Genomic DNA, 115,343 nt, shown 5'->3' with positions numbered 1-115,343 from the left:
ACATGAACCCGTTGAAAATAGAAACCCATATCAAAGTCGAGTCGAACGAAGTCGATGCTGCGACTCTACTTGCCAACCAAACCGGTTTATCCAAGCAAGTGATTAAGCAGGCCATGCAAAAAGGCGCGGTTTGGCATAGTCATGGTAAGCAAACTAATCGTTTACGCCGAGCTAAAAAACCATTAAAGGTTGGTGATGAACTGCACCTCTATTACAACCAAGCCGTGCTAGATGAAGTCGTTACTGCGCCAGAGCTGCTATTTGACCAAGGCCAATACAGTATTTGGTATAAGCCGTTTGGTGTACGTTGCCAAGGCTCAAAATGGAGCGACCATACGACCATCAATCGCTTTGCAGAAACTCAACTTGAGCCTGCACGCAGTGCTTATATCATTCATCGTCTTGATTTAGCTGCAACCGGACTTATCGTGCTCGGGCACAGTAAAAAAGTGACTGCAGCCATTGCCCACTTATTTGAAACTCGCGCGCTGGATAAATTTTACCAGGTCATTGTTGAGGGGAAGTTTCCTGACGGCAATATCACCATTAATAGTGATGTCGACAATAAGTCTGCGTTATCCCACGCTCATGTACTCGAGTACAACAGTGAGCTAAATCAGTCGAAAGTTCAGGTGAAAATTGAGTCTGGACGTAAACACCAAATACGTATCCATATGGCAAGTTTAGGTCACCCTGTTGTCGGTGATAGACAGCATGGTAATGGCAGCGACAATACGCCTAACCTGCAGCTAACCTCATGCCACTTGAGTTTTATCTGCCCACTAAGTGGTGAGCACAAGGTATTTGAACTGCCGCAAAGCTATCGCCCTGAGTTTCAACTCAAGTAACTTACTATCGCTATTAGCGGTGTCACTTAAAAGCTCACATCGTTTTGTGGGCTTTTTTTGTTGTCTTTTTTAGGCTGTATTAAATAACGTCTCATTTTCACCCTCTTTCCATACCGGGTATTGCGTCATGACTTTACTAAACATAACACTTTGCAAATAGCCATCTAACCAGCGCCGAACCTCAGGATAAGGCGACTGCAGATACCATTGCCGCTCTACTCGAGCAAATTGGCGAATAAAAGGCATAATCGCAAGATCTGCAAGGCATGCCTGCTCACCAAATAACAAGTCGTGCTGAGTTAAACGCGATTCTAGCTTTTGCAAATAAATTTCACACTCAGTGCGATGCTGCAATAACTTAGGATCTCGATAGCGTTTAGCGCTGCGATAATGCTCTAAGCGGGGGATAAACTCGCTGTCAAACTGAGTCATTAATTGCTGCAATGTAGCCGCTTCATTTTGCTTGCCATTAGCAAGAGGCTGATGGAGTAGATAGTTGTTGGGATCGCTTTGCGTAAACGCCCACTGCATAATATCTCGGCTTTGCTCTAACACCTCGCCATTTTGGAGCACCAATACAGGCACCGTTCCCTTAGGCGATGCTGTTAGCATTTGCGCGGGCTTTTGGCTCAATAACACTTCGCGCAAACAAACCGTTTGCTCAGATGCAAATATCGCCAACCTTGCGCGCATAGCATAGGGGCAATTTCTAAGTGAATACAGCACTGGTAATGGCTTTTTCATGCAAAGACTCGAGTTATTTTGCCAAGGTTCCCAAATAAAGCGCGCTTTATTCAGAGATTTATTTATCTATGATAATCATACGGCTACCGCGTGTGATTTTAAATAAAAAACATGAAAGGTTATGAAAGTAAAAAGGCCACTTTTTTGTCCAGAAAAAGTGGCCTTAGGTACCGAAAACGAAAAGGATTATAAACGTTTACGGCGTTTGCTAGCGGAATACTCTCTCACTAGTGCTTGTGGTGCTTTTTAATACTGATAGCTAATATCGAGCGTATATTCAGTGCCCGGCTCTTTTGCGTAGACCCTAATGCCCTGTTGCTCATATTCCGTCTCTGAATCCAGTAAGTTTTTCGCTTTTAACTTAATCGCTAAACTTTCAAGCGGGAAGAAACTATAGGTAAAATCAAGACTCTGGAAAGGTTGCTCATACACATCATCTAAGCCGCCACGACCACCATAAGCGATGCGATCGCCAAACACGTTATACACTAAGGTGGCACTGTGCTGTTCATCCGGTGAATCAAAACTTAGCTGTAAGTTAGTTACCCATTCAGAGTGCCCCGTCATCCGGCGGCTATTATTGGTTGGGTCAATTTCACCATTTGGCGAAATTTCAATTTCTGAGTCACTTAAAGTCAAATTCCCTGTGACAAAGAAGTGGCTCCAAACACTGTCATCACCGCCAATAATACTCAATGACTGCAAGAACTCTGTTTCAATACCGTAGATATAGCCTGAATCAGCATTGTAAAACTTAAGCTGACGCCCAGCTTCTGAGATCCGTTGGATAGGTTCGATAGGTGCTTCAATATCTTTATAGAAGCCCCCTACACTTAAGTTGTTGCCGCTATCGCCATACCATTCCCAGCGCAGATCTAGGTTATAGATATCTGAGCTTTCGAGTTCAGGATTACCGAAAAAGTCAAAACCAGTCACAGGGTCTTGAAAACGTACCGGCGAGACTTCGCGCAGATCGGGACGTACAATGGTTTTACTTAATCCCATACGCCACTGCGTCGTGTCGCTGTCTTTCCACGTTAATGACATCGATGGGAACCAGCCATCTTCAGCAATAACGTAATCCGTTAACTCATAACGCCCCCCTTCATCCGAGATCTCCCCTTGTGGGTCAATTGGCAAAGTGACTCGACGAAAATCTTCGTAACGTATTCCGGCATAAAAACGCCATACATCGTCAAAATCCGCATCCATACTGACAAATGCTGCGTCTAGCTTTTCCGCTGCCACGTAATCTTCAGTGTCGGTAGAAGCATCTTTAAGCTCAAAGCCTAAAGTGTCATTAGCGATATTGTCATCGCTGAAAATGTCAGCAAACTCTTGCGATAAAATATCGCCATTAGGATCAGTAGGGCTTAAGTCCACATCCAAGCCTAAACGCGTCGCGTTACTTTCTCGAGTGCGCTCAAAGTACTGATAGCCCCCTTTTAAGGTCAATATGGTGTCACCAATCTCAAACGGCATCGATAGATCCCAACCATAGTTAGTGGTGTCATCTTCTAACTGGCTGTAGACATATTTAGGCGCATCTTGCGTATTAAGGTTTCTAGCGCTAAATTGCTGTGCATCATCAACAATGACATTGTATGTGTAAGATAACTCATTAGGCGCATAGCGCTCTGAGCGAGCATCTGAGTACATCCAATTGGCTTCTAAGTCCCACAACATCTCAAAGAAATGTTGGCCTTTAATTTGGTTGCTTATCAGGGTGCGCTCTTCATAATCAATGTTATAAACCTGCAGCGCATTAGGCTCGCCTAAGGTATCGATGGTTTCTTCCATCGCAACTGACACATCATCCGAGGTATCTCTTAGGTAAGTGCTGAAGGTCTCTATCTTGTGGTCCACATTGAACTCAAAGCCCATATTCAGCATGCCAGAAAGCTGCACTATCGAGTCGGTACCTACAATGTTTTTCTGATTTTCGATTTGTGCTTGGCTTGCGTCACCATCTAGCTCCACATCAAGCTTGGTGTAGTTTTCCGCTTGCTCTTTATACGATGCTGCGGCCATAAAACCAAAAATCGATTCTTCACCAATGTCCCAATTATTGCCCACTGCAATATTGCCACGAAGCCCAGGGTCGGTGCTTTCTTGGCGCACTGTCATATCGCGATTAATATCCAGGCCAAGCTGGCGGTTCATAGCCTGCGCTGACTGAAAGTCGATTTGACCGTTTGAGCCTGTAACAATGTCAATTGGGCTAATACCACCAAACTGAGCAACCGTTTGATTAATACTTGCAGGCATGGCACGGGTGCCATCATCTTTGCCCAGCCAATCATCGTCCCCACCTTGGTAAGTGTAGGTATCTTGACTGTCGTTAGTATTAAACCGTGTGCCAACTGACGCCTTAAAATAAAAATCTGCTGGAATAGATTTAGTCCGGATATCAACATGTCCACCACCAAATGCCGCGGGCATTTCTGCAGTACTCGACTTTTGCACTGACAATGATTCAATGACTGATGCAGGGAACATATCTAGCGGAACAACGTTACGTGTTGGATCGGGTGATGGCACTACCGCACCGTTTAATGAGGTGCTGGAGTAACGCTCGCCAAGCCCTCGTACATAAATAAATTTTCCATCTTTAAGCGTCAGACCCGTTACACGGCGCAGCGCCGCTGCGGCGTCACTATCACCAGTACGAGAAATTTGCTCTGAGCCCATAATATCGGCTACTGCCACTTGCTCTCGACGCTCTTCCATCGCTTCAGAAGAAGCGGTACGCAAACGTCCAGTGATCTCAATGCGCTCTATCGGAAAGTCTTCACCATTATCTAACTGTTGCTCTTGAGCAAATGTCGGTGCAGCAAAGAAGCTGGCTGCAGAAACTGCCGATGCAACAGCAAGGCTGAGCTTAGTTAAGGTAAAGTTCGGCTTGGTTTTCATACTTACTATCCTGTAGCGATTTAATGAAAGCCGCTATAACCCGGCTTTTAATGACACGATAAACATACTCATAGGCTGCCAAGCACTAAGACTTGGCAGCTTCAATTAGCTTGAGTATTTACTTTGGAGAGTGAGTCCAACCTTGACGCCAGTCGTTAGTTCCATCGAATGCACCGATATAATCGGTTGATTCGAAGAAGCTATCGCTGCTCATATCAATACCTTGCCCAAGTAGCGTGGTATCAGTCGTAGCAGGCATGCCATCAGTAATTGATACAGCAGCAGTGCTATTGCCAGCTTGACCTAGGAACCAAGTTTCAACATTAACGGCATCGGCTGTGGCAGCATTGTCAGAGCTGTACTTAAATGGCTCATTACAATCAATCACCGAATGGTTAATAGTCAGCTCGTTGTTAGTCACGTTATCGACAAGGTCAGCATAAGTGCCATCAAGCTCTAAACATTCGCCGGTTTCTGTTGTTGATGTAGACCCTTTACGACCTTGAACTAAGACGTTATTCAATGATGCAGCGGTAGCCACGCGAAGTAAGATCCCTTCACCTTTATCGCCACTGGCATTTTCAATATCAACGCCCGGTAGAATAGTCACATTTGACAGCACAGGCTTAGACACTGGCGTGTCGCCGCTGCCTTTATGGCTGTCACCTTCAATACCGCGGTTAGCGCTGCCATCTTCATGGGTGATATAGACAAACTGCGCCTTACCTTGCCAGCCGTTAGTCCAATCGAGTGAGTCATCGAAGTTTTCTGTTAGGTACACATACTTCATGTTGACTGCACCACCCCAGAACTCAACGCCATCATCGCCATTGGCGTGCACTTGAATGTGGTCAACTTGAGTGCCGCTGCCGACTGCCGCAAACGAAATACCATTCATCTCTTGGGTATCGTTAACTTTAAAGCCTGCATACTTAACCACTACGTAGCTAATTTGACCGCTGCTATCAGCGTTGTCATTACCGCCATAAGGGAAGTCACCCACTTCAAACGCCACATCACAGCTCATTGGATCATCGCACTTATTAGTTAGACCGTTACCCAGTAAAACTAAACCGCCCCATTGACCACGCGAACCTTCTGCGCCCATGATCACATCTTGCTCTGAGGTCATTTCGATAGGATGCTCGGCGCTACCTTTAGCCATAATCTTTGAGCCGCGGCTTACTGCAATATAACTGTTGTCAGTCGCAAATAACTTAGTACCAGCTTGAATAGCTAATGTTGCAGAGTCAGTATTATCACCGCCAACAACCACTGCGCCGCCATCAATCTTGTACATCACGTTTTCGCCAGCAAGCAGTGTGGTGTTGCTCGTCACATTGCCTTCTAAGGTACAAACTAAGTTGATGCTGTCATCTTTATAAACCCCAGATACAACACTTTCAGCACTTGTCCCTACTGGGCATGAGGTCAGAACAGGAAGGGCAACAGGCGTTGGCGCTGCATCACCGTGAATGGCTGTAGTCCAGCCCTCGGTCCAATCGTTAGTGCCGTCAAATGCCCCTATGTATGGCGCATCCGTTAGACGCTGATCCATATTGCTTAAGTTAGCTGCGCCACTTGTGAGTGCAACAGAGCCACTATTTGGCATATAGCCGTTAAGATCCGATGCCGCCGCTAAGTTACCGTCTTGACCTAAGAACCAAGCTTCAACATCAAGCGCCAATGAGCGTCCCTCTTCAGCATCGACCTTGGCATCTTTAAATGGCTCAACACAGTCGACCAAGCTGTTTTGCATAGTGAGTGCGCCATCTTGTGTGCTCACCACAGTGTTGTCATCGTTAATTTCTAAACACTCACCCGAGTTAACATCGCCTTTGACTAAAACGTTATAAGCGTGAGCACCCGTGCCTTTACGGAATAAAATACCTTCAGCGTCGTCACCACCACTATTTTCACCATTAGCGACTTCAATAGTTACGTTAGCAATAGCAGGTTGAGATTGTGGCGTTGCAGAGGCATCACTGCTGCTATCGGCTTCAATACCGCGGTTAGAACCGTTATCTGCTTGGCGAATATAAACGTGCTGCGCACTCCCCTGCCAGCCATTTGTCCAGTCGAGTGAGTCATCGAAGTTTTCGGTGAGTACCACATTTGAGATTGATACGTTACCGCCCCAAAATTCCACACCATCATCGTTATTAAGGTGAACTTGAATATGGTCAACGACTGTTTGGCTACCTACTGCAGCAAACGAGATCCCGTTCATTTCTTGGGTATCGTTAATTTTAAAACCACCAAATTCGACACGAACGTACTTTAATGTGCCTGAGCTATCTTCAGTGTCGTCACCGCCATAGTTGTGGCTGCCAACTTCAAATGCTGCGTCACATGCGGTTAAATCTGGACAAGTATTAACTGGTGCATTACCCAGTAACACCAAGCCGCCCCACTGCCCCGCTTCACCGGGTTGCCCAAGCGCACTTTCTTTAGAGGTGAATACAATTGGCTGCGTTTGTGAGCCTTCAGCATGAATGCTTGAATCTCGGCTAACCACTAAATAAGAGTCGCTGCCACCAATAATTTTGGTGCCTGCGCGCACTTCTAATTTAACGCTGCTTTCTTTATCTCCACCGGCGATAACGGCACCGTCCAGCTCCCAAACAACATCATTACCTAACACGATGGTGTCAGCATCTTGACCACCGGTATCACCGCTGCCTATTGTCGATGCAGATGTTGAAGGCGCTAACGACCCCTTTAATGTCCACACTTCTTTGCCATCTACAGAAAGACTTGTATTACGCTCTGCAAAACCACTATAAGCTGTAGCCTGCGCGCTTTGTGTTGGCGTCGTCGTTGGTATTTCCGTCACCACTTCTTCACTACCGGTATTAATGTTGATGTCACCGCCACAACCCGCTAATGCCATTGCAGTTGATAGTGCGCCAAGTTTAAAAATATGTTTCAAGTCCATTGTCATCTCCGAAGACGGATTAAAAGTATGTGTTAATTGGCAGATGAACCTAATACTTGGATATGACAAAAAGACTTCAATAATATGGCTGACTTATTTCACTCAGGTGTCATAATTATTAACCGTAATAAAATCAATAAATAAGACGAACTTTTTACACGGAATTAATTTCACAAAAATAACATTTTATTCACAACAATTCCGCTAAATTGGACTATAACAGCTGTTTTCAGCTTTAAGCTGCAACACTCAATTGCTCAACTTGGGTAAGTCGTTATCAATCTGATCCAGCGCAGAACAGGCCTTAACTTGTTTTTTGACTATGATGACTTTAGAGTGAGCTTTATCTCTGTTAGTGCATCGCTTTGCTAAAAACAACAATGCCTAATAAGTAATCACAACAATAAGAGTTACAAGAGGATATCGTGGAGCAACTAACCTTAGTGGTCGACTTTTTACTAAACCATAAACTATTACTGACTGTGTTAATCATCGTACTGATTTCGTTGATTAAACGCTTAGTGATCTCAAGAATTCGTGGTGATGTCGCTTTTTTAACTGAAGTGCAGCGTAAATGGATGTCGCGTACTAAAAACGGCACCTTTATTTTAATCATTGTGATTTTATTTATGCTCTGGCAAACAGAGATCAGTAAATTTGCGTTATCGGTAACGGCTATCGCCATCGCCTTTGTTGTTGCCTCGAAAGAAATCATCTTATGCTTTACCGGCTCGATACAAAGAGCAAGCTCACGTTCATTTGTGATTGGTGACTGGATTGAGGTGGGCAAAATATGCGGTGAGGTGATTGAACACAACCTAATGGCAACGGTTATTCAAGAGATTGACTTACACCACGGTCAGTACCATTTCACTGGTAAAACAGCCACCCTACCAAACAGCATGTTCTTTAGTTATGCGGTAAAAAATCTTAACTTTATGAAGCGCTATGTTTACCATGACTTCAACATCACAGTGGTTGAGTTTGTTAACTTGTATCCGCTATTTGCTGAGCTATATGAAAAAATAGAAGCACATTGTGAAGAGTTTAGTGAAGTTGCCAAGCGCTATAACAGCGTGATAGAAAAACATGCTGGTGTCGATTTACCAGGCGCAGAGCCGCACATCCACATTACCAGTGGCATTAACGGTGAGCAGTTTGTGCATATTATGATTTTCTGCCCCACAGAGCAGGCCATTCATTTAGAGCAGTTGATCAGAGAAGACTTTATGATTGCCTACCATGAAGCTTTTGGCAAAGATGAGCGAGTTTAATCGGCTCGAATTATCCAATCTCGTCATGTTAGGTTTAATCAACTGAGCTTAGCCAACTTGCAGTTAGGCTAAGTCATTATTTTAAGGTTCATAATGAAAATTAAACTTAGTCTTTGTTTAGCTATGCTGTCCGCCTTTACTGTTTCAGCCCATGATGTAGATCCTTCTCAGTTTGAAGGCCAACCCTATGAGGTGGTAAAGAGTCAGCTTTTAGTAAATGGTTGGCAGACTATCCCAAAGCTGCAAGGCGAGCTTTCTTTCAGTGAGGCTTACCCAGAGATCACATGTGGTTCAGGCTCTATGGCTATTTGCTCTGTTGGTTTTCAAAAGCAACAGCACTCAATTGCTTTTGTGGTGCAAAGCATTGATGAGCAGATAATTGTTTTAGAGGAATACTAGTCGCTGAGGTTGCTGCTAACACCCGAACAATTAAAAGTTAAGTTAACTGTAGCGATTAAGCTACCTAATATTGAGAAAGGAAAATACCGTGAACAAGCAGGTACGAGTCGGTGTCGGTGTTGTCATCATGCGCAATGGCAAAATATTACTTGGCGAGCGAGTTGGCTCTCATGGCGCTAATACTTGGGCAACACCCGGCGGCCACCTCGAAGTGGGTGAAAGTATTGAAGCATGCGCCGCACGAGAAACCTTAGAAGAAACCGGCTTAGTTGTAGATTCATTTGAAAACTTAAGTTTTACCAATGATATTTTCAAAGCCGAAGACAAACATTACGTCACCTTGTTTTTGCGCGCCCAATACACAGGTGGTGAACCTATAGTAACCGAGCCTGAGAAATGTAAGCAATGGCAATGGTTCGAGCTGACTAACTTACCTGACCCATTATTCTCACCTATGATCAATCTATTAAATGATCCAAAGATCTGTAAACAGTTACAAAAATAAAAAACGCAGTGCCTAGTAAAACACTGCGTTATAGCGGTTAGATTCGTTTGTGGCGATTTAGTTTTCCCACTTAATTTGAAACTCAATCTCTTCTTCTGAGTCGCCGCGTTCATGTTCAATACTGTATTGAGCACGCACTGGCACGTATATCCGCTCACCAGCGATTTGAATTTCAAATTTTTCACCAGACTCAATCGTATCCGCCAAGCGCCTAAGCTTAGCTACGAACTCTTCATTACGATAAGTTTTCTCTATGTCTCTATCTGCTTTATCACTCATAAACGCTCCTTGTATTAATCAATTTTGAATTATCCGCACTTATAGCGTCAGCATAACGAGCCGAAGATCCTGCAGCATCTGCAGTAGAATTCACTGCGTAACGGTTAATCCAGCTTCTGCCACACTTCAACCTCTTTAAGCTCCCCCTCTTCAGTGCGCTCACTGCGCCATACATCACCTTCAATATTGTAGGTGAAGGCAAATGACACTCCAGATTTAACGCCAAAAGAGTTGAGTTCAGGGGATTCGACATAGTCATTAGCAGTAAAGGTATAACTTCCGCTACCAGCCGCCCAAAATTCATTAACGGTTTTTTCATCTGTACCGGTATTTTTCACCGTAGTGAAACTAAAATATTGCGCAGAAATGACTTTGATGGCACTTAGCTTTAAATCACTGTAATCAACCCATTGACCTTTTCCGTCTAAATACTTACCAGAAACAAGCTGCCAACTTCCAATAAATGGGTTTTCGCTAGCAATAGCCGTTACCGTCGTTACTGACAGCAGTGAGAATACAGCGATGATATTAATCAATAACCTCTTAAACAAATGTAAATTCCTTTTAATTTCAAATGCGTTAAAGCCCAAACTTTAGCGTGAGATGAGGTTAATGGCAAACCCTGCTTACTTTAGCAAATCTTATGCTATTAACATGTGATGATAAATAACTTAGGTTAACCGTAAAGTCGGATTGGCGGAGCAATCAAAAACACTGCAAACAAACAGAATATTGAGCCTACGTTTTAGCCCACCTTCTATATTCAACAAGATAACGATAGAAATAACACTTTTCACTATTTCATATTAGGATTAACGTAACTAGCCATACCAATCTATATCAAAGACAAAACGGCAGCCCCCAGACAGGTTGCATTAACTTTAAAGGACTTAATGATGATGACACTACTCTTTATTTTGTTTTTAATGGCGATGATATTCGCGCTTAAAAATAAAAGGACACTCGCATTTTATAGCTTTGCTATCTCACTTGTAGCCAGCATCTTTTGGTTTTCCCATCATGCTAGCGATACGTTAGCTATTTTATTGTAGGTGATAACATGACTGAGCAACTATCAAGACAATTAAACGCACTCGGTGCCATTGCTATCTCTTTAGTACTGGGGTTTGGATTTTATGCGCAATTTGCAGCTGGAGAGCTGCCTTGCCCACTATGCCTGTTGCAGCGCGTAGGTTTTGTCGCTGTGATGTTTGGACTTATCTGTAATGTAATCTTTGGTCCTAGACCGGTTCATTATGCCATTATGATCTTTGCAGCTTTATTTGGTGCAGCAGTGGCGCTAAGGCAAGTGGCTTTGCATGTTATCCCTGGCACGCCTTTCTACGGCGATGCATTCTTCGCCTACCACTTCTACACTTGGGCTTTTATCACCTTTAGTATTATTATCTTTGGTACAACGGTGATGTTGTCATTTTCATCTCAATATCAACCCGCACGCTTTCAACCATTAAAGTCTATGCCATTGTTAAGCCGAATCGCCGTATTTTCTGTATTGGCGGTAACGGCGCTTAATGCGGTGAGTACTTTTGCAGAATGCGGGCCATTTCAATGCCCGGACAACCCAGTGAGTTATTGGTTATTTAATTAACTATCAGTCTCAGCACTCTGACGGCACATATAACGAAAAAGACAGCAATGAATTGCTGTCTTTTTTTCACGGGTCATCGATAAGCCAAGGGATGGCTAAACCTTAACTAATTCGATTTGTTAAGGCTTACCTTTAAATATTGCATGCCATCATCAATACTCACTAATGCGCTATAATCTAAATCTTGTTTAGCTGCACTAATATCAAAATAGTGACTGGTTGACAGCTGACGCGCAACAAAGCGCGTCATGATTGGCTCATCTTTTTTACCTAATAAACGATACACAGACTCAAGCACACAACCTGCGATATAGGCAGCCAGAGTAGGTACACGTCTAGTCACTGGCGGTAAATCTTGACAAGCAAGAATTTTATTCAGCATTACCGCCATGGTTATCGGCTCATCATTACTCAAGTAGTAAGCTTTACCCGCACATTTAGCGGGTTTGTTTTCATTACCTTGACTCAAAGCTAAAGCCGCCAATATATGCGCGTAAGCAGCATTGTCTACATATATGGTATCGACCAGTTTATCGTCTTTACCAACCAGCTTTAATTTACCTGCTGCAGCTCGTTCTAGTACACGTGGGACAAGATGCGGATCATTCGGTCCCCAAATAAGATGCGGCCTTAATGCCGTAGTGTAAAGTTGCTTACCATTACTCAGTAAATCGCCGTTAGCAGCTAGCATCATTTTTTCTGCTATCGCTTTAGACTCACCATAAAAGTTTAGAAATGTTGCAGCGTATGGCGCTGACTCATCATTGCCATTCTCGTCAACACCAGCAAAGGTCACACTCGGTGTGCTGGTATAAACCAAATTGCCGATATTCGCCTGCTGACAAACACTGATAATATGTTTAGCGCCATCAACGTTGGGGGAATAATAGCTCTGTTTACTGCCCCAAACTCCTGCTTTTGACGCGACATGAAACACCACATCACAGCCACTTACCGCTTCAAGTAACCTTGATTCATCGGCGATATCGCCTTTTAGCATATCAACGCCAATGGCTGATAATGCAGGATAATCACCACGAGCAAAACCAGTGACTTTAATTCCTGCTGCAATCAAGCGCTCGCAGATGGCTTGGCCTAAAAAACCACCCGCACCAGTGACAAATGCCCGTGAAACCTTCTGTTTCAGCGCCGTTAATGCAACTTGCTCTAGTTGCAGATAATCGTGCAATTGCGGAGTCGTTACGCGACTTGCTAATGACTTTTCTGATAAGTTACCTGATAGTTCTGTCACAGGCTTTAATAATGACAAAGTCAGTTACTCCTTGATCTGCTTTTGCGCCCAAACAGCTAGTTTCTCTCTAAAAATCTTAGCGTTATGGCGAATATCAACCGGAAAATCAGGATGAATTAAAAAACGCTCTATCCCCTGAGTTTGCGCATGTTGCTCGGCAATCGCTTTTAGCTCGCTATAGAGCACGCCTGATAGCGAACAAGCAACCGATTGCTTAAGCTCGATACAAATTAATGGCGTGACTTTACCAGCAACCACCACGGCGACTAATGCGCTGCGCTTCACATCGCTATGGGTATTGAAGATCCGCTCACAAGGAATTGAGTAATAACGCTTAGGTTGGTTATTGGTTACCGCTAACGCATCAGCATCAACACGGTGGGCTTTTCTGCCGCACATCCACAGCAAACCATCATCATCGAGATACCCGAGATCGCCCATACGGTGACGTATATTGTCACCATCTTGCATTTTTGCAGCTTGAGTTGCGCTATCGCGCTGATAATAAGCACGACTGACCATGGGACCTTTTACCACGATTTCACCAATCTGGTTAGCAGGCAAACTTAACTCGTCACACCATTTAGCAATAGGTTGCTCATCAATATCGATGATTTTTAGCTCAACACCATCAATTGCACGACCAACACAAATACCGCCACCGTTGTCGGTTACTGCTGTGGTATTAAATAATTCACTACTGGCAATTTTACTTAATGGCAAAGACTCGGTCGCGCCATAAGAGTTAAGCACCTCCACGCCCTCATTTAGCATTAAACTAAAGCGTTTTATCGATGCTATGGTGGCAGGAGCGCCAGCTGAGATCACGCGCTTGATAGAAGCTAGCTGGTGAGACTTTTGTTCACCCGCTTGGCCGAGGCGATCGATAAGCGCAGGGTTAACAAACATATTACTGCATTGATATTTACCGATTGCGGCAAAAATAAATTCAGGGTTAGCCGTAATAGGCTTGCTTGCGTCCATATCTGGCACAATTGACGCCATACCTAATGCAGGACCAAACAGCGAAAACAGCGGGAATGTGGCTAAATCGCGCTCGCCCGGTTTGATTTGATAATCTTTTTTAAGCGCAGTAATTTGCGCTTCGAACATCTTGTGTGAATACACCACACCTTTAGGTGTGCCTGTGCTACCACTAGTAAACAAAATGGCAGCCATTGCGTTCTCATCAAGCCATTGCATTGCAAATGGTTTGGTCGCTGCCGCTTGATCAGTACTGAGTAAACTCTCTAATGGCGCTGCGCCTGTCAGAGCACCAGCAAGCTTAGTGCCGCCTACATTGATCCGGTATTTAACTGTCGACTTACCCCAGCCAAATAAACGTCTAGCGATATGCGCTTTAGGGATCCCGATAAATGCATCAGGTTTCGCCTCAGCAAAGCATTGCTTAAGATTGCGAACGCCCATGCCTGGATCGACCAAGATAGGGATAATTCCCGCTTTAAAAAGTGCAAAGGTTAAACAGAAAAAGTCGATACTGGGCGTGACCATCAAAACGGCCTTCATACCTGGCGTTAAACCATGACTAATTAAGCCATGGGCTAACGCATCACTTTTGGTATTAAGGGTTTGAAAGTCCATCTCTTGATAACGCAAAGCAGCAACGGATTGTCCACTTGCCTGCTGCACAGCCACGGCAAGAGAGGTAGGAATCGTTTCTGCGGCACTAACTAAATGACGGCACAAATTTGCGCCGTCATTGTTGATATGACTCTGACTCACCATAGCAATTAGGCTACCGATTCTTGCTTAACGTCTTTAGACGCCTCGGTTTCGGCGATAAAATCTTTGATATGACCAATCACTTCATCGCTGGCATCTTCAAGAATGTAATGGCCGCAATCAGCAAACTCATGCACTTTGGCATGCGGCATTCTTTGCTTCCACTCGGTTAAGAAGTGCTTATCGAATACAAAGTCCTGTAAGCCCCAGCAAATCACCGTTGGTACATCTTGAAACTTAACTAAGCTCGCCGCAATATCTGATACCAAATCATAATTACGGTCGCCCGGCTTTAACGGAATATCTTGCACAAAACGTAATGTCGAAATACGGTTCGCCCATGAATTAAATGGCGCAACATAGGCTTCACGAATATCTTTATGCATAGGTTTACGCTTAACCCCAACATAAGAGGCAGCCGATGAAAATGCATTAAACCCACGTACTAGGAATGTACCTAACAGGGTATTACGACAAATAGACAGCGCCCATGGGAAGGGCTTGCTAACCGGCAAATGAAATGCGCCAGTATTCAAAATAACTAAACGCTTAATGCGATCAGGATAACGTGCAGCATAGCCCATACCAATCATGCCACCCCAATCGTGCACCACTAAAGTAATGTTCTCTTTAACATCTAGATGCTCAAGCAGTGCTTCCAAATCATCAATACGATTTTTAAGGGTGTAATCATAACCACTGTCATCAGGCTTATCAGATAAACCACAACCGATATGATCAGGCACTATACATTGATGCTTATCGCTCAATGCGCTGATCAAATTGCGGTAATAAAAAGACCAGCTTGGATTGCCATGTACCATAACAACCGGCTCGCCTTGACCTTCGTTAACGTACTGAAGCTTATTGCCGTTTCTATCTAAATAGTTGCGCTTAAATGGGTGAAGAGTGTCTAGCATGACGTTTCCTATCTTTCTTATACTTGTCGAACGTTGTGTAGGCTAAGGGGCAAACCTGAAGATTTGCGGGCATTAACACGAGCCTTAATGCTCGTGTTCACCGAGTCTTACCACTTAAGGCCTAACATCATGCAGTTCAAACCACTGCCTATTCCTAAAAAGCTCACTTGATCGCCACTTTTCAAAAAGCCTTGATCATGCGCCATCGCAGCTGTCACCGGTAATGAAACCGTGCCCATGTTGCCAAGCAGCTTATAAGTTGGGAACTCTTTTTCCTCAGGAATATTTAACGCGCTAAGCACGTTACGACGATTTGATGCTCCTACCTGATGACAAATAACCTTATCGACCTGCTCTACTAACCAGTTACGCTGCTCAAGGAAGTGGCTCCAAGTATGACGAGCAAGCTCAACGCCCTCTTTAAGTAAGGCAACACCGTTAGTGCGCATAAATTCGCGGTACAGCTGAGGACCCGCTTCTTCAAGCCCCCACTGGCATAGATCGTAATGTTCTGGCGCCGACAGATGGCTAGCACCTAATAACTGATGTTGACGATTGCCTTTAAGGTTTAAGCTGCCGTCGGTCAACAAGACTGCCACAGCGCCTGAGCCACCTGTTAAGGTTGCTAATGACTGCGCATAGTTTTGCATTGTCGGTTCAGCCAGCATTTTATCGATGGTGATATCGACAATATGACGCGCTGATTCACAAGACACCACAAGACCTGCTTTAATTTGACCCAGCTCAATGCGGTTAGCGATATCTAAAATGCCCGAAAGCACACCCAAACAGGCGTTACTGATATCGTAAATAGCCGTGTCTTTAGAGACGCCGAGTTCTGCAGCAATACGGCAAGCGGTTGCAGGTTCGTGTTGGTCACGGCATACACCGGTATAAACCACAGCACCTAAATCACTGATCTGCACGCCGGTTTCAACAATGGTTTTATGAGCCGCGGCAAGCGCACCATCAGATAAACGGTGACCTTTTGGCCACCAGCGTCTTTCATGTATTCCCGTTAAAGTGGCAAGCTGCCCCATCGGAATACGAAACTTTTGGTATAAAGGCGCTAAACGAGATTCAAGCTCCGAAGTCGACACAACTTCTGGCGCTAGCTCGTAGGCCATACTATTAATAAAAACGCGGGAATATTTCATGAAACTGCTTTTAGTCGCTCACAAGATTGGCGGATTAACAGCCTATCAAGATTGTTATTTATTATTAACCAGCCATTTGAGCAAGAAAATCCCAATGATTCAATAAAAAACCGCATTACAAGGCGCTTTAAATCGGATCTATCTTAGACTTTACTTGAAAAACGACCTCACTTTTCGCGCGGATTCAATCACAGCCAACTTAATTACAACTTAATAAACAATTTGTTACAGCACTATTTAATTAAGCTAGCCTAGATTTCTTATTTAAATGCGTGAATTAACGCATTTCTCGGCGTCACACTGTTTGAACAAAATTCACTCAAATTAACTTGGTAGCCCTGCTCTTCTAAAAAGCAAACTCTATCTAATAGTAGCCATTGCTCCAGCATTGCTCGAAACAGATGGGCCACTAAGTCAATTCGACGGGTGAGTCTTTGGCGCTGTTCACCAAACTGACGATAATGCTCAAAATCAATATTTGCAGGCAAGCTTAACGCTTTCGCCTCTGCGGCCCAGTGACAGAAATCACTAAAGTCACCATTCAACTGACTTTGTTTTATCGATGGTACAGGCAGGTATTCGTCGCGATCTCGCACCTTACGCTGCAGTGCATCAAACCCTAAACGCCAGGCCATTTCTTGCAGTCGATACTGATTATGCTTGTCATTGGCAATGACACTTTGTTGCAAAGGTAACTGCAGATCGGCGCGGCTTAACTTAAGCTCACTGGCTTGGGCAACTTTAGAAAGGGCTTGATATTGTTTGTCTCTGATTAAATGATAACAACACGGTGAGACCACTAGTTGCTTAGTGCCAGCGTCTGTTACATGTTTAAGTAGCTGTACATGTAAGTCACCACAAGCGTGCAGTGCTACCGCTAACTGATCACGATGAAGTTGCTCACTTTGGCCAGCAAAGGCATCGGCACAAATAAAACGCTGGGGTAACTGCCATTGCTTCGCAAATTGCTCACCCGCGCTGCATAAGCTTTGCTGCCACTCAAGACTGACTACTTCTCTGTGCTGCGCTTTAGCAATTAGCCTACCTAGGTGCCCTTTACCCGCGCACCACTCAAGCACAGGCGTATTATCTTGCGGCAATTGTGCCACAAAGGCATTAATTTGCTGCCACTTACGCCCTTTAATATGGGCACTAAAGTGGGGCTCATCGGTATCATCAAGCAGTTGAGTATGCTTATCACTGACCGCATCCGCTTTAAGGCTTAAAGCAGCGTCTTTACCAATCGCTGACTGCCCAAATAACGTTAATGGCCAGCTTAAGCCCTTAACCGCTAAGTCGGCAGCAAGCGCACCAAGCAAGGCCTCATTTAGGCTGACTTGGCAAGCATCGATGCTATCAAGCTTATCATCATCTAATTGCCATACCGTTTGCGCTAGCTTGGGAAAATCACACTGCCAGGGTAGCGCTTGGCAATCAAAGCTACGGCTACGCCACAACTGCTGACTCTGCGTGAGTAAGCCGTCGAGTTGCTGCAATTTTTGCTCTGCACTTTGCGGCAGAGCGCAATCAACAGAATCTTGAGTTAAAAAAGGGCTCATATGAAATGAGGTTTTCCTAGGTTCGGGTTTAGAAATAAAACGGGCACCATAAAAGGTGCCCGAAAGTGTAGCATGATTAAGGCTTATCGCCGCTATTTCGCGGGCTCAGCTTTAGTGGCAGGTTTTAGCGCCGGCTTAGATAGCTTTTTAATTTGCATACGCTTACCTAGCCAAACTCCTAAACCTAACGGAGCAAAAAACACCACAACAAGGAACAGGACAAAATACAGGATCAAACTCTTAAGAGTTTTAGTGATCTCTTGAAACACCACTTCTACGGCATTTTGTGAGATCTGCTCTAAATCGACAGCCGCAGCCGCACGTTCACGCGCGACCATGGCTTCTAATGCTTGACGCTCATTTTTTACCATTAGCTCTAACGCTTGACGCTCGACAGATAACTGCTGCAGCTTGTCGTCAGTATCAGCGCTTAGCTGAGCTAGCAAAGGCGTTAACTCTTTACGCATGTCGACTGCCAATGACTGCATCATTTCAGGGCTTTGCGCCATTAATTGCTGAAACTTAGCTGATGTGTCGCTAATGCTAGTTAACGTGCGCTGAATTTCATCGGCATTGATATTTGAGTGCAGCGCGTAAAGCTCTGCTTTCCAGCCTAATATTTTAGGCATTTGCTCGGCAATCATCGCCATTCGGTCAGAAATATCGCTCATAACCTCAGGCACTGTACCAAAAGTGGTGACTGCATCAAATTCACTAATTTGATGAAACTCAAGCCAATCGGTAAACGCCGACTCTCGGGCGAACGCCATATCCTTAATCGGATGGCTAGCGACATATTGCTTCACAAACTCTTTATTTTTCTTAAAGTTTGTACCACCGAGCTTTTGTACCGTCCGCTCAAACTGATCGCGTAAATTCACACTGGCTTCGACTGCCACAGATTGCTGCTCTGCAAACAAGTTTTTGCCCGCGCCAGTATCAAAGAACTGCGCCATCTGCTCCGTAAACACCCAAGTATCAACCATAGCCGCTGTAGGTGATGCTTGAAAAATTGTATGTTGCAGATTTTGCTCAGCATTAATCTTCCACATCAAGGTGTTAGACTGTACTGGAATACTGTCGGTATTGCGCTCAATCAGATCTGCCGCACTTTCAACCTGGCTATAAAATACGGTACTAAAATCACGGCTAAACACGCGCATATTAAGTTGATCTTTAGGCAGTGGTTCAATACCACTTTCCAATTTTACTTCTAATAACGAACACGCATTAAGCATCACTGCCGCAACAGCGATAAAACAAAAGCGAAACACCGCTTTCATAACTCCTCCAGAAAACATACAATATATTGAATTTTAAGGTTAAAAACACCTTTAACTTCAATTCTACCATCGGATTATGTGGTTACCTATTGCTAACTCAATTATGGACTAATAACCCAGCTTATGAATTAACTTTGTTATACCTGCCAAAAACTAAGTTGTAAGACAATCAAGTCTCCCCTATCATTCGCTGCAAATTCGAACGAAAACATCAATAAAATGAAACAATCACCTTGCGTAGCCAAATGTGGCCTAAATGATGAAGATTACTGTATGGGTTGCTACCGCCATATCGATGAGATTGTTGGCTGGGGTAAGGCAACTGATGAACGCAAAGCGCAGATTTGGCAAAATCTTGAAACACGTAAAGCTAACATGCAAGGCGGCGAAAACAGTGCCATTTTAAGCCGTGATAAATGGTTAGCAGCAGAAAGTCGACTAGAGAAAGTTGAACAATAATATTAATACTAGCCAAAATCAAAAAGGCAATAAAAAAGCCGCTTATAGCGGCTTTAAAATATTTAAAAAGTTACTTTTTCAACATACTTTTTAAATCAGCAAACGGGTTATACGTTGCAGCTTCAACTTTGGTTTCACTGGTTGAACCATATTGAATCAACTCTTCAAACTTTGAATGTTCATTGTCATGGCAATAAAGACATAACAATTCCCAATTAGACCCATCTGAAGGGTTATTATCGTGGTTGTGATCACGATGATGCACCGTCAACTCTCTCAGGTTAGCGTTATTAAATTCGCGAGTACAACGGCCACAAACCCAAGGGTAAAGCTTAAGTGCTTGCTCACGATAACCGACTTCACGTTTAGCTTTATATTCTCTCGCTTCCGCTAAAACTCGGTCTAATTTACTTTGGCCTTGATTGGTTGACATTACATTTCTCAATTAAAGTTTGTTACCTAGAGCCAATTGTATCACTGACTCTAGGAAAGTTTCACCGCCTAAATACTTTCTAATCTGTTTACCTAAGCGTTAGTTTCACTGCCTAAATACTCAGAACTTGAAAGGTGTAAGTAATGTAGGTACTTCTCATATTGAGTCACCACATCGGCAAGCAGCTGATCTTGAGTAAAGCCCATTACATCATAATGCTGACCACCGTGCTCAAGGAACACTTCGACGCGGTAGTATTCATTATCGCCATCAGCATTATTAACATCCGTTTCTAACGGGTTGGAAATGGTGTAAGCGCGAATACGCAAACCATAGACAAAGTCATTATGTTCTTCGCTGTGCACCACGAAACGCACGCGATTATCAAAGTTTAAGATCTCTGATGAAATAGAACGACTTAAGAAGCTTTCACAGACTTTGGTTAATGCTGGTTGCGCCACATCATCTAAGAAGTCTTGCGCTTCTTGCTGACTTGGATGCGACAGCAATACGTCAATATGCGACTCCCAACTAACGTTCGTTTTAGTAAACTGCACGCTGGTATTGTGTGATTGCACGCTGTTGATCTTAAGCCAGTCATCTTTTAGCGCTTTGTATAAGCCAAAACACATCAAAAGCATCACAATTAAGAAAGGTAGTGCACTTGCTATCGCCGCAGTTTGTAAGGCTTGTAAGCCACCAGCAAGCAACAGTACCGATGCCACAACACCTTGCATAAGAGCCCAGAAAATACGCTGCCAAACCGGTGCATTATGATCGCCGCCCGATGTCAGGTTATCAATAACCAGTGAGCCTGAGTCTGATGAGGTCACAAAGAAAGTTACCACTAAACACAATGCAATCGTCGAGAACAATGTCGAGAAAGGCATATGTTCAAAGAACACAAATAACGCGACTGATACATCTTTTGATACCGCATCAGATAAATAAGTTCCGCCATTAGAAATCACTTCAATCGCGCTATTACCGAAGCCTGTCATCCATAAAAATGTCAGTGCGGACGGTACAAATAACACCCCTACTAGGAACTCACGAATAGTACGACCGCGTGAAACACGTGCAATGAAGGTACCTACAAATGGTGACCATGAAATCCACCACCCCCAATACAGTAGTGTCCAGCCGCCAATCCAGTCATTTTTCTGCTCGTAAGCATACAAGTTAAATGTCTTACCGACGATGTCGCTCAGGTATGCACCTGTGTTTTGCACAAATGCCTGTAATAGCTCAACGGTTGGACCAAAGATAAGTACACATACTAGCAATAATACCGCTAACAGCAGGTTAAGCTCACTTAAACGCTTAACGCCTTTATCAAGTCCAGAAAATACCGATAAGGTTGCAATACCACAAACAGCAATAATCAAACACACCTGCACCGTAGTGCTCACAGGTACATCTAATAAGTAGTTCAATCCAGAGTTAAGCTGGAATACGCCAAAGCCCAGTGATGTTGCAACACCAAACATGGTACCTAATACCGCAAATGTATCGACAGCATGACCAATTGGGCCATAAATCTTATCGCCAATTAGCGGGTACAAAGCGCTTCGTGGTAGCAAAGGCAACTTATGACGGTAGGAAAAGTAAGCGAGGCTCAAGGCAACGACGGCATAAATAGCCCAAGCATGAATGCCCCAGTGGAAGAAAGTAATCTTCATGGCATCTTTTGCCGCTTGAATCGTCATTGGATCAGCATCTGGCGGCGCCATGTAGTGCATCACCGGCTCAGCTACACCAAAGAACATTAAGCCGATACCCATACCTGCTGAAAACAGCATAGAGATCCAGCTCTTATAGGAGTAGTCAGGCTCAGAATGATCTGGGCCTAGTTTGATATCACCAAAGCGACTGACCATGACAAAAATAATAAAGATCAGAAATACAGCTACACCCAAAATGTATAGCCAACCCGCTTTAAGCTCAAACCAAGATTGGGCAGTTTTAAAAATATCTTGTGATTGTGTTGGCCATACGGCACAAACAACCACCATTAACGTAATTAAAATGACTGATGAAAAAAAGACTGGTGGATTAATACTCGATTTTATCGACATATAGTTACCGCGATTAATGAAGTACACGCAATCATTCTAGCTATGCGTGACAAGGCCGCCAGAGATTAAAGTGTATAAGCTAATATAAGAATACACTGGCGGGATTATTATTCTGTAGTTAAACCCGTAAGTGATACTCACCTTAAGAATGTTTATAAACCTGAGGCTTATCTTAAATATAGATGAGACTTTTGATAAATTAACATCTTGTACCTATTTTTGATAAATAAACCCTGCGAGCAAAATCAATAGACTCTGCAACGACATAAGCACTTACTTACCGCAAAAGGCACACAAATCACATTGAATAGCCTAACTCTAGAATGCCCTAGCGAAAGGGAAGCTCAGCTATTAAATGGAATTTGATTCACTGGGTATAACAACACAAAATTCACTTACACTATACATTATTTATCGTGCTAACGATTTCGTCTATAGCGCAAAAACACAAAAAGCAGCTTATCGCTGCTTTTTTGTATAATAGCTATCAACATTTAATGAAAAGTGTGACCTCAATCGCATCACGGTAACGCAACGTTAAGATGCAATTGAGAAACAAATCGTTAAACAGATTAAAGTTTAAGATCCTTTTCCATCTCTTCATAAGAGATATGGCGCACATCTTTACCTTTCACATAGTAGATAATGTACTCACAAATATTCTGACAACGGTCACCTACACGCTCGACTGCGCGAGCCGCCCAAAGTACATCTAACACTTCAGGGATTGAGCGAGGATCAGCCATCATATAGGTCATTAACTGACGAATAATGCCTTCGTACTCTTTATCAAGCTTAGTGTCTTCTTTATGTAACTCTAAGGCCACATCAGCGTCCATTCGAGCTAAAGCATCAAGTGTTGAGTGCAAAGTACGAGTTGCGTGACGGCCCATATTTTCAATGCTAACCAACAGGGGCTGCTGATTCTTAGAACGCTTATCCATGGCCGCTTTAGCAATTTTTACGCAAGCATCACCAATACGCTCAAGATCTGTAATCGTCTTTGAAATGGCTAGCACTAGGCGTAAATCGCTAGCAGCAGGTTGGCGCTTAGCTATAATGCGAGTACATTCTTCGTCAATCGCCACTTCCATGCCATTAACTTTATGATCTCCCTCTATAACCCTTTGTGCTAATTCAGCATCTAACGCTGCTAAGGCATCCAATGACTGTTCAAGCTGACGCTCAACTAAGCCGCCCATAGCCAATACGCGGTTACGGATATCGTCTAGTTCAGCATTAAACTGACCTGAGATATGCTTGTTTAAATTCATGTTTTCCATTGCATTAATGTCCTATCTCAATTATCCGTAACGACCCGTAATATAATCTTCGGTCTTTTTCTTCTTTGGCGTAGTGAAAATGGTGTTGGTATCAGCATACTCAATCAACTCACCCATATACATAAATGCAGTTTGATCAGACACACGAGCAGCCTGTTGCATGTTGTGGGTAACGATAACAACCGTATATTTCGATTTAAGGTCAGTGATTAACTCTTCAATCGTCAAGGTTGAGATAGGATCCAATGCTGATGTTGGTTCATCAAGCAGTAATACCTCTGGCTCGATAGCAATGGCGCGAGCAATCACCAAACGTTGCTGCTGACCACCCGATAAGCCAAAAGCGTTATCATGTAATCTGTCTTTTACTTCATCCCAGATAGCTGCGCCGCGTAGTGAACGCTCTGCGGCATCATCGAGATCTCGACGGTTATTCACCCCTTGTAAGCGAAGACCATAAACCACGTTCTCGTAAATCGATTTAGGGAATGGATTGGGACGCTGGAATACCATGCCTACATTACGGCGCAGCGCGGCAACATCGACCTTTTTGTCGTAAATGTTTTGCCCATGCAGCATGATCTCACCACCAATATGGCAGTTATCGACTAAGTCATTCATGCGGTTAATACAGCGCAGTAGTGTGGACTTACCACAACCACTTGGACCAATGAAAGCCGTGACTTTTTTCTTAGGGATCTTCATCGACACATCAAAAAGTGCCTGTTTATCGCCATATTTAAGATCTAAATTACGGATCTCTAGCGCTGTTTGTTCTTCTGTTAAGTTTTCTAGGTCTAGCATATCAGTCTTCATTACCGATTGATCTATTGAAATCATGTTCTGTCCTACTGCTTAGGATAATCGTCAATTAATGCTCAAGCGAACGATATTTTTCGCGTAAGTGGTTTCGTACACCAATGGCAGTTAAGTTAAGTGCCACAATTACCGAGACCAAAAGGAATGAAGTAGCGTATACCAAAGGACGCGCTGCTTCGACGTTAGGGCTTTGGAAACCAACATCGTAGATGTGGAAACCTAAGTGCATAAACTTACGTTCTAGATGCACAAATGGGAAATTCATATCAATCGGTAGTGTTGGCGCAAGCTTTACTACACCCACTAACATCAATGGTGCAACCTCACCCGCTGCGCGAGCAACCGCTAAAATTAAGCCAGTCATAATCGCTGGACTTGCCATTGGAATAATAATTCGCCATAGGGTTTCAGCTTTAGTTGCACCAAGCGCTAAGCTACCTTGACGCACAGAGCTTGGAATACGGCTTAAGCCCTCTTCTGTCGATACAATCACCACAGGCAAAGTTAAAATCGCCAAGGTTAATGCAGACCAAATTACGCCAGGTGAACCAAAAGTTGGCGCTGGCAATGCTTCAGGATAAAACAACTGATCCAGCGTGCCACCAAACATATACACAAAGAAACCTAAACCAAACACACCGTATACGATTGAAGGTACACCCGCTAAGTTAATTACCGCGATGCGGATCATCTTAGTTACAGGGCCTTTCTTAGCGTATTCATGTAAGTAGATGGCGGCGATAACCCCAAACGGCGTCACAATAACGGCCATCAGCATCACCATAAACACGGTACCGAAAATCGCCGGGAAAACGCCGCCTTCAGTATTCGCTTCTCGCGGATCGTCACTGACAAACTTGCCTACACCAATAAACCAGTTACCGATTTTGCCCATCACGCCTAAACGGTTGGCATAAGTCACGTCTAAAATACTGTCGAGCTTTAAGGTCACTTCTTCACCGCGCATATCGCGGATAACAACTGCGTCTCTGCCCGCTGCCGTTTTTAGCGCAAAAAACTCTTTTTCAACCAGCAGGTACTCAGCATTAAGCTTAACTCGCGCCGCTTCTATTTCTGCTTTACGCGTGTCAGTTAACGCGTTATCAAGTTCATATCGACGCGACTTTAAACGTAAGTTTTCAAGCTCATAATTAATAGAGCCGATCACACCTTTTTGCAGATCCAATGCTTGATCATTAAGCTCAACCGCGCGGTCAATATGCGATTCAAAGTCAGCCTCAATATTTTGTGAGGTTAATCGCTGACCGTCTTCAATTATCGCGACTGGGTAGCCATAAAAATCACCATTTTTACTGCGTTCAATCACTGCGATATCATTTGGCTTTGAGCGTGAAATAATATCTGTTGCTAAAATCCAGCGAAAATCTAAGCCAACAAACTCGCGGTTACCGGTTTTAACCAAGTAACGAGTAACGTTTTCGCCCACTTCGGTAGCAAACTTATGCCCGGCAGCAATAAGGCGCTCTGTTGGTACTTCCTCTTTATCGTAAACTTCACCAATCAAGGTATAACGCTCACCTTGTTGATTTTTCATTTCCCATTGATAAATATCTGCAGGCCAAAAGTAACTCAGGCCACGCCATGCGATAAGCAGCAACAACCCCAATACTGCAATCAAACACACGCTAACTGCGCCACTGGTCATCCAAATCCAAGGAGACCCCGATTTAAACCACTTACCCATTAGCTAAACCTCTTACGGCCACTGGCGAAATTGTCTTTATTAATGTCATTTTCTTATCATCCATAACAATGCCCATTACAGTGAGCTATAACGTTCACGTAGACGCTGCCTTACGACTTCCGCAATCGTGTTGAAGAAGAATGTAAAGATAAACAGTACGAAAGCTGCGAGGAATAACACACGATAATGCGAGCTACCAATGGCAGACTCTGGCATTTCAACTGCGATATTCGCTGCCAATGTGCGCATACCTTCAAACACACTCCACTCCATAATCGCCGTGTTACCCGTAGCCATCAGTACAATCATGGTTTCGCCAACAGCGCGCCCTAAGCCCATCATCACCGCCGAGAAAATACCTGGGCTCGCAGTAAGCAACACTACGCGGGTGAGCGTCTGCCAAGTGGTGGCACCTAATGCCAAACTACCATTTGATAAATGACGAGGAACTGAGAACACCGCATCTTCTGCGATAGAGAAAATGGTAGGGATAACCGCAAAGCCCATCGCAATACCGACCACTAGCGCATTACGTTGGTCGAACGTAATACCGAGCTCGTTAGTGATAAACATACGCGTATCACCATCAAACAGGGCTAGCTCTAATGTTGGGCTAATGGCAAATGAGAACCAACCGATAAAAATAATCACCGGCAGTAACATCAGCTCTTGATAGGTTTCTGGTAAGCGTTGCTTCCATGTCGCCGGCAGTTTATGCCAAGCAAACGCAGTACTTAAAATCGATATCGGCAGTAACACTAACAAAGTTAATATGCCGGGCAAGTTGTCTTCAATCAGCGGCGCTAACCAAAGACCCGCTAAGAAACCTAAAATAACCGTTGGTAGCGCTTCCATGATTTCAATGGTCGGTTTAACGATTGCGCGCACTTTCGGCGACATAAAATAAGCCGTATAAACGGCGCCGGCAATTGCAAGCGGTGTAGCAAACAGCATGGCATAAAGCGCGGCTTTCATAGTACCGAACGCCAACGGCATTAAGCTTAGCTTAGCTTCAAAGTCATCTGAACCTGACGTGGATTGCCATACGTACATAGGCTCTGGGTAGCCTTCGTACCAAACTTTTTCCCACATTGCGCTCCAAGAAACCTCAGGGTGGGTATTGGATACGCTATACAGGTTAAGCTTACCATCAGCTTCAACAACTAAGGCATTTGAACGTGGGCTAAAGCCTACTGTACCCGGCTTACTGAGCTTAAAGTTTTCTGAAAACAGCTCTCTTTCACTGGTGGTGTATAACAAGCTCAACTCGCCCGTCTCTGTAATCGTGACAAAGCTTTTACGGTAAAACTCTGAGGCTACACTGGCAATATCACCTTCAACTTCAAAGCTACGGATCTCTTGATACTGACGCCCTTGCTCACCATTAACTTGAAAGTATTGTTGTACTAATCCAGAGTCATAACTAACAAGTAGTGAGCTAGCACCTGCAAGTAAAGTTACATTGGTCACTTTGGCGTTAGCACGCGCAAGTGATAGCACCTGGCTTAGTTCAACCGCCTCTGCATCGCGAATATCGTATATAAATAGCTTGTTATCTGAACTTAGGATCAGCTGACGTTGATCTGGGGTCATTAGCTGTTGTTGCACATTAACTGGTGAATCGGGAATGATGCTGTTGTAAGCCAGCCATTCCACTTCTTCAGTCATCATGTTTTCTTCGCCTTCTTGGCGAGAAAGGTGCCAAACTTTGTCATCTGTTTGGTAAACAAAACTCATTTTGTCACTGCTGTAATCAAACGTAAGCTTGTTTAAAGCCCTGCCTAACGGATCAACCGTGAGCGCTTGATTACCATTGGCAAAGCGAATACGTGGCGTAATAAGGCGTTTGTCATTAGGGTAAGTGACACCAAACTCCACCCCTGCAATGATCACCTGACCGTTATTGAGACCAAGCGCAAAGCGCTGTTCACTCGGCATAGCAGCAGAGCTACTCACAACATGTGTGCCTGCCGGAGTATTAATTTGCTCGCTTCTTAGCAGCTGTGATGTATGTGTATCATAAAAATCGACTTTACCGAGCTTAGACACGCGATACATGATTTCATTTTGCTCATCACTGCCTACCATTAACGCCGGTTGGCTATCGTGAAACTCAGCACTCACGACCGGGGCGACTTCAGCACTATCGAAGATTGGCTTTACCACATAAAGTAGATAAAAGAAGATCAATAGCAGCGCCACAAAGACCATGGTCCCACCAACGGTGACGCCAATTTGGGCTGCTTTATCCTTGATTGCTCTGCGAGAAGAACCATTGTTTATCAATAGGTTTTTTCCAGCAGGTCCAGGTTGAGATACCTGAGTTTCCATTAAGAACCTCGATTATTCTAAAGCCAGTCAAACTTTAACTGGGATTGTATTAACGACTATGCTAACACTAAGGTTAGGTCGTGTTTAAAACCAAAATCTACATGCGCATATTTTAATGTGGTGCATTATATGACGCAAAAATGACACTAGTGTTACAGCGATGAACTAAAAATCATGCTACTCGCCGTAAAACAGCTAAGTAAACAGGTCAGCAATTGTGAGCTATCTAATTAAGATTTGGAAAGATTATACGGATTGATGTGATTAAAAATGGAGTAATATCAAATGTTAAGATATCTAGTTACCCTGCAAGCAAATGATAGAGAAGGTTTGGTTGAGCAAATTGCTCACTCTGTTAGCCGCCACGGAGGCCATTGGTTAGACTCAGAGCTACGTCATATTGACGGCGTGTTTGCCGCAATTTTGCTTTTAGAGGTGCCTTCAGCCCAGTGGGATGCCCTGATTGAAAATCTAGAATTACTCGAAGGCGTGGCACTCACTTATTCAAAAACCAGTAAGCCACAACCCAAAAACAAACATGTCAGTTATTCATTAGTGGCTAACGACAGACCGGGGCTTGTGCATGATATTTCAAATAAAATTAGTGCACTAGGTATTAACATTGAGCATATGAGCACCCGCTATGAAACCGCCAGTCATACCGGTATCGCCTTGTTTAGAGCTGATTTTAATGTGGGGATGAAAGGTGCAAGTGATGAGGAAAAGTTAACCGAAGCATTACATAGCATAGGGGATGATGTGCAGCTCGATAATCTCTCTGCATAACTCAGCCTATTTGAGAGTAAGCCTGACAATAAACAGTTAGGCTTATTTTCTGCTGCGCTTATCTTTTCTAACATGCCCCGTTTGACAGCAGTAAAACTGTAGTACTCCACGACTTAAAAACAACTAACTGCCATACACTACGGTGCGGTTTCTGCCACTATTTTTTGCTTGGTAAAGTGAGCTATCTACATGTTGCAACAAGGTTTCAATAGTGTCAGCACGAGTTGGCACCAAAGACAACAGACCGATACTTACTGTATATTGTATCGCAGTATCTTGGACTTTAATTGATGATTGGCTAAGAGTTTTATGCAAACGTTGAGTTAACGTATACGCCTCTTCTACCGAGGTGTTGGGTAAAAATAACGCAAACTCTTCGCCGCCTAACCTGCCAATAAGATCAGACTGTCGGCAACTTCCTTTCAATGCTGCGGTGAAGTGCTTTAACGCCAAATCCCCAGCTGAATGCCCATATGTGTCATTGATAGTTTTAAATTTATCTAAATCTAACCCAACCACAGAAACACTTATTTGTTCTCGCACTGCATAATGCAGCAACACTTCTGCATCATTAAAAAATGCGCGCCGGTTCAATAATCCTGTGAGCGAATCAAGTGAAGCAAGTAACCTCATCTCTTTTTCAAGCGCGCTGACCTTCATCAACAACCCCATTAGATACCATGACGGAAAGGGAGCAACCACTAATGGGGTAACAATAGCGGCAAACATACCTATTTTACTGATAGCCATATCCTGGCAAAAATAAAAGACGATAGAGGTTATTAATAAAGAAGTGCATACCGATATGAAGGTAATGAATAGAACCGTACTTAAACGTCCCAGTTTATAAGTTTTTTGTGTCATCAATTCTGCCTGCAGGCGCTAAAGTTTAACAGCTCATGTACCTATGTGTATGTCTCGTCAATATCTAACGTGACGACGGAGCGGAATAATACACGAGTAATGCTCAAAGACTCACAAAAAATTTATCACCGTTAATAAACAGCGAAGCACATCGTTTATTTTAGTAAAGTCATTGGTAAAATTAAAATAAAAGCTTAGGCTACACAGGCTTTGAATCAATTAGCTGCTCATGGGTGATGCATCGATGCTTGTTAAAATATCTAGAGTAATCGCTTGGCGTTTATCAAGATCTTGTAAGCGATTTGGTGTATCGATATTTAAAGCAAAGAAAACTGGTCCCGTTGGCCATTCGACCCAGCCCACCCACCAGCCATAGCGGCCTTGCCAACCTGTTTTGGCATGCAAAATCCAATCTTTACCAGTTTCATTTATCATCAAGTCTTTGACCAGTAATTGATCTGCTTGCTTAAAAGGAAGTTGGTTTTGATATAAGGCTTGCAGAAACTTAATCTGCTCTGTGGCCGAAATAGCTAACTTACCATCAACCCAATAACTGCCGTTACTTGCTATGCTCGGATCGGCATTGCCGTAGTTAATTTTAGTTAAATACTGCTGCGCCTTAGCTTCACCTAACTGCTTAGCAAAAATATCAAATACCCACAGTGCCGAATATTGCATAGCAGAGCGCAGTGTTTGGTCTTGATTATGCGGTGCAAAACTACGCTCAATGCCATCCCACTTAAAAACCTGTAACTCATCAGTCACTATATTTGCATCCAATGCAAACAAACTATGGGGAACTTTGTAGGTAGATGCAGGCGAGAAACGTTGCTTAGCCCTATCGGTATTATACACCCACTCTTTTACTTCATTGCCGCGCTGATCAAACACAACAATAGTGCCGACGGCGTCATACTTTGCGAACACTGCTTGCCAGTCAGCACGTTCAACAGGTGTAGCCAATGCCGTTGAGGTTTGCATGGCAAAACAAATCAACAGTGCAGTCAATGGTTTTAATAAAACTCTACTGGCAAACTTAAACATGGGCTATTTCCCTAACTTAAATAGTGTATTTTGAATTATAGCCAAGCCAAAAGGTCGTATTGGCTTGATAACAATTTAAGGCTCATGGCAATCGACATCACCACAACTAAAGGTTTAATAATCTTTGTACCTTTAGTAAAAACTAGTCGTGAGCCCAATGTGGCGCCAATGGCTTGACCAATCAACATCACTCCACCTAGCATCCAAAGAACTTTACCGCCTATTGCAAAGAAAATAAGCGATGCAATATTGGTGGAGAAATTTAAGATTTTTGCATGCGCAGTAGCTTTAGCGAGTCCATAGCCAGCTAAAGAGACAAAAGCTAGCGCGAAGAAACTGCCAGTTCCTGGGCCAAAAAAGCCGTCATAGAAACCAACACCTAACGCTGCAGTAAAAGCAAATACCGCAGGAGTGAGCACTTGTTGTTGATCTTCTTCACTAATTTTTTTAGAAAACAGAAAATAGCCACCAATAGCGAGCATCAAAAAAGGCAGAAAAACCTCCAAAAACGCTGTGTCTATCATCTGTACGGCAATTGTGCCTAATGCAGCGCCCACAAAAGCACATGCGATACTGAGTTTCATATCACTAAGTTTGACCATGCCTTTACGAACAAAATAAAAACTCGCAAAAAAACTGCCGCCACAGGCCTGAAGCTTATTAGTTGCTAACGCTACCGTTGGCGGCAATCCGGCCCACATCAACGCCGGTATGGTTAACAAACCACCTCCGCCGGCAATGGCATCAATAAAGCCTGCCAGCATGGCGACAAAAAATAGCAGTGCGATAATCTCGAAAGTAAGGTCTAAAGTCATGATTTTTTATTAGTTGCTTGTAATGGCGCTATTAAACGCGGTTTGCAGTAAAAACTCAAACGAGTTATCGTTCACCATAAGTGAGTTTGTCTCACACTAAAAAATTAAGGTTTAACGAATGTACCCTCACTTACCGCCACTAAATGCACTTAGAGCATTTGAAGCTGCCGCCCGTTTAATGAGTTTTACGCTTGCAGGGAAAGAGCTATTTGTGACCCATGGTGCTATCAGTAAACAGGTTAAACAACTAGAAGATTATGTCGGTATCGCCTTGTTTATCAGGCAACATCGCAGTCTAAAACTGACTGATGAGGGCGAGCGCTACTTTGTTCATGCCCAGGCTGCACTACAAACTATCAATAATGCCACCAGCGACTTAATCACCCAGCCTCTTAGAACGCAAACCTTGGCTATTAATGTATTACCTAGCTTAACGATTAGTTGGCTCATTCCGCGCATGGAAGAGTTTAAGTCGCGTTATCCTCACTTGTATGTTGACTTATCCATCGGCGATTTTGAGGTGGACTTTAACAAGGTTAATTATGATATCGCTATACGCAGCAGCACCTCAGTCCCCAAAGCGGCTAACGTACTTACCTTGATGGATGAAGATCTTTGTTTAGTTTGCTCGCCAGAACTCGCACCAAGACTCAAGTGCCTTAATGACATCAATAAAATGACCTTATTACAACACACGACAAGGCCTAGTTTGTGGCAACTGTGGGCCGACAACGTCGATGTTAAATTAACAACTGAGAAGAAATTTGGGGTTGAGCACTTTTACATGCTGAGCCAAGCTGCTGTTAGTGGTATGGGAGTCGCATTAATCCCACGTTTCTTTATTGAACAGGAGCTTAAAAACGGCAAACTGGTGATCCCATTTACGGCAGATTTCACCAGTCCGTACCGCTATTACTTATTGACGCCAAAATCGAGCAACTTGCCGCTAAAGGTGCAATCCTTTATCGACTGGCTACTCGAACTATTCAGCCCCTATAGGCATTAGGCATAAAACAGTTGCCTTATTAAGGCTAAGAGATCACGTCTGTTTCGGCTAAATCGAACATCTCTAGGTAATTCATACCTGCATGTACACTTAAATCAAAGTTAAGCACTTTATGGCACACATCATAAAGCTTCTCGCCGAACCACTCCCTATCAAACGCTTCTAGTGCGTTAATAATCCCCGCTTGGCACAGATCGCCTTTAAGGTTCTCTGGTGCCATGGCATCGATAAAGCTCGCCACTAAGCCATATAAATCACGCTCTGCTTCTCCTTCAACTTCCCAAAGTGTCGGGTCGGCGTACTGGCAAGCATAATGACTCGCAGCAATATCTAGACCGATCCCAAAGTTGACCAAGATGGCTTTATTGGGATTACAGATGATATTTTTTGGACAAATTGCGCCGTGGTAAATATCCATTTGGTGCATGTACTGCAAACCCGTTAATAATTGGGTGAACCACATTAATGGTTGGCCTAGGCGAATCTCTTTCACTTGATCAATTGACTCACCATATTCCCACGCCCGTGCAATAAACAGGTTATCGCTTTGAGGTAGCTGACCAAAAGCCAAGACTTTTTCAATATGAGGATGGTAAACCTTCGCCAAAGTTCGGTAAATACTGCTTAGCATTGGCCAGTTAGCTTCTACTTTACAATAAATAGACACACCGCACTGATATTGTCCCTGCAGATGTTTTGCGCGCCAGAACTGACTGGTTTCTTTAGCGGCGATAAACTGCTCAAGTTTAAAGTGATGATCGATAATTGCGCCTGCAGTGATATCAATCTTTTCAGGCACCGCGTCACATACCCCGTGATCAATCAATGCCGACAAATCGCTACGCAGCGCATCTAAGTCTGTTGTAGTGCCCGCTAGCGCTTCTCGGTACCACTGATAAACCCGCGGCTGATTAGTCTGATCTGCAATAGCCAAAAAGCCTTCAGCATAAGCCCTAATATCTTCGCTACTGCTGACATTATCTTTAATGTCGATAAACTCGACATCGCCCATATCTGACACAAAGATACAATTGCTTGTCCAGCCACCCACAGTAAAGCCTCGGCGATGAATTTGCTGCAAGCCAGTAACACTTCGGCGTAATACTTCAAGAAGCTGATAGGTGGTCATTTGCTTGGAATCAAGCACATTTAGCGGCACACCTCGCGGCATACGAATAGGCAGGACTAACTGCTCACCATCTTGAATTAGCGGCGCGCAATAAGGGACACCACAACAACCAGATAAAGATTGTAAACGTTGAAATTCGCTTCTTAATTGTGCTTCATGAAATTCGGACTGCTCGCTATCAACAAATTGCGTAGGAATAAGCACCTTTAGCAGCCAAGGCGCAGTCCATTCGCCTGGATTGTACTCGGCTTGCCAAACTTCAAGGCCACTTTGAATAAATAAGCACCTAAGCTTGGTAAAGTCTTGAATTTGATTATTGCGCTTTTCAACAATAGCTACTTGACCAATAGTCTCTAAAACTAATTCTTTTTGCGTATCGGTAACTTGGTGTTTCTTTGGCGCGGTCAGCCCCCACTCGGTTGTGAGCGCTTCAACAATTTGTTTAGGCGTATAAATACTGAGTGAGCCTTGCTGCTTTTCAAGTTCGATCTCTTCGCCTTTACGACCAGTAACAAACACCATGCCTTGGCACCAAGGTGCATATACGCCCACCGGAATTTTGTGTTTGACGTTACCAGCAAGCACTCGGGCAACATAGTTGGCTTTTGCTAAGCTGTTATCAACTTCCCTTCCATCCAAGGACCAAGCGTGTAAGCCTGCATCTAATCTGCCAATGTAACCTTTAACATCGACAACATATACGCCCCACTCGCCTATAACTAATGCATCGACCTCCATGGCTTGGCCAGATTTTGTCGGGATTTCAACGTTGGTTAGTAGGATATAATCTTCTGGTAATTCATCGGCTAACAAGGAAAATGCCCAACGTTCAGCATCGTTAACCGGCGTCCCAAAACTAATCATTCTTGCCATTCTTTTCTCCTTCGGTGGCAATTAGTACTTATATTGGACTCTCCGTATTCTTAACTTTTGGGCACAAAAAAGCCACTAATATAAGTGGCTTATTACAAAATTGGTTAAACGGTTGACTTAGTGCTTACAATCATCGCTACACTCGTGTGCGTCGTCAGCAAAATCATCATCACCTTCTTGGTGTTGCATTACGCCCCATCCGTCAGTAACGCCACCAAACTCTTGCGCAAATTCATGCAAACTAATCTCTTGCTCAACGATTGTGTCGTAGGCTGGAACCATGTTTAGACAAACAATCAGCTCCCACTTGCCTGATTCGTCGTTAAGAAGCAGTTCAATTTCGCCTTCAAGATCTGATTTTCCTAGCTCTTCGAGTGCTGATTCTGCATCACGCTGATCTTCGAAAACTAAGAAAAAGTCGACATCAAGTGCTTTAGACAGATCAATACCTGCATCAGCCATTGCTTCAAGCATTTTGCCATTATCATCATCTGGAAATTGCATGTTAATCCTCTCTAAATCACTTATTCAGCAATAATCTTAACGCTTTCGCCGTTAAAACTAACCACTTCACCTGCAACCACTTTCTTGCGCTTGCGAGTTTCGACTTCACCATTAACGGTTACTTGGCCTTCAGAAATAACGTGCTTGGCTTCGCCACCAGCACTCATCATTCCTTGGACTTTCAATACTTTGTATAACTCAATATGTTCTTCGCCTGACTTTAATTTCAGCGTTGGAGTATCTGCACTCACTGTATTTCGCCTTAAATAACTAAATCTGACGGCATTATAGCACTCAATTAATCATGCGAGTGCATGCTTTCTAACACCTTTGTGCAGCGAGCAGTCCGTAAAGGTAATCGTCAAACCATTGCTCGCCAATTTTGCAGTTCTCTCGCAGTAAACCTTCCCGCACAAAACCGCACTTTTCTAGCACTTTTGTAGATGCCATATTTTGTGCAATACAGTAAGCAATAAACTTATGTGGCTTATAAGCTAAACAAGCCCAATCGATAATAGCCCGTAAGCTTTCACTGGCAAATCCTTGTCCTTGAGCCTTAGGATGGATCATATAGCCAACTTGCATCTGCTGCATTTCGGTATCGCTATTTTGTAAACCAATAAAGCCAATAAAGTCCTGGGTGTGGGCATCTTCTATAATAGTGAGTAACCACTCGCCTTCAGTAAACTCTTGGCTTTTTAATACACGCTCGAACTTTTGTCGTATCGCTGATTCGGCTTCAGGCTTTCGAACGAACTCATTGAGCAGCTCATCTGAATGAGTATATAAGAAGTTGTCCCAGTCACAGGCAACAACGCTTCTTAACCTAAGTCTATCGGTATACAGTTCGAGCATGTTTAGTCCTTCTTTCAAACAAATGACTACAAATTAGCCTCTGCTAGTCACTTCTAGAAGGTGGTAACCAAATTGTGTTTTAACTGGGCCTTGAACTTCGTTAAGCGGCGCACTGAAAACAACTTCATCAAACTCTTTAACCATCATACCTGGGCCAAAAGAACCTAGATCGCCGCCTTGTGCAGAAGATGGGCAAGATGAATTAGCTTTGGCTACGTCACCAAAGTCAGCACCATCAAGGATCTGTTGCTTAAGTTCTAAACACTGTGCTTCTGAGTCTACTAATAGGTGTCTTGCTGTTGCTTGTACCATGGTATTTCTCCCATAAATTAATTGTTATTGCCTATTTAGGCAAAATAAAACCCTGCCAGTATATACCAAATTTTATGGTACATCCCAGCAGGGTTATGACAGATTGATTAACTTACTTTTGCTTAGCAATCCAATCGTTCACTTTTAACTCCATCACTTCCATCGGTAATGAGCCTGAAGTTAAAATTTGGTCGTGATAGGCTTTCAAATCAAACTTATCACCCAACTCTTTCTCTGCTTTTGCGCGAAGCGCCAAAATCTGTAATTGACCCACTTTATAACTTAATGCTTGCCCTGGAATTGCCATATAACGTTCAACTTCAGCAACTATATCTGACTCAGCCATAGGCGAGTTGTCTTGCATATACTGGATAGCTTGCTCACGGGTCCAGCCTTTGGCATGTAGACCAGTATCAACCACCAAACGCATCGCGCGCAGCATTTCGTCAGACAACTTACCAAAGTACTGATATGGATCTTCAAACAATCCCATTTCAATGCCTAAGTATTCAGCATACAGTGCCCAACCTTCTTCAAAGGCTGTGTAACCACCAAAGCGTTGGAATTCTGGTACGCCAATTAGCTCTTGTTTAATTGCAATCTGGAAGTGGTGCCCTGGCGCTGCTTCATGCAAGGATAACGTAGTCATGCCCCACTTTGGCTGCGCTTTAAGGTTATAAGTATTAATGTAGAACACACCTGGACGTGAACCATCAACTGCCGGAGACTGATAAGAGGCACCTGCGGCAGACTGCTCTCTAAAGCTCTCTACCGGTTTAACCACGTAGTCCGCTTTTGGCATAACATTAAAGTATTTCGGTAGCTCGACATTAATCTTATCTTTAAGATCCATATAGCCATCAACTAACCCTTGGCGGTCAGTAAAGAAATACTGTGGTTCAGATGACAGTGACGCGAAAAATGCGGTTAAGTCACCTTCAAAACCCACTTGAACACGTACTTTATCCATCTCTGATAAAATACGTGCCACTTCATCTAGACCTACTTTATGGATCTCATCTACAGGCATCGTTGTCGTAGTATGGGTATTGGCTAAATGCTGATACCAAACTTTACCATTTGGTAAGCCCCACCAACCATCTGTTGCGCGAGATGACTTAAGGTAGGTGTTTTGAAAATAATCACGAAGCCCAGTCAACTCAGGCAGTAATTGCTCACCTATTAACTGAGTATACTCTTGAGTAAGTGCTTGCTTATCAGCTTCTGAAAATGACTCTGGCATCAAAGTGATAGGTGTATAAAATAAGCTATCGCTGACGTTATCAACTAATTGTGCAGAGAGTTGTGGAATGATACGTTCAACTAGGACTCGTGGCAGCACAACTTTGCTCTCAATACCTTCATCCATACGCACTTGTGCTAGCTTTACCCACTCGATAAAACCTTGCAGGCGCTTTTGCCAGTTACGATAGTCTTCTACGGTTTTAAAAGGCTGGGCACTTTCACCACTACCAAGCTGCACCATACTAATTACGGTACTGTAGAATTGGTTCATTGGCATAAAATGGTTAGGGAACGTTTCATCTGCTAATGCCACATTACGATTATAGGTGAACATGTCGTAACTGAGTTTCAACGCGTCGGGCAATTGTTCTCTGTCTATTTTCTTAACGTCTTTTAAATACTGAGTATTCAAATTATGACGCTCAGTTAAGTAAGCATGCGATAAACCATCGCCGAATTGGTCGTTATAGTCATTTACGCCCACATAGGTCGCATAGATAGGTTCGAGCTTTAATTTGTCTTTAAAAAAACGATCAACCAAAGCAAGATAAGCTTGCTCTACAGATTGAGTTTGACCTGCTTGCGGAGTTTGTGCCTTTGCTGGCGCTGTATTTTGAGACTGAGTATTCTCACTCTCACCACACGCTGTTAGTCCTAACGTAGCGCTAATCGTCAGCGCAAGTATCGCCTTCCTCATTTTGTTATTCCTTTTATTTATTGTTCTATAATTAAAGCCAAGCCCTAGGAGGAACCTAAAATGATTTATTCATTCAGCAACTCAGGTTTTAGGGATCCTGAAACAGGTGTTTATAACCAAACCTATTTTATGGAGGTGTTTAATCGAGAATGGCACCGCCATATCCGCGATCGTCAAGGTCTAGCGTTATTGTATCTATGCCCTCACATTCATGAAACTATTTCTCAACCCAAATTGTTAGAATTATTCATGAAGCAAGTTCAGCTTTCATTACTGCGCACTACAGACCTACTTGCAAGGCTCAATAATCGCTCGTTTGCTTTAGGCATCTTTGATGTGAACGACCATGGCACCAAAGTGGTTATTAGACGCTTAGAAAATAAAATTGGCCAATTTAACCAAAATCTTGTTTCGCAAAGACATAACAAAATTGATTATCGGCTAAGTGGCTGCGTATGTGTGCCTAACAAAGAGCTTTACCTAGACAAACTGTTTGAAACTGTTGAAAAACACAATCTAGCACAGCAAAACTCACAAACCGCTAGCCAGCAAATCATTCACATGTAGCGATAACCCTATTTCAAGGAAACATCCTTAAAATAAAAAAGCCCCTAAAAAGGGGCTTTTAAACTGTCACTCAAATTAAAGTGCTACGTTATGAACGCGTGCTTTTTCTTTAATGTAAGAGATATAGCTCTTTGCTGAACGTGCTGTTTTCTTATCATTAGCAGCAAGCTTGGCATACTTGTATGCTGACTTGTATTGCTTTTGGTTTAGATAAGAAAGTGCAAGTTCAAACTGCACTTCACCAGGACTCTTAACACCAGCATCCAACGCTTTTCTTAACGCTGTAACAGCAGCTTTATGCTGACCATCTAGCGATAAAATACGACCTTGTCTTAGGTATAGTTTGCCTGAGTTATTGATTGCAGCCGCTTTACCATAAGTGTTAGCAGCATCTTGCAGCTCCTTAGCATTATGATAAAAACCAGCAAGTGTAGTTAAGCTCTTTTCGTCTTCTTTGATTAATCCAGACTTCATGTGCTTAGAAAAGATCTGCGATGCATTATATGGTGAACCATTTTGTGCAAGCAGTTGGGACAAGCGTGTAATATTACCCGCTGTTTCCAAAAATCCATTCTTATAAGCCAAGTCATATGTAGCAAGTGACTTAGTGAAGTCTTCTGTCATCAGATAAAACTGAGCAAGCTGCACCCAAAGACGCTTATCATCTGGGAATAATGGCACCATTATTTCCAGTACTTTAACGGCTTCTTTATACTTCTTTTGATTGAAGTAAGCCGTAAGCTTCATTTGGTACAAGCCTTTATCGGCTTCTTTAGATAAAGATAAACCTTTATCTGCCGCTTCTAGAACCTTATCCCACTGCTTTTGCTCAGAATACGCAATACCGATACGACGGTATACTTGCGGATCTTCTTTACAGGTAAACTCCATCCACTTGTAATACATTGGGATGGACTCTTTAAACTTTTTATCTCCAATAAGAAGATCGGCGTAGAGTCTTAGAGTTTGTGCGTGGTCAACGCCGCCTAAGATATCAGCATCTACCGCAGACTTAAGGTACTTAGTAGCCGTACCCATTTGTCCTTTTTCCGCATAGAAGTTACCTAACATACGGGCGATATACGCTTTATCGAAGTCGTTTTTAGCATTAGCTTCTAGAAGAATTGAAATCGCTTCATCTAGGTTGCCTTCTGTATATGCTTCAAAAGACTTCTGTACTTTTTTAGAGGCGCTTTGGCCGACAGCTTTTGATTTACGCTTTTCAATCGGACACTTCTCTGCAGCATAAGCTGCAGGAGCAATGGCGACACTTCCACCTAAACAAAGTAACAAAGCAGCAGCTATAGAATTAACTTTAGTCATTATTATCTGCCTCCTTTATCTAGTGTGAAATCAAGTTGAACTGTCATGCCAGGTTGTTTAAGGGCTTTGCCATCAACAATTTTTGGCTTGTACTTCCACTTTTTAAGCGCTCGGCGAGCTTCTTTGTTAAATAAACGCTTAGGTTCTGCTTTGATTACCTTAACGTCTTCAACACCACCAAGTTCGTTAATCGTAAAGCTTAGTTGTACCCAACCTTCTTTACCATCACGTGCTGCAGCAATTGGATACTGAGGCTCGATTCGTACGATAGGTGTAGCATCACCATCTCGCGTCATCATGTTGCCTAGTTTAAATCCAGTATTTGCACCACCGGCATCAACTCCACCCATGCTAAATGACATATTGGTATCAATGTCAGATGAACTATCTGGTGGCGTAGTATCCGGCTTTGGCGGCTGCTCTGGGGGTGTAGGCGGTTTAGGCTTAACCCTTGGCTTTTTCTGCGCTGATGCGTCATCTCGATTCATGGTTATTTCAATGACAGGAGTTTCTGTCGAGGTTTCGTGGCGGGTTGGACCGCCACCTACCAAGAATGCCATGAAAACAAATAAGGCAAAAGTCACAGCAGCACCAATTATCAGTGATACTATTCCTCTCAGCATATTATTCATTCCCCGCCGATACAGATATCTTATCGATACCCGCAGCTTTAACGTTATCAAGTACCTTAACCACTAAGCCATGTTTAGCTTCTTGGTCTGCTTGAATCAATACTGCAGCCTCAGGTGCTTCTGCAAGCATACGCTCAACGTTTGCAGTTACACGCTCGATATCAACTTGACGGTTTTCCATCATGATGATGCCGGTGTTGCTCACACCAATAAAGATGTTAGCTGAAGGCTTCTTAGTCGCTTGTGACGCTTCAGGCTTGTTATAGTCAAGACCTGATGGCTTTACAAACGATGTTGTTACAATAAAGAAGATAAGCATGATGAACACGATGTCGAGCATCGGGGTCATATCAATCTCAGCTTCTTCTTCTACGCTTGAATGCTTTCTACGTGCCATGTTCAATCTCTCTCTAGTGGTGCGGCATGCTGTCTTTTAGCTTTGCTAAACTGATTTTCATTTTTGCATCTAGACGTGTACTAAAAAATACGCCTGATAATGCTGCTACCATTCCCGCCATTGTCGGCATGGTTGCCATTGAAATACCAGCTGCCATCATACGAGCATTACTCGTCCCATGAACTGCCATCACATCGAATACTGAAATCATACCGGTAACGGTACCTAGTAGACCAATCATTGGACAGATTGCCACTAAGGTTTTGATAATCAGCATACGTGCTGTTAAATCTTGCTTCGCTTGGGATACCCAAGCTTCACGGATGCGGTGTGCATACCAAGAGGTTGAATCCTCTCGTGCTTCCCATGCGCTAATGATTGCTTTGTGCTGCTTTGGTGATACCCAATTTAGATACCAGTAGCGTTCAAGCATCAATACCCACATAACAAACAATACACCAGCCACTAACCAGAGGATGTCTCCCCCGGCGGCCATGAAGCCCCTGACGGAATCCCAGATATCCATCAGGAATAACATTAGGCTTTCCTCTTCTCAGCGTGCGCAGCTACGATACCAGCACTTTGCTCTTCAAGTACCTGTACGATTGACTTACTACGAGCGATAACAACAGCGTGCATAAGCATTAATGGTAGAGCAGCAACTAGACCTTGAACCGTAGTCATAAGTGCCATAGAGATACCACCAGCCATTAGCTTAGGATCACCTGTACCGAACAACTGAATGCTTTGGAAGGTTGCAATCATACCGGTTACAGTACCTAGTAGACCCATCATAGGTGCGATAGCTGCTAGTACTTTGATGATTGAGATACGAGACTCTAGTGCTGGTGTTTCTTTCAGAATTGCTTCATCAAGTTTCAGCTCTAGGGTTTCAACATCAACATCTTTGTTGTCTTGGTAAGCTTTAAGTACACGACCTAATGCGTTATTACCTGGGTTATCAAGGTTCTTACGCTGTGCCTTAACTTTAGCACCTACAACGCCTAGAGTGATTAGACGCTCAATAGAGATAAGCGCACCTAGTGCTAGTAGAGCCATAATGATGTAACCAATAGTACCACCCGCTTCGATACGCTCTTCAATTGTTGCTTTTTGCGTAAAGATGTTTAGTAGAACACCGCGAGCAGGGTCAACATAAACAGACGCTGTACCAGATGTCGCTTGTGCAAATGCTGCTGCAGACTTTACTTGGTAGCCATCAGGTTGCTGTGAAAGCTCCTGAATTAGACCAAGATCTGGGTTGTAAACAACATACTTGCCATCAGCGATTAAGTTAAAAGCACCGATACGAGTTACAGTTGTGTTATTAACGCTACCGTCAATACCAGTTACAGCACCTTCGAACTTAACAACTTTTCCAGACTCAGCCATTTCAAACAGCTGCTCTTCCCAAAAACGCTCTAGTTCGTCAATTTTTGGAAGTTGCTTACGCGCACCTAGATCCGCTATAAACACGTCACGACCAGGGTACTGAGCAGAAACGTTAGAACCCGCTATCTTACCAGCGAAATCACCCGCATCACCTTTAACAACACCAAACATTTCACCCAAGTCACCTTGAGCTGTTTTTAAGTCTTCTTCTAACTGACCGATTTTACGCTCGTTATCCAAAAACGCTTGGTTAAGATCTTTACCGCGTTGACGCTCTGCAGCTAAAGCATTCTTTTCACGCTTTAGTAGTGCAGCTTTATCGCCACGCTCATTTTTAAACTCTTGCTCACGCTTTGCGTTAGACTTAGATGCGTTTGCTCGATCAACTTTAACTTGGTTTAGTAGTTGATCAATTGTTTTAGGTGCATCTGCAGCACTAGCAATACCGGCCGATAATGACAGGCTCGCAGCAACGATTGCTGTAGTGATAAACTTCTTCATTATTGTGCAGCCTCCGCAGCAGGAATTGGTAACGAGAATAGATCCGGTGCGCCTTGTTTACGAGCGATACGAATACCTTTAGTTAGATCACGAAGGTAGCTATCAGCTAGTGGATCCCAGCCTTTAGTTTCATTGTTATACATCCAAGCAGACTTACCGTCTAAGCTTTGTGCATATAGTGCGACACGGCCTAGGTTAAAGAAGTCTACAAGTACTTCTTTACCATCAAGTTCTAGCTGACCACTTTTTACTGCTAATACTGAACCGTATTCACGCTCAATTGAGTATGCATCTAGAATTAGACGATATTTCTCTGCAAGCGTTACTTCTGCGCTATTAAGAAGAGTTTTTAGGTTTTCTACACGCTCAACACGTGTTTCAGTGTTGAATGGAAGGTCAAGAGCAACAAACTGCTCTAATGCATCAACCATTTTAAACATCAATGGCACTACGCCTTGACGTAATGAATCAACGCCGTTGATATCATCTTGAATAGAATTCATTGTAGCTTGCTGATCTGCTACCAAGCCTGCTACGTAATCGTTGTAAGATTTTAGTGATTCACGTTCGTCAGCAACTGACCCGTACTCGAACAACATGTCCTGAGCCTGATCAAAATACTTATCAACTTTCTTTTGAGACGATGCAGCTTCAGTATGAATCTTACTGTCAGCGTTCTGAACGTCTGAAAGAGGATCGGCAATCACTAAGTTGCTGCCTGCTAAGGCTAGTGCGCCAATGAGCGCTGTAGCGATTTTTGTTTTATTGCTTACCTTGGACATAGTTCCCAACCAATTTGAAGTGATTAAAAAAGCTTTAACTTATCAACAACAGGGTGCATGCGCTTATTTTGCTTTAGTTCCCTATTGCCTAAGCCTGTCTTTCTATTGTGATTGTTAATTATTATCTTCCCTTTTCTACATCTTCGAGGATGTAGACCCGCTGGCATCATTTCACAAAATGTTGACCTGTGTCAACATTTTGAAATGGGTAAAACTATCAGAAAACAAGCTTTCAGCACGAAAAACAAACAAGATAGGTTTTTTGGGATAACTATTGGGGATACTCACTAACAAAGATAGATGTCAAGCTTGAAAAGGTGAAAGTAAAACATTTGATAATCAAAGGTATAGCATAGAAACCCACTCAACCTCCAAGTTAACAGTTAATTAACATCAGCTGGTTGTAGCAGATACTAAATTACAAATTACTGAAAATTTTGCTAAGACACAGTTGCCCATCAAATTGACTTAAATAGAAAGATTACAAATAACACTCGCTATAATTATTCTACAGAATCTAGATTTCCAGTAAAAAGCTTTAAAAAAATGAGCTTTGCTAAGCTCATTTTTTAAAGAACTTGAATATCAAAAGCTACACTGATTCGCTCAGAACTTTCAAGGAGAGGAGTTGTTCCATGCCAAAGGTAAGAAGGAAAAATAACTAACCAACCAGTTAAAGGCTTTAGGTAAAAGTCGGCATCTAACTTGATCCACCGACTTAACTCTGGCTGCCCTAGCTTTAGCCATCCCTGACCTTCCTTTTCGACTGCAAATGGGACATCCACATAATAACAAGCACTATACATACCCTCGCTATGATAGTGATTTTTATGGTAGCCTTTGCTCCTAAGAATAACGGACCAGGAATCAGTAATTTTGAAACTTCCAGAGTACTCAGTGAAATGATGTTGAGAAAGCCCCTCTAAAAAGTCACTAATAACTAAGGCAACTCTCTTTTCCAACTCATCAACAGTAGTAACCCCTTTATTAAATAACCGCCCTTCTGTTTGAGTCCCATAGCGTAATGATTGATCCAATGGAGCATTATTTGTTTTATGAAGCCTTTCTAAACTGCTTTTTAATTGAGAATTAAAGTGATCTTTTTCATCTTCAAAAACAGGTATGTATTTTACTAAATTATCGTAATCATTTAATTGACGATACTCAACTTCATGCCCCGCAACTTTTAAACAACTTGATAACAAAGCTTTTCCTGCCTGATTCTTTGGGTAAAGGCTTATCATTCTTCTAGCTAAACATATTGCCTCTAGAAATTGCTGTAGGCATAAATAAGTAATAGCCTTTTCATATAAAGCACATTCAGTATCTTTAGACTCTACAGAAAGACTCTCAAGAGTTTCTAAAGATAGTCGAAAAAAACCAAGTTCACGTTCCAAATGCGCTTTAATAATTAATGCTTCAGATGTGGCCTTTTTTTCATAAATATAAATCTTTATTTTTTCCAATGCTAATTCAAGTTCATCGTTTTTAATTAACTTTTTAACTAAGTCTAAGACGAGTGGGTTTGAGGGGTCCTGTCGACTAAACTCTAAATAGTACTTAAAAGGTTCAGCTTCAGCCTTTAACCAAAGTATCTTAAATAACTCATGGTGAACTTTTAGATCATAAGGGAAAGTAGCCAGTAGCTCTTTAAATACCGCGATAGCTTCTTCATCACTGCCTAACTTATGAAGTAATATTGCATAACGTAACCTAGACTCTCTGCTTTCAGGCACAAGCTTTAAACACATACAAGTGGTTGTTAAAGCGCTATCAAGAAGGTCTAAATGCTCATAAAAACCCGCTAATGTATATAGGACCTCAAAAGATGTAGAGGTTTCTTTTAAAAAAGACTCACAACAAGCGATTGCTTGTTCAACTTGATTACATTTACTTAAGCTCTGTGAATAACCTATACAACAGCCGATATGTAATGGATTTAGTTTTCTTGCTTTTACATAAGCATTACAGGCTTCACTATACAGCTCAAGGTTCTGTTCCGCCCTACCTAAGTTATAGTATGAATCAAAATGGAAAGGATCGATGGAAATTGATTGTCTTAATAAAGGTATAGCTCGGAGCTCTAATCCAAAAGAAATAAGCATATTAGCGTAAGCACAAAAGTAACCTGGTAGTTTATGCAAACTTATTAGCTTTTCAAAATAAAAAATACTCGCAGTTACGTCTTTTAAATAACGATGATTCAAAGCTATAAAGAACAAAGCATTAGGCTCTTTGGGCGCTATATTGTGAATAGAGTATAATAAAGTCAGCGAGTCTTGGTACAACCCTTTTCTGTATAATTCTATACCGCCAGTTAAATTTTTATTAACTCGAATTCTATCCATTACATTTACCAATGAAAGTCAATAAAATAAAAAAGGCCAGCATATGCTTGGCCTTTTCATCTACATACTAAGGCTTAGAATGTCACATTTACACGTGCATACCAATACTGACCGGCAGTATCGTAAGATGCAGGAATTGTGTTCATATCTTGATTGTTAGTAATATAAGGAGCATCTTGATCAAATAAGTTCTTTATACCCATAGTTACCGAAGTATTATCGAGAACAAAATAAGTAGCTTGAACGTCATGATAAAATACAGCGTCTGCAATATTATCTAAGTTATCTTCGCTCGCAAATAAGTCTTCACCTTCTGACTGATAACGAGTCTGCCAAGTAAATGCCCAGTCGTCCATAACATAATCAAGAGTTAAGTTAGTGCGCCACTGTGAGAATACAGCAAGGGTTGTCTCCCATTGGTCTGCAGCAACTTTACCTGCAGTCTCTACTTGTTCAGCGCCAGCAAACGGAGTGTAATTATATTTATCTAGATAAGTACCATTAAGTACGGCACTAAAATCTCCAGAGCCGATCTCTGTTTTATACGAAACATCAAAATCGAATCCGCTTGTCTGGAATGTAGCTAAGTTAGCATTGGTAAGAACTACGCCTGCTACAGGTCCTAGCGCTGTACGATAAGGTGATGTCGGATGAGGAGCATCGCCTGTTCGGCCAGGGCCCTCAACAAAGTCACATAACGGGCTTGAGAAATTCGCACTTCCCCAACAAGCTGAAATAACATTATCTGTACCAGCTGTACCGATACCGTTTTCAATCTCAATGTCATAATAATCTAGTGCAATACTAAAACCACTATCATGACTGTAAACCATACCAACTGTTAAGCTATCCGACTCTTCAGGCTTTAAGTCTGGGCTACCACCAACAATCGTACCTGACTGATTTGAAGATAACTCAAAATCACCCGGTAAACCTTCAGCAGCACAGTTAGCTTTGACGATTGCATTCTGACTACCGCTTCCATAACCTACACATGGGTCACTATAAGCAAGGTTGGTTTCTGACTGAGGTGCGAATAGTTCTGATACGCTTGGTGCACGGAACCCTGTAGCTAAAGTAGAGCGAAGTAGCAAGCCTTCGACTGGAGACCATTCAAGACCAAACTTTGTATTTGTTGAGCTATCATCTAGAAAGTCAAAATCTGAATAACGAACAGCCGCTGTAAAGCGAAGGGATTCAGCGAACGCTACACCCGATAAGATAGGAAAGTCCATTTCAGCGTAAAGTTCATCAACAGAATACTCTCCCTCCGTTGCCTCACCAGCTACACTATATATCTGACCAATAGAAGCTGCACCATCAGGAGTACTCGAGTATTCCTCCCAACGCTTTTCATAGCCAGCACCAAACATTACTTCCCCACCAGGTAACTCTAGCCCAAATAAACCACCAGAGATATTAGCTTGTAATTGACGGGTCTCACCGCGAACTATAGGAGAGTTTGGCACAAATGCATAAGCGATCATTTCTTCGGTTAATGTACCAGCTTCAGTAATATTCCAGACTTCAGGACAATCAGCATCGGCACTACACAGATCAGGATCGAGCAATGTATCAACACGGGTAGGGTTTACACGGCCTTCATCCAGTCGAGCATCAACATAACGAGCAAAGTTGTATGATACATCCCAGTCAAAGTCATCAAATGCAACACCTTCGAAACCTGCAACCATTCTGTAATCAGAAAAATCCTGAGTAAATGCGCGACCAGCGGTTTCACGAAGGCGACGTACAACGAAAATGTCTTCGCCTACTGGGTTATATGGATTAGAAGCTGGCATAGTTGGCCCCCAGAAGGTTCCCTCAGGCGCCATTAACTGATCAGATTTACGATTGGTGAAACCACCCTCGATAAAAGTACTTACCGTATCAGTGATATCAAAACGACCAGCACCATTGATGCTAAACACTTCTTGTGGCGTAACCATGTAACTTGTGGTGGCATAGTTAAAGCCATCAATAGCTTGATCAAAAGGACGAACCTCTCCTGTAGTAGGGTCCTTCACATGGCCGCTATAATTATTATTGAAGAACTGACCATAAGGAATAGTCCCTGAACCGCCACAAACTTTCTGTCCGTCACGCTCAAATAACGGACATTCAGAGAATCCACGATCACCCTGAAGAATTTTTTCACGCTCAGTATATTGAAGAGATAAAACTACATTACTTTTTTCGGTGGATGCACCAGTAGTAACAGAAAACAACGTCTTTTCACCATCGCCTTCAGAAGTTGTATCGTACTGAGCTTGGAATTGGACACCTTCAAAATCTTTTTTCGTAATGAAATTAATAACACCTGCAATAGCATCTGAACCATAAATAGTAGAAGCACCATCGCGCAAAACTTCTACTCGTTCAACGTAGGCGGTTGGAATCGAGTTTAAATCACCAGAAGCAAAGCGACGGCCATTGATTAGAACAAGGGTTCTTCCTGAACCTAAACCGCGAAGAGAAGCAGTTGCAAAACCACGACTGCCATTATTGACAGAAGAACCTTCAGCACCGCCATTCATAGCAGGAATACTTTGTACAAAATCTTCCATTGTTGTAACACCGGTTGCGGCGATATCAGCAGCTGAAAAAACCGTAATAGGGCTAGCTGTTTCCATATCTGTTCGCTTAATACGCGAACCTGTTACTTCAATACGTTCTACACCATCTTCTTCTACAGCCATAACTGTTGGCGCGGTGAATGCTGCTGTCATTGCACCACTAACGAGTGCAAAACGCACTGAATTAGCTAATACATTATTCTTATACATTATAAATCTCCCTGGACTCTCTTTTATTTTTTTAGCAATTCGAGCGCTCGATACTTTATTTAATTGTTAACAAGACTCAAACCGCGCAAACAAATAAAAACACAATCGCAACATTTTTGCAACACTTAAATCCTTACATTCAGATGTGTGGATACATATTGCGCAAATGAACGGGATCCAAATGCCTAAGAAAGCTAGCAAAACAAATCGCAGCATATTTATGGCCAGAGCTTAGTTAGTTTTTAGAAAAAGTAAGAAATGCGAAAGTAGTGGAAACGCTAGATTTCAGATACTGCATAAGCATCTGTTAGTTATAGACAAAGAGCATCAACAATCGACTATCATTTATGTCTCCGAAACTGACCAAAATATCGCAACCTGAACGGCTTTGAATTTACGAAGTAGCCAAGAGCTATAATTAATAGGTACTTGAAGTTGAAATCCAATATAGGCAAAGGATTAGTATACAGGTACGGAAGTGTAACGTAATAATTACAGGTATCAATTCACTTTAAGAAAGTAAAACCCTGAGTTAAATACAATTTATTTGAATTACATTCTTAAAATAAAAAACGAGTTCAAACGAACTCAGTTCCAATAAACGATTTAGTAAATTGGTAAAACAAATTAACAATTACTATTTATTATAATAACGTTACGGACCCCAATAACGATATCGCCACCTTCTGACTTGGCCCCTCTTTTCGTTTGTAGCATTGAAATCACTGAAGCCTTTACAGCCTTCTAAATAAAGTACTGTGTTTGAGCCCCCAAGAATACGGCACACCAACAATAACAAACAGACGCTTAACTCCGCTGTTATAAGCCGCTTCGAACTCGCCCCAAGCTTCAGGCCTCAAATGACCAATCTTGTCAGTACCGTGGAACTCTTGCTTGTTAACGTAAAATGCAGCGTAAACACTTTTTGCATACCCGTTACTCAAAGTCGCTCCGACACCGCAGATAGAGACTGTCTAATCAACCCTAAGAGGGTCAAAAATAGAACATAAAAAAATACCCTCAAACATAAATGCTTGAGGGTATATTAAACTTACTATAAGAACATTTGCCTAACAAAAAGGTGTTAGCCTATAGGCGCCTTTTCGTTAAAACTAAATATCTTACATGTAGTATCTGATACCGATAGAAATACCGTCGTCCTCAGAAAACTCCATAGCGGCTTGTTGTGCCTTATTAGTGCTTGTAAAGTCACTGAAGTCTTTACGGCCTTCAAGGTAAAGCATTGTGTTGTTATCCCATACATAGTGTAAACCCACTAGTAGGAATTGACGCTTAAACACATCACCGCTGTATGCAGCACCATATTCATCGCTAGCTTCTAGGATGTTATAGCCGATTAACGGACGTAAACCGTTGTCGAAGTGGTAAGATGCTAGAGATTCTAGGCCCCACGCTTCAGGAATATAACGGTTTAGGTTATCTGTATCGTGGTATTCTTGCTTGTTAACGTTAATCGCGCCGTAAAAACCTTTTGCGTTAAACTCACCCCAAGTTGCGCCAGCACCGAAGATTAGATCAGTTTCTTGTACAGACTTACCTGTATTGTAAGTTGCATCGAATTCACCAACGTTCACACCCGCTGTTAGAATTAAGTTCTCAGTTGCGTTATATGTAGCAGACGCACCGTAAGTATAATCATACTCAACAGTACCAATTACATTAGTGCTTGCAGCAGCGCCAGTTGAACCAGGGAAAACGTCACCTTCATATAGCTCGAAGCTGTCTTGCTTTAGCTGTGCTTGTACAGCGAAGCTAAAGTCACCAAACGCGTTACGGTATTGAACAGTCTTATCGCCACGACCAGTACCGTTAATCGCACCGTCTGCTTTATTAAGAGTGTAAGTACCAGATGTGTTACCGTCCCAAGTGTTAACTAAGTTAGTGTTGTAAACCACATCGTACCAAGCGCCCCATTGCTTACCAATTGTCAATGAACCGTATGTATCATGAGCAAGGCCAACATAGCCTAAGCGAGTGCTAATAAAGTCATTCGAGTTAGAGTTGTAGCCATTAATAACAGAACCATCTTCTAGCTCTACAGTGTTTCTGTCCATTGAGCTATTACCTACTAGGTTTAAACCCAGCTCAACTTTCGCAAATGTTTTCCAGCCTTGGCCCATATCACGGGTAAAACCAAAGTTAATACGAGATGCGCCGTTTTCAACTTTTGTAGCACCTTGAGTATTAATTACTCGAGCATCAATCCAACCACCAATTTCTACTGCATTTTTTTCGTCTTTATATACTTCAATTGCTGATGCTGTTGGCACAACCATAACTGCTGCCAAAGCTGATGCTACTAGAGTTTTTTTCATTTAATTTGCCTAACCTTAATGTTGTTCAGTCTGCTTCATTCAAATCGTCTTCCATTCCGTTGTTTTCTTTCTATCCTGATTAAATGCGAGATTAGCAAAAGATTAGCAACCACTCAAAGACGAACATCACACTATCAGGCAGATTTTGCACTCAATTAACTAGTAAACACAGAAACAGCGAGAGACCGAACCATCTCTTAACATTTAGGCAGCAGCCCATTAATTCATTTCAAACTAAATTAACGACATTTGATTTGTAGTAACCTCACTGAAACTAGTTTTCAAAATAGAAAGTACTGGTTCAGCTATAGGTTCTAATTGGCGAGTTAGGTAGTAGTCATAATCAATTTTACTTGTGCAATAACTGACTGGCTCGGCACCATTTAAGGTCATCACATATTCGATTCTTGCGCCGCGTTTTGCATATTGCCCATCCCCCGTTGCATCACATAATTTACGTGCGGCTTTAAGGTGCGGAGCTGATTTCGCAGTGTAGTCTTCTAGGTTACGCCTAAGCTGCTTAGTAAACACCAGTTCACGGTCAAGAAATCCCCGGTTTAGTCCGTTAATGATCTCTTTAAGATAAGCTTCGATGTCTTGTCCGCTAAACAATCGCTCATATAGTTCGTACTGCACTCTTCTGGCTAATGGTGACCAATCGCTGCGGACCTGCTCCATTCCCTTGAATATGAGTTTTAGTGACCCATCTTGCTCTCGCTTAGTGCCTACATAGCGTTTTTTGGAACCTTCAACCGAACCGCGCAAGGTGGGCATAAAGAACTTTTCAAAATGAGTCTCGAACTCAAGCTCTAAAAAACTCACTAAATCATATTCAGCCTTTAACTTTTGTTGCCAAAGCAAATTAATCTTCTCTGCGAGCGCTTTACCCGTTTTTTGAACTTGTTCAAAGGCAAAATCATCGCCCAGCCACACAAAAGTTGAGTCAGTATCACCATAAATCACCTCAAAGCCTTCATCTTCAACCCAGCGACGTGTTTGTTTCATGATTTCATGGCCGCGCATGGTGATAGAACTAGCAAGGCGTGCATCATGAAAGACACAACCACGGGAACCCAGCACTCCGTATAAAGAGTTCATAATAATCTTGATGGCTTGGGATAAAGGCGCATTTTTCTGTGACTTGGCTAACTCTCTTTCTTCAGAGAGCTTTTTAATCAACATGGGCAAAATGGGTTTATCGCGGCTAAATTGCGCCCCGAGAAACCCTGGTACAGCATCACCAATTTCCGACGTACCTTCAACAAGTCCCTTGGGGTCGATAAGAAAGGTACGAATAATTGAAGGGTATAGACTCTTAAAGTCCAACACTAAGATATGCTGATAAAGACCCGGTACAGAATCCATGACATAGCCACCGGGGCTTTCAATACCGTCACTGGCAGGTTTACTCGGCGCAACAAAACCCGCGCGATGCAAATGCGGTAAATATAGGTTATTAAATGCCGCTACCGAGGCCCCTACTCGGCCAAGCTCTAATCCAGTCAACTTGGCGCGCTCAATCACAAAATCAAATAACTGGGTTTTCTCAAAAATATCCCAAACTAAGCGGCTATCCGTTAAGTTATAATGTGCTAAAGCTGGTTTATCATTAAAGAATAAGTCATTGATTTCATCCATACGGTTATCAACGTTATGGATAGCTTTGCCTTCATCAAGCAGTGCCTGCGCAACAAACTCCAATGAATAACGATCAAACTGATAAAATGCAGCTTTTAACCAGTCAATACCATCAAGTACCACTCGCCCAGGTAAAGACAAGGTTTCTGGGCGGTATTTGTCTTCTACTTTCCAGCTAAGTGCTTGGGCACCACGGCCGATACTCAGCGCGATTTGATGTTGCTTGGCGCGGCGGTAAAGCAAAGCTAAATCAAAGGTGACGACTGCCCAACCAATAATAATATCGGGGTCATAGTAATGAAACCAAGCAATGAGTCGGTGGATCAAGTCGACTTCATTTAGCGCCCACTCTATATATTCAATCGACTCGCCCGATGGTGAACACGGCTCAGTATCGGGCTCATCTCCCACCATAATCACTTTTTGATAAATAACACCATCAACGGATTGACCATATAGACCAACTGAATACAGCTCCCCCGTTATGCTACATTCAAAGTCTAAAGAAATCGCCTTAAGCTCAATATCACTTTCAAGCTGCCTTGCTCTAGTCGCTACAAATACCGGTTGTGATGAAGTATCTTGCAGATCAATAAAATAACCATAAAACTCGGCATCAAGCGCAATAAAGCGCTCAATTAAAAAACGATGCTCAGTTTTAACGTCCGATTCAAATAGTTCAATATCAAGATCTTTGGCAACCCGCACTAAATGGCGTAATTGGCGGCCATCATTACAATAAAGTGCGGTTATCGGATCATGATGAAAGCTTTTAAGCGTTAGTTCACTAGCGCGGATACTTCTCAGCCCCTCACTTGCCAATAATCTTGCCCCATCTACATTTTTAACAAAGCACACATGTTCTTGATTGAGGATTTCGACAGTCACAGGGCCTGTCGCAGTTTGTACAAAGTACTGTAAAAATAAGCTGCCTTGTCGATGAATGGCATGGCGAGTTAATACTCGGCCTTGAAGAAGTTGCAGCTCATTGGCACCTGAATTCATACTTTATACTCAATTAAATACACTAATAATCACTAAACGCTTCTTAGGCTAAGTAATCACTGTTATTATGTACAGCACTATTTATTAGCTTAGTGCATTCATGTTATCCGCAGACGTTAAAACCCAAATTCGTACAATATATAAAGGCATTTCTACCTCATTGCCTAACTTTCGCCCGCGCCGCGAGCAAAATTATATTGTCGCGGAAATATCAAAAACGCTTGCAGGTGAATATGACAAGCAGCGCCGTATTATTGTGGTCGAAGCAGGTACAGGTATTGGTAAATCTCTAGCTTATATATTAGGCACGATTCCGCTAGCGCTCGCCTCCAAGAAAAAAGTCTGTATTGCAACCGCTACCGTCGCATTACAAGAGCAATTACTGCATAAAGACCTGCCATTCTTTTTACAACAATCAGGTCTCGACTTTACTTTTGGCTTAGTCAAAGGTCGTCAGCGTTATGTTTGTCTATCTAAGCTAGAAATGATGGTTGGGCCTGACAACAGTAGCCAAATGGCCATGTGGCAAACAAAACCCGATCAAAGCCAAGTTGATATGCTTGAAGGCTTGCTCAAAGACTACCAGGCAGGTACGTGGAATGGCGAACGCGATACATTAACCAAGCCTCTGCCCGATCACCTATGGCAACAAATTGCCTGTGACAAACACAGCTGTCACCGCCAATTGGCAAGCCATCGTAACTGCCCATTCCATAAAGCACGTGAAGATATTGATAACTGGGACGTGCTGATTGCCAACCATAGTTTGTTATTTGCCGATCTAGAGTTAGGTGGCGGCGTTATTCTGCCCGATCCTGAAGAACTTTATTATGTAATTGATGAGGCCCATCATTTACCGATAGTGGCACGAGATTTTAGTAGTGCTCAATCGACAGTGCGCGGCGCCAACGACTGGTTAGAAAAGCTCACTAAAACCTGTAGTAAGCTGCAAAACCAAATTAAGAGTAATTATATTATTGCACCGACCCAGTCGATGCTGGATCACATCGGTGATATCGCAGGTATGCTTAATCAAGTGGCACAATTTTGCGATGCCCAGTCAGCCAAATTTGATAACCCTGAAAACCGTTTTCGTTTTGAGCACGGTAAGCTGCCACCAGCGTTAATGGTACTAGCTGAGAACCTCGGCACAGCAACAAATTTAGCGCTCAAGCAATTTAACAAAATGTTGAGTTTGCTAAATGAAGCGATTAAAGATGGCGAGATCCCTAAACATCAATCGGAAGCTTTATTATCAGAAACAGGCTTTATGCTACAACGCTTAGAGAACCTGCAAAAACTGTGGAAGATGATGGCCAAAGAAGACAGCCCGAAAGGCGCACCTATGGCGCGTTGGATCGAGCAGTTAACCGGTAAACAAGCCGATTACCTGTTTAGTGCGTCTCCGATTGAAGTCGGCTTTATGCTTGAAAACCTATTGTGGGATAAAGCCGCTGGCGTGGTGTTATGTAGTGCTACATTGAGAGCCCTAAATAACTTTAATCACTTCACCCATCAGGTTGGCCTGTCAATTAACGACGGTAGCCGCTATTTAGCCTTAGACTCACCGTTTGATTTTGAGCAAAACGCCACACTATTTTTGCCAAAGATGGACTGCGAGCCCACAGACGATAAATATACCGACGAACTTGCTAAGCACATTGTTGCCTTGATTGAAGATGAAATGGCGAGCTTAGTCTTGTTTGCATCCTATTGGCAGATGGAAAAGGTTGCCGAACTTGTCGAAAGTAAAATAAAAACAGGCTTACTGATTCAAGGCACTATGCCTAGACAGGAAATACTCAAGCTACACAAAGAACGCTGCGATGATGGCAAACCAAGTATCATTTTTGGTACCGGCAGCTTTTCAGAAGGTCTCGACCTACCAGGCGAATACCTGACTAACCTCATTATTACCAAGCTACCGTTTGCGGTGCCGACCTCACCCGTTGAGCAAGCGCACTCGGAATACATTAAAATTAAGGGTGGCAACCCATTTTTGCAGCTGACAATCCCTGATGCATCGCGCAAATTAGTGCAAAGCTGTGGTAGATTGTTACGTAAAGAGCAAGACTATGGGCGCATTTCAATATTAGACAGACGCTTGGTGACTAAACGTTATGGCAAATCTTTACTCGACGCCCTGCCGCCTTTTCGCCGTGTAATTGAATAGGACAAGCATTGGACTTAATTCTCGACCCAAGTAGCTGGGCCATACTGGCATTAGTGGGTTTTATTGCTGGATTTATTGACGCGGTATCGGGCGGTGGTGGATTACTATCGATTCCCGCATTGCTTACCATGGGCGTATCGCCACATATGGCGCTTGGTACTAATAAGCTAGCAGCCAGTTTTGGCTCGTCTATGGCCGCTTATACTTATTATAAGCAGCGGCTATTTTCACCATCATTGTGGTATAACACTTTTATCGCCACCTTTATCGGTGCCGTAATTGGCAGCTTTATTGTTTATCTGATTGATAACCAGTGGCTAGAAAAATGGCTACCGATAATGATTATCGCCATCGCGCTTTATACCTTATTTCAACCCAATGCGATGGGCGACAACAACCATAAAATCCCAACTAAAGCCAAAAGTAAGCTCAAGCAATGGCTGCAAGGGTTACCATTAGGCTTTTATGATGGTTTTGCCGGACCAGGAATTGGTGCTTTTTGGACAGTATCGAGTACAGGGTTGCACCAACTACCACTACTATATAGTTGTGGTCTAGCCAGAGCTATGACGTTTACCAGTAATCTAACCTCGCTGATTATTTTCCTAATGCTAGGCAAAGTACACATAGTGATTGGGCTTTCAATGGGAATTTGTATGATGGCAGGATCCTACTTAGGTGCCCACTCTGCGATAAAATTTGGCTTGCCCTTTATTCGCCCAATATTTATTACCGTTATACTATTAATAGCAGCGCAGTTAGTGTGGAGTGCCTGGTTATGACAACCGACGAACTTGTTCGCAAGCTCAGATTACAGCTAAAGCAATTAGAGCAAGAAGTATTGCAGCACGACTCTCACCTCCCTCCCGGCCAACGCAAGATGATGCAAGATGTGGAACGCTTTAATAGTGAGTTATTTATTCAAGTCGGTGGTCAGCTGCAACCTTGTATCGAGCAATTATCAAAAAGTATTGCTCAACTTGAGCAATTAGTACGGGCAAAACGCTCTCCGTACACGATTGTTTCGAGCTGCGAGAAAATACAAGACAGATTTAGCGCATTAAGACGTGCGCTCAACACTACTGGCATCAATGTAAAATCAATTGAACAACAAAAACGTAGCCGCCGAGCTTATGCCATTAAACGGGGTAATAAAGCCCATAGCGAAAGTGGGTTCAGTTGGATAGCCTCAAATGTGATGCAAAATAGTCATCAACTCTATGAAGAACTTAATAAACATTTGAACTGGGCTAAAATTATCGAACAAAAAATTGAAAATTTGCAATCTTCACTTGAAAACTGTCATAGTGCTGACAAAATCAAACTGCAGAATGAAATCCTTTCGCTGCATAGTCGACTAGGTAAATGTCGGCAAGCTACTAGCTATATTGAAGATCGCATCCAATTATTCGAGCGACCCTTTAAGAGTCAAAATCGTTAAGGAACAAACATGAAACCACGTTTAACTATCACTGCACTTCTCGCTCTTTGTGCTTCTTCAGCCGCTTTCGCCGCCGACTTCACAATTCCGATGTCTTTCGAATATATCGCAGTTGATGGTAAAGAGATTAAAACAAGCCTTTTCAATCATAAATCAGAGATTGAACTTGATAAAGGCACTCATAAAATCGCGATTAGATATAACGATTTGGTCGAAGATGATTTCAGTGACAGTGAAACCAACGTTAAATCAAATGCGTTTATTGTGACCATTAATGTTGATGGTGATTACAGTTACAACTTATCACCTGCTGATGGTGAGTTTGTCAAAAATCCAAAAAGCTTTGCCAAGTCACCGCAGGTTGTAGTGACCCGTGAAGACAAAGGTGAAGTTAGCTACAAAGTGACTCAAACCAATATTTCAGAAGAATCTTTCGTTTCACGTTTGTTCAGTGGCAACGATGCAACCGATTTAGACGCTGAAGCCGCTGTGGCAACTGGCGCAGCTGCAGTAGCGGTAACGCCTTCAGCTCCGGTAAGCAAACCATCACCTGCGGCAGCCGCAACAATGCCAGCAGTTGCAGCAGAAACAGCGCCAATCACATCAACTGATGATGCAGCTAAAGCAGAGCAAATGCTACAGTATTGGTGGTTACATGCCGATGAGAAAACCCGTAAAGAATTTATGAGCTGGGCAATTAAGCAGCTATAATTTCAAAGCGCGTTCATTAGTTGAAATGATCCCTTTGATCTATCACGCCAGCTACTCCAAGCTGGCGTTACCCGCTGCACATCAATTTCCTAGCACTAAATACCGCTATTTATATGATTACCTTCTTCAGCAAGGTATTGCGAAACCGTCGCAATTTATCGCCCCAGAAAAAGTAACGCCGCAATATTTAAGTCAATTACACTGCGCGAGTTATGTTGATAGCTTTATAACAGGCACCATAGATGCGAAAGCTCTACGCCGTATAGGGTTTCCTTGGAGCGACGCATTAGTTGAACGAACCCTATATTCAGTAGGCGGTACAGCCCTTACCTGCTCCCAAGCAATAACTCATGGCTGCGCCCTTCATTTAAGCGGTGGTTATCATCATGCTCACCATGATTTTGGCAGTGGTTATTGTATTTTTAATGATCTCGCGCTGGCAGCGCTTAATAGTTTGCAACACGATAATATCGAAACCGTGCTAATTTTTGATTGCGATGTCCACCAAGGAGACGGCACAGCAACCATTAGCCAGGGCATGCCGCAGATTATTAGCTGCTCTATTCATTGCCAAGAGAACTTTCCCGCGCGCAAACAACGTTCTGATTACGACATTGAACTCGCTCGTGGTACTGGAGATAAAGCATATCTTGAAACGGTAAGCCAAACTTTATCCTATTTAATTCGCCTTCATAAGCCAGACCTTATCATCTACGATGCGGGGGTCGATATTCACAATGACGACCGTCTCGGGCATCTCGCGATTAGTGATGACGGGATCTACGCCCGTGACACACTGGTTATTCAACAAGCCAAATCAGCCGAAATACCCATTGCTTGTGTGATCGGAGGCGGCTACAGTAAAGAAACACAGCTGCTAAACCATCGTCATAGCCAGCTTTTTATAGCCGCTAAGACTATCTGGAAAAGCTAAACCTAGGGTATTAGCAGGCGATAAAAGCGAACCTAAACGGGTTAATGCGAGGAGCATAAAATGCAGTTAGAAATCAGAAACTATTATGAAGTCTTGTTACTCGAACTTTTATCTGACGAAGGCTTGTTAGATGAACTACCCTCGTACTATCTAGCCGACCTCTGCTGTATCACCCTTAACCAACTGCCCGTGCGTTACATTCGTCATTTAGTTGATACCTATTTTTTTGAAGATTATAACGAACTACAACAAATGAAAGACGAGATCCAAACGGCACTGGAAAAATCTCGAGCATTTTTAAAAGAGTCTAATCATTTAAAAGAATCCCAATAAGTCGTATCGGATACTCTGCCAGAGCTTAAATTCGAAGTAAGATCTGACTAGCACTTTATCTTGAAGTTATAGGGTATTGATGAAATGAGCTGGTACACACGAATTTACCAAACTGGACGATTGAATTTAGAAACACGCAATAAAACTACATTGGCAATATGAAATTATAATGCTAAATCAGAGAGTTATTTTTGATATTTACAAATAGAGGGGAGTTTTGGAGGCTCCCCTAGAGCCGCACTCCGGCACATGAGTCACTTGCTGCGGTTGCTCCCTTCCAGGCCTGGCCGAGTTCACAAGTTATCATTGCGGAGGGACCCTAGGGTCACCATCGTTTTCTGTTAGAGGCTTGCTCTAAAGAACGGCTGCATTATCTATCATGCATCTCCAGCAATCAAGTGATTATCGCTTAAGTTTGCCTAGATCAGGTCTAATCGATGATTCTATAAACAAAAGCCCTTAAAAAAGGGCTTTTTAGCTAGGAAGGGTTAAAACAAGCCAAGCATTTATAAACTTAACTGGCTTCTATTTTTCTGAATGAACTTCTCTCCAATGCCTTTTACCTCTGTGAGTTGCTCAATCGAATCAAATTTGCCGTTTACCTTACGATATTCAACAATTGCCGCAGCCTTAGCTTCGCCCACACCATGCAGTGCAGAAAGCTCCTCAACTGTTGCGCTATTAAGCTTAACGAGTTTGACTTGCTGAGCAGCCTTTTCACTGGCTTGACTGACAGGCTTAGCAATTGATTCGACTGGGTAGATGGTAAAAACACAAAGCAGTAAAACTGATAAAATCACTTTATACATAATAACTCCTTTTATTTATCCTTAAATTATATGGCCGCAGTCCTTTTCCTTGGCCACCAACAAAAGGTAGATCATGCTCCCAACATTCGCCAACAAGCCTTCACCATCACACCCGAGATAACACTAAAGCGATCACGATCACACTTAATGAATAACAACTAACTTTCAGTAACTTGGCAAGATAATCTCATTATCTGTATTTTGTACAAAAAAACCGAAATAGCAGTACAAAAATTAGCGACATTAATCACAACAAGACTGGCATTGGTGATTTAATCAGCAAAATATACAAGTCAATCCTGAAATTTTTTAACCCCATTCGACATTTTGAAGTTAATTAAAGCTGAACTAAAGTAAGCCATCTAAAATAATAATGGGCATTCCAATGTCATTTGAATCTACAAAAGTACCCGATAATGCTAATGGTAAAATGTCAAAACAGCAGAAGAATTTAATCATTCTTGGCGCTGATATACTGCTGTTGTTTTTAATGTATAACTTTTTGCCATTTGAACAAGGCGTCAACACAGGTTTAGCGCTGTTAGTGTTTGCAGCAATTCTATGGCTAACAGAAGCAATTCACATCAGCGTTACCGCAATCATGATCCCTATTCTAGCGGTGCTTTTTGGGGTGTTTGAAACCCAATCCGCCATGAGCCATTTTGCGAACCCTATTATTTATCTATTTTTTGGTGGGTTTGTATTAGCTGCGGCGCTTAATCACCAAGGCATTGACCTCCTTATAGCCCAAAAAGTGTTAACGGTTTCTAAAGGCCGCCTGTCAGTTGCTTGCTTAATGCTTTTTGGGATCACGGCAGGCCTATCCATGTGGATCAGTAATACAGCGACAACGGCAATGATGTTGCCTTTAGCACTGGGTATTTTGCATCAAATCGACATAGGTAAACATAAGAATACTTATCTGTTCGTGCTTTTAGGTATTGCCTATTCTGCCAATATTGGTGGTATTGGTACATTAGTCGGCAGTCCGCCAAATGCGATTGCCGCCGCACAGGTCGGCTTGTCTTTTGCTGACTGGCTTGAGTTTGGTCTCATTACCGTTGCAATCATGCTTCCTATGATGCTTATAGCGCTATATATGTACTTTAAACCTGATCTATCTATGGTTTGCGAAATGAAAGCAGAGCAGCAATCACTGTCGCTTTCAGGCAAGTTAACCCTGCTGATTTTTGTGTCTACTGTTTGTTGCTGGATCTTCAGTAAGCCAATTTCTCAAGCACTCGGCGGAATAGCTAAGTTCGATACCATTGTTGCATTGAGTGCCGTGGTTTTATTAGCCGGGCTTGGTCTAGTTAAATGGAAAAAGATTGAAACAACAACTGACTGGGGCGTGCTAATCCTTTTCGGTGGTGGCTTAACCTTAAGCGCGGTGCTTAAAGCGACTGGCACTAGCGTGTTCTTGGCACATTGGATCACCGACATTTTCGGTAATACCCACATGGCGCTATTCACCTTCGCCGTTATTGCCTTTGTTGTGATGCTTACCGAGTTTGCGAGTAATACCGCGAGTGCAGCCTTGCTAGTACCGGTATTTGCAGCCATCGCCGAAGCACTTGGACTATCTCCAGTCATGTTGTCGGTTTTGATTGGTATCGCCGCTTCTTGCGCCTTTATGCTACCGGTAGCGACGCCACCAAATGCCATTGTTTACGGTTCAGGTTATATCAAGCAGTCTGAAATGATGCGTGCTGGTGTGATTATTAACTTCATCAGCATGATAGTGCTCTACATCATTGCCCATATGTTCTGGGATATTTAGGTCGCGGATATACAGTGTATAAGGCCCGAGTTAGCTCGGGCTTTTATATGGATCTCGTCTGAAGAGCTAATACCTAAGCTAAATATGGCAAATAGACACTCCTAATTTAATTTAGCCGTTAACTAAGGCAATTGACTTAAGCCAGTTTCTAGCGCCTGAATAATATCTTCAATTGATTCAAGTCCTACCGAAATTCGCAATAAACTGTCGCTTATGCCGGCTCGACTTCGCTCTTCATCACTGTAGGGTGAATGGGTCATAGAGGCAGGATGCTGAATTAAGGATTCTGCATCACCTAAACTTACCGCTATTGAGAATAATGGTAATTGATCCACGAACTTTATTGATTCAGCGAACGAGGCCTGTAATTCAAAGGCAATCACCCCACCCGCTCTACGCATCTGACGACCAAGTAACCGATAGCCACTATGACTCTTTAAACCTGGGTAATACACCTTAGCGACTTTAGGGTGATGCGCCAAATATTCAGCAACGTTCTGCGCATTATGACAATGCCGCTCCAGCCGCACATCTAAGGTTTTTAATCCTCGTAGAATAAGCCAAGCGTCGTGGGGCGACATCACAGCCCCCACGTCTTTTAACACCTCGAACTTAATCACCTCCATTTGCGCATGACTCGCACACACAACACCGGCAATCACATCGCCATGACCATTTAAGTACTTGGTAGCACTATGTATAACGATATCAATACCATGTTTAATCGGCTGCTGTAGTAGCGGCGTCATAAAGGTATTGTCTACTACGCTGACCAAATTATGCTGCTTGGCAATCCGCGCGATCATATCGAGATCGTAAACATCTAGGTGAGGGTTAACCGGGGTTTCGCAAAAAATGACCTTAGTATTGGCTTTTATGGCGCTTTTTATGGCAGCTTCATCACTAAAATTAACCAAGCTCACTTCTATACCAAATTTAGATAGCTGCGAGTTCATCAATGAAAAGGTGCAACCATATACCGCATTTGATGCCACAAGGTGATCACCATGGCTCAGGTTGGCCAGCAAAGCTGCAGATACAGCCGCCATGCCAGAAGCGGTTGCTGCGGCGGCTTCACTACCCTCAAGCGCGGCAAGCTTGCGCTCAAGTTCTGCGGTTGTGGGGTTACCTAGGCGGGTATAAATATAGCCTTGCTCTTCTCCTGCAAACCTTGCTCCGCCCTGTTCGGCGCTGTCAAATACAAAGGTAGCACTTTGGCACATAGGGCTTACAAGGGCGCCGGATTCATTTTTTTCACGCCCCGCATGGATCACTTGTGTCGCCAGTTGCCATTTTTGTTGCATAACTCATATCCACCCTGTTTAAAACTGACCATTTAACATGTCAGTTTTGTTGTCTAGCGTAATGAAGTCAGCCAACGCATTTTAAGAAAATGAACAGCAAGGATTGGCTTAGTAATATAAAGCACTAACATGAACCAAGGCGGTGAAATATCATACTTTTTGTATACAATTACTCTCAGAGAGATTGTAAACAAAATGCTACAGAAGAATTTAAATGATAATGCTTATAACGACTTAATAAACATTAGATAAGACTAAAGGTAAAGAGTGCGCTAATAATCAATATTATTAGCGCGACTTTTGATGAGTCATTAACGATGCTCGGCTTGCTTTTCAGCTTTCATGGTTTTGGACAATACACTCGCCGATAGTGCTTTCAAGTCAATTAATAACTCTTTGTGGATCCCTGAAAGCTTAGGTTTTGATTGCGGGTTAAATGCGAGTGGACGACACAAAGACATAGCTTGATAGCCTAGTCTCGCGGTGAGTAAACCACCACCTAACCCTTGGCCAAGCCTAGCTGAAAGCTTGCCGGACATTTCTACCGACAATAATTGGGTACCTAAGTCAGTGATAATTTCGCTAGAACCTGCATAAATAATATTGCCAATGATACTTCGGATAAGTTTAATCCGGCTCCAGTAACCAAGCTCTACACCATAACAAGTCGCAATCTTATTGATCATACTCTGATTACGCCACAGAATAATGGCCATATCGAGCACCGCAAGCGGACTGGCAGCCAACAATAACGCAGATTCTTGGGCAAAACGCCGGACTATCTTCTTAGCCACTAAATCGCGCTCAACCAATACAATTGAATCAAATAACACCAGTTTTTCGGCATCATTATGCTCTGGTGTCACGCTTTGCCAAAAGCGATTGGTTTGCTCTGTTTGCGGTAATTTATCAATAACGCCATCAATAAACGGATCGGCTTCACCCATCTGCATACTTTGCACTAATCGATTACCTACGCTTTGGCTATCTTCTATCTGCTTCAACGCTTTTAGTTTACGCCACTCTGAAAAGGTGATTTTCCCCGCCCAGATTGCAACTAACCCCGTCACACCAGCATATAGTGCAAATAGCCAACTACTTTGGGTTAATGCAGCTTGCAGGCTCAAAATGGCTTCAACCAGCACTAACAAAGCAATGCCGACTAAACATAACTTACCGAGCAAACCTGATTTTCCAGGTTTTGTTGCGCCATCTTGCTCTAGGTTATCGAACCCCGCCAAGCATTGCTCAACTAAGGTTTCTAGTTCAGGCTCTGATAGCAGCTCACTTTCAACAAACTCTACTTTTTCGTCAAAGCGATTAGCGGCTGATAATTTCGCTTCAGCCTTTGGCTCATTATCATCGAACCTTTGCTGTTTCCTAATTGGACTTTCACCTACTGACATACACTCTCACTTAACGACATCCTGTCAACGGACGCCGCAAAATTTACTGCAACTTATCACCCAATAAAAACTGCAACACGTGATCTAAACGAATATGTTCAAAATCAGCATTACTGCGTTGAGGATGTTGATTTCTCATTGGTGCAAAATTAATAAACTCAAAACCTTGGTTGTCCCAAAAATCTGCAGAAGGCAGAGACTTAGGTACTTCACCTGGATATAAGGTCGCGGGTTTAGATTGGTTAAGCTCTGTTCCTCGCACCACTTCAATCTCTCGGCCATCTTGCTTAACCATGCCATGGGTCGTTGATTTAATCGCGCTGATCGCCATGGTTTCAACTTCACAACCTTCAAATTTTGCATGTTGCTGACTTTGGTGCACTAACTGCGTTAATAACGACAGCACGTTGCCCTGCTGATCACGGGTAATATGATCCACTTTGCTGGCGGCAAACAATAGCTTATCAATTTTAGGTGAGAACAAACGCTTCAACAGGCTCGACTGGCCAAACTGAAAACTTTCCATCACCGCATGAATCGCCGAATTCATATCTTCAAACTGAGCCCGGCCTCTGTTTAACGGTGTAAAGCAGTCAACTAGCAATAACTGTCGATCGAATTTGGCAAAATAGTCATGATAAAAAGGCTTAACCACACGCGCGACGTACTCTTTATAGCGCTGTTTTAAAGTGTGATAAAAACTGTTTGCAGCCGACTGTTCTAACGATTCAAAGCCGATATCATCTAACTCTAACAATGGGAACAGTGCCAATACAGGCGTGCCCTCAAGTTCACCAGGCAATAACAACCGCCCGGGCTGAGCATAATAAAAGCCATGATTCGTCACGCAGTCTTGCAGCAGCTTTTGATAGCAATCTGCAACCTGTTGCAGCTTCAGCTCATCTGCTGCAGCCGCTAAATCGATACTCTGCACTAACAGTTTAAATTCATCGTAATATGCAGAGTGCTTAAAAACCGTCTTTCTTGCTACTTGGGTATTGGACCACTGTTGAAACGACAGTTTTAGCATAGGTAGATCAAGCAGCCACTCACCCGGATAGTCGACAATATCTAAGTAAAGTGTCGCGCTATCGGTAAATTTTGACAGCAAGCCTTTAGCTGGGCGATAACGAATGGCTAAACGAAGTTCGCTGATGCTGCGAGTAGAAACAGGCCAGCTTGCAGGCTCTGCAATGAGTGCCTTGATTGCGGCGTCGTAATTAAAACTCGGAATGGTTAAATCCGGCTGCATATCACGTTTAACGCCGTATAAGCGACCATCTCGTGCTACCTTCCAAAGCGGTAAATGTGAACTAGTTTCGCTAAGCCCACTGTGTAGCAATTGGTTGACTAAACCGGTTATAAACGCAGTTTTACCCGCACCGGCTAAACCCGTTACCGCCAAACGTAAATTTTTATCTGTGGTTCTAAGTGCGACAGCCTGAGTATTTTTACTGAGTTTTTTGAGGGAGCGTTTAAGACTTGCCATAAAATGAAGTAAAACCCACTAGAGAAAGTTCTAGGGCAGTATAACCTGCCCCGTCATTGAACTGTAATTTATAGCTTGTTAAGGCTTGAACTCATGCCACTATAAATTATTGATTTGACTTTTAAGGTCGTAGTTATCAGAAGTGACGTGACGCTCAAGATTCTGCAATCTCACTTCAAGTGATCTAAATTGGCTATTTACATCCCTTAATGCCATTTTAGCCGGCTCACCTGACTGCCATACCTTTTTCTTCAGCCCAATTTCTTTGTTTGCAACTTCGTTCTTACCTGTGCCGGGTTTGATATCCAAAATCATCCAAAGTAGCACATAGATGATTAACACAATGCCAGAGCCGCCGAGTAAAAAGATTGAAGCTGCGACAACTCTCACTAACCAAGTTTCAAAATTAAAGTAGTCCGCAATCCCTGAACAAACACCTGCAATTTTACCTGATTGAGGAATGCGATATAAGGTTCTATTTCCTTCGCTCATCTCTACTTCCTCCTTATATTAGTTGATTAAATAATACTGATTAACCGAGATGGATATCGCCATTTTAGTCATGGCGATTTCTCCACTGTGGCGCCTCGCTGTCTAAAATGGCTTCTAGCGTTTCGATGCGATGCGACATCTTATCCGCTTTAGCGATTAACTCATTTAACTGGTTAAATTCCTCTTCAGTAAGCCCTTGGCTAACCTGGCGCTTACTGCGGTAATGAAGTATTAACCAAATGGGCGCCACAATGACCATAAAAATAATAATTGGGGCCATTAAAATATCTGGGTCCATAGCTCAACTCCTTGTTGGTTATTACTTAGATTTTGCTTTAGCTTTGCTTTCTTTCATTTTCGCTTTAAGTGCTTCTAGCTCTGCATTCACAGAATCTTCAGCTTCTAAAGCAGCAAACTCGTCGTTCAGGGTATTTTTATTGCCTAAATCATACGCATCAACTTGTGATTCTAGCCCTTCAACACGACGCTCGTATTGCTCAAATTTGCTCATCGCGTTATCGATTTTGCTTGAATCAAGCTGCTTTTTTACTTCTAAACGAGAAGATGCTGTTTGCTTACGCATAATAATGGTCTTTTGACGTGCTTTAGCATCTGCTAACTTTTCTTGTAGCAAGTTAACTTCTTCTTTAAGACGTAAAATGTGCTCTTCAACCACCACTAATTCAGCAGCCAATGTTTGCGCAAGGTCATTGGCTTTTTGTTTTTCAACCAATGCCGCTTTAGCGAGATCTTCACGGTCTTTTGAAAGTGCAAGCTCAGCTTTGCTTTCCCAATCATGCACCTGCTCTTGTACTTTAGCGATACGACGAATAATCTCTTTTTTCTCTGCTAATACTTTAGCTGAGGTTGAACGTACCTCAACTAGCGTGTCTTCCATCTCTTGAATGATAAGACGAACCATTTTTTCTGGATCTTCAGCCTTATCAAGTAGTGCGCTGATGTTTGAGTTTATGATGTCTGCAAAGCGTGAAAAGATTCCCATAATAATTTCCTCTAATTAACGTTGGATTCGATAAATATAATCCACTTTCTGTGCCAACTTTCATTTTCACCTATAATACAGCAACTTAAACAATTTATTAACTTTTACTTTCATTTATAGACTGTGCATCATATTATTATTTTCACCACTTATTAGCGTGAAAGACCAAATAACTGTGAGAAAGCAATTTCAACAAGATAACCTTATTGGACAGTCCAATGCTTTACTGGAAGTCCTTGAGCATATTTCCCAAGTGGCACCTTTATCTAAGCCCGTGCTCATTATTGGTGAGCGCGGCACAGGTAAAGAACTTATCGCTGAACGTTTACATTACTTATCAAAGCGATGGGATCAAAGCTTTATCAAGCTTAACTGCTCGTCATTAAGTGAAAATCTGCTTGAAAGCGAACTCTTTGGTCATGATGCAGGTGCATTTACTGGCGCCAGCAAAAAGCACCAAGGCCGTTTTGAACGTGCCGACGGTGGTACCTTGTTTCTAGATGAACTAGCCAATACTTCTGGGCTTATTCAAGAAAAGCTATTACGGGTTATTGAGTATGGTGAGTTTGAGCGTGTCGGTGGTAGCAAAACCGTGCAAACCGATGTTCGCCTTATCTGCGCTGCTAATGAGGACTTACCAACATTGGCCGAAGCCGGTGAATTTAGAGCCGATCTACTTGATAGATTAGCCTTTGATGTAATTACCTTACCGCCTTTAAGGCATCGCGCTGAAGATATTATGTCGCTCGCTGAATACTTTGCTGTCGGTATGGCAAGACAATTAAAGCTGGAACTGTTTGAGGGTTTTAGTAGCAGTGCAACCCAGCAGCTTATGGACTACCATTGGCCAGGCAATATTCGTGAATTGAAAAACGTGGTTGAACGCAGTGTATACCGTAATGCAGATACCCATACTGCTATAGAGCAAATCATTATCGATCCGTTTGACTCACCGTACCGCCCCACAAAGCGAGTAAAAACCAAAGAGCGCCAGCAAAACACAGCTGCAGACATACCCACACTTCCAGATGAAGTCGAATTAAATTCTGTCGAAGCAGCCCCAGCTAGCCCAGCAGCAAATAGCATTAGTTTCCCAATCGACTTTAAAACCCATTGTGAACAGAGCGAAGTGCAAATTCTAAAACAAGCATTGGAAGCGGGACAATTTAACCAAAAGAAAACCGCTGAACAGCTTGGATTAAGCTATCACCAACTGCGCGGGATTTTAAAGAAATACAACTTACTGGATAAATAATTGCTGTTAGCTAGCGGGCACTGTTAAAATAGCTATTAACGTTCAGCTCAAAAATGATTGTTAAATGAAACTGCTGTTAAAGAGAATTAAGTTGATCACTGGGATCTCTGCGATTAACTTGTTACTCACCGCCTGTGGCCCCCAGCAAGTTCCCACTGGCTTAGTCTATTGCTCAGAGGGAAACCCTGAGACTTTTAATCCGCAATTGGTGACCTCTGGTACTACCATTGACGCCACGTCGCAGCAGTTATACGACAGTTTGGTCGATTACGATCCTAGAACCGGTGACATAGTGCCTGCACTAGCCACCTCATGGCAAACCAGTGATGATGGCTTAAGCTACCGCTTTAAACTGCGCCCTGGTGTGCAGTTTCATCAAACTGACTGGTTTACCCCAACGCGTAAATTTAATGCTGACGATGTAATTTTCTCCTTTAATCGCATTATTAACAGCGCTAACCCGTATCACGATATTTCTAAAACCGGCTATCCGTTCTTTCAAAGCATCGGATTCAAGCAACAGGTAGACAGCATTGAAAAAGTCAGTGACGACGAAGTTGTCTTTCATTTGAGCCAAACCGATGCATCATTTTTAGCTAATTTGGCCACGGGCTTTTCGGTCATTTTGTCTAAAGAGTATGCCGATTCATTGTTAATTCAAGGCAAACCTGAGCAACTCGATAGAATGCCTATTGGTACCGGACCGTTTAAGCTGGTGAATTACGTTAAAAATGAATTTATTCGCTACCATAGAAACGACAACTTCTGGCGTACCCTGCCGGAATTTGAACAGCTAGTGTTTAATATCACCCCACAAAGCAGTGCCAGATTAACTAAGTTAATCACCGGCGACTGCAGTGTTTCTGCGCTGCCTAAAGCCGGTGAACTCCCCGTCATTAAGCTGCACCCGAATCTTGAACTGGATACTCAGCTTGGGTTTAATGTGGCATTTTGGGCATTTAACACCCAAAAGAAACCTTTTGATGATGTACGTGTACGCCAAGCATTAGCTTACGCTGTTGATAAACAAAATATTCTGCGTGCGGTTTATCAAGAAACCGCTATCAAGGCGACCGGAATGTTGCCACCACAATCTTGGGCTTATCATTACAACAAAAGTAGCTACCAGTATAACCCTGAAGAATCCCGCGCTTTACTTGCAGATGCAGGCGTAAAAGATTTAAGCATCGACATTTGGGCTATGCCCGTTGCCCGGATCTATAATCCTAACGCGCTTAAAACGGCAGAGTTAATCCAAGCAGATTTGGCCAATATCGGCGTGAAAGTCAATATTGTCACCTTTGACTGGAGCGTATTTAACCAAAAGTTAAACAATAATGACTACGACTCGGTATTGATTGGCTGGAACGCAGATAATAGCGACCCTGATAATTTCTTCTCGCCTATTATGAGCTGCGCCTCCCTCGACTCATCGAGCAACCGCTCACAATGGTGTAATGCCGAAATGGATAACATTTTAGCGCAGGCTAAAGCCACAACATCTGAACCGGCGCGAAAAATCCTTTATCAACAGGCGGAAGCTTTATTTAACGAACATGTGCCAATGATGACTTTTGCCCATGCCACTCAGCTAACGTTTAAAAGTAAAAATGTGAAACAAACTCAACTCACCCCGTTTGGCGGGATTTCATTTGAAAATGCTAAGACGATAGCGCCTGAAGGAGATTTGTAATGGGTCGCTATTTAGTTCGTCGCTTAAACCTATTTATAGCTACAACCATCGCATTGATTACTGTGCTATTTATCACTACAGGGCATTTCCCTGTCGAAAGACCTTATGCGCTGTCAGGGATAGCGGCACCTACCTCAACACAACTGCAAAATATTACTGATAATTACCAACTAAACGGTAATCAGCTACAGCAGTTTATCGCTTATGCTCAAACCCGTTTAGGCGGAGATTTAGGCTTATCGGTTACCTCACAACGCCCAGTCATTGAAGAACTAACGCAAGCATTACCCGCCTCTTTTGAGTTAGCCATTGTTGCTGGTCTTATCGCGGTATTATTGGGTGTGCCATTAGGAGTGTTGGCTTCATTAAGTAAAAATAAAGTCACCCAGCATAGCATTATGGCAATAACCTTAACCGGTTACTCGATTCCGGTCTTTTGGCTTGGTTTAACGCTATCACTCTGGTTTGGTGTCGAGCTAGGTTGGTTACCTGTTTCAGGCAGAATCAATTTGCTCTATGAAATCCCACCTGTAACTGGGTTTATGCTTATCGATACCTTGCTTTGGGATTCTGTTTACCGTGTATCAGCTTTTAAAGATGCCGTGTTTCACATCATTTTGCCATCAATCACCTTAGCGGTATTGCCCTTTACCGTAGTAGTGCGTATTACCCGCTCGGCAATGTTAACGATTATGGAGCAGCCCTATATTAAAGCCGCTGAAGCGCGTGGCTTGCATACAGGCACCATTGTACTGCGCCATGCACTGCCAAATGCCTTGATCCCTGTCTTGAAAAATATGGGGCTAATGCTTGGTACATTTGCCAGTTACGCCATGATAGTGGAAGTCATCTTCTCACGCCAAGGAGTGGGCAGCTGGCTGGTATCTGGCATTTATCAACGAGATTACACGGTGATCCAAGGTGGCGTTTTAGGGGTCGCAATGATTATCATCTTCTTCAGTATTTTAATTGAAGTGCTGCATACCGCCTATAATCCACTAAGTAGGAAAGAAATTTATGCCGCGAATTAGAATCTACCAAGAAGATCATATCCCTTCGCCCATGCAAAAAGTTTGGCAGGCATTTGCCGATAACCCTTTTGCATTAATGGGGCTTTGGGCTGTGTTCTGTTTACTTACCTTGGCAGTATTTGGTCCTTGGATTGCGCCATTTTCACCAGAGCAGCAAGACCCTTTGGCATTATTGTTACCACCTTCTTGGGACGCAAGTGGCACAGTTGAACACTTTCTTGGTACTGATGATTTAGGTCGAGATATTTTTAGTCGTTTACTACACGGCGCCCATCTTACTTTCGGTATGGCACTTGCTATCGTATTAGCCTCTTTGGTAGTCGGGTTTGTAATTGGCTCTATATCAGGCATGATGAAGGGACTTAAATCCTCTATTTTGAGCCACTTACTAGACGCTTTACTGTCTATCCCATCTTTATTACTGGCAATACTGGTCGTCGCCATTATGGGTCCCGGCTTAGATAACGTTTTTTGGGCTGTGGGTATTGCATTAACGCCGCAATTTGTAAGAGCTATTCACCAAGCGGTGCATGAAGAACTGCAAAAGGATTATGTCACCGCCGCTAAGCTTGACGGTGCTAATTCGATTCAGGTCTTTTGGTATGTCATTATGCCTAACGTGTGGGAAACCGTGATCATTCAAACCACACTCGCTATTTCAGCAGCTATTCTCGACATTGCCGCATTAGGCTTTTTAAACCTTGGCGCACAAGCCCCCTCACCAGAATGGGGGGCGATGGTGTCGCAAGGACTCGATAACTTATTGACCGCACCTTGGACCGTGACTATTCCAGGGGTTGCCATTTTATGCAGCGTTTTAGCTATTAATTTAGTTGGCGACGGTTTGAGATCGGCGTTATCGCCCATCAGAAATTAATATTATGCCTTTACTCGATATTCGTAACCTCACCATTGAACTCGACACTCCACAAGGACGAGTAAAAGCCCTTGAACGTGTGAGCTTGATGATTAACCCAGGTGAGCTTCATGGCCTTGTGGGTGAATCTGGTTCCGGCCGCACCTTACTCGCACGCGCTATTCTTGGTGTACCAGGGCATAACTGGACCATAACCGCTGACCGTATGATGTGGGATGGCCAAAACCTGATGGACATGTCTGCTAAACAGCGCCGTAATTTAATGGGTAGTGAAATTGCAGTCATATTCCAAGATCCTATGGGTAGCCTAGACCCTGCTATTACTGTCGGTAGCCAGTTGATTGAGGCAATGCCTCAAGACAAGAAAACGTCATTTTGGCGACGAAATAAAGCCCGTAAAGCCGTTGCACAAAAATGGCTACACAAAGTCGGTATTAAAAATACCGAAGAAGTGATGAGTAGCTATGCATGGGAGCTGTCTGCTGGTGAATGCCAAAAAGTCATGATCGCCATGGCCATTGCCAATCAACCAAGACTGCTGATTGCCGATGAGCCAACCGACTCAATGGAGCTAAGTACGCAGGCACAAATATTTAGATTACTTAGCAAACTAAACCAACTGCATAGCGTATCCATTTTATTGATTAGTCATGAACTCGATACACTATCTGGCTGGTGCGATCAGCTGACCGTACTTTATTGTGGACAAGTGATGGAGTCAGGTCCTACGGCTGAAGTGCTAGAGCAACCTTTTCATCCTTACACCAAAGCTTTGCTCGATAATATGCCTGACTACTCTGGCGGTTTAGCCCATAAATCTATGATGCAAACTCTGCCAGGCTCGTCGCCTGCATTACAGCATCTGCCGATTGGTTGCCGTTTGGGCCCCCGCTGCCCTCAAGCGCAGAAACGTTGCGTCAGCAAGCCAAGTCTTTGCCACCAAAAAGACCGCTATTTTGCTTGTCATTTTCCTTATAACAGCGAGCCATGTAATGACGACACCCCTTCTTAAGGTTACCGATTTAAGCAAAAGCTACTATGCAGGTTATAAACGTTTTAAACGTCAATATAACCATGCTTTATCGCCAGTTTCATTTGAACTCAATCAAGGCGAAACCTTAGCTATTGTTGGTGAGGCAGGTTCAGGTAAAAGTACCATCGCCCGTATTTTAGTTGGCGCAGAGATGCGTAGTGGCGGCGAGATCTTCTTTGAAGGAGAAGCGCTTGAAAAACAAGATTTAAAGCAACGCTGTCGTATGATCCGAATGATTTTCCAAGATCCTAATACTTCGCTGAATCCAAGACTCACCATTGGTGAGCTTTTAGATGAGCCACTTAAATTTAATACCGACTTGGACAGCCATGAGCGTAAAACACAAGTTATTGATAAGCTAAGAAAGGTCGGCTTGTTGCCTGAGCATGTTGAGTTTTATCCACACATGATTTCTGAAGGGCAAAAACAACGTGTGGCCGTTGCCCGCGCATTGATGCTGGACCCTAAAATCATTATTGCCGATGAAGCCCTGACAGCACTAGACCTCTCTGTACGCTCACAAATCCTCAACTTGCTACTCGAATTGCAGCAAGAGATGGGGCTGTCTTATATTTTCGTATCGCATAATATGAATATCATTCGCCATGTCAGTGACAAAATTATGGTGTTGAAAAAAGGGGTTATGGTAGAGAAAGCCACTACAGAGCAACTATTTAACGCACCGCAACACGAATACACTCAGCGATTAATCCAAGAGCAAAGCTTATTTACTCGAAAAAAATAAACTGGATTAATCTGTGCACGATAAGTCAGTTGCAGTTAAAAATGGTAAAAACCTGCTTTTGCAAAAATAGCTAAACTGCTCCAACCACTGATAAAAAGGCCGTTTTTTCATAAAAAAAAGTGCCATTTGATGTCGGTTTAATTATCCTAGAGACAATTTTTTAAGAGAATCAAAAAATATGATCATCAAACCTAGAATCCGTGGTTTTATTTGTACTACGACCCATCCTGTTGGCTGTGAAGCTAACGTTCTTGAGCAAATTAACTTTACTAAAGCTAAAGGCAAGATTGCTAATGGCCCAAAGAAAGTCTTAGTTGTTGGCTCTTCAAGCGGATACGGTCTTTCTTCACGCATCACCGCAGCTTTTGGTAGCGATGCCGCCACGTTAGGTGTGTTTTTTGAAAAGCCAAGTACTGAAACTAAACCAGGTACTGCAGGCTGGTACAATTCAGCGGCTTTTGACAAGTTTGCTAAGGCTGAAGGTCTATATTCAAAAAGCATCAACTGTGATGCGTTTAGCCACGAAGCCAAACAAAAAGCGATTGAGCTTATCAAACAAGACTTAGGTCAAGTTGATATGGTGGTCTACTCTCTAGCGTCTCCTGTCCGTAAAATGCCAGATAGCGGCGAAGTTATTCGCTCGTCACTAAAGCCTATTGGCGAGACTTACACTGCAACGGCAGTTGATACCAATAAAGATCTCATTATCGAAGCGAGCGTAGAACCTGCAACTGAGCAAGAAATTGCTGATACAGTAACGGTTATGGGCGGCGAAGATTGGGAGCTTTGGATGCAAGCACTATCTGAAGCTGGCGTATTAAGCGACAACTGCAAAACTGTCGCTTACAGCTATATTGGTACTGAGTTAACTTGGCCAATCTACTGGCACGGTGCGCTTGGCAAAGCAAAAATGGATCTAGACCGTGCAGCGCAGGCACTGGATGCAAAACTTTCAGCAACAGGCGGTAGCGCCAACGTAGCTGTACTTAAAAGTGTTGTCACTCAAGCAAGTTCTGCAATTCCTGTTATGCCACTTTATATCGCCATGGTATTTAAGAAGATGCGTGCAGCAGGTCTACATGAAGGCTGTATCGAGCAGATTAGCCGCATGTTCAATGAACGCCTATTCAAAGCTGATGGCACTGCGGCAGACGTTGATGACTCAAACCGTCTACGCTTAGATGACTGGGAGCTTCGTGAAGAGATCCAGCAGCATTGCCGTGATATGTGGCCGCAAGTGACCACTGACAACCTAGCTGAGCTCACTGACTACCGCGAGTATAAAGAAGAGTTCTTGAAGCTATTTGGCTTTGGTGTCGAAGGTATTGATTACGAAGCAGACGTTAATCCACACGTTGAGTTTGACGTAGTTTCAATCTAAATGATTTAGCCATTGGCTAAATCATACTCAGTATAAAACGCCGCATTCATTGCGGCGTTTTTTATTGCCTCGATAAAGCTCCCTGCACGTCGCACTACTTTCGCATGGCTTATCTAAATGAAAACAGACATGAGGTTACCCCACTGGGGGCATTACGCAGTACTTACCGTAAGTAGTGAGTTCCTATATATGCTTTAGCATGAAACTGATTAAATCATGTCAAATTTCAGACATAAAAAAACCGGCTATATTAGCCGGTTTTTTCTACCTCGTTAGAGGCTATATGCTTACTTATGCCGTAATGCTAACTACTACTCTGCAGCAGGATAAAGGACTTCACCTTTAGCCTTTAGAGAAGCAATTACAGCGCGGTAGTCATTTTCACTGTACTGAGAGCTTAAACGCTGTGTCAGTGAATCTAATAGATTAGTATCAACACCTTCAGCTGCATTCACTTGCTTAAGCACAACAACAGCGTAACCATTTGCAAGCGCAACGGTATCTACTGAAGGCTTATCTGTTGGTTGTGCCATCGCAAATGCTTTGTTCACAATCGCACCGTCAACATCTTGTGCAAAACGTGCAAGCTTATTAACTGCAATAAAGTCAGCAGTGTCACCTGATGCCTCAACTGCAGTCATCACTTCTTGTGCTTGCTTACGTGCAGCTTCATTAGCTTGCTCTTGCTTTAGACGATTAGCAATTGCGCTACGCACATCAGCTAGATCCATGGTGCCAGCAGCTTTGTGAGAGTTAACACGAATAACCACAACGTGATTTGGTGCAACTTCCAATACATCACTGTTCATACCATCTAGCAGCACATTAGACGAGAACGCTTCTTGCAATAGATCCGGTTGGCTAAACAATTCTGGCGGATTAGTGCGAGTAAACTCAGGAGTTGTTTTAACTTCAACACCAAGATCTTTCGCTGCATCAACTAATGTATCTGGTACTTCGTAGCTCGTATCCGCTAACACTTGCTGTAGTTCGTAGAACTTATCAACCGCTTGTTTATCTTTAAGCTGAGCAACAATCTTTTCTTTAACATCAGCAAATGGCGCTTGAGCCCCTGCTTGAATGTCTAATGCTTTGATAATGTGGTAGCCAAAGTTAGTCTTCACTACGTTTGAATAGTCACCTTTATTCAACGCAAATAATGCTGCATCGAATTCTGGCTCCATAACACCCGCTTCAAACCAGTCTAGTTGACCGCCTTGCTCGCCGCTGAAGGTATCTTCAGACTCTGTTTTAGCAACTTCAGCAAAGTCAGCGCCGTCTTGAAGCTGTTTGTAAATCGCTTCGGCTTTCGCTTTGGCAGCATCTTCATCATCCCCTAGTTGAACTAGGATATGTGCAGCTAAACGCTTTTCAGCTTGTGTGTAGTTAGCTTTATGTTCGTCATAATAAGCTTGAGCTTCTGCATCTGTTACTTGAACATCTTTTGCCAAGTCATTCGCATTTAACTCGATGTAGTTAAGGCTAACAACCTCTGGACGAACAAACTGAGCTAGGTTCGAATCGTAGTAATTCTTAACCTGTTCATCGGTAACGCTGATATCAGCCAAAAATGGCGTCGCATCAATAACTTTATAATCGATATCACGAGTTTGCCCCTGAAGCTCTGCTACATACTTAGCTTCGCCAGGAAGTACAAACTCAGAACCTACCAATGTTGCAACAAGCTGACGACGAGTCATATCCGTACGCATCATGTCGCGGAACGAATTTGCTTGATAGCCTAATTGACGCAAGATTGCTTGATAACGATCGTTATCAAATACGCCATCAGTTTGAAATGCTGGTTCTGTCATAATCGCTGCTTTGATCTGTTCATCAGAAACACGAAGACCTAATTCTGCAGCATTTTGGTCGAGTAATTTATCAGCGACAAGTCGCTCTAATACACTCTGCTTAACACTTTGCATGTAGTTGTCATCAGCTGATAGCGTAGCGAACATGTCGCCCAACTGCTGCTCTAAACGACTACGTTCGTTTTGATATGCTTGCTCTAAAGCCGAGTTGCTGATCTCTTCACCATTTACGGTAGCAGCTGCAACCTCAGTTGAAGAACCCAAATAACTACTTACACCCGTAAATGCAAAAGAAAGTATCACAAGGATTAGGATGCTTTTAGCAATGACGCCTTGTGAGCCTTCGCGAATCTTTTCTAACATCAGACTTCTCGCTTGTTGCGATTAATATAATAAAAAGGCGCATCACTATCGAGATGCGCCTTTTTGTAATTTATAGGAGAGGAACAATAAAGCTCTAACTCCTGCTGACTAAATTAAGCGAATACTTAATTTACGTCCTTTCTATTTGTAAAAAGCACTGTTATGACAGTGCTTTTTTACAATAGCCTTACAAAAGGCTGCATTGCTAACTTTATATTAGTTAACAGCGTCTTTTAGAGCTTTACCAGCTTTGAATGCTGGAATGTTTGCTGCTGCGATTTTGATCTCTTTACCCGTTTGTGGGTTGCGACCAGTACGCTCAGCACGTTGACGCACTTCGAAAGTACCGAAACCAACAAGAGCAATCTTATCGCCTTCTTTAAGACCGTCAGTAACAGCGCCGATGAAAGAGTCTAAAGCACGGCCAGCAGCCGCTTTAGAAATGTCAGCACCAGAAGCGATTTTCTCGATTAGTTCAGATTTGTTCATGTCATCCCCTTGAATGTAATTTGTGCGCCGCACCCAAATCCTTGTCTAGAGCGGTCTGCGGAGGCTTTTTATAACAAGCTTAGAACCAAAGTTCAAGCCTTATAGGAAAACCAAAGAAATAAATTAGGATACTACTCAAAACCAGTCACTCCAAGGGCTGGAGCGACTGACTCTCCACGGACTTAGGCTACCACAGCTTGATACTGAGGTAAGCCCCTTTTTACGTTTTTTTAATGCATTCCTGCAATTTATTGCGTTAGTCCACGTTTTCTACTACTTCGAAACCTTCAACTGGTCGTTCAAGCGCCAATTTCAGGACTTCATCAACCCACTTCACTGGATGGATTTTCAAATCGGCAATCACGTTTTGTGGTATTTCTTCTAAGTCGCGTTCATTTTCTTTTGGAATAAGAACAACTTTCGTGCCGCCGCGGTGCGCAGCTAAAAGTTTTTCTTTTAATCCACCAATTGGCAATACTTCACCGCGAAGGGTAATTTCACCGGTCATCGCCACATCAGCGCGAACAGGGTTACCGGTTAGGCTTGAAACCAACGCAGTACACATTGCTGCACCTGCTGATGGACCATCCTTTGGTGTAGCCCCTTCTGGTACGTGTACGTGAATATCACGTTTTTCGTAGAAGTCTGGGTTAATACCAAGCTGTTCAGCACGAGCACGTACAACGGTCATTGCCGCTTGGATAGACTCTTGCATCACGTCACCCAGCGAGCCGGTATAAGTCAGCTTGCCTTTACCTGGTACAGAGGTCGCCTCAATTGTCAGTAAATCACCACCAACTTCTGTCCACGCTAAACCAGTAACTTGGCCAATTTGGTTGTTTGATTCAGCTTTACCGTAATCACAACGCTGCACACCTAAGAATGACTTCAGGTTGTCTTGATTAACTTCAACATGCTTAATGCTCTTATCAAGCAGAATTTGCTTAACCACTTTACGGCAAATCTTCGACAGCTCGCGCTCTAACGCACGTACGCCCGCTTCACGAGTGTAGTAACGGATGATGCCGATAATAGCACTATCATCAACAGTCACTTCTTTTGCCTTTAAGCCGTTACGTTCAATTTGCTTTGGCAACAAGTGTTGCTTAGCAATATTAAGCTTTTCATCTTCGGTATAACCCGACAAACGAATCACTTCCATACGGTCAAGCAGCGGGCCTGGAATATTCATTGAGTTTGACGTGGCAACGAACATTACATCAGATAAGTCGTAATCGACCTCCATGTAGTGATCGCTAAATGCTGAGTTTTGCTCAGGATCTAAGACCTCTAAAAGCGCAGAAGCTGGATCGCCACGCATATCACTGCTCATCTTATCGATTTCATCAAGCAGGAATAATGGGTTTTTAACGCCCACTTTAGACATCTTTTGAATCACTTTACCCGGCATAGAACCAATATAAGTACGGCGATGACCACGGATCTCCGCTTCGTCACGCACGCCGCCTAATGCGACACGCACATACTTACGACCGGTTGCTTTTGCAATCGATTGACCCAGTGATGTTTTACCTACACCTGGTGGTCCAACTAAACAAAGAATTGGACCTTTAAGTTGCTTAACGCGGCTTTGCACGGCTAGATACTCTAAAATACGCTCTTTGACCTTTTCTAGACCAAAGTGATCGGTATCAAGCACGTCTTGCGCTTTCGCTAAATCACGTTTGATTTTAGAGCGCTTGTGCCAAGGCACAGACACCATCCATTCAACGTAACTTCTCACCACTGTCGCTTCAGCAGACATTGGCGACATCATTTTCAGCTTATTAAGCTCTGCAGAAGCTTTTTCTTTCGCCTCTGCTGGCATTTGCGCTTCTTCAATCTTTTTCGCTAAACTTTCAAACTCATCATGAGACTCGTCAATGTCGCCAAGTTCTTTTTGAATCGCCTTCATCTGCTCATTCAAGTAGTACTCGCGCTGACTCTTCTCCATCTGCTTCTTAACACGGCTACGAATACGCTTTTCAACCTGAAGTAGGTCAATTTCAGCTTCCATCATCGCCATTAGATATTCGATACGCTCGCTTACATTCACCATTTCAAGCACAGACTGTTTGTCTTCAAGCTTCAGCGGCATATGCGCCGCCATGGTGTCAGCAAGTCTTGCCGCTTCATCTATTCCTGAAAGCGAAGTCAGTACTTCTGGTGGGATCTTCTTATTAAGCTTGATATAGCCTTCAAACTGTCCAACCGCAGAGCGAACGAGCACTTCCTCTTCTTTTTCAGACAATGGCTCTGATTCAAGATAGTGTGCTGTTGCTTGGAAGATATCTTCTTGGTCGATATAGTTGTCGATGCGGGCACGTTGGCCGCCTTCAACTAATACCTTTACAGTGCCATCAGGCAGCTTAAGTAACTGCAATATTGAAGCGACTGTACCAACATCAAAAATGTCGTCGCTGCTAGGGTCGTCTAACTCAGCATCACGCTGGGCGACTAAAATAATTTGCTTATCTTGCTCCATTGCTTTTTCTAAGCAACGAATAGATTTTTCTCGACCGACGAATAACGGAATTACCATATGGGGATAAACCACCACATCTCTGAGTGGCAGTACGGGTAGTTCGATTCGCGCATCACGCTCTAGGGTCATAGCTCGATTCCGTTTTTTATGATTACTTATGAGTATATTGGGATGATTGGATAGGTTTCAATGGTGAAAGAAAATTAATTGAAGAAGTGTACAAAAAAGGAGCCATATAGGCTCCTTTTATACTATCTAGCTGTAGATGATAGCTTATTCTGCGGTTGCTGCTTGAGTTTCGTTGTTGGCGTAAATCAAGATCGGCGTAGATTCACCTTTGACCACTGATTCATCGATAACCACTTTAGCAACGTCGTCAGTTGATGGCAGGTCGTACATGATATCTAGTAAGATCCCTTCAACAATTGAACGTAGACCACGAGCACCGGTTTTACGCGTTTGCGCTTTAAGGGCAATCGCCTTTAACGCATCTTCTCTGAACTCTAGATCGACACCTTCCATCTCAAACAATGCAGCAAACTGTTTAGTAATCGCATTTTTTGGCTGAGATAAAATTTGGATTAACGCTTCATCATCAAGTTCTGCAAGTGTCGCTAAAACTGGCAAACGACCAATGAACTCTGGAATCAAACCAAATTTCACTAAATCTTCTGGCTCTACTTCTAAAAGTCTATCAGAGATATTCTTCTTATCAGCTTCGCCTTTAACCTGTGCACCAAAACCGATACCGCTACCTACGTGTGCCCGTTGCTCGATAACTTTTTCAAGGCCAGCGAATGCACCACCACAGACAAATAAGATCTTAGAGGTATCAACCTGTAAAAACTCTTGTTGAGGATGTTTACGACCGCCTTGTGGTGGAACTGCAGCAACTGTACCTTCGATCAGTTTCAATAGTGCCTGCTGTACACCTTCACCTGAAACATCACGTGTAATTGACGGGTTGTCAGACTTACGACTGATTTTGTCAATTTCATCGATATACACGATACCACGCTGTGCTTTCTCTACATCGTAGTCGCACTTTTGTAGTAGCTTCTGAATGATGTTCTCAACGTCTTCACCCACGTAACCCGCTTCGGTTAATGTCGTTGCGTCAGCCATAGTAAATGGCACATCAAGAAAACGTGCAAGCGTCTCTGCAAGTAGTGTCTTACCGCTACCCGTTGGACCAATCAACAAGATGTTACTCTTACCTAGCTCGACACCGTCTTTCGGACTGGCATTTCTAAGGCGTTTATAGTGATTATAAACCGCGACAGAAAGGACTTTCTTAGCCTTATCTTGACCGATAACATAATCATCTAGATGTGCTCTTAACTCATGCGGTGTAGGCAGTCTATCTTGATCTTGTTTTGGTGAAATCTCTTTGATCTCTTCACGAATGATGTCGTTGCATAATTCAACACACTCATCACACACATATACAGAAGGCCCAGCGATGAGTTTTCTTACTTCATGCTGGCTCTTGCCACAAAAAGAGCAGTACAGCAGCTTTCCGCCGTCACCGTTACCTTTGTTTTCACCCATTACTTTACCTCTGTTTGCAGTAGCTCTACTGCTTGAATCTTTTCAATACTTCTTCTTTGAGCATAGCTCAGAGCGAAGTAAAAATCAGTCTCGTTTTGTCATTACTGAATCAACTAAGCCGTATTCAGCGGCTTCAGTCGCGCTCATAAAGTTATCACGGTCTGTATCACGTTCAATCACTTCAAGAGGCTGACCAGTATGCTCTGCTAACATAGTGTTTAGCTTATTCTTGATACCCAAAATTTCTTGAGCATGAATTGCAATATCAGATGCCTGACCTTGGAAACCGCCCAGTGGCTGATGGATCATCACGCGCGAGTTTGGTAAGCAATGACGTTTGCCTGGCGCTCCGCCAGCAAGTAGAAACGCACCCATGCTTGCCGCTTGACCAATACAAACAGTACTCACATTTGGCTTAATAAACTGCATGGTATCGTAAATAGCCATACCCGCAGTTACGCTACCGCCAGGTGAATTAATGTATAAGTAGATGTCCTTATCTGGGCTCTCTGATTCCAAAAACAGTAACTGAGCAACGATAAGGTTAGCCATATGTTCTTCAACTTGGCCAACAAGAAAGATTACTCGCTCTTTTAATAGGCGAGAATAAATATCATATGAACGTTCACCCTTAGCTGTTTGTTCAACAACCATAGGAACGAGTGCGTTAAGTACTGATTCTGGCGCTTTGTGCATGATTAACTTCCCTAAATAAAAATGGCCCGCATGAGGAACCTCATACGAGCCATTATAAATGGCTAATAGCCATTTAAGTCAAGCGATGGTTACGCGCGACCGGTAGCCTTGTTCATAAATTCTTCAAACTGGACTGCTTTTTCAGTCAAAGTTGCAGATTTTAACAAAGCTTCAACTGCTTGCTCTTCTAGAGCAACGTTGCGCATGTTTTGCATAAGTTCTTCGTTACCATTGTAGTATGCTACAACTTCACTTGGATCTTCATAAGCAGAAGCCATAGAAGCGATCAAACCTTGAACGCGTTCGTCTTCAGCTTTTAGCTCGTTTGTTTTGATCACTTCGCCAAGTAGTAGACCTACTTTAACACGACGCGCAGCTTGCTCAGTGAACAGGTCAGCTGGTAGCTCAGGCATGTTAGCAGCTTGGTCACCGAAACGTTGCATAGCTTGCTTGCGCAATACTTCAACTTCGCCAGTGATTAGCGCTGCTGGCAATTCGATGTCGTTTTGCTCAACTAGACCATTAAGAACTTGCTCTTTAACGTTTGCTTTAAGCGCTTGCTCAAGTTCACGGCTCATGTTCTTGCTGATTTCAGCGCGAAGAGCGTCGATGCCGCCTTCAGTGATACCAAATAGTGTAGCGAATTCATCGTTAACTTCTGGAAGGTTAGCCGCTTGAACTTCAGTAAGAGTGATAGCGAAAGTCGCTACTTTACCCTTTAGGTTTTCAGCGTGGTAATCTTCAGGGAAAGTCACTTCGATATTGAACTCTTCACCCGCTTTGTGACCTTCAACGCCAGACTCGAAACCTGGGATCATACGGCCGCTGCCTAGTTGAAGTTCGAAATCGTCAGCTTTGCCGCCTTCAAACTCTTCACCATCGATAGAACCAACGAAGTTGATTTTAGCTTTGTCGCCTTCAGCAGCTTCACGCTCAACAACTTCAAAAGTTGCGTGTTGCTTACGAAGTGTTTCGATCATTGCATCAACATCTGCTTCAGTTACTTCAGCAGTTGGTTGTTCAACAGTGATTGACTCTAGACCTTTTAGTTCAACTTCTGGATAGATTTCAAAAGTAGCAACAAACTCAAAGTTTTCGCCTTCAGTTGAACCAGCAGTTAACGTAGGTGCGCCAGCTGGGTTTAACTTCTCAGCAATGATAGCTTCAACGAAGTTACGCTGCATCACTTCACCAGTGATGTCTTGACGAATAGCTTTACCATAACGCTGGTTAATTACGCTTACAGGTACTTTTCCTGGACGGAAACCTGGGATACGGGCACGCTTAGCTTCGCTTTTTAATGCTTCTTTAACAGTGTTCTCGATCTGCTCAGCAGGTACAGAAATTGTTAGGCGACGCTCTAGGCCTTGTGTGGTTTCTACAGAAACTTGCATTTTTTTACCTCGAAATATGTCTATCGTCCTTTGCAATAGTCGAAAACTCAACTATTCAGGTATTCGTTTCTTGATCCATAAATTTAACCAAAATGCCCAAAAATACTGACGTTCGGCACAGGTATCTTTTAGTTGATAATTATCAAGACGCGACATTATAGCTATGGATTGCGCCAGAGTCGAGCCTCAAAGCGTGATTTACAGGCGTAAAAAAAGCGACCTAGGGTCGCTTTTTTTACTTCTTTACAGAATGAGTGGGGTGACTGATGGGGTTCGAACCCACGACAACCGGAATCACAATCCAGGACTCTACCAACTGAGCTACAATCACCACAAAAATGGTACGCCCGGCAGGATTCGAACCTGCGGCCACCCGCTTAGAAGGCGGGTGCTCTATCCAACTGAGCTACGGGCGCTCGGTAATGAAAATAATTTCATTTCCTGAACTGGGCAACTAACGTTCCACGTTAGTTTAAATGTGGTCGGTGATAGAGGATTCGAACCTCTGACCCTCTGGTCCCAAACCAGATGCGCTACCGGGCTGCGCTAATCACCGAAATTTTGAAACCTGATGTAAAGTACGCTTTTACGCTGGGACACCCTTTACTGTTTCTGGCTCTCTTGAACAACAACTTGCTGCCTCGTTGAGAACGGAGCGCATAGTACCCCCACACCTAAATATCGTCAATGACTTTTTAAAAAAAACTTACCTACATGATTACTTTGCAAGCTAACAGGTTTCAGTTTAACCAATTAGCTAGAAATTACATCAATATTGAACCATTCAGGTTCGATTTAATTGATTAAGCTTATGGCAACAGTTTCTTTTATTGAACGCATAATAAAATAAAAGAGTACGCCAATCTTATTTAAGGTCACAAGAAGTCGATTATCCGTATATTAGAATTGATTGTTAATTATCTAAACCAATGACACTTTACGGCGCTCCTGCTAAAATGTCGCGGTTTTCCATTATCGCGCCGTATAAAGGACACCTACCCCAATGACAGCCCAAAATATCGATGGTAAAGCGATTGCGCAAACCATTCGAACGCAACTCAAAGATAAAGTAACCGCCCGCAAAGAGGCTGGTCAAAGAGTTCCAGGTTTAGCCGTAATACTTGTAGGAGCAGACCCAGCTTCACAAGTTTATGTCGGCAGCAAACGCCGCGCCTGTGAAGAAGTCGGTTTTATGTCTCGTTCATACGATCTAGACTGCAGCACCTCAGAAGAAGCACTTTTGTCATTAATTGACGAATGTAACGAAGATCCAAGTATTGATGGCATTTTAGTTCAATTGCCGCTACCTGAGCATATTGAAGAATCAAAAGTCATTGAACGTATTCGCCCAGACAAAGATGTTGACGGTTTCCACCCGTACAATGTCGGACGTCTTGCACAGCGTAGCCCAGTTTTACGCTCATGCACCCCGATGGGGATCATGACGCTGCTCAAGTCTACTGAAATTGATACCTATGGTTTAGATGCGCTGGTTGTCGGAGCCTCTAATATTGTCGGCCGCCCTATGGCACTTGAGCTTTTATTAGCTGGTTGCACCACAACTATCTGTCATCGCTTTACTCGCAATCTTGAAGATAAAGTAAGACGTGCTGACCTAGTGGTTGTTGCCGTAGGCAAGCCAGGCTTTATTCCTGGTGACTGGATTAAGCCAGGTGCAGTCGTTATTGACGTGGGGATTAACCGCCTAGAAAACGGTCAGCTGGTTGGCGATGTAGAATTTGATGTTGCCGCTCAGCACGCAAGCTTTATTACCCCTGTGCCAGGCGGCGTTGGTCCTATGACCATCGCAAGCCTGCTAGAAAACACCTTATACGCTTGCGAGCAGTATCACGACTAGCTCAGTCAAAAGCTCCCCACCTTAAATATAATCTACCAGTATATTTAAGGTATTAAAAAGCCTGCATTAGCAGGCTTTTTTGTTTTCGTATCAAACGACTTATCGCTAAGAACTACTTCTTACGCCAAGTCGTACCTTCTGGGCCATCTTCTAAGATCACACCTAATGCATTTAAGCCATCACGTGCAACGTCTGCTGCAGGCCAATCTTTTTCTGCACGAGCGCGATTACGCTCAGCAATTAAGGCTTCAATTTCGGCAACTTCATCGTCACTGCCTTCACCTTTAAAGAAGGTATCAACGTCTTGGCCAAGAATACCCAGCACGTCAGCGAGTTCTTTAAGCGCAACACCTAACGCAGAGGCTTTAGTGATGTCAGTTAGCTTAAGACGGTTAATTTCACGTACCATGTCAAACAAGACTGAATAGGCTTCTGGTGTATTAAAGTCATCATCCATCGCTGATTTAAACTTAGCGACAAACTCTTCAGCTGGTGCAGCCTCAATAGTTAGGTCAAGATCTTTAAGAGCGGTGTAAATACGCTCAAGACCAGATTTTGCCTGCTTTAAGTTATCTTCTGAATAATTAAGTTGGCTGCGGTAATGACCAGACAACAAGAAATAACGCACTGTCGCTGCATCATAATGACCTAATACATCACGGATAGTGAAAAAGTTATTCAAAGATTTTGACATCTTTTCTTTATCAACCATCACCATACCTGTATGCATCCAGTAGTTTACATACGGCGTATCATGGGCGCAGCAAGACTGGGCAATTTCGTTTTCGTGATGCGGGAACTGCAGATCAGAGCCGCCACCATGAATATCAAAGTGATTGCCTAAGTGCTTGCTGTTCATTGCTGAACATTCAATGTGCCAACCTGGGCGACCAGGTCCCCATGGCGACTCCCATGTAGGCTCACCAGGTTTTGACATTTTCCATAATACGAAATCCATTGGATCGCGCTTGGCATCTTCAATTTCTACGCGAGCGCCCGCTTGCAACTGCTCAAGATTTTGACCAGACAAACGACCATATTCAGGGAATGACGACACACTAAATAGCACGTCACCATTCGATGCAACATAAGCATGCTCACGCGCGATAAGCTTTTCAACCATGTCGATGATTTCAGGCATATGCAAGGTTGCACGTGGCTCATTATCAGGACGCGCCATATTCAATGCATCAAAATCACGATGCATCTCAGCAATCAAGCGCTCAGTTAAATCGTCGCAGCTTTCGTTGTTTTCGTTAGCACGTTTAATAATTTTGTCGTCAACGTCGGTAATATTACGCTGAAAGTTAACATCGTAACCGCTGTATCTTAGGTATCTTACAATCATGTCGAAAGATACAAATGTACGCCCGTGGCCAATATGACATAAATCATAGATGGTCACCCCACACACATACATGCCAACCTTTCCTGGTTGTAATGGCACAAACTGCTCTTTTTGGCGGGTAAGACTATTGTAAAGCTTCAACATTGATTCTTCTCTTCAACGGCTATCTGTAAAAATGTGTGGTTCAGTCTACCATTGCAAAAGAGGCTGTTCCAAGCTGTTTTGGTGTTGAAAGTTCGCAAAATTGAGCATATAACCCGCATCAAGGTTAGATTAGGATCTAATCATGATAATCCTATGGCGAATTCTGTTCCTTACAGCGTCAATTCAGCACAAACATCAAGCATAAGACTGTTAAATTGGCGCCGCTAAACACACAGTGCTTTATGGTGTTGGGCAATTACGTTAGAATCCTGCCATTATTGACAAAGTATAAAATAACGAGAGTTTTAAATATGATCACACTGCATACCAACCACGGCGAAATCAAATTAGCCCTAAATGCTGAGAAAGCACCTAACACAGCAGCTAACTTCGTTAACTATGTTAAAGAAGGCTTTTACGACGGTACTGTTTTTCACCGTGTAATCGACGGCTTCATGATCCAAGGTGGTGGTTTCACTGAAGATATGGGCCAAAAGCGTCCAAACGAAGCGATTGCAAACGAAGCAAACAACGGTTTATCAAACAAAACCGGTACTATCGCGATGGCGCGTACGTCAGATCCACACTCAGCGACGGCTCAGTTCTTCATTAACGTTGGTGACAACACTTTCCTAGACTTTAAGTCTGAGTCAGCGCAAGGCTGGGGTTACTGTGTATTTGGTGAAGTTGTTGAAGGCATGGAAATCGTTAACAAAATCAAAGCGGTTAGCACAGGTAACCGTGGCATGCATCAAGATGTTCCTCTTGAAGCTGTTGTTATCGAAAAAGTGACTATCGAAGAGTAATATTGCCTCGATGCGCACTCTATTTGTGGGCGATTTGCACTTAAGTGCAGATCGTCCCGATATCACCCAAGCATTTCTTACCTTTCTTGATACTCAGCTTGACGATACGGATGCCTTATATATCCTTGGTGACTTATTCGAAGTCTGGGTCGGCGATGATATTGCCGAGCCGTTTGCCAATCAACTTGCAGATGCCATCAAAAAAGCGTCTCTAAAGCTGCCGATCTTCTTTATCCACGGTAATCGAGATTTCTTAATCGGTAATCGTTTTGCCCAAGACTGCGGCATGAGCTTACTTCCAGAAGTTTACAACATAGATTTATACGGGGTACCAAGTGTAATCCTGCACGGTGACAGCTTATGTACGCTCGATAAGGCTTATCAACGTTTTCGTCGATTCAGAAATCAAAGCTGGGCCAAATGGCTTTATGCCCATTTACCTAAGTCCAAACGCTTAGATATTGCGGCAAAACTGCGTAGTAAGAGTCAGAGCAGCAATCAGCAAAAAAGCTATACCATTATGGATGTTGAGCCTGATGCGGTACTTGAGCTGCTTAATGCCACTCAAACTGAGCAAATGATCCACGGCCATACCCATAGACCCGCAATCCATCAGTTACCCAATGGTAAACGCCGTATTGTGGTGGGAGATTGGTACGAGCAAGGCAGCATGCTAAGTGTTACTAAAGACAGTGTAGAACTGATTGAACTCCCTTTCGGCAAGTAATCGATAACTTGCCGTTATTTCGCTAACTCCTACAAGCTTCTAACTTAAGCAACCTCAGTGTTAACAGCATTTATAGGCGAGCCACTGTGAAACTTAAAATCTGTATCATCAGCTAAAATTAGCTCAGCTTCTACTGCCGCAAAATGTGCAACTCTATCGCTGATATCGGTATTTGAAATCGCCTGTGCCAGTGTTAAGTAATCTTGATAATGGCGCGCTTCAGAGCGCAGCAACGAAATATAAAACTTCTTAAGCTCTTCATCTAAATGCGGTGCCAACTTAGCAAAACGCTCACAAGAACGCGCTTCAATAAAAGCCCCGACGATAAGTTTATCAACTAAGGCCACTGGATCGTGGGTTCGCACCTGTTTCATCATGCCCTTAGCATACCGCCCCGCTCTGGCACTTTGATAAGCGATACCGCGATTATGCATAATTTCTAACACTTGTTCGAAATGATGAAACTCTTCTTTAATCAAGCGCACCATCTTAGCAATCAAATCTTCGCTATGCGCAAAATCACAACGCCCAACCAACTCTGCCGCAAGCTCATTCTTTTTGCTATTAGTGTTCAAAAAAGTTTCGATACTTCTATCTTTGCTATAAACAAAATCAGAATAAGGTTTAGCCCAAGCTTGCAATACTTGGCCACTTTGCTCGTCCACCGAATATTTTCGCACCACAAACATCGCAGTCTGAGCAGCTTTTAACTCACAATTACAGTGATCAATTAGCAAGCCTTTTAATCGCTCAGGCTTTTTAGCTTCTGCAACCCAACTATCTGGAGTTTCACATTTTAGAAAGGAGTTAATCGGTGCTAATAATTGCTGTACAGCTGAGTTCATCTTGAGTCCATCAAGGCATTGTTAGTGACACTATTTTATCAGCAATTCTCAGCACAATCCTAGCTTTAGACCTATGCTTAATTTGACAGGCTTGACTCTTAGCAGATTTTGTTCAATAAATAACCTTAGAGCTGTAACAAGTTCGTCTGCAGTTTGGCGAGCCAAATTAATATAAAAGCTAAAAGCCAACGAGGATAACTATAATGATATTGAATCACTTAATGGGGCTATACACTCATCCAAAAGAAGAGTGGCACACAATTGAAAAAAACCACGAAGCGCTGCGCAGTAGCTTAAGCCATATTGTCATCATTGCACTAATACCTGCCATTTGTGCATTCATTGGTACCTCACAAATTGGTTGGGACTTAGGAGTTGGAGAGCGTCAGTTCCTAACAACTGAAAGCGCTATGATCATGTCTACTGGAATGTATTTTGGGCTAATCGCAGGAGTATTCGCCCTCGCCTATCTTGCTTTTTGGATGGCTAAAACCTTTGATGCAAAACCTAGCTATACCCAAGCACTCGAACTCGCGGCTTATACCGCAACGCCATTGTTTATGGTCGGCTTATCGGCTTTATACCCAACGCTGTGGTTTATTATGGTTGTCGGCCTTGCTGGCCTAGCATACTCGGTTTACCTGCTTTATACAGGCGTGCCGATTATTATGAATATACCTGAAGAAAAAGGCTTTATTTACGCAAGCTCTGTAGTCACAGCAGGTTTAGTGTTGTTAGTTGGCCTAATGGCTTCAAGCGTTATTCTGTGGAGTGTGGGTTTTGGCCCTATGTATCAGTAATACCGCTTTGTCTGTTTAGTAAGCTAAAACCAAGCAAATAATATAAGTGACTAAAATGAAAGCAAGAAAAAGCCGACGTAATGTCGGCTTTTTTAGTACTCATGCTTTATGGCTAGCATAACTTAAATTAAGCTTACTCGAAAGAGTCTCTTAATGGCACAGTTAGGTTAAATACTAACGCGTCTGAAGTAGAGTCTTTGCTGTCGGCGCAGAAGTAGCCTTCACGCTCAAACTGGTACGCTTTTTCAGCTTCAGCATTCACAAGACTTGCTTCAACTAGACCTTGTTTAATGGTCAATGAATGTGGGTTTAGCACTTCATCAACAGATTCAGCTGCTGCTGGATTAGGGTCGCTGAACAATCTTTCATACATGCGAAGCTCTGCTGGTTTGGCAGTCGTTGCTTCAACCCAGTGAATAACGCCTTTAACTTTACGACCATCGCTTGGATTTTTACCCAAAGTTTCGTCATCATAAGTACAGAAGATAGTGGTGATATTGCCATCAGCATCTTTCTCGCAGCGCTCAGCTTTAATCACGTATGCATTACGCAGACGTACTTCTTTACCTTGCACTAAACGTTTGTACTTCTTGTTTGCTTCTTCACGGAAGTCATCGGCATCAATAAACAGCTCACGACCAAAAGATAGCTCACGCTTGCCCATCTCTTCCTTGCTAGGATGATTTGCCGCGTTGATAATTTCAACTTGGCCTTCAGGATAGTTTTCGATAACCACTTTAACTGGGTTAATCACTGCCATCGCACGTGGTGCGAAGTCATTTAGCTCTTCACGGATACAAGCATCAAGCATGGCCACTTCAACCATGTTATCTTGCTTAGTCACACCGATACGCTTACAAAACTCACGAATAGAAGCTGCTGTATAACCACGACGACGGTAACCTGCGATTGTAGGCATACGTGCGTCATCCCAACCTGTTACCAAGTTGCGAACCACTAAGTCGTTTAGCTTACGCTTAGACATTAACGTGTATTCAAGGTTAAGTCTTGAAAACTCATACTGACGAGTTCTGTTTGGCGCTTGGAAATCATCTAAATGATCTAACACCCAGTCATACAATCTACGGTTATCTTGGAATTCAAGCGTACATAGAGAATGAGTGATGTTTTCAATCGCATCAGAAATACAGTGAGTGAAATCGTACATTGGATAAATGCACCATTTGTCAGCTGTTTGATGATGGTGAGCAAAACGAATACGGTAGATGATAGGATCACGCATACACATAAACGGTGATGCCATATCAATCTTAGCGCGCAGTGAACACTCACCTTCTTTGAATTCACCTAAACGCATTTTTTCAAATAACGCTAAGTTTTCTTCAGGTGTAGTATCACGGAACGGGCTGTTTTTACCAGGCTCTTTAAGCGTGCCACGGTATTCACGCGTTTCGTCACCATTTAAGAAACATACATAAGCTAAGCCTTTGTTGATTAATTCAACGGCGTACTGATGCAGTTGGTCAAAGTAATTTGACGAATAACGAATGTCACCATCCCACTGAAAACCGAGCCACTGCACATCAGCCTGAATAGAATTAACGTAGTCGATATCTTCTTTTTCAGGGTTGGTATCATCAAAACGTAAGTTACATTGACCTTTGTAGTCTTGTGCAATACCAAAGTTTAGGCAGATAGACTTAGCGTGGCCGATGTGAAGAAAGCCGTTTGGTTCTGGCGGAAAACGAGTTTGAACACTCGAATGCTTACCCGTGGCTAGATCTTCATCTATGATATTACGTATGAAGTTACTAGGACGTACTTCAGTGTCCACATGACTCATGGAAATCCTCTTTGCGAACGATGATTAAAAACTAAAAACGCATAATCCTACAGTTTCTGTAAAGGATCAACGATTGCGGCTTAAAAACCTACTCTACTGGCTATAGCATAAGCATATATAGCGCAAAAAGCAGCGAATTATCGCTGCTTTTTATTACTTGATAACAGTATACGCTATTCGCGTTATTCCGTAATCACTTTAATGCCTGGAATGATAGTCTGGGTTTTCTTACCCTTTCTCTTAAGCCAAACATAAAATACCACTAGCGCCACAGTAAAGAAACCAATCCAAAGGCTTGATTGCAATGGATGCTGCGCAAAGGTTGCCGCTTGATAGAACACTGTCGCTACACCGTAAGCTAGACCGAATGTCCACAGACCAGCAAAGGCTGCCCAGCGACCACCAAATTCGTTAACTAATGCGCCCATTGCAGCTACACATGGCGTGTAGAGTAAAACAAACAATAGGTAAGCAAATGCTGCGGTAACACCGGCGAAACCTGCTTGCAGTGCGCCAAAGGTAGAGGTATCTACTTCTAACTCTTCCGATGCAGTTTCAACTGACGATACATCACCAACAGAGATTGATAATGGATCTTCAGGTGCAATACCAAATAGGTTTTCAGGAATCGTAGCTAACGCTTCAGTTAGCGTTTCGCTAAATGGTGCTAGCTCATCATCACCCGCGCCGCCATCTGAATATAGGCTGTTCAAAGTACCAACAACGGCTTCTTTAGCAAAAATACCGGTAATAATACCAACCGTTGCAGGCCAGTTATCTTGTTCAACACCCATTGGCGAGAACAAAGGAGTCACCTTTTGGCTTGCAACGCTCAGCACTGATTCAGAGCTATCTTCATGGCCGAATGAACCGTCAATACCAATCGCGTTAACAAAGTTCAGCAAAGTCACCACAATAACAATGGTTTTACCTGCGCCCATGATAAAGCTCTTAGTACGCTTACCTGTACGCGCCATTACCGTTTTGAACTTTGGCTTTTCATAGCTTGGAAGTTCCATGACTACCGCGCTGCTAGAGCCTGGTAATAATGTGTTTCGTAGCAATAAACCTGTACCGATCGCGGCAAAAATACCGATGATATAAAGTAAGAATACAAGGTTTTGACCTGATTCAGGGAAGAATGCTGCCGCAAATAATGCGTATACAGGCAGACGAGCACCACAAGACATAAACGGCGCCATCATACCGGTCACAATACGCTCACGCTCACTGCCTAGAGTACGCGTTGCCATAATTGCAGGCACTGAACAACCAAAACCGACAATCATAGGCACAAACGCTCGACCAGGTAGGCCAATACGGCGCATCAAACCATCAACCACAAACGCAGCACGCGCCATGTAGCCAGAGCCCTCTAATACTGATAGTGCTAAGAATAAAGCAGCAATAACAGGAATAAAGGTCGCAACTGTTTGAATACCTTGACCAATACCACCAGCAATAATCGTGACTAACCATGTAGGTGAACCAAGGCTGGTCATAAACGCGCCTAAGTGATCAACAAACAAAGCACCAGCGGTAATATCGAAAAAGTCGATAAACGAGCTGCCCACGTTAATACTGAACATGAACATCAAATACATAACAAACAAGAAAACCGGAATACCAGCAACAGGATGCAGTACGATTTTATCTAGCTTATCAGTAAAGGTTTCACGGTTGTCGCTGTCTACCGAGCAAGTAAATACTCGCTCAACAAAATCAAATCGCGTTGTCGCAACCATGATTTCGATATCTTTGCCTTGGCTAGACAGTGCTTGAGAGTATTGTTCTACTTCACTCGCCATTTGGCTGTTTTTGCATTTACCACAGCCAAGACCATTAGCTAACATCGCCAATGCACGGCCACGGCTTAAAGAGTCATCTTGAGCGAGCAAATTGGTTACACCAGACTCAATCTCTGTATCGTATTCTAAAACCAGTGGTGCTTCAGAAACTTTACCATCAAGTAAAGCCACAAATTGCTCTTTGACCTTGTCTATATCTTTCGCGTCACGCGAACAAACAGCAATCACAGGGCAGCCGAGCTCTTGGCTCATCTTGGCAACGTCAATTTTAATGCCGCCCTCAAGTGCTGCGTCAATCTTGTTTAGTACTACAACTAATGGAATACCCAGCTCGCGCAGCTGAATCGTTAGATATAAATGACGTTCAATATTGGTCGCATCAACTAAGTTAATGATGCCGTCAATTTCTTGGTCAGCCAGGTATTGCTGAGCAATCTGTTCATCTAAAGAACAGTCGCAGCTATTACCTGCAGGAAGAAGATCGTAAATCCCCGGTAAGTCCGTTAAAAATACGTCAGTTCCTTGCAAAGCAAATTGACCGGTTTTTTTCTCAACCGTTACACCTGACCAGTTACCAACTTGTTGATTAGATCCGGTAAGCGCATTAAATAATGTAGATTTACCCGCATTTGGGTTACCTACAGTAACGCAGTTAAATTGTTTAGCCATTCGCTTTTTCAACCTCAATAATATCTGCTAAATCGCGACGCATACATAATTTACTGCCACGGATATCTAACTCAACACCTGAGCCCATCGGCGCTCTGCGGATCAATGAGAATCGAGTGTTTGGGGTGATCCCCATCGAAAGGAGTTTGCGCTTTACTACGGCTGGCAAGTCTATTTGACCCACCTGAGAAATTCTGGCGATATCGCCCGGATTCAATTCACTTAACTTCATTGTGCATTCCACCTATTTACAGGCCCCGACTCTCTTTGAAATTAACGTCGATTCTAAAGGAGACGAGCAAGCAATAACTTTACCTAGATCAAGATTTAGGCCTGTAAACGATAATAGTTTTCAATTGTGTTCGCTATTATGTGATAAATCTCTCAACTAATAAACGCTTCGCTTAAAGATAAATAAGTCGGAAAAGAACCCTCTGAATAATAATGGTTATTATTTACACTTCACATGTGTTAATAAAAATAACATCCAATACAGACTAAAGTCTAAAACCTACCACTAAGATCTTTAAAATCAGTAGGGTTAAGCTATAAACACCTTACTTTTGTTATGGATTTGTCACAAAAACCCACTATGATTACGCATTAGTAATTTACAAAACTACTAATATTAAATTATCAAAAATATCGCTAAAAAAAGCGAATGGGATGAGATGATGAACAAGAACACCGGATGCTTCTCTGGCAAAATTGCGCGTGGCTTATTATCAGCAGTGTTGATAATTAGCTTCAACGTGTTTGCCGCCCCTTGGGACGACCAAGACCCACAAGAAGTTGAAGCCATACTCGATAAAAAATTTGCTGAAGGTAAATATTCCCCTAAAGGCGCAGATTCTTGCCTGATGTGCCATAGGCGCAGTGAAAAAGTCATGGCGCTGTTTGATGGTATACATGGCAGTAATGCTCAAGGGTCTCCAATGCAAGATTTGCAATGCGAAGCCTGCCATGGTCCACAAGGCAACCATAATCGCGGTGGTAAAGAGCCGATGATTACCTTCGGTGCTGATTCCCCTGTGCCTGCTGAAAAACAAAATAGTGTTTGTATGAGTTGCCATAACGACGACAATCGTATGGCTTGGCAAGGTAACCACCATGATAACGCCGATGTCAGCTGTGCAGATTGCCACCAAGTTCATACCGGCAATGACCCCATTGCAGATAAGAGCACCGAAGTCGCCGTTTGTACCAGCTGCCACACTGAGCAAAAAGCCGATATCAATAAACGTTCAGCTCACCCGTTAAAATGGCAACAAATGGTTTGTAGTGACTGCCACAACCCCCATGGCAGTTTAGCCGATGCCAATCTAAAACAAATGAGCGTTAATGAAAATTGTTATTCCTGCCATGCGGAAAAACGCGGTCCAAAACTATGGGAGCACGCCCCCGTAACCGATAACTGTGCCACTTGCCATAACCCCCATGGCAGTGTTAACGAAGCGATGTTAACCACTAAGCCGCCAATGTTATGTCAACAATGTCACGCCTCTGTTGGGCACACCTCAAATGCTGTTTTTGGTGGCAATCCTAATGCCTTTAATGCAGGTCAAAGCTGCATGAACTGTCACAACCAGGTTCATGGTTCTAATCACCCATCTGGCAAATTATTGCAGCGCTAACAAGGAGTGGCAGACATGTTTAGATTTAATACGCCTATCAACACTAAGCTCACTATGCTTGCGCTGGCAATTGGTGCCAGCATTTCACCCGCTTTTGCAGAAGGCTATGGTTTACAAAATGCTAACCGAGACAAAGCCAACACTGCTAAATGGGAATGTAAGCGTTGCGTAGTCGAGTCAGGTTTCAGCGGTAATATAAGCGTTCGCGCTGCATACAATGATGCGGATGATATTCATTTTGGTAATACCAGTGGTACAGACAAAGATGGGCTTGTCGGCAGTATCGATGCCAACCTTGTCAACAAATCAGACTCAGGTTATCAAACTACTTTTGTCGCCGATAAGCTTGGATACTATACTGGGAGTGCGCGTTTAGAAACTGGACGTACTGGTCAATATAAAATCGGTTTAGGCTATCGCGCTCTAGCCCATTACGACACTAACGCAGCATTAACCCCCTATTCTGCTTCAGGCGATAAGCTAGTATTACCTGACAACTGGCAAACAGGGGCTGTGACATCTCAAATGCCGACTTTATATGACGATGCACAGCAGGTCTCTTTGAGCACTCAGCGAGACCGCTATTTAATTGATGCGGTTTATAAAGGTCGGTTTTACCAAGCAGATATTAATTACCAACATGAAAAGCGCCAAGGCAAGCGTAGCTTTTCCGGCAATTTTCTTACCAATAGCGCTATGCTAGCCCAACCTATTGATGACAGCACTGATGAGTTTGGTGCCAAGTTATACTTTAACGGCCAAGGCTGGCTTATAGGTATAGAGTCTAGCTTTAGCCAATACAATAACGATCACAGCTCACTCATTTGGCAAAATGCCTTCACGCCTACTTTTGGCGCAGCCTACTCAGGACAAAGCTCTGTAGCGCCAGACAATAAAGCTTACCGTGTTGGTGCCAATGCGCAGCTTAGTGGTAATGGTCATCAAGTCTTGATGCATCTAGGCGTTGCAAGCTTCACCCAAGATGACGCTTTTTTACCTGCAACAATCAATGGCCCCAGTCCAGCTTTGCCTGTCACCAGTTTAGACGGTAAAGTCGACACCACAGATATGAGACTTAAGTACAATAGCCGACCGCTGCGTGGATTGAATATCAGAGCAAGTTACGATTATTCAGATAGAGACAATAAAACCGCCCTAAACTCCTACCCACAAGTAGTCACCGATAGTTATTACGCAGGCACCGCAACCAACCCTGAGTACGATAGAACAAGGCAACAAGCTAAAGTTGGTGCTAAGTATCGGTTTAATCGAGCCGTTTATCTCGATGCAGAGTACCAATACGACCATAACGATTATAGCGATTTAGACAGAGATAGACTGCGCCAAAACGGTTTATCAGCCAAAGTGAATTACAAAATATCATCAGCTTGGTCTGCATGGCTAAAAGCTGAATTTAGTGACAGAACCGGTAGCGCCTATAATCCGGTAAATACCACCAGCAGCCAAAGCAATCCTTACCTTCGAAAGTCCTACCTTGCGGACAGAGAACGCGACCAATATCAACTGAGTGTGAGCTATACCCCTGAGTCTGCTTTTTCGGCAAGTGCCAATGTGCGTATTAGCAATGATGACTATGACGACACCTTAGTGGGTCTCACTCAAGTCGATACCCAAGGTTACGACCTTTCTGCAAGCTACCTATTAAATGACGATTTCATTATCAACGCATACCTCAATCAAGATTGGCGAGACAGTGACCAAGCCGGAAGCAGTAATTTTGGTTTGTCAAATTGGTATGTCAACACAGATGAAAAGTCGACCTTAGTTGGCGCAGGAATAGATTATCGCAATTTACTAGATAAGAAGTTAAATCTCGGCTTGGACTATAGCTTCTCAGATGGCCAAAGCGATACAGAAGTGACTCAAGGGATCCGCTCTCCTTACGGTGACTATTTTGCCGAAAGGCACAATATAAATGCCTTTGCCAAATATCAATTGGACGAAAAAATGGCGTTACGTTTGGATTGGATCTTTGAAAATTATCAAGATTCAGATTGGCTCAACCAAGGCCTAGCCCTAGATGCGATCCCCAATGTATTAATTTTTGGTGATCTTAGCCATGACTATAGTTCTCACTACGTTGGTTTCACCTTTAGCTATGAGCTTTAGCCTAAACCATTAACGGACTTGTAATTAAAGTCACGGCGAGTCATACCAATTAAAGGGAATTGAGGATATCAAATTGAACATTGAATTGATGGGTTTCAGCCCAAAGTACAAACAATCAATCGCAAAAAAATTAAAGGCTATCGACATAACAAGAGCCTTAATTTCAGTGCTACTTATGAGTACATTAGCGGCCTGTAGCGTAGACGACGGCAGTCCAGGAACCCCAGGGGAACCAGGCGGTCCGCCTGCTAGCGAGATTAGTACGCTTAACATTAGCGTCAAAGACGTTTCGTTCGATTCCGGTGTCGCCACAGTAAATTATCGCGTTAGCAACGAAACCGATGAACCAGTGGTCGGCGTGCCATCAGCCACCTATCTTGCTGCGCAATTATTACCTCAAGGTTTTACCAATGCAGGCAATGCTAGCCAGTGGCAGTACTTTACCTCTGAATCCTGTAATAGCAGCTGCGACGGTGAATTTGTTGATCACAAAAACGGTCAATATAGCTATACCTTTAGTGGTACCTTTAATGGCATGAACAATATTGCCTTTATGCCCGGTGCGACCCAACGCATTGTAATAAAGATCGGTGGCGACAGTCTGCCAGATGGCACCGACTTACCTATCACTAACCAACATTATGACTGGCAAGATCAGGGCAGCGAACCCGCTTATACCCGCAACCTCATAGATATGGGAACCTGTAATACCTGCCATAACGATCTCGCATTCCACGGCAGTAAATATAATGAAGTTGAAACCTGTGTGACCTGTCATAACGTCGACAAAGTGAGTAACCCAGGTAATGTGTTCGCACCTATGGTGCATAGCAAGCACCTTACCGGCTTTCCTGTATCACTTGCAGATTGCCAAACGTGTCACGTTGCCGATGAAACATTAACCGAAAATATGAACTGGGCGCGCGTGCCAACTATGGAAGCTTGTGGAAGCTGCCATACCAATATCGACTTCCCTAGTGGCCAAGGTCACCCAGCACAAGTTGATAACAGCAACTGTGTCGCTTGTCATAATCCAGATTGGACCATGAGCGCACACAGTCAAGCTGATACCGATGCAGTGTTAGGTCAATTTAATGTTGAAGTGGTTAGCGCTAAGCTTAATGGTGATACCGTTGATTTTTCAGTAAGGCTATCAAACCCTGCGACTAATGAAGTTTATAGTGATAGCGCTGACAAGCTTGATTTTATTGATGATCTACGTGTGTATGCCAACTTTGGGATCAGTGTTGATTACACCACCCGCAGCGCCAAATCGATAAAGCTACAAGATGTTGAGCCAATATCAGGCAGTAACAGCGTTTATCATTATCAAATTGCAGGCCTCACATTAAGTGATGAACCTGCAAATGATAAAGGTACACTCGCTCTTCAAGGTAAGTTATGTAGCAATGACACCATGCTTGCCAACTGCGCAGATACCGATGTAACCACCACAATCAAATCGAGCTACCAGTTTTATAGTGCCACAAGCATAACAGAGCAAGGACGCCGCGTTGTCGTCACTAATGAGACCTGTGGCAGCTGTCATGGTGATCAGCAACTTAATTATCATGGTTCACGTAATGATCTCGAGCAGCAATGTCAGCTGTGCCATAATCCGAATATGCTTGCAGAGGCAACAGCAGCAAACCCAGCTGCATCTACAGCGGATTATAAACACCTAGTTCATACTCTACATGCAGGTTCAAGAGAGAGTTACCCTGACATCAATTATCCGGGCAATATCGGTAATTGTGCTCAATGTCATACCACTGACGATTCAGGCGTATTGACTGCAGCGCTTCCACTTAACAGTGCCGTGCAGCCATTAGCCTTTAATGATAACACCTTTACTAGCACGACCTCAGCAATATGTAGCACCTGTCACCTTAGCGATTCCGCAATCGCGCATATGACCCAGCAAGGCGGCGTATTTAAAGGCACCGAAGCTGATGCAACGGCCGGCACCGAAAGCTGTGCGACGTGCCACGGGCAAGGTGCAACAGCTGATGTGCTAAAAGTCCACCCAATACAATAACAATAAAAGGCCTAGGCAAACTGCACTAGGCCGCTTTCTTTTAAATGAACAACAAATTTGTGATGCAAAACGCGAGCAGAAACGCACGCGCAAAAACAATGGAACGCAAAATTATGGATATAAAAACGAAACAGTTAAAACTGAGTTTGATTGCGCTCACCGCTTCAGCACTACTTTTTGGTTGTAGTGATGGCAATGATGGAGCCGATGGCGCTGATGGCGTTGTCGGTGTCAATATTGACTCAGTCAGCAGTGTTCAAGCCCAGTTTACACAAGCCACTGTGACTGATGGTGTGGTGATGGTTAACTTCGAACTTGAAAACGCCAACGGCGTTGCAGTCCTTGGGTTAACTAAAGATTATGATCTGCGCTTTGGTATCGCCCAATTAGCCAAAGTCACCGAAACCGTTGGTGACGCAGAGGTAGACAGAGGTTATCAATGGCAGGCCTATATCAATGAGCTTAAAGAGCCAGGCACGCCACCAAATGATACCAGTGATCTCACCCCTTCTCCTCAGTATCAAGCTAATGTTGAAGCGGCAAGTAACTGTGAAGAATGCCTTGTCGATAACGGAGATGGCAGTTACAGCTATACTTTTCAACAAAATATTGCCGACGTAACTGAGCCGTTAACCATCACTTATGGTGAAGACAATACCCATAGAGCCACATTAGAGCTAAAACTGCCACAAGCGACCGCAAATGCCCACCATGATTGGCAACCCTCTTCCGGTGCGACTACGGATATTCAAACCCGCAATGTAGTAAGTATTGCCGCTTGTTACACTTGTCACCAACCTGAAAGTTTAGCGCTTCATGGCGGTCGCCGTATTGCATTGGAAAATTGTGCCAGTTGCCACACATCGACTTCTGGCGATCCAGAAAGTGGCAATAGCGTTGATTATACTTACATGATCCATGCGATACATAAAGGTCAGGACCGTGAAACCAGCACTCCAGATGGTATGGTGCCTGCGCCATATAAAATTGTGGGATACGGCGGCAGTGTGCATGACTACGGTAAAGTCATGTATCCGCAAAAACCTGCCGCAGATTGTTCATCATGCCACGTTGAAGGCGATGGTGCCCCTGCCAATGCCGATCTATTTAAAGCTGATTTAAGCAACACTGCTTGCGTAAGTTGCCATACAGAAAAACCATCTCAATCCCATAGCAGCACTAATTGTGTCGCTTGCCATAACTCAACCGATACTTATCCTGGCACGGGTAGCGCAGAGAAACGCCACGGTGATGTACTTAAAGCGTATGTTGAAGCCGAAGCGATGGGGGTTACCTTTAGTAATATTGGTCTAGATGCCATGGGGGATCTGCAATTTGACGTACAGGTAACCGATGCCGATGGTGCCGCCGTTGACGCAGGGTTTATAAAACAAAGCACCAGAGTCATTGTTGCCTGGGACACCGATAAAGACTTCCCTTCATACTCGGATGCATCATACAGCAATCGCCGTTTTAAGCTCGAAGATGGTACTTATGACGCGACGAGCAAAACTTTCACTATTGTCGCCGATACTTTTGACATGCCAACGGATGCAACCGGTAAAACCTTTGAACTCTGGTCAACTATCGAAGTCTGTTTCAACAATGGTGGTTACGCTGTTGACGAAATAGCAATGACTGCTTGCTCAGACTCAACGCGTTCGGTAGCAGTTAAAGAAGCACCTTATCGTTTTGTTTGGTCAGGTAGTGGAATGAATGACACTATGCAAGCAGCTATGCGCCGTTCAATTATTGATGCAGCTAAGTGCCAAAGTTGCCACAATCAAGAAAACTATCATTACAACAATGGTTATAACTGCCAGACATGCCATACCTCAGACAAAACCACCAAAACAGATGACAGCTATCCTGGTGGTAAAAAGCCAACAAGTTACGCCTTTAAAGCGCACGAAGCGGATGGTCATTACCTAAAGTATGCAGGAGTACAATCAGGCACAGTTCTGAAAACGGACTGCTCAACTTGCCATACGCCTGACGGCATTCAACTGGGTCGAGCAAGTGATCGCGTATGGCGTTATGGTGATAAAGAAACTGGCGCTGATATTTGGGTATCTTCAGATGCTGGCACGTGTTTAAGTTGTCACCAAAAATACCTGAGTGATTCTGGTGCTAACCATATTACAGCCAACGGCGGTATTTTGGATGGTATGAGTGCAGATGACGTTAACACTCGAGCAGCTGAAGCTTGTTCAACTTGCCATAGTCCCATGCAGTTAATGGAGATCCACGGTAACTAAAAGCGATAATTAACACATGCTGTAAAGGCAGTCGGTTACTGCGACTAAAAGAGGCTTCGGCCTCTTTTTTATTGCCTAACCGATAAAGAACAAACGTTAAAAAGCCAGAAATGGATTGCAAGTTAACACCCTGCCCAACAAAGTGTTACCAAATAGAAACCGCAATAGATCTATTAAGCAACGATCCACTATTTACAATGTAATCATTAGGTTAAATTGACAGCCTAAAACATCATTACTGCTTTGACTTATGTCAAATTTACCACCAAATAAACTTTATTACTTAAGCCTAATTTAAGTTTGAATGGCCAAATATTAACCCTAACTTAAAACCACTCGACTCCTCCTCTTAAGTAACTGAATAAATGTGCAATTAACATAAATTAACATCCCGAAGTTAAGCCAATGACTTAGTTCACATTTAATTGTTTGCCCTTATAAGGGACTCGCTCTTTTGGATAAGATCTGACTGAGGTAATCCTCCTGCTAAATAAAGATAAAAATCTTATAGCAGCTAACCTATGCAGGGAAAAATGATGAAGCAAAATAATATTAAACATGCTGTCAAATCAGCCATTGGAATAAGTCTGCTCTCAGTGGCACTTGTTGGTTGTGGCAGTGATGGCAAAGATGGCGATGACGGTAATGATGGCAATATTGGCATCGACATTCAGCAGGCTACCAGCCTTAAAGCTAATATATTGCACGCCAATGTTACCGAGGGCACAGTCAGTGTCGACTTTGAACTACTCACCGCTAATGGTGTTGCAGTATCAGGCCTAGAGTCTTTCGAAGATATTAACGCCCTCGGTGTTGGTATTGCTAAGCTTGATGTATTACAAAAACGCGATAGACCTTTGCCGGGCCATGATTCACCAGAGCCAGAAGCAGAGCAGTATAAAGGCGTTAAGTCCAGCCAGTGGACTAGCTATATCAATAGCATCAAACAGCCTGGCGATATCGCTGACGGACAAGCATTACCTGAAGGCTGGGATAAGCACCAAGGTCCACAAATTCAAGCAAATATCGAAACCAGCTGTAAAACAGCCTGTATTGAGGTATTAAGCCATGGTGAATACCGCTATACATTTTCTAAGTCACTTAATGAATATGAGCAAATTGAAGGTTTAGACACCGAATTCAACAGCGAGCTAACTCACAGAGTTACCCTTGAGCTAAAGCCAACAAATGTGGTCTCTAACGCAACCTTAATCAACACTCACTACGACTTTATCCCTGCTTTAGATAGAGCAGCTGAAGCGGATGAAACACGTAACTTAGTTGAACTACAGGAATCTTGCATACGTTGTCACAATGACGACTATGAGCATGCTTGGGCGCCAAAATTGTCATTACACGGCGGTAAGCGTATCGAGATCGAAAACTGTGTCGTTTGCCATACCACGTACTCTGGCGATCCAGAAACAGGTGCCACTATCGACTTTGGCTCTATGCTGCACCAAATACATAAAGGCGATTACTTTATGATTGGCTATGGTGGTAAAGCACATGATTACAGTGATGCCACCTTCCCTGCTGACAGCAAAAGTTGCCAGTCTTGTCATATTGAAGGTGAAACGGCCCCAGCTCAAGCTGATAATTTCCACTTCCATCGTCAAGAAGCTTGCCTAAGCTGTCATGAAAAGTTTGCCGCACCAGAATGGGACGGCACTTCGCGTGGCCTGTTCCACTCGGAGCAGTTTCCCCAATATGCTGAACGCGACTGCGCAGCATGCCACGCTGATGAAAGCAACCCTATGGGCGCAGCCAAGTATCACTTAAACAAAGAGCTAACGCTTACCTCTGCTAAGGAAGCTTATGAGTTCTCTGTTTCTAACGGTGTATTGGATGTAGACACACAAACATTAAGCTTTAACGTCAGTTACCAGGGACAAGGCGCTTTAGCACCACACGAAGATGAAGCAATTAGTGCGCTTAATATTCAAGTGGTAGAAAACCAGCACAATGACTTTGCTGACGTATGGAAAATGACTCGAGGCGATTTGACAGCAACTCACAAAATGATCAACCTAGCCGATAGCACCGCCATTGCAGCCGGAGAAATCACCATAGAGCCTAGCAACGATGGTTATCAATACACGGTACAGCTAGATGGACTTGAATTTACAACTGGCGCATTAATGAGTCACTTAGCTATTTGTGCCTCTCGCGATACTCAAGCGGCAATTGCTTGCTCTGAAGATCACATCACTGCCACAGTAACTACTGACGCCGCAGCTTTTGCGGCGATTGGAGAAGTTGCTACAGTGCGCTTTAATAGCGCATCTGAAAGTGCATGCCAAGCCTGTCACGATGAAGCAATTGATTTATCGTTCCACCAACGAACTTCTTGCGGCTCATGCCATATGCCAGATAGTAAAGAGCAACCTTTATCATTAACTGATGGTAGCTGTGTATCTTGTCACAAAGGTCAAGCACTGCACGCGGTCGCAGATGGTGCCTTTAAAGGCAGCCGAGTTGGTCTAGAAAACTCACTTGATTATAAAGTGATGATCCATACCTTACATGCCAATAAGCGTACCAAAGTAAATAGTAATCGTAATGAAAGCATCACCTTTACTAAGCACTATGGTGACTGCGCCTCTTGTCATGAAAAAGGCCAATTAGCATTGGAAAATACCGCTAGCTTACCCGCAGTATTAAACCAAGGTGAAAATGGCAGTGATGACATTCTTGAATACTCACCAATTGCAGCCGCATGCGGTTCATGCCACACCAAAGACAGTTTTGCTGCGCATGTTGAGTCAAATGGCGGTGTATTTGGCGCACCATTAGGTAGTTATACTGGCAGCGAAAGTTGTGCAACTTGTCACGCTGAAGGTAAATCTTTCGGGGTAGATGAAGTGCACCCAACTCAATATAAATAGTCTCCATAACTCGATTATTTATACCGCTTAATGCTGTCTAAAAGTTCAAAAAGCGAGAAGTGTATCTTCTCGCTTTTTTTACGCTTTTAACCGCATAAACCTTAACTAACCTTGCCTATTTATATTTGAAAATAAAAAGAAACACACCTAAATAAACATCAAAGTACCTACCTGCAAAAAACGTTACATTTTAACAACAAAAACACTTTTATCGACGAACGATTATTAATCGATAATTAAAATAGTCCTAAAATGGGCACTTTCTATATACCCCTAAAGAAATAGTCTGACCTTAATCACATAAAGGCGTTAAAACACCTGCTAAATGCTTCCCGCTTAGTTAGCCTTAGTGTTGGAAATAAAATTCCACACACTAATTGCGGTTATATCAGTTTTGTTCTCCGATAAAACCAGCAGTTAGTGATGATTAAAAAACTATTGCAGGGACATAAAATGATGAACAAATTTAATCTAAGCGCTGCTTCTAAAGCACTGCTTACAGCCGGGGTGCTTTCATTAGCAGTCACTGGCTGTGGTAGTGATGGCGATAACGGTAATGACGGCCAAGATGGCGTAATTGGCGTTAGCATTGATAGCGCAAAAAGCGTTAATGCTATTTTCACCAATGCAACTGTTGATGCGGGTACAGTAACGGTTGATTTCAAACTTGAAAATGACAACGGCGTTGCGGTACTTGGTCTAACAAAAGATCATGACTTACGCTTTGGTATCGCTCAATTAACTCATGTTACTGAGTTAATGGGTGAAAACGAAGCAGATAGAGGCTTCCAGTGGCAAGCATATATCAACACTGAAAAATCTCCGAATGAAGATTGGATCCCTGAAGGCGAAAGCAATATTAATCCTTCAAAGCAATTCCAAGCAGAAGTAGAAAAAGCATCAAATTGCGACACTTGCTTTGTTGATAATGGTGACGGTACTTATACCTATAGCTTCCAGCAAAATATTGCCGATGTAACTGCACCAGTTGCCGTAGCTTACGACGCTGAAAGCACTCAACGCGCGACGCTAGAATTAGAACTACCAAATTTTGCTGCTAACGCGCATTTTGACTGGCAACCATCAACAGGTATGACAGACGGTATTCAAACTCGCAATGTCGTTGCAATTGAAACCTGTTACACCTGTCACCAGCCAGACAGCCTTGCTTTCCATGGCGGTCGCCGTATCGACGTTGAAAACTGTGCCTCTTGCCACACGGCAACATCTGGCGATCCAGAATCAGGCAACAGTGTTGACTTTACCTATATGATCCACGCGATCCATAAAGGTAGCAACAGAATGACTAGCACTGCAGACGGCATGGTACCAGCGCCTTACAAGGTAATTGGATATGGTGGTGGCGTACATGACTACGGTGATGTGAAATACCCACAAAACCCTGCAGCTGATTGTACAGCGTGTCACGTAGAAGGTGAAAATGCTCCTGCAAATGCAGATATTTTCAAAGCTGATCTAAGCAATACTGCTTGTATCGGTTGTCATACAGAGAAGCCATCTCAGAACCACTCAAGCACTAACTGTGTTGCGTGTCACAACGCGACTGATACCTACCCAGGTACAGGTAATGCAGAAAAGCGCCACGGCGACGTGATGAAACGCTATCAAGATAGTCAAGGATACTCAGCTAAGTTTACTAACGTAAAAGCGACTGAAAATGTACTGACATTCGACGTACAAATCCTTGACGGTAACGGTGAGCCGGTAGCTAAAGAGTTTATCGCAAACCCAAGCAAGTATACTAAATCAAGCATCTATTTCTCATGGGATATTGATAAAGATTACCCAGCTTACAGCGATACAAGCAAATACAGTGCTCGTGGTTTTGCGCTAACTAATACAGAAGTTTCAACTTATAACGAAACAACGAAAACATTTAGCATTAACAGCACAAATAGCAAGCTAGGACTACCTAGTGATCTAGAAGGCAAGAGTGTTGAACTATTTGCTGGTGTTGCAACTTGCTTTAAGTCAAGTGGTTATGGTGTCGCAGAAGTAGTTCCAGCAGCTTGTGTGTACGATGCTGAAAAACCTGATGTATTGCTAAACCCATCAGCTTACATTCAAGACCAGCCACTGCGCTTTACTTGGAATGGCACAGATACAACAGAAGCTGCAAAAGAACGTCGTAGCATCATCGATGAAGCGAAATGTTCTAGCTGTCATAACCAAGAAATCGTTCACTATGGTAACGGTGTAAACTGTCAAGCTTGTCACGTGTCTGACAAAGGCTTATCTGAAACTTATTGGGGTTCAGGCAAGTTTGTTCCAACAAACTTTGCTTATAAAGCCCATAAAGCAGAAGGTCACTATTCTGGTACTGTAGTCAAATCAGACTGTGCAACTTGTCACGCTGAAAATGACAAGAGCGGCGAACTTGAAGGTATTGCTTTAGGTCGCTCTCCTGAGCGTGTATGGCAAGATGTCAATGCCGAAGGCAAAGCTGTTTGGGCATCTTCTGATGCAGGTGCATGTTTAACTTGTCACCGTCCAACAGATCCTTGGTTCAACGAGTCTACTCGTGCTCACATCGAAACTAACGGTGGTGTTCTAGACGCACTTGATAAAGACACTGCGATTAACGCAAAAGAGAGCTGTGCAACTTGTCACTCTCCAGAGCAAATCGTTAACGCACACGGTCACTAATCCCATTAAGCTCAATAAGTTAATGTGATAAAAAAAGGGAGGCTTTGCCTCCCTTTTCTATAACCGCCACCAACAACAAGTCCGCAAACAAATACCAACCAAGCTCAAACACACCCAACCAATAAAAGCAACTTTATAGTTCATCTTCGACACCTTGACCTACCTCTTTATAAATAGACAGATCCATGTCACATCTTAGCACCTGATATGCAGATTTTAGCCCTACATTACGTTAGCCTTTCCTTGGGGAATCTTATTTCCAGCATTGACTTAAGCGGAAATTAAAAAATTACAGTTGGCCTCAATCAATCGAGCCACACGTTTAAGACAGTGCCAAACCTATGCAGGGAAAAAATGATGAATACAAACAAATCTAAAATAGCGCTGCTTCTAGCAGCCGGTGCTGTCTCCATGGCCCTAACAGGCTGTGGTGGTGATGATGGTAACGACGGTAATCCAGGTAACCCTGGTGGTCCAGCAGCTGACTACATCAACACACTTAACCTAAAAGTGACTGATGTAACCTACGCTGATGGCGTTCCAACGCTTAATGTGTTTGCGACAAACGAAGAAGATCTACCCGTTGTAGGTCTAACGGCGCTTGAAGTGAAAAAAGTTGTGCAACTTCTACCACAAGGTTCTACTGGTGCGGGTAACAGTGCTGAATGGCAATACATTGGTTCACAAAAAGAATTTGAAGACAAAAAGAATGGTAACTATAGCTTCAGCATTCCAGTTGAAGGTTACAACTCTGAGCTAACTCAACGATATAACATCATTGCAAGTGCTTCAACACTCGCTGACGGTGAAACAACTGTACCTCGTACTGAGCTGTCGCAGGATTTCTCTGGTGAAGGCTATGAAGCTACCTACACTAAAAATGTTGTTGCAACCGCTAGCTGTAACTCATGCCACGCTGAAGGTAAGAAAATCTACCACGGTTATACTTCTTCAGAAACTTGTGCTGCATGTCATACCCAAGAATTGGCTGATAGTAAAGGTAAGCCACAGATTGCCTACAATCACTTAATCCATAACGTACACAACGATGCAAAAATGTACGGCAGAGACATGGACAAGAGTGCAGAAACAGCTAACGCTATCGTTCAAGATAATTGTAAAACTTGTCACGTTGCGCCAGAAGAAGGCAATACTGACTTAGCAGAATGGGGCAACTGGTCAAGCGTTCCTACTATGGAAACTTGTACAAGCTGCCATACAGGCATCGACTTTGTCGCTGGTAAAGGTCACTCTCAACAAGCTGACAACTCAAACTGTATCGCTTGTCATAATGCGAGCTGGACGGAAGAGCTACACACTGTTGGTTTTGAAGATACCGCTGCACTAATCGACCAGTACGGTATTAATGTCGCATCTACAATTGATGCAACTACCGAAGCTGCAACCATTAGCATTCAAGTTGTGGATACCAATGGTGAACAAGTTGATATCGCCAGCCTATTACCAAAGATTCAACGTTTCGAAGTGATCACTAACGTAGGTCCAAATAACGTGACTCTTGGTTACAGCGGTAAAGACTCTGTTAATGCTATCAAAAATGGCGTTGTCGATGCTAAAGCCAAAATTGAAGCTGGTAAGTTAGTTTATACAACCACTAAAGATCTTAAGCTAGCTGCTGCGGGTCAAGACGCTGAAACTGCCTTTACATTTGTTGGCTGGGCAATGTGTTCTGAAAAAGGCGAGTTTGTCACTTGTGATGACCCAAGCTTTGACGGTAACGACACCAGCAAATACACAGCAATGAAAGCTGACCTTGCTTTTGCAACACTATCAGGTGAAGCACCAAGCATGCGCCATGTTGACTCAGTAAACTTTACTTCATGTGCAAACTGTCACTCTGATGATTTCCAAATCCATAAAGGCGGACATCACGCAGGTTTCGTGATGACAGAGCAACTTTCTCACAGCAAAGATGCTAACGGTGAGCCAATTATCGGTGTCGATGCTTGTACCACTTGTCACACACCAGATGGCACATACGCAGGCGGTGCAAACCAAGGCGCACTCGAAATGAAACTGCACAAAGTACACAGCCAAGGTGATTACGCAGTGATCCCAGGCATGAACTGTGACCAGTGTCATAACGACTTTGATCGTGATGCATTCAAGAAGAAAGGCGCTATTGCAACTGATGGCGGTCAATACACAACGCCTATCGCAGCAACTTGTGTCTCTTGTCACAGCTACAACATGGATAGCTTCAAAGCCCACGTTGAAGGCCAAGGTGCATTAGTCGGTGTTTCTAAGCAAGAAGCAAATGATGCAGCACAGCTAGAAAGCTGTTTCTACTGCCACGCACCAACACCAGGCGATCACACTTCTGTGAAGATGTAATTTGCGCAACTCAGCTGGACTCAAGCATTAAATACTTGAGTCCAAGAGTTTAGAAAAGGGGGAGGCCTCTCCCCTACTTTCTCTTCAAAATTGTGCAAGTTTAGGAAGCTATTATGAAGATCACAAAAAGATTAAAAACCCTACTACCGGCTATTATGGCGTCGCTAGTTCTTTCTCTTGGTTTTGCCCACACTGCAGCAGCATCTAAGTGGGACGCTAAGATGACTCCTGATGAAGTTGAAGCCACACTGGATCAGAAGTTCGCTGAAGGTAAGTACTCACCAAAAGGTGCAGACTCTTGCCTTATGTGTCACCGTAAATCTGAAAAAGTCATGGACCTATTCAAAGGTGTTCATGGTTCTGTTGACTCTAGCAAGAGTCCAATGGCAGGCCTTCAATGTGAAGCATGTCATGGCCCAATGGGTAAACATAACCGCGGCGGTAACGAGCCAATGATCGCCTTTGGTCCAGAATCAACACTATCACCTGAGCTACAAAACAGTGTTTGTATGAGCTGTCATAAAGACGACAAGCGTATGGATTGGAATGGTGGTCACCATGACAATGCTGACGTGGCTTGTGCCTCTTGTCACTCAGTGCATACAGCCAAAGATCCAGTTCTGTCTAAAAACACTGAAATGGAAGTCTGTACTAGCTGTCACACTCAGCAAAAAGCTGACATGAACAAACGCTCTAGCCACCCAATGAAATGGGCTCAAATGGTATGTAGCGATTGTCATAACCCACACGGCACTATGAGCGACTCAGATCTTGTTAAACCTACGGTTAACGATACCTGTTACTCATGCCATGCGGAAAAACGCGGCCCAAAATTGTGGGAGCATGCACCCGTAACTGAAGACTGCGTAGCATGCCACAACCCACATGGTAGCGTGAATGAAGGCATGCTTAAAACTCGTGCTCCACAGCTTTGTCAACAATGTCACTCTTCTGCGCATAGCGGACAAGCACTATTTGGCAACACAGAGCAAGGTTCAACGGTAGGCGGCAACGCCATGACCGGCGGCCGTAGCTGTTTGAACTGTCACAACCAGATCCATGGTTCTAACCATCCATCTGGCAAGCTATTCCAGCGCTAAGGGAGACGAGAAGATGAAATTCAAACTAAATTTAGTCACGCTCGCTTTGATTACCCATGCCGGTATGCTATCTGGCGCAGCCATCGCAGCTGACGGCTACGGTATTCAAAATGCGAACACCGAAAAAGTAAAGTTCGAAAAGTGGGTTTGTAAAAACTGTAAAGTTGAAAAAGGCGTATCGGGTACCGTAGGTATTGGCGCGGGCTACAGCAGCAGTGATGACGTTCGTTCAGCGAATGCGTTTGCAACCGAAGACGGCTTTGCCGGTAAAGTTGACGCTGATGTGAAATACACTGGTGAAAACGGCTACCAAGCAACAATTGAAGCTGACAACCTAGGAATGGATAACGGCAGCGCTGACATTAATGTTGGTAAGCAAGGCCAATACAATCTGAACCTTAACTATCGTCAAATCGCAACCTACAAAACAGATAAGGCTATGAGCCCTTATCAAGGTGTTGGCGGCGATAACCTGACCCTACCGGGTGACTGGGTTCATGGCGGCAGCACGCAAGACATGAGCAACTTGTACTCAAGCCTAAATCCGCTTGAGCTTTCACTTAAACGTGAACGCGCAGGACTAGGTTTTGAATACCAAGCAGAAACACTGTGGAGCACTTACGTTAATTACCAACGTGAAGACAAAATAGGTTTAAAGCAAGCTTCAGGTAGCTTCTACAATCAATCAATGATGATTGCTGAACCTGTTGATTATACTACTGATACTATTGAAGCTGGTGTGCGCTTTGCCGGCGACAACTGGTATACAGCGGTAAACTATAATGGTTCTGTTTTTAAAAATGCATACAGCGAACTGTCATTTGAAAACGCATTTAGCCCAACCTTTGGTGCGCAAACCACAGGCTATATGTCACTCGACCCGGACAACGAAGCCCATACGGTTTCGGTATTAGGTCAATATGTGGCGGGTCGCACTATCATGAATGGCCGCGTGTACTTTGGTCAGATGACTCAAGATCAGGACTTCAATACCTCTGGTTACGGTTACCAAATGCCAGCTGAGTCACTAGATGGTCGTGTTGATACTCAAGGTGCAACCCTTAAAGTTGTTTCGCGTATTAACCGTCAACTACGTTTAAACGCCAGCTACGATTATAGCGACCGTGATAACAAGACTAATGTAGAAGAATGGACGCAAATTTCAATCGACTCTACAACCGGTCAAGCGGCTTATAACACGCCATACGACATCACAACCCACAAAGCTAAGCTAGGTGCAGACTACCGTCTAGCACGTGGTCATAAACTTGAAGGTGGTTTGGATTACCGTAAGGATGAACGCAGCTATCAAGATCGTGAAACCACTGATGAAAGCACACTTTGGGCAAAATACCAATTAAGCGCTTTTGCCAACTGGAATATGTGGATTAAAGGTAGTTACGGTCAGCGTGATGGTTCGACTTACCAAGCGTCAGAGTGGACCTCAAGCGAGCAAAACGACTTACTACGCAAGTATAACCTTGCAGACAGAAACCGTACCCAGATTGAAGCCCGTGTCACTCACAGTCCAATCGATAGCTTAACGTTAGATTTTGGTGTGCGTTACGCGCTTGATGATTATAACGAAACGCAAATCGGCTTAACTGAATCGAAAGATATGAGTTATGACGCCAGTGTGAGTTACCTCATCAATGATGACATGACTCTAACGGCGTTTTATAACCGTCAAAACATCGATTCAGAACAAGCCGGTAGTAGCAACTTAGGTGCGCCAAACTGGTATGGCAGCGTTGAAGATCAAGTTGATGTGCTAGGTGCAGGCTTTAGCTACAACAACCTAATGGAGCAAAAGCTGCGCTTAGGTGTTGATTACACTTACTCTGACTCAAACAGTAACACTCAAGTTAGCCAAGGTATAACCGGCAACTACGGTGATTACTACGCCAAAGTGCACAACGTTAATGTTTACGCCTTATACAAAGCGACAGAGAAAATGGATCTTCGCTTAGATTATAAGATGGAAAACTACAAAGATAACGATGCAGCCAATAATATCGCGCCAGATGATATTTGGAATGTGTTGAGTTTTGGCAGTAACAGCCACGACTATAACGCACACCTAATCATGCTTAGCGTGAGCTACCGTTTATAATTCAAGTATCAAGTAAATCTAGGTACATCAAAAAACCCGCTAAATGCGGGTTTTTTATTATCTTAAACATATGCAATCAAACAGAAGCAGTAACAGCCATCCCATAACTTATCAACGCACACCTAATCATGCTTAGCGTGAGCTACCGTTTGTAATCTAACAAGCAGTAATTAACATCTGATATTAAAGCCCGCGTAATGCGGGCTTTAATATCTTAAACATATGCAATCAAACAGAAGCAGTAACAGCCATCCCATAACTTATCAACGCACACCTAATCATGCTTAGCGTGAGCTACCGT

The 115,343-nt window shown here is 43.2% G+C and carries 92 protein-coding genes, 3 tRNA genes and 1 other RNA gene; 37 read left to right on the top strand and 59 right to left on the bottom strand.

Going from position 1 to position 115,343, the window contains the following annotated elements; genetic code table 11:
* Nucleotides 1-2 precede the first annotated feature (2 nt).
* Complete coding sequence (locus L2748_RS00480; RefSeq protein ID WP_220782151.1) at nucleotides 3-848, top strand: pseudouridine synthase family protein; 846 nt, start codon at nucleotides 3-5, stop codon at nucleotides 846-848.
* 69 nt (nucleotides 849-917) lie between these two features.
* On the opposite strand, the gene L2748_RS00475 is transcribed toward L2748_RS00480, so the two are convergent.
* The 3 genes from L2748_RS00475 to L2748_RS00465 all read right to left on the bottom strand — a co-directional run bounded on the left by L2748_RS00475 (nucleotide 918) and on the right by L2748_RS00465 (nucleotide 7,443).
* Nucleotides 918-1,592 carry a glutathione S-transferase gene (locus L2748_RS00475; RefSeq protein ID WP_220782150.1) on the bottom strand — a complete coding sequence of 225 codons (675 nt, stop codon included), beginning with the start codon at nucleotides 1,590-1,592 and terminating at the stop codon, nucleotides 918-920.
* Nucleotides 1,593-1,838: 246 nt separating this feature from the next.
* Nucleotides 1,839-4,505, bottom strand: a complete 2,667-nt coding sequence (locus tag L2748_RS00470; RefSeq protein ID WP_220782149.1) for a TonB-dependent receptor plug domain-containing protein — start codon at nucleotides 4,503-4,505, stop codon at nucleotides 1,839-1,841.
* 118 nt (nucleotides 4,506-4,623) lie between these two features.
* Nucleotides 4,624-7,443, bottom strand: a complete 2,820-nt coding sequence (locus tag L2748_RS00465) for a hypothetical protein (protein ID WP_220782148.1) — start codon at nucleotides 7,441-7,443, stop codon at nucleotides 4,624-4,626.
* A gap of 425 nt (nucleotides 7,444-7,868) precedes the next feature.
* On the opposite strand from L2748_RS00465, the gene L2748_RS00460 reads away from it, so the two are divergent.
* The 3 genes from L2748_RS00460 to L2748_RS00450 all read left to right on the top strand — a co-directional run bounded on the left by L2748_RS00460 (nucleotide 7,869) and on the right by L2748_RS00450 (nucleotide 9,621).
* Nucleotides 7,869-8,717: a mechanosensitive ion channel family protein gene (locus L2748_RS00460; protein WP_220782147.1), complete on the top strand. Its 849-nt coding sequence runs from the start codon at nucleotides 7,869-7,871 to the stop codon at nucleotides 8,715-8,717.
* A gap of 93 nt (nucleotides 8,718-8,810) precedes the next feature.
* On the top strand, nucleotides 8,811-9,116 hold the full coding sequence (locus L2748_RS00455) for a hypothetical protein (protein ID WP_220782146.1): 306 nt from the start codon (nucleotides 8,811-8,813) through the stop codon (nucleotides 9,114-9,116).
* Between the two features lie 88 nt (nucleotides 9,117-9,204).
* A complete protein-coding gene (locus L2748_RS00450) occupies nucleotides 9,205-9,621 on the top strand; it encodes a nucleotide triphosphate diphosphatase NUDT15 (RefSeq protein WP_220782145.1) in 417 nt (138 codons plus the stop codon).
* A gap of 57 nt (nucleotides 9,622-9,678) precedes the next feature.
* Here the strand turns inward: L2748_RS00450 and L2748_RS00445 are convergent, their stop codons facing one another.
* Together L2748_RS00445 and L2748_RS00440 are read right to left on the bottom strand one after the other, a co-directional pair.
* Nucleotides 9,679-9,900 (bottom strand): amphi-Trp domain-containing protein, encoded by a 222-nt coding sequence (locus L2748_RS00445; RefSeq protein WP_220782144.1) that lies wholly within the window; start codon nucleotides 9,898-9,900, stop codon nucleotides 9,679-9,681.
* A gap of 104 nt (nucleotides 9,901-10,004) precedes the next feature.
* Nucleotides 10,005-10,451, bottom strand: a complete 447-nt coding sequence (locus L2748_RS00440) for a hypothetical protein (protein WP_246616201.1) — start codon at nucleotides 10,449-10,451, stop codon at nucleotides 10,005-10,007.
* A gap of 342 nt (nucleotides 10,452-10,793) precedes the next feature.
* Between L2748_RS00440 and L2748_RS00435 the strand changes: the two genes are divergently transcribed.
* Both L2748_RS00435 and L2748_RS00430 read left to right on the top strand, forming a co-directional pair.
* Nucleotides 10,794-10,952 carry a DUF5993 family protein gene (locus L2748_RS00435; RefSeq protein ID WP_338091004.1) on the top strand — a complete coding sequence of 53 codons (159 nt, stop codon included), beginning with the start codon at nucleotides 10,794-10,796 and terminating at the stop codon, nucleotides 10,950-10,952.
* Nucleotides 10,953-10,960: 8 nt separating this feature from the next.
* Entirely contained in the window at nucleotides 10,961-11,509 is a 549-nt protein-coding gene (locus L2748_RS00430) for a disulfide bond formation protein B (protein ID WP_220780736.1), read from the top strand.
* A 106-nt stretch (nucleotides 11,510-11,615) separates the two neighbouring features.
* Here L2748_RS00430 and oleD read toward each other — a convergent pair whose 3' ends face one another.
* The 6 genes from oleD to L2748_RS00400 form a co-directional block, all read right to left on the bottom strand.
* Nucleotides 11,616-12,698 carry a 2-alkyl-3-oxoalkanoate reductase gene (oleD, locus tag L2748_RS00425; protein ID WP_220780782.1) on the bottom strand — a complete coding sequence of 361 codons (1,083 nt, stop codon included), beginning with the start codon at nucleotides 12,696-12,698 and terminating at the stop codon, nucleotides 11,616-11,618.
* An 87-nt stretch (nucleotides 12,699-12,785) separates the two neighbouring features.
* The gene (gene oleC, locus L2748_RS00420; protein WP_220780737.1) at nucleotides 12,786-14,507 is read right to left on the bottom strand and encodes an olefin beta-lactone synthetase; all 1,722 of its coding nucleotides are present in this window, start codon (nucleotides 14,505-14,507) and stop codon (nucleotides 12,786-12,788) included.
* 5 nt (nucleotides 14,508-14,512) lie between these two features.
* Nucleotides 14,513-15,424 carry an alpha/beta fold hydrolase gene (locus tag L2748_RS00415; RefSeq protein WP_220780738.1) on the bottom strand — a complete coding sequence of 304 codons (912 nt, stop codon included), beginning with the start codon at nucleotides 15,422-15,424 and terminating at the stop codon, nucleotides 14,513-14,515.
* A gap of 107 nt (nucleotides 15,425-15,531) precedes the next feature.
* Nucleotides 15,532-16,581 carry a 3-oxoacyl-ACP synthase III gene (locus L2748_RS00410; RefSeq protein WP_220780739.1) on the bottom strand — a complete coding sequence of 350 codons (1,050 nt, stop codon included), beginning with the start codon at nucleotides 16,579-16,581 and terminating at the stop codon, nucleotides 15,532-15,534.
* A gap of 260 nt (nucleotides 16,582-16,841) precedes the next feature.
* The gene (locus tag L2748_RS00405; RefSeq protein ID WP_220780740.1) at nucleotides 16,842-18,140 is read right to left on the bottom strand and encodes a methyltransferase; all 1,299 of its coding nucleotides are present in this window, start codon (nucleotides 18,138-18,140) and stop codon (nucleotides 16,842-16,844) included.
* Between the two features lie 92 nt (nucleotides 18,141-18,232).
* Complete coding sequence (locus tag L2748_RS00400; RefSeq protein ID WP_220780741.1) at nucleotides 18,233-19,423, bottom strand: chemotaxis protein; 1,191 nt, start codon at nucleotides 19,421-19,423, stop codon at nucleotides 18,233-18,235.
* 219 nt (nucleotides 19,424-19,642) lie between these two features.
* Here L2748_RS00400 and L2748_RS00395 point away from each other — a divergent pair, with 219 nt between their 5' ends.
* Nucleotides 19,643-19,882 carry a DUF1289 domain-containing protein gene (locus tag L2748_RS00395; protein ID WP_220780742.1) on the top strand — a complete coding sequence of 80 codons (240 nt, stop codon included), beginning with the start codon at nucleotides 19,643-19,645 and terminating at the stop codon, nucleotides 19,880-19,882.
* A 70-nt stretch (nucleotides 19,883-19,952) separates the two neighbouring features.
* Here the strand turns inward: L2748_RS00395 and L2748_RS00390 are convergent, their stop codons facing one another.
* From L2748_RS00390 to L2748_RS00365, 6 genes are all read right to left on the bottom strand, one after another.
* Nucleotides 19,953-20,315, bottom strand: a complete 363-nt coding sequence (locus L2748_RS00390) for a YajD family HNH nuclease (protein ID WP_220780743.1) — start codon at nucleotides 20,313-20,315, stop codon at nucleotides 19,953-19,955.
* 92 nt (nucleotides 20,316-20,407) lie between these two features.
* Nucleotides 20,408-22,393 carry a BCCT family transporter gene (locus L2748_RS00385; protein WP_220780783.1) on the bottom strand — a complete coding sequence of 662 codons (1,986 nt, stop codon included), beginning with the start codon at nucleotides 22,391-22,393 and terminating at the stop codon, nucleotides 20,408-20,410.
* Between the two features lie 572 nt (nucleotides 22,394-22,965).
* Nucleotides 22,966-23,676 carry a phosphate signaling complex protein PhoU gene (gene phoU / locus L2748_RS00380; RefSeq protein WP_220780744.1) on the bottom strand — a complete coding sequence of 237 codons (711 nt, stop codon included), beginning with the start codon at nucleotides 23,674-23,676 and terminating at the stop codon, nucleotides 22,966-22,968.
* Between the two features lie 21 nt (nucleotides 23,677-23,697).
* Complete coding sequence (gene pstB / locus L2748_RS00375; protein WP_220780745.1) at nucleotides 23,698-24,516, bottom strand: phosphate ABC transporter ATP-binding protein PstB; 819 nt, start codon at nucleotides 24,514-24,516, stop codon at nucleotides 23,698-23,700.
* A gap of 31 nt (nucleotides 24,517-24,547) precedes the next feature.
* Nucleotides 24,548-26,200 carry a phosphate ABC transporter permease PstA gene (pstA, locus tag L2748_RS00370; RefSeq protein ID WP_220780746.1) on the bottom strand — a complete coding sequence of 551 codons (1,653 nt, stop codon included), beginning with the start codon at nucleotides 26,198-26,200 and terminating at the stop codon, nucleotides 24,548-24,550.
* 75 nt (nucleotides 26,201-26,275) lie between these two features.
* Nucleotides 26,276-28,531, bottom strand: a complete 2,256-nt coding sequence (locus L2748_RS00365) for an ABC transporter permease subunit (RefSeq protein WP_220780747.1) — start codon at nucleotides 28,529-28,531, stop codon at nucleotides 26,276-26,278.
* Nucleotides 28,532-28,816: 285 nt separating this feature from the next.
* Here L2748_RS00365 and L2748_RS00360 point away from each other — a divergent pair, with 285 nt between their 5' ends.
* On the top strand, nucleotides 28,817-29,317 hold the full coding sequence (locus tag L2748_RS00360; protein WP_220780748.1) for a glycine cleavage system transcriptional repressor: 501 nt from the start codon (nucleotides 28,817-28,819) through the stop codon (nucleotides 29,315-29,317).
* A gap of 123 nt (nucleotides 29,318-29,440) precedes the next feature.
* On the opposite strand, the gene L2748_RS00355 is transcribed toward L2748_RS00360, so the two are convergent.
* The 3 genes from L2748_RS00355 to L2748_RS00345 form a co-directional block, all read right to left on the bottom strand.
* A complete protein-coding gene (locus tag L2748_RS00355) occupies nucleotides 29,441-30,067 on the bottom strand; it encodes a GGDEF domain-containing protein (protein ID WP_248957658.1) in 627 nt (208 codons plus the stop codon).
* A gap of 333 nt (nucleotides 30,068-30,400) precedes the next feature.
* Nucleotides 30,401-31,162 (bottom strand): class D beta-lactamase, encoded by a 762-nt coding sequence (blaOXA, locus tag L2748_RS00350; RefSeq protein ID WP_220780784.1) that lies wholly within the window; start codon nucleotides 31,160-31,162, stop codon nucleotides 30,401-30,403.
* 98 nt (nucleotides 31,163-31,260) lie between these two features.
* Nucleotides 31,261-32,040 (bottom strand): TSUP family transporter, encoded by a 780-nt coding sequence (locus tag L2748_RS00345; RefSeq protein ID WP_220780750.1) that lies wholly within the window; start codon nucleotides 32,038-32,040, stop codon nucleotides 31,261-31,263.
* A gap of 118 nt (nucleotides 32,041-32,158) precedes the next feature.
* Between L2748_RS00345 and gcvA the strand changes: the two genes are divergently transcribed.
* Nucleotides 32,159-33,046 (top strand): transcriptional regulator GcvA, encoded by an 888-nt coding sequence (gene gcvA, locus L2748_RS00340; RefSeq protein ID WP_220780751.1) that lies wholly within the window; start codon nucleotides 32,159-32,161, stop codon nucleotides 33,044-33,046.
* Nucleotides 33,047-33,071: 25 nt separating this feature from the next.
* Here the strand turns inward: gcvA and L2748_RS00335 are convergent, their stop codons facing one another.
* From L2748_RS00335 to L2748_RS00310, 6 genes are all read right to left on the bottom strand, one after another.
* Nucleotides 33,072-35,048: an NERD domain-containing protein kinase family protein gene (locus tag L2748_RS00335; RefSeq protein ID WP_220780752.1), complete on the bottom strand. Its 1,977-nt coding sequence runs from the start codon at nucleotides 35,046-35,048 to the stop codon at nucleotides 33,072-33,074.
* A 117-nt stretch (nucleotides 35,049-35,165) separates the two neighbouring features.
* Nucleotides 35,166-35,552 carry a ribonuclease E inhibitor RraB gene (locus tag L2748_RS00330; RefSeq protein WP_220780753.1) on the bottom strand — a complete coding sequence of 129 codons (387 nt, stop codon included), beginning with the start codon at nucleotides 35,550-35,552 and terminating at the stop codon, nucleotides 35,166-35,168.
* 20 nt (nucleotides 35,553-35,572) lie between these two features.
* Nucleotides 35,573-35,803 carry an RNA-binding S4 domain-containing protein gene (locus L2748_RS00325; RefSeq protein WP_220780754.1) on the bottom strand — a complete coding sequence of 77 codons (231 nt, stop codon included), beginning with the start codon at nucleotides 35,801-35,803 and terminating at the stop codon, nucleotides 35,573-35,575.
* A 70-nt stretch (nucleotides 35,804-35,873) separates the two neighbouring features.
* Nucleotides 35,874-36,407 carry a GNAT family N-acetyltransferase gene (locus L2748_RS00320; RefSeq protein ID WP_220780755.1) on the bottom strand — a complete coding sequence of 178 codons (534 nt, stop codon included), beginning with the start codon at nucleotides 36,405-36,407 and terminating at the stop codon, nucleotides 35,874-35,876.
* Between the two features lie 33 nt (nucleotides 36,408-36,440).
* Nucleotides 36,441-36,719: a peptidylprolyl isomerase gene (locus tag L2748_RS00315; RefSeq protein ID WP_220780756.1), complete on the bottom strand. Its 279-nt coding sequence runs from the start codon at nucleotides 36,717-36,719 to the stop codon at nucleotides 36,441-36,443.
* 112 nt (nucleotides 36,720-36,831) lie between these two features.
* Complete coding sequence (locus L2748_RS00310) at nucleotides 36,832-38,661, bottom strand: DUF885 domain-containing protein (RefSeq protein WP_220780757.1); 1,830 nt, start codon at nucleotides 38,659-38,661, stop codon at nucleotides 36,832-36,834.
* 60 nt (nucleotides 38,662-38,721) lie between these two features.
* On the opposite strand from L2748_RS00310, the gene L2748_RS00305 reads away from it, so the two are divergent.
* Entirely contained in the window at nucleotides 38,722-39,228 is a 507-nt protein-coding gene (locus tag L2748_RS00305) for a diguanylate cyclase domain-containing protein (RefSeq protein ID WP_220780758.1), read from the top strand.
* Between the two features lie 75 nt (nucleotides 39,229-39,303).
* Here L2748_RS00305 and L2748_RS00300 read toward each other — a convergent pair whose 3' ends face one another.
* The 11 genes from L2748_RS00300 to L2748_RS00250 form a co-directional block, all read right to left on the bottom strand.
* Nucleotides 39,304-40,551, bottom strand: a complete 1,248-nt coding sequence (locus tag L2748_RS00300) for a tetratricopeptide repeat protein (protein WP_220780759.1) — start codon at nucleotides 40,549-40,551, stop codon at nucleotides 39,304-39,306.
* A gap of 2 nt (nucleotides 40,552-40,553) precedes the next feature.
* Nucleotides 40,554-41,174, bottom strand: a complete 621-nt coding sequence (locus L2748_RS00295; protein WP_220780760.1) for an energy transducer TonB — start codon at nucleotides 41,172-41,174, stop codon at nucleotides 40,554-40,556.
* Between the two features lies 1 nt (nucleotide 41,175).
* Nucleotides 41,176-41,580, bottom strand: coding sequence for an ExbD/TolR family protein (locus tag L2748_RS00290; protein ID WP_220780761.1), 405 nt, complete (start codon nucleotides 41,578-41,580; stop codon nucleotides 41,176-41,178).
* Between the two features lie 13 nt (nucleotides 41,581-41,593).
* On the bottom strand, nucleotides 41,594-42,118 hold the full coding sequence (locus tag L2748_RS00285; protein ID WP_220780762.1) for a MotA/TolQ/ExbB proton channel family protein: 525 nt from the start codon (nucleotides 42,116-42,118) through the stop codon (nucleotides 41,594-41,596).
* Nucleotides 42,118-43,473 carry a MotA/TolQ/ExbB proton channel family protein gene (locus tag L2748_RS00280; protein WP_220780763.1) on the bottom strand — a complete coding sequence of 452 codons (1,356 nt, stop codon included), beginning with the start codon at nucleotides 43,471-43,473 and terminating at the stop codon, nucleotides 42,118-42,120. The genes L2748_RS00285 and L2748_RS00280 overlap by 1 nt, the downstream gene beginning before the upstream one ends.
* Entirely contained in the window at nucleotides 43,473-44,255 is a 783-nt protein-coding gene (locus tag L2748_RS00275; protein WP_220780764.1) for a DUF3450 domain-containing protein, read from the bottom strand. The genes L2748_RS00280 and L2748_RS00275 overlap by 1 nt, the downstream gene beginning before the upstream one ends.
* A gap of 569 nt (nucleotides 44,256-44,824) precedes the next feature.
* Nucleotides 44,825-46,603, bottom strand: coding sequence for a putative 2OG-Fe(II) oxygenase (locus L2748_RS00270; protein ID WP_220780765.1), 1,779 nt, complete (start codon nucleotides 46,601-46,603; stop codon nucleotides 44,825-44,827).
* Between the two features lie 74 nt (nucleotides 46,604-46,677).
* The gene (locus tag L2748_RS00265; protein ID WP_220780766.1) at nucleotides 46,678-49,389 is read right to left on the bottom strand and encodes a TonB-dependent receptor plug domain-containing protein; all 2,712 of its coding nucleotides are present in this window, start codon (nucleotides 49,387-49,389) and stop codon (nucleotides 46,678-46,680) included.
* Nucleotides 49,390-50,123: 734 nt separating this feature from the next.
* Nucleotides 50,124-50,333 (bottom strand): hypothetical protein, encoded by a 210-nt coding sequence (locus L2748_RS00260; protein ID WP_220780767.1) that lies wholly within the window; start codon nucleotides 50,331-50,333, stop codon nucleotides 50,124-50,126.
* Between the two features lie 177 nt (nucleotides 50,334-50,510).
* On the bottom strand, nucleotides 50,511-51,725 hold the full coding sequence (locus L2748_RS00255) for a porin (protein WP_220780768.1): 1,215 nt from the start codon (nucleotides 51,723-51,725) through the stop codon (nucleotides 50,511-50,513).
* 234 nt (nucleotides 51,726-51,959) lie between these two features.
* Nucleotides 51,960-54,368: a DNA polymerase II gene (locus tag L2748_RS00250; protein ID WP_220780769.1), complete on the bottom strand. Its 2,409-nt coding sequence runs from the start codon at nucleotides 54,366-54,368 to the stop codon at nucleotides 51,960-51,962.
* A 100-nt stretch (nucleotides 54,369-54,468) separates the two neighbouring features.
* On the opposite strand from L2748_RS00250, the gene dinG reads away from it, so the two are divergent.
* From dinG to L2748_RS00220, 6 genes are read left to right on the top strand one after another with little or no spacing between them, the layout of a single operon-like run.
* Nucleotides 54,469-56,541, top strand: coding sequence for an ATP-dependent DNA helicase DinG (gene dinG / locus L2748_RS00245; RefSeq protein WP_220780770.1), 2,073 nt, complete (start codon nucleotides 54,469-54,471; stop codon nucleotides 56,539-56,541).
* Nucleotides 56,542-56,549: 8 nt separating this feature from the next.
* Nucleotides 56,550-57,323, top strand: coding sequence for a sulfite exporter TauE/SafE family protein (locus L2748_RS00240; protein ID WP_220780771.1), 774 nt, complete (start codon nucleotides 56,550-56,552; stop codon nucleotides 57,321-57,323).
* A complete protein-coding gene (locus tag L2748_RS00235) occupies nucleotides 57,320-57,982 on the top strand; it encodes a primosomal replication protein (protein WP_220780772.1) in 663 nt (220 codons plus the stop codon). Before L2748_RS00240 ends, L2748_RS00235 begins: the two co-directional genes overlap by 4 nt.
* A 9-nt stretch (nucleotides 57,983-57,991) precedes the next feature.
* Nucleotides 57,992-58,693, top strand: coding sequence for a DUF2057 domain-containing protein (locus L2748_RS00230; RefSeq protein ID WP_220780773.1), 702 nt, complete (start codon nucleotides 57,992-57,994; stop codon nucleotides 58,691-58,693).
* A 25-nt stretch (nucleotides 58,694-58,718) separates the two neighbouring features.
* Complete coding sequence (locus L2748_RS00225) at nucleotides 58,719-59,627, top strand: histone deacetylase family protein (protein ID WP_220780774.1); 909 nt, start codon at nucleotides 58,719-58,721, stop codon at nucleotides 59,625-59,627.
* 60 nt (nucleotides 59,628-59,687) lie between these two features.
* Nucleotides 59,688-59,960 carry a late competence development ComFB family protein gene (locus tag L2748_RS00220; protein ID WP_220780775.1) on the top strand — a complete coding sequence of 91 codons (273 nt, stop codon included), beginning with the start codon at nucleotides 59,688-59,690 and terminating at the stop codon, nucleotides 59,958-59,960.
* A gap of 226 nt (nucleotides 59,961-60,186) precedes the next feature.
* On the opposite strand, the gene ffs is transcribed toward L2748_RS00220, so the two are convergent.
* Both ffs and L2748_RS00210 read right to left on the bottom strand, forming a co-directional pair.
* An RNA gene (gene ffs, locus L2748_RS00215) (signal recognition particle sRNA small type) lies at nucleotides 60,187-60,283 on the bottom strand.
* 183 nt (nucleotides 60,284-60,466) lie between these two features.
* Nucleotides 60,467-60,769: a ComEA family DNA-binding protein gene (locus L2748_RS00210; protein WP_220780776.1), complete on the bottom strand. Its 303-nt coding sequence runs from the start codon at nucleotides 60,767-60,769 to the stop codon at nucleotides 60,467-60,469.
* Between the two features lie 430 nt (nucleotides 60,770-61,199).
* Here L2748_RS00210 and L2748_RS00205 point away from each other — a divergent pair, with 430 nt between their 5' ends.
* Nucleotides 61,200-62,549 carry an SLC13 family permease gene (locus L2748_RS00205; protein ID WP_373317198.1) on the top strand — a complete coding sequence of 450 codons (1,350 nt, stop codon included), beginning with the start codon at nucleotides 61,200-61,202 and terminating at the stop codon, nucleotides 62,547-62,549.
* A 122-nt stretch (nucleotides 62,550-62,671) separates the two neighbouring features.
* Here the strand turns inward: L2748_RS00205 and L2748_RS00200 are convergent, their stop codons facing one another.
* The 6 genes from L2748_RS00200 to pspA all read right to left on the bottom strand — a co-directional run bounded on the left by L2748_RS00200 (nucleotide 62,672) and on the right by pspA (nucleotide 68,243).
* Nucleotides 62,672-63,853: a trans-sulfuration enzyme family protein gene (locus tag L2748_RS00200; protein WP_220780778.1), complete on the bottom strand. Its 1,182-nt coding sequence runs from the start codon at nucleotides 63,851-63,853 to the stop codon at nucleotides 62,672-62,674.
* 311 nt (nucleotides 63,854-64,164) lie between these two features.
* On the bottom strand, nucleotides 64,165-65,259 hold the full coding sequence (locus L2748_RS00195; RefSeq protein WP_220780779.1) for a TIGR01620 family protein: 1,095 nt from the start codon (nucleotides 65,257-65,259) through the stop codon (nucleotides 64,165-64,167).
* A 43-nt stretch (nucleotides 65,260-65,302) separates the two neighbouring features.
* Entirely contained in the window at nucleotides 65,303-66,748 is a 1,446-nt protein-coding gene (locus L2748_RS00190) for a YcjX family GTP-binding protein (RefSeq protein WP_220780780.1), read from the bottom strand.
* A 99-nt stretch (nucleotides 66,749-66,847) separates the two neighbouring features.
* Nucleotides 66,848-67,240, bottom strand: a complete 393-nt coding sequence (gene pspC, locus L2748_RS00185; protein ID WP_220780781.1) for an envelope stress response membrane protein PspC — start codon at nucleotides 67,238-67,240, stop codon at nucleotides 66,848-66,850.
* A gap of 64 nt (nucleotides 67,241-67,304) precedes the next feature.
* The gene (gene pspB, locus L2748_RS00180) at nucleotides 67,305-67,538 is read right to left on the bottom strand and encodes an envelope stress response membrane protein PspB (protein WP_220780542.1); all 234 of its coding nucleotides are present in this window, start codon (nucleotides 67,536-67,538) and stop codon (nucleotides 67,305-67,307) included.
* A gap of 21 nt (nucleotides 67,539-67,559) precedes the next feature.
* Nucleotides 67,560-68,243, bottom strand: coding sequence for a phage shock protein PspA (gene pspA, locus L2748_RS00175; protein WP_220780543.1), 684 nt, complete (start codon nucleotides 68,241-68,243; stop codon nucleotides 67,560-67,562).
* A 175-nt stretch (nucleotides 68,244-68,418) separates the two neighbouring features.
* Here pspA and pspF point away from each other — a divergent pair, with 175 nt between their 5' ends.
* The 7 genes from pspF to fabV all read left to right on the top strand — a co-directional run bounded on the left by pspF (nucleotide 68,419) and on the right by fabV (nucleotide 76,258).
* On the top strand, nucleotides 68,419-69,498 hold the full coding sequence (gene pspF / locus L2748_RS00170) for a phage shock protein operon transcriptional activator (protein WP_220780544.1): 1,080 nt from the start codon (nucleotides 68,419-68,421) through the stop codon (nucleotides 69,496-69,498).
* Nucleotides 69,499-69,562: 64 nt separating this feature from the next.
* Nucleotides 69,563-71,191, top strand: a complete 1,629-nt coding sequence (locus L2748_RS00165; RefSeq protein WP_220780545.1) for an ABC transporter substrate-binding protein — start codon at nucleotides 69,563-69,565, stop codon at nucleotides 71,189-71,191.
* Entirely contained in the window at nucleotides 71,191-72,222 is a 1,032-nt protein-coding gene (locus L2748_RS00160; protein ID WP_220780546.1) for an ABC transporter permease, read from the top strand. The genes L2748_RS00165 and L2748_RS00160 overlap by 1 nt, the downstream gene beginning before the upstream one ends.
* Entirely contained in the window at nucleotides 72,209-73,099 is an 891-nt protein-coding gene (locus tag L2748_RS00155; protein WP_220780547.1) for an ABC transporter permease subunit, read from the top strand. The genes L2748_RS00160 and L2748_RS00155 overlap by 14 nt, the downstream gene beginning before the upstream one ends.
* Nucleotides 73,100-73,103: 4 nt before the next feature.
* Nucleotides 73,104-74,111 (top strand): peptide ABC transporter ATP-binding protein, encoded by a 1,008-nt coding sequence (locus L2748_RS00150; RefSeq protein WP_220780548.1) that lies wholly within the window; start codon nucleotides 73,104-73,106, stop codon nucleotides 74,109-74,111.
* A complete protein-coding gene (locus L2748_RS00145) occupies nucleotides 74,092-74,877 on the top strand; it encodes an ATP-binding cassette domain-containing protein (RefSeq protein ID WP_220780549.1) in 786 nt (261 codons plus the stop codon). Before L2748_RS00150 ends, L2748_RS00145 begins: the two co-directional genes overlap by 20 nt.
* A 178-nt stretch (nucleotides 74,878-75,055) precedes the next feature.
* A complete protein-coding gene (fabV, locus tag L2748_RS00140) occupies nucleotides 75,056-76,258 on the top strand; it encodes an enoyl-ACP reductase FabV (RefSeq protein WP_220780550.1) in 1,203 nt (400 codons plus the stop codon).
* Nucleotides 76,259-76,569: 311 nt separating this feature from the next.
* Here the strand turns inward: fabV and L2748_RS00135 are convergent, their stop codons facing one another.
* The 9 genes from L2748_RS00135 to L2748_RS00095 all read right to left on the bottom strand — a co-directional run bounded on the left by L2748_RS00135 (nucleotide 76,570) and on the right by L2748_RS00095 (nucleotide 85,606).
* Complete coding sequence (locus L2748_RS00135; protein ID WP_220780551.1) at nucleotides 76,570-78,435, bottom strand: SurA N-terminal domain-containing protein; 1,866 nt, start codon at nucleotides 78,433-78,435, stop codon at nucleotides 76,570-76,572.
* A gap of 216 nt (nucleotides 78,436-78,651) precedes the next feature.
* Complete coding sequence (hupB, locus tag L2748_RS00130) at nucleotides 78,652-78,939, bottom strand: nucleoid-associated protein HU-beta (RefSeq protein ID WP_220736800.1); 288 nt, start codon at nucleotides 78,937-78,939, stop codon at nucleotides 78,652-78,654.
* A gap of 241 nt (nucleotides 78,940-79,180) precedes the next feature.
* On the bottom strand, nucleotides 79,181-81,538 hold the full coding sequence (lon, locus tag L2748_RS00125; protein WP_220780552.1) for an endopeptidase La: 2,358 nt from the start codon (nucleotides 81,536-81,538) through the stop codon (nucleotides 79,181-79,183).
* A 144-nt stretch (nucleotides 81,539-81,682) separates the two neighbouring features.
* Entirely contained in the window at nucleotides 81,683-82,960 is a 1,278-nt protein-coding gene (gene clpX, locus L2748_RS00120; protein WP_220780553.1) for an ATP-dependent protease ATP-binding subunit ClpX, read from the bottom strand.
* An 84-nt stretch (nucleotides 82,961-83,044) separates the two neighbouring features.
* Entirely contained in the window at nucleotides 83,045-83,656 is a 612-nt protein-coding gene (gene clpP / locus L2748_RS00115; RefSeq protein ID WP_028768224.1) for an ATP-dependent Clp endopeptidase proteolytic subunit ClpP, read from the bottom strand.
* Between the two features lie 89 nt (nucleotides 83,657-83,745).
* The gene (tig, locus tag L2748_RS00110) at nucleotides 83,746-85,050 is read right to left on the bottom strand and encodes a trigger factor (RefSeq protein WP_220780554.1); all 1,305 of its coding nucleotides are present in this window, start codon (nucleotides 85,048-85,050) and stop codon (nucleotides 83,746-83,748) included.
* 255 nt (nucleotides 85,051-85,305) lie between these two features.
* Nucleotides 85,306-85,381: transfer RNA gene (locus tag L2748_RS00105), tRNA-His, on the bottom strand.
* Between the two features lie 8 nt (nucleotides 85,382-85,389).
* Nucleotides 85,390-85,466 (bottom strand) — tRNA-Arg (locus tag L2748_RS00100).
* A gap of 63 nt (nucleotides 85,467-85,529) precedes the next feature.
* Nucleotides 85,530-85,606 (bottom strand) — tRNA-Pro (locus tag L2748_RS00095).
* Between the two features lie 447 nt (nucleotides 85,607-86,053).
* Here L2748_RS00095 and folD point away from each other — a divergent pair.
* Nucleotides 86,054-86,908, top strand: a complete 855-nt coding sequence (gene folD, locus L2748_RS00090; RefSeq protein WP_220780555.1) for a bifunctional methylenetetrahydrofolate dehydrogenase/methenyltetrahydrofolate cyclohydrolase FolD — start codon at nucleotides 86,054-86,056, stop codon at nucleotides 86,906-86,908.
* A 112-nt stretch (nucleotides 86,909-87,020) separates the two neighbouring features.
* Here folD and cysS read toward each other — a convergent pair whose 3' ends face one another.
* Nucleotides 87,021-88,400, bottom strand: a complete 1,380-nt coding sequence (gene cysS / locus L2748_RS00085) for a cysteine--tRNA ligase (RefSeq protein WP_220780556.1) — start codon at nucleotides 88,398-88,400, stop codon at nucleotides 87,021-87,023.
* A gap of 311 nt (nucleotides 88,401-88,711) precedes the next feature.
* Here cysS and L2748_RS00080 point away from each other — a divergent pair, with 311 nt between their 5' ends.
* A complete protein-coding gene (locus L2748_RS00080) occupies nucleotides 88,712-89,206 on the top strand; it encodes a peptidylprolyl isomerase (protein ID WP_220780557.1) in 495 nt (164 codons plus the stop codon).
* Nucleotides 89,207-89,216: 10 nt separating this feature from the next.
* On the top strand, nucleotides 89,217-89,933 hold the full coding sequence (locus L2748_RS00075) for a UDP-2,3-diacylglucosamine diphosphatase (protein ID WP_220780558.1): 717 nt from the start codon (nucleotides 89,217-89,219) through the stop codon (nucleotides 89,931-89,933).
* A gap of 44 nt (nucleotides 89,934-89,977) precedes the next feature.
* Here L2748_RS00075 and miaE read toward each other — a convergent pair whose 3' ends face one another.
* The gene (gene miaE, locus L2748_RS00070; protein WP_220780559.1) at nucleotides 89,978-90,778 is read right to left on the bottom strand and encodes a tRNA isopentenyl-2-thiomethyl-A-37 hydroxylase MiaE; all 801 of its coding nucleotides are present in this window, start codon (nucleotides 90,776-90,778) and stop codon (nucleotides 89,978-89,980) included.
* Between the two features lie 203 nt (nucleotides 90,779-90,981).
* Here miaE and L2748_RS00065 point away from each other — a divergent pair, with 203 nt between their 5' ends.
* The gene (locus tag L2748_RS00065; protein ID WP_220780560.1) at nucleotides 90,982-91,578 is read left to right on the top strand and encodes a Yip1 family protein; all 597 of its coding nucleotides are present in this window, start codon (nucleotides 90,982-90,984) and stop codon (nucleotides 91,576-91,578) included.
* Between the two features lie 133 nt (nucleotides 91,579-91,711).
* On the opposite strand, the gene glnS is transcribed toward L2748_RS00065, so the two are convergent.
* From glnS to L2748_RS00050, 3 genes are all read right to left on the bottom strand, one after another.
* Nucleotides 91,712-93,382 (bottom strand): glutamine--tRNA ligase, encoded by a 1,671-nt coding sequence (gene glnS, locus L2748_RS00060; RefSeq protein WP_220780561.1) that lies wholly within the window; start codon nucleotides 93,380-93,382, stop codon nucleotides 91,712-91,714.
* 182 nt (nucleotides 93,383-93,564) lie between these two features.
* Complete coding sequence (gene feoB, locus L2748_RS00055) at nucleotides 93,565-95,859, bottom strand: Fe(2+) transporter permease subunit FeoB (protein WP_220780562.1); 2,295 nt, start codon at nucleotides 95,857-95,859, stop codon at nucleotides 93,565-93,567.
* On the bottom strand, nucleotides 95,852-96,091 hold the full coding sequence (locus L2748_RS00050; RefSeq protein WP_220760411.1) for a FeoA family protein: 240 nt from the start codon (nucleotides 96,089-96,091) through the stop codon (nucleotides 95,852-95,854). Before L2748_RS00050 ends, feoB begins: the two co-directional genes overlap by 8 nt.
* A 439-nt stretch (nucleotides 96,092-96,530) precedes the next feature.
* Here L2748_RS00050 and L2748_RS00045 point away from each other — a divergent pair, with 439 nt between their 5' ends.
* The 9 genes from L2748_RS00045 to L2748_RS00005 all read left to right on the top strand — a co-directional run bounded on the left by L2748_RS00045 (nucleotide 96,531) and on the right by L2748_RS00005 (nucleotide 115,042).
* Nucleotides 96,531-97,493, top strand: coding sequence for a DmsE family decaheme c-type cytochrome (locus tag L2748_RS00045; protein WP_220780563.1), 963 nt, complete (start codon nucleotides 96,531-96,533; stop codon nucleotides 97,491-97,493).
* A gap of 15 nt (nucleotides 97,494-97,508) precedes the next feature.
* The gene (locus tag L2748_RS00040; protein WP_220780564.1) at nucleotides 97,509-99,623 is read left to right on the top strand and encodes an MtrB/PioB family decaheme-associated outer membrane protein; all 2,115 of its coding nucleotides are present in this window, start codon (nucleotides 97,509-97,511) and stop codon (nucleotides 99,621-99,623) included.
* A gap of 175 nt (nucleotides 99,624-99,798) precedes the next feature.
* Entirely contained in the window at nucleotides 99,799-101,661 is a 1,863-nt protein-coding gene (locus L2748_RS00035; protein ID WP_246616122.1) for an OmcA/MtrC family decaheme c-type cytochrome, read from the top strand.
* 98 nt (nucleotides 101,662-101,759) lie between these two features.
* Nucleotides 101,760-103,919 (top strand): OmcA/MtrC family decaheme c-type cytochrome, encoded by a 2,160-nt coding sequence (locus tag L2748_RS00030; RefSeq protein WP_220780585.1) that lies wholly within the window; start codon nucleotides 101,760-101,762, stop codon nucleotides 103,917-103,919.
* A gap of 536 nt (nucleotides 103,920-104,455) precedes the next feature.
* A complete protein-coding gene (locus L2748_RS00025) occupies nucleotides 104,456-106,807 on the top strand; it encodes an OmcA/MtrC family decaheme c-type cytochrome (protein WP_246616124.1) in 2,352 nt (783 codons plus the stop codon).
* Nucleotides 106,808-107,260: 453 nt separating this feature from the next.
* The gene (locus L2748_RS00020; protein WP_220780566.1) at nucleotides 107,261-109,474 is read left to right on the top strand and encodes an OmcA/MtrC family decaheme c-type cytochrome; all 2,214 of its coding nucleotides are present in this window, start codon (nucleotides 107,261-107,263) and stop codon (nucleotides 109,472-109,474) included.
* Nucleotides 109,475-109,828: 354 nt separating this feature from the next.
* Nucleotides 109,829-111,829 (top strand): OmcA/MtrC family decaheme c-type cytochrome, encoded by a 2,001-nt coding sequence (locus L2748_RS00015; protein WP_220780567.1) that lies wholly within the window; start codon nucleotides 109,829-109,831, stop codon nucleotides 111,827-111,829.
* Between the two features lie 113 nt (nucleotides 111,830-111,942).
* On the top strand, nucleotides 111,943-112,929 hold the full coding sequence (locus L2748_RS00010) for a DmsE family decaheme c-type cytochrome (RefSeq protein ID WP_220780568.1): 987 nt from the start codon (nucleotides 111,943-111,945) through the stop codon (nucleotides 112,927-112,929).
* Between the two features lie 13 nt (nucleotides 112,930-112,942).
* Nucleotides 112,943-115,042: an MtrB/PioB family decaheme-associated outer membrane protein gene (locus L2748_RS00005; protein WP_220780569.1), complete on the top strand. Its 2,100-nt coding sequence runs from the start codon at nucleotides 112,943-112,945 to the stop codon at nucleotides 115,040-115,042.
* Nucleotides 115,043-115,343 lie beyond the last annotated feature (301 nt).

It is taken from the genome of Shewanella sairae (assembly GCF_023283535.1).
In the GTDB taxonomy this organism is placed as follows: Bacteria; Pseudomonadota; Gammaproteobacteria; order Enterobacterales; family Shewanellaceae; genus Shewanella; species Shewanella sairae.
This window is presented reverse-complemented; position numbering and strand designations above follow the sequence as displayed.

What these genes read in the sequence shown, in the direction of transcription:
- L2748_RS00480 (WP_220782151.1), top strand. Translation starts at nt 3, where the DNA reads ATGAACCCGTTGAAAATAGAAACCCATATCAAAGTCGAGTCGAACGAA.
- L2748_RS00475 (WP_220782150.1), bottom strand. Translation starts at nt 1,592, where the DNA reads ATGAAAAAGCCATTACCAGTGCTGTATTCACTTAGAAATTGCCCCTAT.
- L2748_RS00470 (WP_220782149.1), bottom strand. Translation starts at nt 4,505, where the DNA reads ATGAAAACCAAGCCGAACTTTACCTTAACTAAGCTCAGCCTTGCTGTT.
- L2748_RS00465 (WP_220782148.1), bottom strand. Translation starts at nt 7,443, where the DNA reads ATGGACTTGAAACATATTTTTAAACTTGGCGCACTATCAACTGCAATG.
- L2748_RS00455 (WP_220782146.1), top strand. Translation starts at nt 8,811, where the DNA reads ATGAAAATTAAACTTAGTCTTTGTTTAGCTATGCTGTCCGCCTTTACT.
- L2748_RS00445 (WP_220782144.1), bottom strand. Translation starts at nt 9,900, where the DNA reads ATGAGTGATAAAGCAGATAGAGACATAGAGAAAACTTATCGTAATGAA.
- L2748_RS00435 (WP_338091004.1), top strand. Translation starts at nt 10,794, where the DNA reads ATGATGATGACACTACTCTTTATTTTGTTTTTAATGGCGATGATATTC.
- L2748_RS00430 (WP_220780736.1), top strand. Translation starts at nt 10,961, where the DNA reads ATGACTGAGCAACTATCAAGACAATTAAACGCACTCGGTGCCATTGCT.
- oleC (WP_220780737.1), bottom strand. Translation starts at nt 14,507, where the DNA reads ATGGTGAGTCAGAGTCATATCAACAATGACGGCGCAAATTTGTGCCGT.
- L2748_RS00415 (WP_220780738.1), bottom strand. Translation starts at nt 15,424, where the DNA reads ATGCTAGACACTCTTCACCCATTTAAGCGCAACTATTTAGATAGAAAC.
- L2748_RS00410 (WP_220780739.1), bottom strand. Translation starts at nt 16,581, where the DNA reads ATGAAATATTCCCGCGTTTTTATTAATAGTATGGCCTACGAGCTAGCG.
- L2748_RS00405 (WP_220780740.1), bottom strand. Translation starts at nt 18,140, where the DNA reads ATGAGCCCTTTTTTAACTCAAGATTCTGTTGATTGCGCTCTGCCGCAA.
- L2748_RS00400 (WP_220780741.1), bottom strand. Translation starts at nt 19,423, where the DNA reads ATGAAAGCGGTGTTTCGCTTTTGTTTTATCGCTGTTGCGGCAGTGATG.
- L2748_RS00395 (WP_220780742.1), top strand. Translation starts at nt 19,643, where the DNA reads ATGAAACAATCACCTTGCGTAGCCAAATGTGGCCTAAATGATGAAGAT.
- L2748_RS00390 (WP_220780743.1), bottom strand. Translation starts at nt 20,315, where the DNA reads ATGTCAACCAATCAAGGCCAAAGTAAATTAGACCGAGTTTTAGCGGAA.
- L2748_RS00385 (WP_220780783.1), bottom strand. Translation starts at nt 22,393, where the DNA reads ATGTCGATAAAATCGAGTATTAATCCACCAGTCTTTTTTTCATCAGTC.
- phoU (WP_220780744.1), bottom strand. Translation starts at nt 23,676, where the DNA reads ATGGAAAACATGAATTTAAACAAGCATATCTCAGGTCAGTTTAATGCT.
- pstB (WP_220780745.1), bottom strand. Translation starts at nt 24,516, where the DNA reads ATGATTTCAATAGATCAATCGGTAATGAAGACTGATATGCTAGACCTA.
- pstA (WP_220780746.1), bottom strand. Translation starts at nt 26,200, where the DNA reads ATGGGTAAGTGGTTTAAATCGGGGTCTCCTTGGATTTGGATGACCAGT.
- L2748_RS00365 (WP_220780747.1), bottom strand. Translation starts at nt 28,531, where the DNA reads ATGGAAACTCAGGTATCTCAACCTGGACCTGCTGGAAAAAACCTATTG.
- L2748_RS00360 (WP_220780748.1), top strand. Translation starts at nt 28,817, where the DNA reads ATGTTAAGATATCTAGTTACCCTGCAAGCAAATGATAGAGAAGGTTTG.
- L2748_RS00355 (WP_248957658.1), bottom strand. Translation starts at nt 30,067, where the DNA reads ATGGCTATCAGTAAAATAGGTATGTTTGCCGCTATTGTTACCCCATTA.
- blaOXA (WP_220780784.1), bottom strand. Translation starts at nt 31,162, where the DNA reads ATGCAAACCTCAACGGCATTGGCTACACCTGTTGAACGTGCTGACTGG.
- L2748_RS00345 (WP_220780750.1), bottom strand. Translation starts at nt 32,040, where the DNA reads ATGACTTTAGACCTTACTTTCGAGATTATCGCACTGCTATTTTTTGTC.
- gcvA (WP_220780751.1), top strand. Translation starts at nt 32,159, where the DNA reads ATGTACCCTCACTTACCGCCACTAAATGCACTTAGAGCATTTGAAGCT.
- L2748_RS00335 (WP_220780752.1), bottom strand. Translation starts at nt 35,048, where the DNA reads ATGGCAAGAATGATTAGTTTTGGGACGCCGGTTAACGATGCTGAACGT.
- L2748_RS00330 (WP_220780753.1), bottom strand. Translation starts at nt 35,552, where the DNA reads ATGCAATTTCCAGATGATGATAATGGCAAAATGCTTGAAGCAATGGCT.
- L2748_RS00320 (WP_220780755.1), bottom strand. Translation starts at nt 36,407, where the DNA reads ATGCTCGAACTGTATACCGATAGACTTAGGTTAAGAAGCGTTGTTGCC.
- L2748_RS00315 (WP_220780756.1), bottom strand. Translation starts at nt 36,719, where the DNA reads ATGGTACAAGCAACAGCAAGACACCTATTAGTAGACTCAGAAGCACAG.
- L2748_RS00310 (WP_220780757.1), bottom strand. Translation starts at nt 38,661, where the DNA reads ATGAGGAAGGCGATACTTGCGCTGACGATTAGCGCTACGTTAGGACTA.
- L2748_RS00305 (WP_220780758.1), top strand. Translation starts at nt 38,722, where the DNA reads ATGATTTATTCATTCAGCAACTCAGGTTTTAGGGATCCTGAAACAGGT.
- L2748_RS00300 (WP_220780759.1), bottom strand. Translation starts at nt 40,551, where the DNA reads ATGACTAAAGTTAATTCTATAGCTGCTGCTTTGTTACTTTGTTTAGGT.
- L2748_RS00295 (WP_220780760.1), bottom strand. Translation starts at nt 41,174, where the DNA reads ATGCTGAGAGGAATAGTATCACTGATAATTGGTGCTGCTGTGACTTTT.
- L2748_RS00290 (WP_220780761.1), bottom strand. Translation starts at nt 41,580, where the DNA reads ATGGCACGTAGAAAGCATTCAAGCGTAGAAGAAGAAGCTGAGATTGAT.
- L2748_RS00285 (WP_220780762.1), bottom strand. Translation starts at nt 42,118, where the DNA reads ATGTTATTCCTGATGGATATCTGGGATTCCGTCAGGGGCTTCATGGCC.
- L2748_RS00280 (WP_220780763.1), bottom strand. Translation starts at nt 43,473, where the DNA reads ATGAAGAAGTTTATCACTACAGCAATCGTTGCTGCGAGCCTGTCATTA.
- L2748_RS00275 (WP_220780764.1), bottom strand. Translation starts at nt 44,255, where the DNA reads ATGTCCAAGGTAAGCAATAAAACAAAAATCGCTACAGCGCTCATTGGC.
- L2748_RS00270 (WP_220780765.1), bottom strand. Translation starts at nt 46,603, where the DNA reads ATGGATAGAATTCGAGTTAATAAAAATTTAACTGGCGGTATAGAATTA.
- L2748_RS00265 (WP_220780766.1), bottom strand. Translation starts at nt 49,389, where the DNA reads ATGTATAAGAATAATGTATTAGCTAATTCAGTGCGTTTTGCACTCGTT.
- L2748_RS00255 (WP_220780768.1), bottom strand. Translation starts at nt 51,725, where the DNA reads ATGAAAAAAACTCTAGTAGCATCAGCTTTGGCAGCAGTTATGGTTGTG.
- L2748_RS00250 (WP_220780769.1), bottom strand. Translation starts at nt 54,368, where the DNA reads ATGAATTCAGGTGCCAATGAGCTGCAACTTCTTCAAGGCCGAGTATTA.
- dinG (WP_220780770.1), top strand. Translation starts at nt 54,469, where the DNA reads ATGTTATCCGCAGACGTTAAAACCCAAATTCGTACAATATATAAAGGC.
- L2748_RS00235 (WP_220780772.1), top strand. Translation starts at nt 57,320, where the DNA reads ATGACAACCGACGAACTTGTTCGCAAGCTCAGATTACAGCTAAAGCAA.
- L2748_RS00230 (WP_220780773.1), top strand. Translation starts at nt 57,992, where the DNA reads ATGAAACCACGTTTAACTATCACTGCACTTCTCGCTCTTTGTGCTTCT.
- L2748_RS00225 (WP_220780774.1), top strand. Translation starts at nt 58,719, where the DNA reads ATGATCCCTTTGATCTATCACGCCAGCTACTCCAAGCTGGCGTTACCC.
- L2748_RS00220 (WP_220780775.1), top strand. Translation starts at nt 59,688, where the DNA reads ATGCAGTTAGAAATCAGAAACTATTATGAAGTCTTGTTACTCGAACTT.
- L2748_RS00210 (WP_220780776.1), bottom strand. Translation starts at nt 60,769, where the DNA reads ATGTATAAAGTGATTTTATCAGTTTTACTGCTTTGTGTTTTTACCATC.
- L2748_RS00205 (WP_373317198.1), top strand. Translation starts at nt 61,200, where the DNA reads ATGTCAAAACAGCAGAAGAATTTAATCATTCTTGGCGCTGATATACTG.
- L2748_RS00200 (WP_220780778.1), bottom strand. Translation starts at nt 63,853, where the DNA reads ATGCAACAAAAATGGCAACTGGCGACACAAGTGATCCATGCGGGGCGT.
- L2748_RS00195 (WP_220780779.1), bottom strand. Translation starts at nt 65,259, where the DNA reads ATGTCAGTAGGTGAAAGTCCAATTAGGAAACAGCAAAGGTTCGATGAT.
- L2748_RS00190 (WP_220780780.1), bottom strand. Translation starts at nt 66,748, where the DNA reads ATGGCAAGTCTTAAACGCTCCCTCAAAAAACTCAGTAAAAATACTCAG.
- pspC (WP_220780781.1), bottom strand. Translation starts at nt 67,240, where the DNA reads ATGAGCGAAGGAAATAGAACCTTATATCGCATTCCTCAATCAGGTAAA.
- pspB (WP_220780542.1), bottom strand. Translation starts at nt 67,538, where the DNA reads ATGGACCCAGATATTTTAATGGCCCCAATTATTATTTTTATGGTCATT.
- pspA (WP_220780543.1), bottom strand. Translation starts at nt 68,243, where the DNA reads ATGGGAATCTTTTCACGCTTTGCAGACATCATAAACTCAAACATCAGC.
- L2748_RS00165 (WP_220780545.1), top strand. Translation starts at nt 69,563, where the DNA reads ATGAAACTGCTGTTAAAGAGAATTAAGTTGATCACTGGGATCTCTGCG.
- L2748_RS00160 (WP_220780546.1), top strand. Translation starts at nt 71,191, where the DNA reads ATGGGTCGCTATTTAGTTCGTCGCTTAAACCTATTTATAGCTACAACC.
- L2748_RS00155 (WP_220780547.1), top strand. Translation starts at nt 72,209, where the DNA reads ATGCCGCGAATTAGAATCTACCAAGAAGATCATATCCCTTCGCCCATG.
- L2748_RS00150 (WP_220780548.1), top strand. Translation starts at nt 73,104, where the DNA reads ATGCCTTTACTCGATATTCGTAACCTCACCATTGAACTCGACACTCCA.
- L2748_RS00145 (WP_220780549.1), top strand. Translation starts at nt 74,092, where the DNA reads ATGACGACACCCCTTCTTAAGGTTACCGATTTAAGCAAAAGCTACTAT.
- fabV (WP_220780550.1), top strand. Translation starts at nt 75,056, where the DNA reads ATGATCATCAAACCTAGAATCCGTGGTTTTATTTGTACTACGACCCAT.
- L2748_RS00135 (WP_220780551.1), bottom strand. Translation starts at nt 78,435, where the DNA reads ATGTTAGAAAAGATTCGCGAAGGCTCACAAGGCGTCATTGCTAAAAGC.
- lon (WP_220780552.1), bottom strand. Translation starts at nt 81,538, where the DNA reads ATGACCCTAGAGCGTGATGCGCGAATCGAACTACCCGTACTGCCACTC.
- clpX (WP_220780553.1), bottom strand. Translation starts at nt 82,960, where the DNA reads ATGGGTGAAAACAAAGGTAACGGTGACGGCGGAAAGCTGCTGTACTGC.
- clpP (WP_028768224.1), bottom strand. Translation starts at nt 83,656, where the DNA reads ATGCACAAAGCGCCAGAATCAGTACTTAACGCACTCGTTCCTATGGTT.
- tig (WP_220780554.1), bottom strand. Translation starts at nt 85,050, where the DNA reads ATGCAAGTTTCTGTAGAAACCACACAAGGCCTAGAGCGTCGCCTAACA.
- folD (WP_220780555.1), top strand. Translation starts at nt 86,054, where the DNA reads ATGACAGCCCAAAATATCGATGGTAAAGCGATTGCGCAAACCATTCGA.
- cysS (WP_220780556.1), bottom strand. Translation starts at nt 88,400, where the DNA reads ATGTTGAAGCTTTACAATAGTCTTACCCGCCAAAAAGAGCAGTTTGTG.
- L2748_RS00080 (WP_220780557.1), top strand. Translation starts at nt 88,712, where the DNA reads ATGATCACACTGCATACCAACCACGGCGAAATCAAATTAGCCCTAAAT.
- L2748_RS00075 (WP_220780558.1), top strand. Translation starts at nt 89,217, where the DNA reads ATGCGCACTCTATTTGTGGGCGATTTGCACTTAAGTGCAGATCGTCCC.
- miaE (WP_220780559.1), bottom strand. Translation starts at nt 90,778, where the DNA reads ATGAACTCAGCTGTACAGCAATTATTAGCACCGATTAACTCCTTTCTA.
- L2748_RS00065 (WP_220780560.1), top strand. Translation starts at nt 90,982, where the DNA reads ATGATATTGAATCACTTAATGGGGCTATACACTCATCCAAAAGAAGAG.
- glnS (WP_220780561.1), bottom strand. Translation starts at nt 93,382, where the DNA reads ATGAGTCATGTGGACACTGAAGTACGTCCTAGTAACTTCATACGTAAT.
- feoB (WP_220780562.1), bottom strand. Translation starts at nt 95,859, where the DNA reads ATGGCTAAACAATTTAACTGCGTTACTGTAGGTAACCCAAATGCGGGT.
- L2748_RS00050 (WP_220760411.1), bottom strand. Translation starts at nt 96,091, where the DNA reads ATGAAGTTAAGTGAATTGAATCCGGGCGATATCGCCAGAATTTCTCAG.
- L2748_RS00045 (WP_220780563.1), top strand. Translation starts at nt 96,531, where the DNA reads ATGATGAACAAGAACACCGGATGCTTCTCTGGCAAAATTGCGCGTGGC.
- L2748_RS00040 (WP_220780564.1), top strand. Translation starts at nt 97,509, where the DNA reads ATGTTTAGATTTAATACGCCTATCAACACTAAGCTCACTATGCTTGCG.
- L2748_RS00035 (WP_246616122.1), top strand. Translation starts at nt 99,799, where the DNA reads ATGAGTACATTAGCGGCCTGTAGCGTAGACGACGGCAGTCCAGGAACC.
- L2748_RS00030 (WP_220780585.1), top strand. Translation starts at nt 101,760, where the DNA reads ATGGAACGCAAAATTATGGATATAAAAACGAAACAGTTAAAACTGAGT.
- L2748_RS00025 (WP_246616124.1), top strand. Translation starts at nt 104,456, where the DNA reads ATGAAGCAAAATAATATTAAACATGCTGTCAAATCAGCCATTGGAATA.
- L2748_RS00020 (WP_220780566.1), top strand. Translation starts at nt 107,261, where the DNA reads ATGATGAACAAATTTAATCTAAGCGCTGCTTCTAAAGCACTGCTTACA.
- L2748_RS00015 (WP_220780567.1), top strand. Translation starts at nt 109,829, where the DNA reads ATGATGAATACAAACAAATCTAAAATAGCGCTGCTTCTAGCAGCCGGT.
- L2748_RS00010 (WP_220780568.1), top strand. Translation starts at nt 111,943, where the DNA reads ATGAAGATCACAAAAAGATTAAAAACCCTACTACCGGCTATTATGGCG.
- L2748_RS00005 (WP_220780569.1), top strand. Translation starts at nt 112,943, where the DNA reads ATGAAATTCAAACTAAATTTAGTCACGCTCGCTTTGATTACCCATGCC.